This window comes from Streptomyces sp. CB02959, from assembly GCF_002803155.1.
Classification (GTDB): Bacteria; Actinomycetota; Actinomycetes; order Streptomycetales; family Streptomycetaceae; genus Streptomyces.
Window position 1 is genome coordinate 169290 of record NZ_NNBP01000006.1, and the last position, 110150, is coordinate 279439.

The 110150-nt window shown below is 71.7% G+C and carries 123 protein-coding genes and 2 pseudogenes (2 of these 125 cut by a window edge); 86 read left to right on the forward strand and 39 right to left on the reverse strand.

Going from position 1 to position 110150, the window contains the following annotated elements:
- The 3 genes from CG747_RS12290 to CG747_RS12300 all read left to right on the forward strand — a co-directional run.
- Positions 1-464: the 3' portion of an AzlC family ABC transporter permease gene (locus CG747_RS12290; protein WP_374701770.1), read on the forward strand. The gene continues 223 nt to the left of window position 1, outside the view; 464 of the gene's 687 nt are visible here — the last part of the coding sequence; its start codon lies off the left edge, out of view; it ends in the stop codon at positions 462-464.
- Entirely contained in the window at positions 457-786 is a 330-nt protein-coding gene (locus CG747_RS12295) for a branched-chain amino acid transporter permease (RefSeq protein WP_100601730.1), read from the forward strand. Before CG747_RS12290 ends, CG747_RS12295 begins: the two co-directional genes overlap by 8 nt.
- An 86-nt stretch (positions 787-872) precedes the next feature.
- Positions 873-1760 carry a DUF2268 domain-containing protein gene (locus CG747_RS12300; protein WP_100601731.1) on the forward strand — a complete coding sequence of 296 codons (888 nt, stop codon included), beginning with the start codon at positions 873-875 and terminating at the stop codon, positions 1758-1760.
- Between the two features lie 164 nt (positions 1761-1924).
- Here CG747_RS12300 and CG747_RS12305 read toward each other — a convergent pair whose 3' ends face one another.
- The 4 genes and pseudogenes from CG747_RS12305 to CG747_RS49275 form a co-directional block, all read right to left on the reverse strand.
- Positions 1925-2800, reverse strand: a complete 876-nt coding sequence (locus tag CG747_RS12305; RefSeq protein ID WP_100601732.1) for a GNAT family N-acetyltransferase — start codon at positions 2798-2800, stop codon at positions 1925-1927.
- 31 nt (positions 2801-2831) lie between these two features.
- The gene (locus tag CG747_RS12310) at positions 2832-4283 is read right to left on the reverse strand and encodes an amino acid permease (RefSeq protein ID WP_100601733.1); all 1452 of its coding nucleotides are present in this window, start codon (positions 4281-4283) and stop codon (positions 2832-2834) included.
- Between the two features lie 158 nt (positions 4284-4441).
- A pseudogene (locus CG747_RS12315) lies at positions 4442-5400 on the reverse strand (hypothetical protein).
- Positions 5401-5619: 219 nt separating this feature from the next.
- The gene (locus CG747_RS49275) at positions 5620-5751 is read right to left on the reverse strand and encodes a hypothetical protein (RefSeq protein WP_257980361.1); all 132 of its coding nucleotides are present in this window, start codon (positions 5749-5751) and stop codon (positions 5620-5622) included.
- Positions 5752-6086: 335 nt separating this feature from the next.
- Here CG747_RS49275 and CG747_RS49280 point away from each other — a divergent pair, with 335 nt between their 5' ends.
- Together CG747_RS49280 and CG747_RS12325 are read left to right on the forward strand one after the other, a co-directional pair.
- Positions 6087-6209 (forward strand): hypothetical protein, encoded by a 123-nt coding sequence (locus CG747_RS49280; protein WP_257980362.1) that lies wholly within the window; start codon positions 6087-6089, stop codon positions 6207-6209.
- Positions 6206-6739: a transposase gene (locus tag CG747_RS12325; RefSeq protein WP_180985499.1), complete on the forward strand. Its 534-nt coding sequence runs from the start codon at positions 6206-6208 to the stop codon at positions 6737-6739. Before CG747_RS49280 ends, CG747_RS12325 begins: the two co-directional genes overlap by 4 nt.
- Positions 6740-6929: 190 nt before the next feature.
- Here CG747_RS12325 and CG747_RS12330 read toward each other — a convergent pair whose 3' ends face one another.
- Complete coding sequence (locus CG747_RS12330) at positions 6930-7196, reverse strand: PLDc N-terminal domain-containing protein (protein ID WP_100601735.1); 267 nt, start codon at positions 7194-7196, stop codon at positions 6930-6932.
- Between the two features lie 233 nt (positions 7197-7429).
- Here CG747_RS12330 and CG747_RS12335 point away from each other — a divergent pair, with 233 nt between their 5' ends.
- From CG747_RS12335 to CG747_RS12360, 6 genes are all read left to right on the forward strand, one after another.
- Positions 7430-8353 carry an ATP-binding cassette domain-containing protein gene (locus tag CG747_RS12335; RefSeq protein WP_073449547.1) on the forward strand — a complete coding sequence of 308 codons (924 nt, stop codon included), beginning with the start codon at positions 7430-7432 and terminating at the stop codon, positions 8351-8353.
- Complete coding sequence (locus CG747_RS12340; protein WP_100601736.1) at positions 8350-9081, forward strand: ABC transporter permease; 732 nt, start codon at positions 8350-8352, stop codon at positions 9079-9081. The genes CG747_RS12335 and CG747_RS12340 overlap by 4 nt, the downstream gene beginning before the upstream one ends.
- 34 nt (positions 9082-9115) lie before the next feature.
- Complete coding sequence (locus tag CG747_RS12345; RefSeq protein ID WP_100601737.1) at positions 9116-10294, forward strand: sensor histidine kinase; 1179 nt, start codon at positions 9116-9118, stop codon at positions 10292-10294.
- A complete protein-coding gene (locus CG747_RS12350) occupies positions 10291-10935 on the forward strand; it encodes a response regulator transcription factor (RefSeq protein ID WP_100601738.1) in 645 nt (214 codons plus the stop codon). The genes CG747_RS12345 and CG747_RS12350 overlap by 4 nt, the downstream gene beginning before the upstream one ends.
- A 196-nt stretch (positions 10936-11131) precedes the next feature.
- On the forward strand, positions 11132-12289 hold the full coding sequence (locus CG747_RS12355; protein WP_374701764.1) for an IS701 family transposase: 1158 nt from the start codon (positions 11132-11134) through the stop codon (positions 12287-12289).
- Positions 12290-13156: 867 nt separating this feature from the next.
- Complete coding sequence (locus CG747_RS12360; RefSeq protein ID WP_257980363.1) at positions 13157-13534, forward strand: winged helix-turn-helix domain-containing protein; 378 nt, start codon at positions 13157-13159, stop codon at positions 13532-13534.
- 76 nt (positions 13535-13610) lie between these two features.
- Here CG747_RS12360 and CG747_RS12365 read toward each other — a convergent pair whose 3' ends face one another.
- Positions 13611-15344 carry an enoyl-CoA hydratase-related protein gene (locus tag CG747_RS12365; protein ID WP_100601741.1) on the reverse strand — a complete coding sequence of 578 codons (1734 nt, stop codon included), beginning with the start codon at positions 15342-15344 and terminating at the stop codon, positions 13611-13613.
- A gap of 363 nt (positions 15345-15707) precedes the next feature.
- Between CG747_RS12365 and CG747_RS47930 the strand changes: the two genes are divergently transcribed.
- From CG747_RS47930 to CG747_RS12400, 8 genes are all read left to right on the forward strand, one after another.
- Entirely contained in the window at positions 15708-15872 is a 165-nt protein-coding gene (locus CG747_RS47930; RefSeq protein ID WP_180985500.1) for a hypothetical protein, read from the forward strand.
- 118 nt (positions 15873-15990) lie between these two features.
- Positions 15991-17232 carry a hypothetical protein gene (locus tag CG747_RS12370; RefSeq protein WP_100601742.1) on the forward strand — a complete coding sequence of 414 codons (1242 nt, stop codon included), beginning with the start codon at positions 15991-15993 and terminating at the stop codon, positions 17230-17232.
- Positions 17229-17786 (forward strand): hypothetical protein, encoded by a 558-nt coding sequence (locus CG747_RS12375; protein WP_100601743.1) that lies wholly within the window; start codon positions 17229-17231, stop codon positions 17784-17786. The genes CG747_RS12370 and CG747_RS12375 overlap by 4 nt, the downstream gene beginning before the upstream one ends.
- Entirely contained in the window at positions 17783-19030 is a 1248-nt protein-coding gene (locus tag CG747_RS12380; protein WP_100601744.1) for an MFS transporter, read from the forward strand. The genes CG747_RS12375 and CG747_RS12380 overlap by 4 nt, the downstream gene beginning before the upstream one ends.
- Positions 19031-19263: 233 nt before the next feature.
- Complete coding sequence (locus CG747_RS12385) at positions 19264-19680, forward strand: hypothetical protein (protein WP_100601745.1); 417 nt, start codon at positions 19264-19266, stop codon at positions 19678-19680.
- Positions 19681-19785: 105 nt separating this feature from the next.
- Positions 19786-20388, forward strand: a complete 603-nt coding sequence (locus CG747_RS12390) for a carbonic anhydrase (RefSeq protein WP_100601746.1) — start codon at positions 19786-19788, stop codon at positions 20386-20388.
- Positions 20389-20404: 16 nt separating this feature from the next.
- Positions 20405-21859 (forward strand): SulP family inorganic anion transporter, encoded by a 1455-nt coding sequence (locus CG747_RS12395; protein WP_100601747.1) that lies wholly within the window; start codon positions 20405-20407, stop codon positions 21857-21859.
- A 165-nt stretch (positions 21860-22024) separates the two neighbouring features.
- Entirely contained in the window at positions 22025-22471 is a 447-nt protein-coding gene (locus tag CG747_RS12400) for a nitroreductase family deazaflavin-dependent oxidoreductase (protein ID WP_100601748.1), read from the forward strand.
- Positions 22472-22549: 78 nt separating this feature from the next.
- Here the strand turns inward: CG747_RS12400 and CG747_RS12405 are convergent, their stop codons facing one another.
- The 3 genes from CG747_RS12405 to CG747_RS12415 all read right to left on the reverse strand — a co-directional run bounded on the left by CG747_RS12405 (position 22550) and on the right by CG747_RS12415 (position 26107).
- The gene (locus CG747_RS12405; protein WP_100601749.1) at positions 22550-24655 is read right to left on the reverse strand and encodes an ABC transporter permease; all 2106 of its coding nucleotides are present in this window, start codon (positions 24653-24655) and stop codon (positions 22550-22552) included.
- A gap of 112 nt (positions 24656-24767) precedes the next feature.
- Positions 24768-25565, reverse strand: a complete 798-nt coding sequence (gene modA / locus CG747_RS12410) for a molybdate ABC transporter substrate-binding protein (protein WP_100601750.1) — start codon at positions 25563-25565, stop codon at positions 24768-24770.
- 146 nt (positions 25566-25711) lie between these two features.
- On the reverse strand, positions 25712-26107 hold the full coding sequence (locus CG747_RS12415; protein WP_100601900.1) for a molybdopterin-binding protein: 396 nt from the start codon (positions 26105-26107) through the stop codon (positions 25712-25714).
- A 408-nt stretch (positions 26108-26515) separates the two neighbouring features.
- On the opposite strand from CG747_RS12415, the gene CG747_RS12420 reads away from it, so the two are divergent.
- Positions 26516-26938 (forward strand): TOBE domain-containing protein, encoded by a 423-nt coding sequence (locus tag CG747_RS12420; RefSeq protein WP_100601751.1) that lies wholly within the window; start codon positions 26516-26518, stop codon positions 26936-26938.
- A 45-nt stretch (positions 26939-26983) separates the two neighbouring features.
- Here the strand turns inward: CG747_RS12420 and CG747_RS12425 are convergent, their stop codons facing one another.
- The 3 genes from CG747_RS12425 to CG747_RS12435 all read right to left on the reverse strand — a co-directional run bounded on the left by CG747_RS12425 (position 26984) and on the right by CG747_RS12435 (position 31337).
- Positions 26984-27499 (reverse strand): molybdopterin-dependent oxidoreductase, encoded by a 516-nt coding sequence (locus CG747_RS12425; RefSeq protein WP_100601752.1) that lies wholly within the window; start codon positions 27497-27499, stop codon positions 26984-26986.
- A 200-nt stretch (positions 27500-27699) separates the two neighbouring features.
- Positions 27700-30498 (reverse strand): molybdopterin-dependent oxidoreductase, encoded by a 2799-nt coding sequence (locus CG747_RS12430; RefSeq protein ID WP_100601753.1) that lies wholly within the window; start codon positions 30496-30498, stop codon positions 27700-27702.
- Positions 30495-31337 carry a xanthine dehydrogenase family protein subunit M gene (locus tag CG747_RS12435; protein ID WP_100601754.1) on the reverse strand — a complete coding sequence of 281 codons (843 nt, stop codon included), beginning with the start codon at positions 31335-31337 and terminating at the stop codon, positions 30495-30497. The genes CG747_RS12430 and CG747_RS12435 overlap by 4 nt, the downstream gene beginning before the upstream one ends.
- A gap of 206 nt (positions 31338-31543) precedes the next feature.
- Between CG747_RS12435 and CG747_RS12440 the strand changes: the two genes are divergently transcribed.
- Complete coding sequence (locus CG747_RS12440; RefSeq protein ID WP_100601755.1) at positions 31544-33061, forward strand: PucR family transcriptional regulator; 1518 nt, start codon at positions 31544-31546, stop codon at positions 33059-33061.
- 22 nt (positions 33062-33083) lie between these two features.
- Here the strand turns inward: CG747_RS12440 and CG747_RS12445 are convergent, their stop codons facing one another.
- The 3 genes from CG747_RS12445 to CG747_RS12455 are packed head-to-tail and all read right to left on the reverse strand — an operon-like array spanning position 33084 to position 35841.
- Positions 33084-33491 carry a molybdopterin-binding protein gene (locus tag CG747_RS12445; RefSeq protein ID WP_100601756.1) on the reverse strand — a complete coding sequence of 136 codons (408 nt, stop codon included), beginning with the start codon at positions 33489-33491 and terminating at the stop codon, positions 33084-33086.
- Positions 33492-33500: 9 nt separating this feature from the next.
- Positions 33501-34055: a MarR family winged helix-turn-helix transcriptional regulator gene (locus tag CG747_RS12450; protein ID WP_100601757.1), complete on the reverse strand. Its 555-nt coding sequence runs from the start codon at positions 34053-34055 to the stop codon at positions 33501-33503.
- Positions 34048-35841, reverse strand: a complete 1794-nt coding sequence (locus tag CG747_RS12455) for an MFS transporter (RefSeq protein ID WP_257980365.1) — start codon at positions 35839-35841, stop codon at positions 34048-34050. Before CG747_RS12455 ends, CG747_RS12450 begins: the two co-directional genes overlap by 8 nt.
- A gap of 432 nt (positions 35842-36273) precedes the next feature.
- Here CG747_RS12455 and CG747_RS12460 point away from each other — a divergent pair, with 432 nt between their 5' ends.
- Genes CG747_RS12460 through CG747_RS12480 form a run of 5 tightly spaced genes read left to right on the forward strand, consistent with a single transcriptional unit; the run spans position 36274 to position 40133 of the window.
- Positions 36274-36459: a hypothetical protein gene (locus tag CG747_RS12460; protein WP_100601759.1), complete on the forward strand. Its 186-nt coding sequence runs from the start codon at positions 36274-36276 to the stop codon at positions 36457-36459.
- A gap of 11 nt (positions 36460-36470) precedes the next feature.
- Positions 36471-37172: a hypothetical protein gene (locus CG747_RS12465; RefSeq protein ID WP_257980366.1), complete on the forward strand. Its 702-nt coding sequence runs from the start codon at positions 36471-36473 to the stop codon at positions 37170-37172.
- Positions 37169-38155 (forward strand): hypothetical protein, encoded by a 987-nt coding sequence (locus CG747_RS12470; protein WP_100601761.1) that lies wholly within the window; start codon positions 37169-37171, stop codon positions 38153-38155. The genes CG747_RS12465 and CG747_RS12470 overlap by 4 nt, the downstream gene beginning before the upstream one ends.
- Positions 38152-39096, forward strand: coding sequence for a hypothetical protein (locus CG747_RS12475; RefSeq protein WP_100601762.1), 945 nt, complete (start codon positions 38152-38154; stop codon positions 39094-39096). The genes CG747_RS12470 and CG747_RS12475 overlap by 4 nt, the downstream gene beginning before the upstream one ends.
- Positions 39096-40133 carry a serine hydrolase gene (locus CG747_RS12480; protein WP_100601763.1) on the forward strand — a complete coding sequence of 346 codons (1038 nt, stop codon included), beginning with the start codon at positions 39096-39098 and terminating at the stop codon, positions 40131-40133. Before CG747_RS12475 ends, CG747_RS12480 begins: the two co-directional genes overlap by 1 nt.
- A gap of 22 nt (positions 40134-40155) precedes the next feature.
- On the opposite strand, the gene CG747_RS12485 is transcribed toward CG747_RS12480, so the two are convergent.
- From CG747_RS12485 to CG747_RS12525, 9 genes are all read right to left on the reverse strand, one after another.
- The gene (locus tag CG747_RS12485) at positions 40156-42195 is read right to left on the reverse strand and encodes an NB-ARC domain-containing protein (RefSeq protein WP_100601764.1); all 2040 of its coding nucleotides are present in this window, start codon (positions 42193-42195) and stop codon (positions 40156-40158) included.
- 57 nt (positions 42196-42252) lie between these two features.
- Complete coding sequence (locus tag CG747_RS12490; protein WP_257980367.1) at positions 42253-44109, reverse strand: alkyl/aryl-sulfatase; 1857 nt, start codon at positions 44107-44109, stop codon at positions 42253-42255.
- 110 nt (positions 44110-44219) lie between these two features.
- On the reverse strand, positions 44220-45299 hold the full coding sequence (locus tag CG747_RS12495) for a methyltransferase (protein ID WP_100601765.1): 1080 nt from the start codon (positions 45297-45299) through the stop codon (positions 44220-44222).
- 597 nt (positions 45300-45896) lie between these two features.
- Positions 45897-46337, reverse strand: coding sequence for an SPW repeat protein (locus CG747_RS12500; RefSeq protein ID WP_100601766.1), 441 nt, complete (start codon positions 46335-46337; stop codon positions 45897-45899).
- A gap of 60 nt (positions 46338-46397) precedes the next feature.
- Positions 46398-47384, reverse strand: coding sequence for a lysylphosphatidylglycerol synthase transmembrane domain-containing protein (locus CG747_RS12505; protein WP_100601767.1), 987 nt, complete (start codon positions 47382-47384; stop codon positions 46398-46400).
- On the reverse strand, positions 47384-48271 hold the full coding sequence (locus CG747_RS12510) for an SAM-dependent methyltransferase (RefSeq protein ID WP_100601768.1): 888 nt from the start codon (positions 48269-48271) through the stop codon (positions 47384-47386). Before CG747_RS12510 ends, CG747_RS12505 begins: the two co-directional genes overlap by 1 nt.
- Positions 48268-49380: a glycosyltransferase family 4 protein gene (locus CG747_RS12515; RefSeq protein ID WP_257980368.1), complete on the reverse strand. Its 1113-nt coding sequence runs from the start codon at positions 49378-49380 to the stop codon at positions 48268-48270. The genes CG747_RS12510 and CG747_RS12515 overlap by 4 nt, the downstream gene beginning before the upstream one ends.
- Before the next feature lie 19 nt (positions 49381-49399).
- On the reverse strand, positions 49400-49798 hold the full coding sequence (locus CG747_RS12520) for a 6-carboxytetrahydropterin synthase (protein ID WP_100601770.1): 399 nt from the start codon (positions 49796-49798) through the stop codon (positions 49400-49402).
- A 72-nt stretch (positions 49799-49870) separates the two neighbouring features.
- A complete protein-coding gene (locus CG747_RS12525) occupies positions 49871-50926 on the reverse strand; it encodes a zinc-binding alcohol dehydrogenase (RefSeq protein ID WP_374701765.1) in 1056 nt (351 codons plus the stop codon).
- A 72-nt stretch (positions 50927-50998) separates the two neighbouring features.
- Between CG747_RS12525 and CG747_RS12530 the strand changes: the two genes are divergently transcribed.
- Complete coding sequence (locus CG747_RS12530) at positions 50999-51802, forward strand: CDP-alcohol phosphatidyltransferase family protein (protein ID WP_100601771.1); 804 nt, start codon at positions 50999-51001, stop codon at positions 51800-51802.
- A 24-nt stretch (positions 51803-51826) separates the two neighbouring features.
- Here the strand turns inward: CG747_RS12530 and CG747_RS12535 are convergent, their stop codons facing one another.
- Positions 51827-52228, reverse strand: a complete 402-nt coding sequence (locus CG747_RS12535; protein ID WP_100601772.1) for a DUF6126 family protein — start codon at positions 52226-52228, stop codon at positions 51827-51829.
- Between the two features lie 778 nt (positions 52229-53006).
- Here CG747_RS12535 and CG747_RS12540 point away from each other — a divergent pair.
- The 3 genes from CG747_RS12540 to CG747_RS12550 all read left to right on the forward strand — a co-directional run bounded on the left by CG747_RS12540 (position 53007) and on the right by CG747_RS12550 (position 56358).
- Complete coding sequence (locus tag CG747_RS12540) at positions 53007-53810, forward strand: TetR/AcrR family transcriptional regulator (protein WP_100601773.1); 804 nt, start codon at positions 53007-53009, stop codon at positions 53808-53810.
- A 381-nt stretch (positions 53811-54191) separates the two neighbouring features.
- Complete coding sequence (locus CG747_RS12545; RefSeq protein WP_100601774.1) at positions 54192-55256, forward strand: nitrous oxide reductase family maturation protein NosD; 1065 nt, start codon at positions 54192-54194, stop codon at positions 55254-55256.
- A 70-nt stretch (positions 55257-55326) separates the two neighbouring features.
- A complete protein-coding gene (locus tag CG747_RS12550; protein ID WP_100601775.1) occupies positions 55327-56358 on the forward strand; it encodes a methyltransferase in 1032 nt (343 codons plus the stop codon).
- A gap of 102 nt (positions 56359-56460) precedes the next feature.
- Here the strand turns inward: CG747_RS12550 and CG747_RS12555 are convergent, their stop codons facing one another.
- The 7 genes from CG747_RS12555 to CG747_RS12585 form a co-directional block, all read right to left on the reverse strand.
- On the reverse strand, positions 56461-56793 hold the full coding sequence (locus CG747_RS12555; RefSeq protein ID WP_100601776.1) for a TcmI family type II polyketide cyclase: 333 nt from the start codon (positions 56791-56793) through the stop codon (positions 56461-56463).
- Positions 56794-56849: 56 nt separating this feature from the next.
- Positions 56850-57326, reverse strand: coding sequence for an SRPBCC family protein (locus tag CG747_RS12560; RefSeq protein WP_100601777.1), 477 nt, complete (start codon positions 57324-57326; stop codon positions 56850-56852).
- A gap of 1 nt (position 57327) precedes the next feature.
- Positions 57328-57624, reverse strand: a complete 297-nt coding sequence (locus tag CG747_RS12565; RefSeq protein WP_100601778.1) for an acyl carrier protein — start codon at positions 57622-57624, stop codon at positions 57328-57330.
- A gap of 12 nt (positions 57625-57636) precedes the next feature.
- Entirely contained in the window at positions 57637-58887 is a 1251-nt protein-coding gene (locus CG747_RS12570; protein ID WP_100601779.1) for a beta-ketoacyl synthase N-terminal-like domain-containing protein, read from the reverse strand.
- Positions 58884-60152 carry a beta-ketoacyl synthase gene (locus CG747_RS12575; RefSeq protein ID WP_100601780.1) on the reverse strand — a complete coding sequence of 423 codons (1269 nt, stop codon included), beginning with the start codon at positions 60150-60152 and terminating at the stop codon, positions 58884-58886. The genes CG747_RS12570 and CG747_RS12575 overlap by 4 nt, the downstream gene beginning before the upstream one ends.
- Entirely contained in the window at positions 60149-60583 is a 435-nt protein-coding gene (locus CG747_RS12580) for a cupin domain-containing protein (RefSeq protein WP_100601781.1), read from the reverse strand. The genes CG747_RS12575 and CG747_RS12580 overlap by 4 nt, the downstream gene beginning before the upstream one ends.
- A 97-nt stretch (positions 60584-60680) precedes the next feature.
- Entirely contained in the window at positions 60681-61799 is a 1119-nt protein-coding gene (locus CG747_RS12585; RefSeq protein ID WP_100601903.1) for a SchA/CurD-like domain-containing protein, read from the reverse strand.
- Between the two features lie 292 nt (positions 61800-62091).
- Between CG747_RS12585 and CG747_RS12590 the strand changes: the two genes are divergently transcribed.
- Positions 62092-63729 carry an FAD-dependent monooxygenase gene (locus CG747_RS12590; RefSeq protein WP_100601782.1) on the forward strand — a complete coding sequence of 546 codons (1638 nt, stop codon included), beginning with the start codon at positions 62092-62094 and terminating at the stop codon, positions 63727-63729.
- Between the two features lie 447 nt (positions 63730-64176).
- The gene (locus CG747_RS12595) at positions 64177-64596 is read left to right on the forward strand and encodes a glutathione peroxidase (RefSeq protein WP_100601783.1); all 420 of its coding nucleotides are present in this window, start codon (positions 64177-64179) and stop codon (positions 64594-64596) included.
- Here the strand turns inward: CG747_RS12595 and CG747_RS12600 are convergent.
- From CG747_RS12600 to CG747_RS12610, 3 genes are read right to left on the reverse strand one after another with little or no spacing between them, the layout of a single operon-like run.
- The gene (locus tag CG747_RS12600) at positions 64578-66161 is read right to left on the reverse strand and encodes a recombinase family protein (RefSeq protein ID WP_100601784.1); all 1584 of its coding nucleotides are present in this window, start codon (positions 66159-66161) and stop codon (positions 64578-64580) included. The genes CG747_RS12595 and CG747_RS12600 overlap by 19 nt on opposite strands.
- Entirely contained in the window at positions 66158-66520 is a 363-nt protein-coding gene (locus tag CG747_RS12605; protein ID WP_100601785.1) for a hypothetical protein, read from the reverse strand. Before CG747_RS12605 ends, CG747_RS12600 begins: the two co-directional genes overlap by 4 nt.
- Positions 66521-66534: 14 nt before the next feature.
- Positions 66535-66996 carry an XRE family transcriptional regulator gene (locus tag CG747_RS12610; protein ID WP_100601786.1) on the reverse strand — a complete coding sequence of 154 codons (462 nt, stop codon included), beginning with the start codon at positions 66994-66996 and terminating at the stop codon, positions 66535-66537.
- A 463-nt stretch (positions 66997-67459) separates the two neighbouring features.
- On the opposite strand from CG747_RS12610, the gene CG747_RS12615 reads away from it, so the two are divergent.
- From CG747_RS12615 to CG747_RS12715, 22 genes are all read left to right on the forward strand, one after another.
- Positions 67460-67645 (forward strand): hypothetical protein, encoded by a 186-nt coding sequence (locus CG747_RS12615; RefSeq protein ID WP_100601787.1) that lies wholly within the window; start codon positions 67460-67462, stop codon positions 67643-67645.
- Positions 67646-67714: 69 nt separating this feature from the next.
- Complete coding sequence (locus CG747_RS12620) at positions 67715-68092, forward strand: hypothetical protein (protein ID WP_257980369.1); 378 nt, start codon at positions 67715-67717, stop codon at positions 68090-68092.
- Positions 68089-68460 (forward strand): hypothetical protein, encoded by a 372-nt coding sequence (locus tag CG747_RS12625; RefSeq protein ID WP_100601788.1) that lies wholly within the window; start codon positions 68089-68091, stop codon positions 68458-68460. The genes CG747_RS12620 and CG747_RS12625 overlap by 4 nt, the downstream gene beginning before the upstream one ends.
- Complete coding sequence (locus tag CG747_RS12630) at positions 68457-69533, forward strand: ERF family protein (RefSeq protein ID WP_257980370.1); 1077 nt, start codon at positions 68457-68459, stop codon at positions 69531-69533. Before CG747_RS12625 ends, CG747_RS12630 begins: the two co-directional genes overlap by 4 nt.
- A complete protein-coding gene (locus tag CG747_RS12635) occupies positions 69530-70084 on the forward strand; it encodes a hypothetical protein (RefSeq protein ID WP_100601789.1) in 555 nt (184 codons plus the stop codon). The genes CG747_RS12630 and CG747_RS12635 overlap by 4 nt, the downstream gene beginning before the upstream one ends.
- Entirely contained in the window at positions 70081-70710 is a 630-nt protein-coding gene (locus tag CG747_RS12640; RefSeq protein ID WP_257980371.1) for a hypothetical protein, read from the forward strand. The genes CG747_RS12635 and CG747_RS12640 overlap by 4 nt, the downstream gene beginning before the upstream one ends.
- A 70-nt stretch (positions 70711-70780) precedes the next feature.
- Positions 70781-71734, forward strand: a complete 954-nt coding sequence (locus CG747_RS12645) for a mucin-2 (RefSeq protein ID WP_100601791.1) — start codon at positions 70781-70783, stop codon at positions 71732-71734.
- On the forward strand, positions 71731-72426 hold the full coding sequence (locus CG747_RS12650) for a cell surface glycoprotein (protein ID WP_100601792.1): 696 nt from the start codon (positions 71731-71733) through the stop codon (positions 72424-72426). The genes CG747_RS12645 and CG747_RS12650 overlap by 4 nt, the downstream gene beginning before the upstream one ends.
- Complete coding sequence (locus CG747_RS47935) at positions 72423-72593, forward strand: hypothetical protein (protein ID WP_180985501.1); 171 nt, start codon at positions 72423-72425, stop codon at positions 72591-72593. The genes CG747_RS12650 and CG747_RS47935 overlap by 4 nt, the downstream gene beginning before the upstream one ends.
- Positions 72594-72724: 131 nt before the next feature.
- Positions 72725-73240 carry an HNH endonuclease signature motif containing protein gene (locus tag CG747_RS12655; protein WP_100601793.1) on the forward strand — a complete coding sequence of 172 codons (516 nt, stop codon included), beginning with the start codon at positions 72725-72727 and terminating at the stop codon, positions 73238-73240.
- Between the two features lie 2 nt (positions 73241-73242).
- Positions 73243-73707 (forward strand): single-stranded DNA-binding protein, encoded by a 465-nt coding sequence (locus tag CG747_RS12660; protein WP_100601794.1) that lies wholly within the window; start codon positions 73243-73245, stop codon positions 73705-73707.
- A 79-nt stretch (positions 73708-73786) separates the two neighbouring features.
- Positions 73787-74224, forward strand: coding sequence for a hypothetical protein (locus tag CG747_RS12665; RefSeq protein WP_100601795.1), 438 nt, complete (start codon positions 73787-73789; stop codon positions 74222-74224).
- A 93-nt stretch (positions 74225-74317) separates the two neighbouring features.
- Positions 74318-74722 carry a hypothetical protein gene (locus CG747_RS12670; protein WP_180985502.1) on the forward strand — a complete coding sequence of 135 codons (405 nt, stop codon included), beginning with the start codon at positions 74318-74320 and terminating at the stop codon, positions 74720-74722.
- Positions 74719-75015 (forward strand): hypothetical protein, encoded by a 297-nt coding sequence (locus CG747_RS12675; protein WP_100601796.1) that lies wholly within the window; start codon positions 74719-74721, stop codon positions 75013-75015. The genes CG747_RS12670 and CG747_RS12675 overlap by 4 nt, the downstream gene beginning before the upstream one ends.
- Positions 75016-75033: 18 nt before the next feature.
- Complete coding sequence (locus CG747_RS12680; RefSeq protein ID WP_100601797.1) at positions 75034-75849, forward strand: hypothetical protein; 816 nt, start codon at positions 75034-75036, stop codon at positions 75847-75849.
- A gap of 161 nt (positions 75850-76010) precedes the next feature.
- On the forward strand, positions 76011-76901 hold the full coding sequence (locus CG747_RS12685) for a hypothetical protein (protein WP_100601798.1): 891 nt from the start codon (positions 76011-76013) through the stop codon (positions 76899-76901).
- A gap of 83 nt (positions 76902-76984) precedes the next feature.
- Complete coding sequence (locus tag CG747_RS12690; RefSeq protein WP_100601799.1) at positions 76985-77599, forward strand: hypothetical protein; 615 nt, start codon at positions 76985-76987, stop codon at positions 77597-77599.
- A 78-nt stretch (positions 77600-77677) separates the two neighbouring features.
- Positions 77678-77971 carry a hypothetical protein gene (locus CG747_RS12695; RefSeq protein WP_100601800.1) on the forward strand — a complete coding sequence of 98 codons (294 nt, stop codon included), beginning with the start codon at positions 77678-77680 and terminating at the stop codon, positions 77969-77971.
- Positions 77972-78115: 144 nt separating this feature from the next.
- Positions 78116-78382: a DUF6207 family protein gene (locus tag CG747_RS12700; RefSeq protein ID WP_146022070.1), complete on the forward strand. Its 267-nt coding sequence runs from the start codon at positions 78116-78118 to the stop codon at positions 78380-78382.
- Positions 78383-78532: 150 nt separating this feature from the next.
- Positions 78533-78985 (forward strand): hypothetical protein, encoded by a 453-nt coding sequence (locus CG747_RS12705; protein WP_100601802.1) that lies wholly within the window; start codon positions 78533-78535, stop codon positions 78983-78985.
- Between the two features lie 63 nt (positions 78986-79048).
- A complete protein-coding gene (locus CG747_RS12710; protein WP_180985503.1) occupies positions 79049-79579 on the forward strand; it encodes a helix-turn-helix domain-containing protein in 531 nt (176 codons plus the stop codon).
- Positions 79580-79583: 4 nt separating this feature from the next.
- Entirely contained in the window at positions 79584-80831 is a 1248-nt protein-coding gene (locus tag CG747_RS12715; protein ID WP_100601804.1) for a PBSX family phage terminase large subunit, read from the forward strand.
- On the opposite strand, the gene CG747_RS12720 is transcribed toward CG747_RS12715, so the two are convergent.
- Entirely contained in the window at positions 80800-81237 is a 438-nt protein-coding gene (locus CG747_RS12720) for a hypothetical protein (protein WP_146022071.1), read from the reverse strand. The genes CG747_RS12715 and CG747_RS12720 overlap by 32 nt on opposite strands.
- Positions 81238-81286: 49 nt before the next feature.
- On the opposite strand from CG747_RS12720, the gene CG747_RS12725 reads away from it, so the two are divergent.
- The 23 genes from CG747_RS12725 to CG747_RS47150 all read left to right on the forward strand — a co-directional run bounded on the left by CG747_RS12725 (position 81287) and on the right by CG747_RS47150 (position 99914).
- Complete coding sequence (locus CG747_RS12725) at positions 81287-82771, forward strand: phage portal protein (RefSeq protein ID WP_100601806.1); 1485 nt, start codon at positions 81287-81289, stop codon at positions 82769-82771.
- A gap of 183 nt (positions 82772-82954) precedes the next feature.
- Positions 82955-83464 (forward strand): hypothetical protein, encoded by a 510-nt coding sequence (locus CG747_RS47145; protein ID WP_146022072.1) that lies wholly within the window; start codon positions 82955-82957, stop codon positions 83462-83464.
- A gap of 16 nt (positions 83465-83480) precedes the next feature.
- Positions 83481-85700, forward strand: coding sequence for a phage minor capsid protein (locus CG747_RS12735; RefSeq protein ID WP_257980372.1), 2220 nt, complete (start codon positions 83481-83483; stop codon positions 85698-85700).
- A gap of 8 nt (positions 85701-85708) precedes the next feature.
- Positions 85709-85870, forward strand: a complete 162-nt coding sequence (locus CG747_RS50680) for an Rmf/CrpP fold protein (protein ID WP_308303773.1) — start codon at positions 85709-85711, stop codon at positions 85868-85870.
- Between the two features lie 103 nt (positions 85871-85973).
- A complete protein-coding gene (locus tag CG747_RS12740; protein WP_100601809.1) occupies positions 85974-86648 on the forward strand; it encodes a hypothetical protein in 675 nt (224 codons plus the stop codon).
- Between the two features lie 65 nt (positions 86649-86713).
- Positions 86714-87571: a N4-gp56 family major capsid protein gene (locus tag CG747_RS12745; RefSeq protein ID WP_100601810.1), complete on the forward strand. Its 858-nt coding sequence runs from the start codon at positions 86714-86716 to the stop codon at positions 87569-87571.
- A gap of 114 nt (positions 87572-87685) precedes the next feature.
- Positions 87686-88078, forward strand: coding sequence for a hypothetical protein (locus CG747_RS12750; RefSeq protein ID WP_100601811.1), 393 nt, complete (start codon positions 87686-87688; stop codon positions 88076-88078).
- Entirely contained in the window at positions 88075-88395 is a 321-nt protein-coding gene (locus tag CG747_RS12755) for a hypothetical protein (RefSeq protein WP_100601812.1), read from the forward strand. The genes CG747_RS12750 and CG747_RS12755 overlap by 4 nt, the downstream gene beginning before the upstream one ends.
- The gene (locus CG747_RS12760; protein WP_100601813.1) at positions 88392-88742 is read left to right on the forward strand and encodes a minor capsid protein; all 351 of its coding nucleotides are present in this window, start codon (positions 88392-88394) and stop codon (positions 88740-88742) included. Before CG747_RS12755 ends, CG747_RS12760 begins: the two co-directional genes overlap by 4 nt.
- The gene (locus CG747_RS12765) at positions 88739-89170 is read left to right on the forward strand and encodes a minor capsid protein (protein WP_100601814.1); all 432 of its coding nucleotides are present in this window, start codon (positions 88739-88741) and stop codon (positions 89168-89170) included. The genes CG747_RS12760 and CG747_RS12765 overlap by 4 nt, the downstream gene beginning before the upstream one ends.
- Before the next feature lie 8 nt (positions 89171-89178).
- On the forward strand, positions 89179-89712 hold the full coding sequence (locus CG747_RS12770) for a phage tail tube protein (protein WP_100601815.1): 534 nt from the start codon (positions 89179-89181) through the stop codon (positions 89710-89712).
- The gene (locus CG747_RS12775; RefSeq protein ID WP_100601816.1) at positions 89712-90200 is read left to right on the forward strand and encodes a hypothetical protein; all 489 of its coding nucleotides are present in this window, start codon (positions 89712-89714) and stop codon (positions 90198-90200) included. The genes CG747_RS12770 and CG747_RS12775 overlap by 1 nt, the downstream gene beginning before the upstream one ends.
- A 44-nt stretch (positions 90201-90244) precedes the next feature.
- Positions 90245-90418 carry a hypothetical protein gene (locus CG747_RS12780; RefSeq protein ID WP_257980384.1) on the forward strand — a complete coding sequence of 58 codons (174 nt, stop codon included), beginning with the start codon at positions 90245-90247 and terminating at the stop codon, positions 90416-90418.
- Between the two features lie 12 nt (positions 90419-90430).
- Positions 90431-92833, forward strand: a complete 2403-nt coding sequence (locus CG747_RS12785) for a phage tail tape measure protein (protein ID WP_257980383.1) — start codon at positions 90431-90433, stop codon at positions 92831-92833.
- Between the two features lie 5 nt (positions 92834-92838).
- Positions 92839-93744: a phage tail family protein gene (locus tag CG747_RS12790; RefSeq protein WP_257980373.1), complete on the forward strand. Its 906-nt coding sequence runs from the start codon at positions 92839-92841 to the stop codon at positions 93742-93744.
- Between the two features lie 165 nt (positions 93745-93909).
- A complete protein-coding gene (locus tag CG747_RS12795) occupies positions 93910-94740 on the forward strand; it encodes a hypothetical protein (protein ID WP_100601819.1) in 831 nt (276 codons plus the stop codon).
- Positions 94741-94750: 10 nt separating this feature from the next.
- A complete protein-coding gene (locus CG747_RS12800) occupies positions 94751-95851 on the forward strand; it encodes a hypothetical protein (RefSeq protein ID WP_100601820.1) in 1101 nt (366 codons plus the stop codon).
- A complete protein-coding gene (locus CG747_RS12805; RefSeq protein WP_100601821.1) occupies positions 95852-96595 on the forward strand; it encodes a hypothetical protein in 744 nt (247 codons plus the stop codon). It begins immediately after the preceding gene.
- Between the two features lie 6 nt (positions 96596-96601).
- The gene (locus tag CG747_RS12810) at positions 96602-98161 is read left to right on the forward strand and encodes a collagen-like protein (protein WP_100601822.1); all 1560 of its coding nucleotides are present in this window, start codon (positions 96602-96604) and stop codon (positions 98159-98161) included.
- Between the two features lie 73 nt (positions 98162-98234).
- The gene (locus CG747_RS12815; protein ID WP_257980374.1) at positions 98235-98963 is read left to right on the forward strand and encodes a GH25 family lysozyme; all 729 of its coding nucleotides are present in this window, start codon (positions 98235-98237) and stop codon (positions 98961-98963) included.
- 10 nt (positions 98964-98973) lie between these two features.
- The gene (locus CG747_RS12820; protein ID WP_100601824.1) at positions 98974-99219 is read left to right on the forward strand and encodes a hypothetical protein; all 246 of its coding nucleotides are present in this window, start codon (positions 98974-98976) and stop codon (positions 99217-99219) included.
- Positions 99216-99473: a hypothetical protein gene (locus CG747_RS12825; protein ID WP_100601825.1), complete on the forward strand. Its 258-nt coding sequence runs from the start codon at positions 99216-99218 to the stop codon at positions 99471-99473. The genes CG747_RS12820 and CG747_RS12825 overlap by 4 nt, the downstream gene beginning before the upstream one ends.
- Before the next feature lie 216 nt (positions 99474-99689).
- Complete coding sequence (locus tag CG747_RS47150) at positions 99690-99914, forward strand: hypothetical protein (RefSeq protein WP_146022073.1); 225 nt, start codon at positions 99690-99692, stop codon at positions 99912-99914.
- Here the strand turns inward: CG747_RS47150 and CG747_RS12830 are convergent.
- Positions 99911-101047, reverse strand: coding sequence for a helix-turn-helix domain-containing protein (locus CG747_RS12830; RefSeq protein ID WP_257980375.1), 1137 nt, complete (start codon positions 101045-101047; stop codon positions 99911-99913). The genes CG747_RS47150 and CG747_RS12830 overlap by 4 nt on opposite strands.
- Positions 101048-101096: 49 nt before the next feature.
- Between CG747_RS12830 and CG747_RS12835 the strand changes: the two genes are divergently transcribed.
- The 5 genes and pseudogenes from CG747_RS12835 to CG747_RS12855 all read left to right on the forward strand — a co-directional run.
- Positions 101097-101516: an ATP-binding protein gene (locus CG747_RS12835; protein ID WP_257980376.1), complete on the forward strand. Its 420-nt coding sequence runs from the start codon at positions 101097-101099 to the stop codon at positions 101514-101516.
- Positions 101513-102049: a DUF6624 domain-containing protein gene (locus CG747_RS12840; protein ID WP_100601827.1), complete on the forward strand. Its 537-nt coding sequence runs from the start codon at positions 101513-101515 to the stop codon at positions 102047-102049. Before CG747_RS12835 ends, CG747_RS12840 begins: the two co-directional genes overlap by 4 nt.
- Positions 102050-102183: 134 nt before the next feature.
- Positions 102184-102720, forward strand: coding sequence for a class IV adenylate cyclase (locus CG747_RS12845; protein ID WP_100601828.1), 537 nt, complete (start codon positions 102184-102186; stop codon positions 102718-102720).
- 55 nt (positions 102721-102775) lie between these two features.
- Complete coding sequence (locus CG747_RS12850; protein ID WP_100601829.1) at positions 102776-103891, forward strand: radical SAM protein; 1116 nt, start codon at positions 102776-102778, stop codon at positions 103889-103891.
- Positions 103892-103996: 105 nt separating this feature from the next.
- Positions 103997-104107, forward strand: a pseudogene (locus CG747_RS12855) (glutathione peroxidase); the annotation flags it as partial.
- A 255-nt stretch (positions 104108-104362) separates the two neighbouring features.
- On the opposite strand, the gene CG747_RS47155 reads toward CG747_RS12855, so the two are convergent.
- A complete protein-coding gene (locus CG747_RS47155; protein ID WP_146022074.1) occupies positions 104363-104701 on the reverse strand; it encodes a hypothetical protein in 339 nt (112 codons plus the stop codon).
- 184 nt (positions 104702-104885) lie between these two features.
- Complete coding sequence (locus CG747_RS12860) at positions 104886-105482, reverse strand: hypothetical protein (RefSeq protein WP_146022075.1); 597 nt, start codon at positions 105480-105482, stop codon at positions 104886-104888.
- 532 nt (positions 105483-106014) lie between these two features.
- On the opposite strand from CG747_RS12860, the gene CG747_RS12865 reads away from it, so the two are divergent.
- The 4 genes from CG747_RS12865 to CG747_RS12885 form a co-directional block, all read left to right on the forward strand.
- Positions 106015-106218 carry a cold-shock protein gene (locus tag CG747_RS12865; RefSeq protein WP_100601831.1) on the forward strand — a complete coding sequence of 68 codons (204 nt, stop codon included), beginning with the start codon at positions 106015-106017 and terminating at the stop codon, positions 106216-106218.
- A 302-nt stretch (positions 106219-106520) separates the two neighbouring features.
- A complete protein-coding gene (locus tag CG747_RS12870) occupies positions 106521-107057 on the forward strand; it encodes a class IV adenylate cyclase (RefSeq protein ID WP_100601832.1) in 537 nt (178 codons plus the stop codon).
- A gap of 381 nt (positions 107058-107438) precedes the next feature.
- Entirely contained in the window at positions 107439-109064 is a 1626-nt protein-coding gene (locus CG747_RS12880) for a GAF domain-containing protein (RefSeq protein ID WP_100601833.1), read from the forward strand.
- A gap of 543 nt (positions 109065-109607) precedes the next feature.
- Positions 109608-110150: the 5' portion of an ABC transporter ATP-binding protein gene (locus CG747_RS12885; protein WP_100601834.1), read on the forward strand. The gene runs 1425 nt beyond the window's last position; the window shows 543 of its 1968 coding nt (coding positions 1-543); it begins with the start codon at positions 109608-109610; the stop codon falls past the right edge of the window.

A 110150-nucleotide genomic window follows, 5' to 3' on the forward strand; every position in this document is an offset into this window, starting at 1 on the left:
TCGTCAACATCCGGCACGTCTTCTACGCGCTCTCGTTCCCCCTGCACCGCGTCGAGGGCCGGCTCGCCAAGACCTACAGCACCTTCTCGCTCACCGACGAGGCATACGCGCTGTCCACCGGCGAGCGGGCCCGGTCCTGGCCCAGCCGCCGCATTCTGTGGCTCCAGTTGTTCATGCACCTGTACTGGGCCGGCAGCGCCACTGCCGGGGCACTGCTCGGCTCGCTGATCCCCGACGGCGTCACCGGACTGGACTTCGCCCTGACCGCCCTGTTCGCCGTGCTGGCCCTCGACGCCATCCGGGACCGTCGCGGCGATCTGCCCACCCCCGCCCTCGCCCTGATCAGCGCCCTGGTCGCCCGCCTCGCCTTTCCCGAGCAGCTGCTCCCGGCCGCGTTCGCCCTGTTCACCGCTGGGCTCCTGGCCCGCCACTTCGTCACCGGCAGGAGGGCCGCCCGTGCCTGACACCCCGTACCTCATCGCCGCGGTGGCCGTCTCCGCCGCCGTCACCTGGGCCCTGCGCGCCCTCCCCTTCGCGGCCCTCGCCCCGCTGCGCGCGAGCCGGACCGTCCGGTACCTCAGCCACCGCATGCCCGCCGGCGTCATGGTCATCCTGCTCGTCTACTGCCTGCGCGACCTGCCGGTGACCGAACCGCGGGCGCTCGCCCCGCTGGTGGCCCTGGCCGTCACGATCGGTCTGCACCTGTGGCGCCGCAACGCCCTGTTGAGCATCCTCTGCGGCACCACCGTCCACGTCGTCCTGGCGAGCACGCTCTTCGCCCACTGAGCGCCCACCGGAGCCTTGCTGGGCGGGTGCCGGCTTCGTCGACGGGCTTGACCCTCCGGTTACCGGAGGCCCTACGGTCCTGAGACATGAAGATCGTTGTTCACGACACGGCGTCCGCGATGCTCGACCTCCTCCAGCGCCCGCAGGAGGAACGGCCGGACGCCCTGCGGAAGATGCTCAGCCCGCTCCAGGGCCCCCTTTCGGTGATGGGCGACGTGGATCAGGTCCAGTGGCACCAACAGGGCAGTGGTTTCCGCCTCGACCGGGAGGACCCGCGGTACGTGGCCGCCCTGCACCAGATGCGGGACGCGCGGGTGTGGGACCGGGTCGAGGACTCGCTCACGGCCGCATGGGAGCGGATCGACGCCGCGGTTCCCGGGATCAAGCACGCCGAGACCGTGCATGTCGTCCTGGTGCTCGGCGATCCCGACGACCACCACCTGACCGTCCGCAGCGCCGGCTATTTCGGTCTGGGCGGGTTCCCCGGCGCGATCCACCTGCTGATGTGGCCCACCGAGACGAGCCTGGCGAAGATCGGCCACGCCGCCGCGCACGAGCTCCACCACAACGTGCGCTACGCGAACGTGGTCTGGAACCCGGCGACCGTCACGGTGGGGGAACAGGTCGTCGCGGAGGGGCTGGCCGAGGCGTTCGTCCGGGAGTTGGCCGGTGAGCAGGCCATGGGCCCGTGGGCGACGACGCTGTCCGGCACCGAACGGGACCATGCGTACGAGAGGGTCACCGGCGCGATCGACCTCGCCGGTATGCAGAACCTCCCGCCGTACGTGTTCGGCGACGCGACCGCAGAGCTCCTGGGGAGCGAGCCCGTGGGGTTGCCGGACTTCGCCGGGTACGCGACCGGGCTGCGGATCGCGGACGCCCACCTGGCGGCCTCCGGCCTGACCGCCGCCCAGAGCGTCGCCCTGCCGGCGCGCGAGGTCCTCCGCAACGCCGGTGTACCGACCGACGCGTGACCGTCCGGGTGCGCGCGCACCCCTCGCTCACGGGCATCCACCGCTCGCGGGCGGACCCGCGCCGCCGGCGTGGCGTACGACGGCGCTGCCGCGGACCTCCCGAGGACTTGATCTTCGGAAGGTCCGCGGCAGTGGTCGGCCGGGCGCGCGCTGCGGGACTCCGGTCAGCCCAGTTCCAGGCTGGTCACACCGAAGGTGCGGGACGCGTCCACGGGCGGGACCGGGCCGGTGTACATGCGCACGGTGTGCGAGCGGGGCGTCAGGCCACGGCTGGTGGCCAAGGTGTGGGCGGGGGTGTTGGGTTCGGGGATGTCGAGGCTGACCTCGTCGGCGGGGTCGAGGCAGGTGGTGAGGGCGTCGAAGAGAGCTCCGGCGGTCTGCGGGGTGTCGGCGAAGAGGGGGCCGACGCGGTAGCCGGAGTGCGCCGGGCGGAGCACGCCGTATCCGGCGACCTCGCCGTCGCGGAGGTGCACCCGGGCGGTGTGGCCGGGGGCGGTCAGCCAGCGGGCGACGAAGCCGCGCCGATCGGCGGGGAAGCAGCAGCGGTCGTAGGCGGCGATCGCGTCGAGGTGGGCGGCGGTGACCGGGTGGGTGTCCGGGGAGGGCGGGGCGCCGGGGGTGGGGCGGCCGGTGTACCTCAGGGTGTCGTGGGCGGTGGTGAAGCCGGCGCGCCGGTAGGTGTCCTGCTGGGAGGGGACCCCGTCCAGGCCCACGGTCCGGGCCCCGGCGTGCGGGAAGGCGGTGCGCCAGGTGGTGAGGCCGAGGCCCTGGCCGCGGAGGCCGGCGGCGACGAGGTAGTAGCCCAGGAAGGCGTAGTCTGCCGAGTAGTTGACGATCGAGAGGGCCGAGACGGTGCGGTCGCCGAGGCGGCCGAGGTAGAAGCCGTCGGGGTCGGTGGGGTGGAAGCGGGCGATGTCGTCGTCGCCGGGGTTCCAGCCTTCGTCGGCGGTCCAGCCGACGATCTCGTGCCACTGGTCCAACGGGGCCGCGGTGACGGTGAGTTCGCCGCTCGCCGGGGTGGTGTGGATGGTCGGTCGCATCGGGGGTGCGTCCCTTTCTGGTGGGGCCGGGTCAGATCAGGTCCATCGCCGCGACCTCGTCGGGGCTGCCGTAGCTGACCGGCCCCTGGAAGCGGCGGCGGGCGGTGGCGAACCACCAGACCGTGGCGATCACGAGGACCACCGCCAGTGCGATCGGCGCGTAGTTGAAGGAGTCCAGGGTGACCGGGTACTGCTGCGGCAGCATGAAGAGGAGGTTGCTCACCACGATCCACAGGACGGCGATCGCGGCGACCGGCCTGCCGTAGCGGCCCAGGTTCCACGGTCCAGGCTGGAAGTCGTCCAGTCGCAGCCGGAGGAAGATCGGCACGCCGTAGGAGAGGAAGAGGCCCACGACGTTGACGCTGACGACCGCGGTGAAGGCGGTGTGCGACCACCAGCCGGGGATGACCAGGACCAGCGAGCAGGCGGCGGCCAGCCAGACGGCCTTGACGGGGGTGCGGGTGCGGTCGGAGACCGAGTGCCACCAGCGGGAGCCGGGCATCGCGCCGTCGCGGGAGAAGGCGAAGATCTGCCGGGTGTTGCTGGTCATGTTGGCCAGTCCGCAGAACAGCATGGCGCCGATGACGATCAGCAGCAGGAGCTTCGCCGTCTGTACGCCGAGCGCGTCGATGAGAATCTGCACCGGCGGGGCGTCGGCCTTCGCGGCGTGGCCGTAGTCGCGGATGGCGTACACCAGAGCGAGCATGAGGATCAGTCCGGTGATAGCGGAGCAGCTGATGGCCCACATGATGCCGCGCGGGGCGGTGACGGTCGCCTTCACCGATTCCTCGGACATGTGGAAACTTCCGTCGAAGCCGGTGAACGTCCAGCTGCTGACGAGCAGACCGAGCATTCCGCCGTAAATGGCGTTGGTGAAGCCCGTGTTGTTGGCGAAGTGGGTGATGAAGGACGGTTCTTGATGATGCGTCGGAATCAGGGCGAGCGTGCCGACGATGACCACCATGCCGACCAGCAGCCACCACACCGAAATACGGTTGAGTACCGCAACCAGTCGCACGGTGTAGGTGTTCGCGAGGGCTTGCACCAGCAAAATCGCCGCGGTGATGGCGACGGTCTGCGGCGCGGTGGGCTCGTACGAAGGCCATTGCATGGCGATGAACGCCTGGATGAAGGTGGCGGCGGCGAAGTTGGTGGCGGCGGTGCCGCCGACCTGGCCGACGAAGTTGAGCCAGCCGGTGTACCAGGACCAGGCACCCTGGTGGCGCTTGGCGAGCTTGCCGGCGGAGAAGTAGAGCGCCCCGCTGGTCGGGTACTTGGAGGCGATCTCGCCCATGGCGGCGCCGACGAACAGCACCATGACGGAGACCGCGATCCAGCCGAATATCAGGATGCGCGGGCCGCCGGCGTTCAGGCCGAAGCCGAACGAGGAGAAGATGCCGGAGATGATATTGATGATGGTAAAAGAAATGGCGAAATTGTCGAAGGCCCGGAATCTCCGGGTGAGTTTCCGCGGATAACCCATGGCATGCAGGGTCGCGTCATCATCGAAGGCGGCGGGGTCCACACCGTGCGGGAATTTTGAGCGGGCTTTGGCGCGGACTGGGGAGGACGTACGATCGGACACTACCGAAACCTTTCTGTTGGTGGGGACAACGGTTCGGTGGGGATACGGTCAGTGCGTCACAGATCGTGCGGAACGGGGAGTCCGCACGCTCTTCGTGCTTTGGTCAGTTGNGCTCTGCCGGATCACCGAAGACACTCCAGGGCATCCGTGACGCATAAGGACCCATGGCCGTCAGGACTTCACGGGACTCGAATTCGCACTTCGCCATGAACAGCGCATGGGCGAGATAGGCCAGATCCACGACCGGGGTGAAGCGGTAGTCGGCCACGGTGGGGAACCAGTTGCGGTGGACGCCCGACGCGGCGGTGATCCACTGCGGCTGCTCCCAGGTGCGGTCGGCCAGCAGTGCGGCGGGGTTGTAGTCCTCGACGAGCGCCACCAACGGCAGCAGCCGGAGCGGCGAGGAGGCCGCGGCGCGCTGGCTCAGGAAGGCGGCGACGTCCCAACTGGCACTGGACGAACCGCCGTAGCGGGTGAAGAAGAAGGACAGGAAGCGGTGATGGGCCTCGCGGTGCCAGGGGTCGAGCCGGAGGATGTGCGCGAAGAGATACCAAGGCCCGGTGGGTGAGGTCAACAGCCCCTGGGGAGCGGGATCCTGAGGGCGGTCGAGCCGGGCCAGGGCGAGCTGGGCGACCCACGGCGTGGGGTCCTCGGGCGCCAGTTTCGCGGCCCGTTCGCAGGCGGCGCGCGCTATCCGGTCCAGGGCGCCGGCCCGCCGGTCGCCGGCGTCGGCCATGCGCAGTGCCCGTAGCATCGCCACGCGGGCCCATAACAGGGCGGCGTCCGGCCCCGGTTCTTCGGCGAGCCATCGTTCGGCCAGGTCGGTACCGGCCGCTTCGGAGGCCAGCACGAGTGACCGGTGGGCTCGTAGTTCGAAATCCTGACGGGTCTCCCGCAGTACCTCATGAACGCTGAAGTAGCGCCCGACGCGGACATCCATACACGCTCGCGCCAGCGCCCGGTCATCGGCTGCTGGACTCCATACGTACTGCCCCTCGAAAGAGCCGGACGGCATGTTCCCCTCCTGGTGCACGCGGGTGCCTTGCGGCACCTGCGCATTCGTCCATGCCGAATTCGGCCGGACCGCCACCGCTGGTCAGTCGGCAGCGGGCCACACCCTACTCATTTCCTCCTCTTTACGAAAACAGTCGTCTGGAATATCTGGTTCCGCACCTTTTCGCCACAAGGAGTTTGAAACGCAAACCTCTGCGTCAGCAGCTTATGGCTGGCATATTCACTCGATCTGGCGGACCAGTCGCGCCACCGGCAGGGCGCCGCCGGCGACGCTCCACCGTGCGGGCGTCCGGCGCGGTGCGCCGCCGACCGGCGCGAAGACGGCGGAGAAGGCGGCGGAGGAGGCGAACACCGGTACCACACGGATGCGGAGGCGCAGCAGGGTCGAGCCATCGCCCCGGACCGGGAACGCGCGGGACCGAGCGCGCAAAGGAGTCGGCCGAGCGCTCCGTCGCGTCCGGCATGGTCCCGGAACGGCCGGTGACGGACGATCATCTGCGCCGAGGCACCGGCATACGCCGACCGCCGGGCCGCCGCGGGCGGCGGCCGTCTTCGGCACCGCACTCGATCCGGCCGGGCCGGGCACCCGCCGACCGGACCGCCGCACATTGGTTGAATGCCGCAATGCCTTAGTACTGCAATCACAGTTACTGGTAGGACAGTTGTGAGCTCTGCCGGTGACTGTGGTTGGACGACCGTGAGCGGTGCCGGGCGGCCGGTATCCCTGACGAGGTGCCGTTCGCGACGAAGAACGAGCACTTCCGGTGGATGCTGCAGCGTGCGATCGACGCCGGGGTGCCGTTCGCGTGACCGCGGACGAGGCGTACGGGCAGGTCAAGCACTTGCGTGTGTGGCTGGAACAGCCCGGGGTCGGCTATGTGCTGGCCACCAGGGTCAACGACACCGTGATCACAACCGGCTGGCGTGAAGTCCGGGTGGACGAGCTGGTCGCCGCCTCGCCCCGGCAGGCCTGGAAGCGCCTGTCCGGTGGCCGCGGCTCCCACGGCGAGCGCGTCTACGACTGGGCTCGGGTGACGATCCGCCCCGTGGGGGAGGACGGTGTCGGCCACTGGGTCCTGGCCAATCGCTCGGTCAAAGACCCCACCGACATCGCCCACTACGTCTGCTACGGCCCCGTCGGCACCCGCCTGAAGGACCTGGTCAAGGTCGCCGCGGCCAGGTGGGCCGTCGAGGAATCGTTCCAGGTCGCGAAGAACGAGTGCGGCCTGGACCACTACCAAGTCCGCCGCTACGACGCCTGGTACCGGCACATCGCCCTCGCCATGGCCGCACTCACCGCGATCCGCTCCCGCGAGCTGGAAAAAGGGGCTGCCGATTAGGGCAAACCGCCGCCCTGATACCCCTGTCCGTCGCGGAGATCCGCCGCCTCATCGGCCTGGTCCTCCGCCCGCACCGCCTCACCCCACAGCACCATCTGCGCTGGTCATGGTGGAGACGCCTCAGCCGAACCCGCGCTCGCCGCAGCCACTACAAACGCCGAGGCCACATCCAGCAACTGTGATTGCAGTACTAGGCGAAGCGTCGCCGCCGTGAGGCGTCGCGCCGGCCGAAGACGAACCACAGCAGGCTGCCCAGGAACGGGGCGATGAAGGCGAAGACGATCCAGACCAGCTTCATCCCTCCGCTGAGGCGCGAGGCGGTGATGCTGATCAGCGCACCCACGAACAGGGCCGCATAGAGGAGGATCGGCAGGATGATCAACCCGGCCGCCATCAGATGGTTGGCGTGGACGGAGTTGGCGGCCAGGAGGGTGTGCTGCGTAGTCAGCGTGCGCATGGGAACTCTTCCTTTCCGATTGCGCCGAGGCGCGAGGTGAATCCGGCTGCCTCCATGCTGTGCGAGCAGCCCTGAGGGGACGTCCCTCTTTCCGCCGCTCCCAGTTGGACAAAAGTCGTAGGCGGGGCTGACCGGTCGCGTGATGCGGCGACCCGTGAGACCGGCGCAGTCTTGAGGAGTTCGTCAGGGCGGGCGCACTGATACTCCGCCCACCGCTTTTTGCGAGGAGAGCGATGATCACTGTTCAGGGACTCAACAGGCGCTACGGGGAGACGGTCGCCGTCGACGACCTCTCCTTCACCGCGCGACCAGGTGCCGTCACCGGATTCCTCGGCCCCAACGGCGCCGGGAAGTCCACGACTATGCGGCTGATGCTCGGCCTGGAGCACGGCGGCGGCCGGACGACCTTCGGCGGCCGTACCTATCGTGAACTGGCTGATCCGGTGGGGACGGTGGGGGTGCTGCTTGATCCGGGGGCAGTGCATCCCGCCCGCAGTGCCTACCAGCATCTGCGGATGGTGGCGTCCGGGGCCAGAATCGGCGAGCGGCGGGTGCGGGAGGTGCTGTCGCTGGTCGGCCTGGACGACGTTCGCCGCCGCCGGGCCGGCGGCTTCAGCCTTGGTATGCGCCAGCGGCTGGGGCTGGCCACCGCCCTGCTCGGCGACCCCGAGTACTTGGTTCTGGACGAACCGGTGAACGGCCTCGACCCGGAGGGAGTGCACTGGACCCGCGCCCTGCTGCGCGATCTGGCCGAGGAGGGTCGTACCGTCTTCGCCTCCTCCCATCTGCTCTCCGAGATGGCGCTTACCGCCGACGAACTGGTGGTGATCGGCCGGGGCAGGCTGATCGCGGCGCAACCGGTTGAGGAGTTCATCGCCGCGTACACCCGATCGGAGGTGGTGGTGCGCACAGCAGGTGCGGAGGCTCTACTGGCAGAGCTGGGCGCGCAGGGCGCAACCGCTCGCCGCGAGGGACCGGACACCGTCGTCGTCGAGGGCCTGGATGCCGACCAGGTGGGGGAATTGGCGACCCGTGCCGGAGTGCGGGTGCGTGAGTTGCACACCCGCCAGAGCAGTCTGGAGGATGCCTTCCTCGCCGCCACCGCCGAGGCCGGCCAGTACACCGGGCAGCGAGAGCACGGGAGGAAGGCGGCATGAGCGCCAACGTGTCCAGTTCCTCGGGCCCCGCCCTTCCGGCCCTGCGCTACGCCTGGGCGGGGCTGCGCACCCTGCGGTCGACCTGGGTGCTGAGCGGCCTTATGGTCCTGCTCCAGCTCGGCTTCGCTCTGACCGACAACCGGACCGGCAGCACCGGAACTGAGCAGTTCACCAAGGGTCTGTCCCTGATGCCCCTGCTCACCGCGGTGCCGATCGCGGCCCTCGGAGTGAACGCCTTCGGCATGGAGTACCGCCATCGGACGATCACCACAACGGTGCTCACCCTCCAGTCCCGGGCCTGGATTGTTGCCGCGAAGGCCCTGGTGGTGGCCGCCCTGGGCGCGGTGACCGCCGCGGTCGCCGCCGCAGTGGACTACCTGGGCGTGCTGATCATCGGCCAGACCACCCCCGACTCGGGTCCGGCGCTCGCGGCGGCGGGCGCTACCGTGCTGTATGTCACGCTGACCGGGCTGGTCGGCCTGGCGCTCGCAGGGCTGACCAGAAGCGCCGTGGCCGCGCTCAGCATCACCGTGCTGTGGCCGCTAGTGCTGGAGCCACTGCTGGCAAACGCCCTCAATCTCGATTCGCGGATGGTACCCTTCGCCGCGGCCAAGCAGCTGGCCGCAGCGACGCCGGGCGCACACGGCTACGAGGCCTTGCCGCTGCTGGCACTGACGGCCCTTCTGCTGGCCGGAAACGCCCTGGCCCTCTCCCGGCGGGACGCCTGATCTGAACGGAAAGTCGGGGCGGAAGGACAAACACATGGAGAATCCGGGAGCGGCGCCGGGCCCTGCCCCGACCCGGCGCCGCTGGTGGCTGGCCTGGTGGGACGGCCGATTCCGGTCGCTCTGCTTCGACTTGCTGGTCACCGCCATGATCCTGCAGGGCGTATCCGTCCACCATGCGGCGCCTACGCTGCTCGTCGTCTGCGCCCTGGCCGTCTGTGCTCCCGCGCTGCTGCTGCGCAGGCGGTTCCCGTGGCTGCCGGTCGCCGCGACGGTGCTGGTGGCCTTCACCGGTGCCGCGAGCTGGGTGTCCTGCGTCGCCGGGTACACGGCGGCCCGCCGCTGGGGGCCATGCCGACGGCTCTGGATCGCCGGCTCAGTCCTCGTCTTCGCGATCATCCCCGGCTACTACCGGGGACTCGCCGGAAGCGCGGACCGGCTCGCGTACATCGCGGTCGTACCGCTGCTCGCGGTGGCGGCCTCGGCGCTGCTCGGGCTGTGGGTCTTCCAGCGGGGCGCACTACTCTCCAGCCTGCGGGACCGGGCCGAGCAGGCGGAACGCGAACGGGATCTGCTCGCCGAACGCGCGGTCGAAGCCGAACGGCGGCGGATCGCAAGGGAGATGCACGATGTGGTCGCGCACCGGGTCAGCGTGATCGCCCTGCAGGCCGGCGGCCTGTCGGTGAGCGCCCCGGACGAGCGAACAGCGGAGATCGCCGAGGTGATCCGCCATTCCAGCGCCAGTGCCCTGTCCGAGCTCCGTGACGTGCTCAAGGTCCTCAGGGACGATCAGCCGCCGGCCTCCAGTTCCGGGCCGCCCGCGCTGGACGGTATCGCCACGCTGGTGGACGACGCCACCACGGCGGGGGCGAACCTCCGGGCGGACCTCCCCGATCCCCTTCCGCAGGTCTCCGGAGCCGTGGGCCGGGCCGCCTACCGCGTGGTCCAGGAGGCCCTCACCAATGCCGCCAAACACGCCCCGCACGCAGCGATACGCATCTCGCTCGAAGTGGCGCAGGACCAGCTCCAGGTCACCGTCGCCAACCGGCGCGGAGCCGTCCGAGGCACCGCCGTCCCCGGCTCCGGCTACGGGCTGATCGGTATGCGCGAACGCGTCACCCTGGCCGGAGGAACCCTGCGTACCGGCGGGACCGACGACGGCGGGTACCGTGTCCGGGCGGTCTTCCCCCTGGGTACGGATGAGGTTGCGGCGTGAGCGTCAAATTGGTGCTGCTGGACGACGAGGAACTGGTGCGCGAGGGCATCCGGCTCATCCTGGACGCGGACCCGCAGGTCGAGGTCGTCGCCGAGGACGGCGATGGATCGGCCGTCATGGAGCTCGTCGCCCGCCACCGCCCGGATGTGGTGCTCACCGACATCCAAATGCCCCGGGTCGACGGACTTGAGGTGACCCGACGCGTCACCGCGCTGCCCAACGCCCCGGCCGTGGCCATCCTCACCACCTTCGACCTGGACGAGTACGTCTACGCCGCCCTTCAGCACGGCGCAGCGGGCTTTCTGCTCAAGGACACCCCGCCACGCGAACTCGCCCGCGCCGTCCACGTCCTGGCCCGCGGCGAGGCGATGCTCTCGCCGAGGATCACCACCAAGCTCCTCTCCGAGTTCTCCTCCCGCGCCCCCGCCAAGGCAGCGAGGTCCCGGCTGGAGGCCCTCACCCCACGCGAGCGCGAGGTCGCGGTGGCCGTCGCCCAGGGCATGAGCAACGCGGAGATCGCGGGCCACCTCCATATGAGCCAGTCCACGGTGAAGGTCCACATCGGCCGCATCATGACCAAACTCGACGCTGCCAACCGCACCCAGGTCGCCATCCTCACCCACGAAGCCAACCTGGCCTGACGCAACGTCTCCCGATTTTGCTCCGCCACCGCCTTCTCCTCGGCCAGTGCCTCGTGATTCCCTTCGTGTCCCTCACGTTCCGACTGAAAGCGCTGGTCAGCGCCTCGCGTAGCGCCAACTGGCTTGACGGCAACGGGATCACGAGACGCCAGTACTGCAATCACAGTTGTGGGGTTTGGTGTGGTTGGGTGTGCTGGTGTCTGTGGATCTTGGTGCGCGTCAAGTCGAGTCATGGCGTGAGGTGTTGGCGGGGTTACACGCGCGGTTCGCTGCGCGGTTTGCCCGCTCGGAGCCGCGGGGCCGGGCGTTGGAGTACATGGCCGGGCTGGTCGCGCCGTTGGAACGCAAGAACGGCTGGTCGCTGGCGGAACGAGCCGGTGAGGCACATCCGATCGGGATGCAGCGGCTGTTGGGCGTGGCGGACTGGGATGCTGACGGGGTCCGCGATGACGTGCGGGACTTCGTCGTGGAGAGCATCGGTGACAAGGACGCGGTGCTGATCGGTGACGACACCGGGTTTTTGAAGAAGGGCACCAGGTCGGCCGGGGTGCAGAGGCAGTACTCCGGCACTGCGGGGCGGACGGAGAACTCCCAGATCGGCACTTTCCTCGCCTACGCCTCCGGGCGGGGGCGGGCGTTGATCGACAGGGAGTTGTATCTGCCGAAGTCCTGGACGGATGACCGGGAGCGGTGCCGGGCGGCCGGGATCCCGGACGAGGTGCCGTTCGCTACGAAGATCGAGCACTTTCAGGCCATGCTCCAGCGGGCCCTGGACGCGGAGGTGCCGTTCGCGTGGGTGACCGCGGACGAGGCATACGGGCAGGTCAAGCGGCTGCGGTACTGGCTGGAGCAGCGCGCGGTCGCGCATGTGCTGGCGACCAAGGTCAACGACACCGTCATCACCACCCGGGGCGCCGAGGTCCGGGTCGACGCCCTGGTGGCCGGGCTGCCGCGGCAGGCGTGGAAACGCGTATCGGCAGGGGCCGGCGCCCACGGACAGCGGTTCTACGACTGGGCCCGGGTTCCGATCCGGATCTGGTGGGAGAACGGCTTCGGTCACTGGGTACTGGCCCGCCGCAGTCTCACCGATCCCGCTGAGATTGCTTACTACGTCTGCTACGGCCCGGTCGGCACACGGCTGAGGAACCTGGCCCGGGTGGCCGGGGCCCGGTGGCAGGTCGAGGAATGTTTCCAGGCCGCGAAGAACGAGTGCGGCCTGGACCACTACCAGGTCCGCCGCTACGACGCCTGGTACCGGCACATCACCCTGTCCATGGCCGCACTCGCCGCACTGACCGCCATCCGTGCCCAGGAACTGTCAAAGGGGGCAGCGATCTTGGACAAACCCGCCTGATACCCCTGTCCGTTGCGGAGATACGCCGCCTGATCGGACTGCTCCTCCGCCCACAACACCTCACGCCGACCCACCATCTGCACTGGTCATGGTGGAGACGGCTAAGCCAGACACGCGCTCGCTGCAGCCACTACAAACGCCGAGGCCAAACCCCACAACTGTGATTGCAGTATTAGGGGACTTCGGCCGCGCGGGCCGACCGCGGCGCTCCTCCCCCACCTGCGCCCCTCGCGATGCGGTACGGCGCCGTCGCGGCGGGTGGGAGAACGAGAGGGGTTCATAAGGGAGTCGTAAAGAAATCGGTGCGCAATACACCGCTTCTCGACCGTCGACGACTCGACACATGGGGCCGCCGTCCACCCCGAAGCGGGCAAACATGAAATCGGCTCAAGAGCAACTGTGATTAGCGGAAGCTACTATCCGGAAGCGCGCGATCACATGTAGCGTTCGGTCAGACCGGTGACGTGACGGTTGTTCACGTCACGGCCGAGTACGGGCACGGGCGCGAACACCCTCCCTAACAGGGACGGGAGGGTGAGGGGCCCGCCGGGCGCACCCGCATCACGAGTGCCGGTGCACCCGCCCGACTCCTCACCGGCCTGCGCAGCGATTGCGGCGTCATCGAACCGCGCGCCGCACGTCGAGCACCGCCATGTCTGTCCGAACACGCCTGCTTTGCAAGAGGAATGGGCCCAGATCATGTTTATGAACGCGTCGACGACCCCCCTTGCGTTGCGACCGGATGCCGATTTCGGCCGGCCGGCAAAGGCCGGCCCCGGCGGAGGGCCACCCTTGGCGGTAGACCGGCTCCCCGACGGCAAGTGGCAACTCACCTTGCACGATTTGGAGCCCGTATCGGTTCACCGATTGACCTCCGACAAGCTCCACATCATCCTCGCCCCGCCCTGCGCGCAACCGCCCGCCCCGGCCTCCGGCGCGCAGCCGCCCGGAGAGGCCGCGTCGGACCCGATCCAGATCGACACCGCGGCCCGCACCGTCGCCATCGACGGCCGGCAGATCGACGTCCCCCGGCTGGAGTTCGACCTGCTGGCCCACCTGGTGCTGAACCCTCGGCGGGCGTTCACCCGGCCGCAGCTGATGGCCGCGGTCTGGCCCGACTGCCGGTCCAGCGACCGCACGGTGGACGTGCACATCGCCCGGCTCCGCCGGCGGCTGGGACCGGGGCGGCGGAAGCTGATCAGCACCGTCTTCGGCATCGGGTACAAGTACCTGCCGACGCCGTGAATCCGGCCGGGTAACCGCTACGGGAGGAACGGTTCGGCAGCCGGCATCCGCGCGGCCGCCGGCCCGTTCCGGCCCGTCAAGGGGATACCTGCGCCGTGCCGCCCGCGTGCGCGGCACCGGCGTTCAGGTGTGCCGGTGTGCCGGGCGGGGGCTCCTTGCGGACGAAGGCGCGGCGCAACGCGTGGTACGGGGCGTCCGGATCGAAGAACGTGCGCCGCATGCGGGCGAGTTCGTCCGCCCGGTAGGCGGCGAGCGGCCGCCGCGCCTCATCGCTCTCCCGGCGTTCCTTCTTCGCGGCGATCCGGGGCTGGATGCCGGGCGCCGCGGCGAGCCGGCGGGCGAGCCGTCCGGTGTGGTCGCCGAACTCCTGCGCGGTGCAGTCGAGGATCCGGTCGACCAGGCCGAGCCGCTGCCCGCGGGCCGCGGTGACCGGCAGGGCGCGGGCCGTCAGGTGCCCGGCCGCCTCCGGCCCGACCCGGCGCGGCAGGGTGTACGTCCAGTACTCCGAGCCGTGGAGGCCCATCAGCCGGTAGTGCGGGTTGAGGACGGCGGCCGAGCGGCACCAGACCTCGTCGGCGGCGAGCGCCAGCATCGCGCCGCCGGCCGCCGCGTTGCCGCCGAGGGCGGCGATCACCAGCCGGTCGGTGGTGGTCAGCACGGCGTGCACCAGGTCGTCGATGGCGTTGATGTTGGCCCAGGATTCCGCGGCGGGGTCGGCGGCCGCCTCGATGACGTTGAGGTGGATGCCGTTGGAGAAGAAGTCCCGCTGTCCGCCGAGGACCAGGACGGTGGTGGGCCGGGTGCAGGCGTAGCGGTAGGCGGCGAGCAGCCGCCGGCAGTGGTCGGTGCTCATCGCGCCGCCGGGGAAGGCGAAGCGCAGGAATCCGGCCGGTCCGTCCTCGTGGTAGCGGATGTCGGTCCAGGTGCAGGGGCCGTCGCCGGCCTCCAGTGGGGCCGGGGCCTCGGGCAGCGGCAGGAGCCGGTCGCCCAGGGCGAGGGTGGCGGGCAGTTTGACGGTGGCGGGCTCTCCCGGGGCGCGGGCCGGGCGGAGTTCGGGGATCCAGACGGCGCCGTCGACGGTGGCCCGGCAGAGCGCGCCGTGGCGGGTGGCGAGCAGTTCGCCGGGGCGCCCGGTGAGGGTGTCCTCGGGGTGGCCGCCGTGCAGGAACCAGGTGCCGCCGAGGAGTTCGTCCCGTACGCCGGGGCGGGAATCGGCGGCCCGGAGGGTGCGCAGGACGGTCTCGGTCGGGTCGGCCGCCCAGTCGATACGGCGGTCGGCCTGGCGGAGCGGGGGCCGGGGGCGGCCGAGGAGCCGGGTGGCAGGGAGGGTGTGCTGCGGTTCCGGGCGGTGGGTGCCGGAGGCGAAGCGGGCGACGGCGGTCAGCAGCGCCTCGATGGCCGCGTCGGCGATCTCGTTGCGGTAGAGGTCGCTCTTGCCGACGGCCGGGACCGGGCACTCGGCCGTCGCCCAGATGTCGCCGGCGTCCATCGCGTCGTTGGCCTGGAGGACGGTGACGCCCCACCGTTCGGCGCCCAGGTGGACGGCCCAGTCGACCGAGGACGGCCCGCGGTCGCCGAGCGGGCCGGGGTGGACGATCAGGCACGGCCAGGCGGACCAGACCTCGCGGGGGACGGCCGTGGTGAGCATCGGCGCGACGATCAGGTCGGGGGCGTGCCGCGGCACCAGTGTGGCAAGTGGGGTCCCGCGGGTGACCAGTTCGACGCCGAGGTGGTGTCCGCGGTCGGCGAGTTCGGCGTGGGCGCGCTGGGTGAGGCTGTTGAACGCGCCGGCGAGCAGCAGGATGCGCACAGCGGGCTCCCTGGGGTGGGGGAAGCGGTGGACGGTCGTGATCGTTCCCCGTGCGCGGCGGCCGGACGGCGGACCCGCTGGGGAGGTCACCCGAACGCACCCGGCCCGGGGCCGCCGGGCGGCGGACCGTCGCGGCATGGCGCCACATGTCCTAGCTGACTACCCGTCAGAGAGTTCCGCGGCCGGTCATCGCGGTGCAATCCCGCCAAAGTTGGCGCACCGCCCTGCATTACCAAGCCCCTGACATTGCCTTTCGTTGACATCCACTTGGCGAGCCTTTTACCTTCATGGAGTCGGCATCGGCGCAGGTCATCACCGCACCGCCGGGTGCCGCCCCCCTTCCCCACACACATGGAGGTCCCCATGGAGCAGCTCATCAAGAAGATGGCCCAGGACGACGTCTGGCAGAGCTGGGTGGCCGCCAACTCCGCGGGAGCGGACCCGCGGGCGGCGAAGAACGGCTGCGTCAGCGCCGCCCCCAAGGCCGGCTGCATCAGCGCCGCGCCCAAGAGCGGCTGTATCTCCTGACGCCCGGCTGACGGCCCCGGCGGGCCGGCGGCGACCGCACCGCCGCCGGCCCGCCGACCGGCCCACCGCACCCGACGTCCCGGGCGGCCCCCGTCCGCGCACACACCCGAGGGATCCCATGGAAGGCCAGCCGACCGCCGAGGTCATCGAGCAGATCCGCGACATCCCGATCTACCGCGCGTCACTGGCGAAGGGCCACTTCCCGGTGCTCGACAAGCCGGAGATCGCCCGCGGCTTCCCCGACAACTGGATGACGCCCCGGCTGGCCGCCGCTCTGGAGTCCGGCGAGGCCGAGTTCGTGCTCTCCACGGGCACCAACCACGCCCGGATGCAGCTCATCCGGCCCCCGTACTTCCTGCTGCACTCCTACTACCGGCTGTGGAGCGAGCACCCCGACCTCGCCGCCACCTGGGAGGCGGGATGCCGCCGCGTCTCGCTGACGACCGTCCTGGCGACGGAGCACGTCGCACGGGTCAACGCCGCCAAGCGCGGCACCGTACCCGACCCCGTACCCGCTCTCGACGACCGCCGGCTCGACGACCGCACGTGCTACCTCAACCTGCGGCTCGACCCGGCGCTGTGGAGCCGCGACGACGTGGTCCGCATGCTCGACGAGATCCGCACCGCCCGGCAGGCGCACCCCCAGGGCTGGTACCACCTCGACTGCTCCGGCTACCACCTCGCGCATCTGGTGCGCAAAGTCGGCGAATGGGGGTTGTGGGACGACTTCCCGCCGCCCGCCAGCATCATCCACGCCTACGAATACACCCCGGTGAACGTGCAGCGCTTCCTGCACCAGCACTTCGCCTGCCCGATCATCGACCTCTTCGGCAGCACCGAACTCGGCTACCTCTACTCCAGCGACCGCCGCGGCAACTACCGGCCCCACCTGGACAAGATGAGCGTCGAACTCCACCCGGTCGCCCCGGGCAGCGCCCTGTACCACCTGATCGTCTCCAGCGTCCGCAACCCCTACATGCCGCTCATCCGGTACCGCTCGGGCGACTGCGTACGGACCACGGACGGCACCCCCGACCCGCAGAAGATCGCCCGGTTCTCCGGCCGCCAGAAGGAACTGCTGGACACCCGGCACGGTCCGGTGGCCCAGGGCGACCTCGACCGGTGCATCAGCGAGGCGACCCCGCAGATCTTCGTCCACCAACTGCGCCTGATGGGTGCCACCGAGGCACTACTGGCCTACACCACCTTCAGCGGCGCGCCCCTGGCGGCGGCGGACACCGCCGCGCTGGAGCGGAGCATCGCCGAACTCACCGGCCGGCACTGCCGGCTCGACCACCGTCCGCACATCCCCATCGGCCGGTCCGGGAAGTACTCCTGGCTGGCGAGAGGAGAGGCATGACCCACCGGACCGCGCCGGCGACCGCGGGCACCGCACCCGCCGTGGCAGCCCCGCACCGGTTGATCTCCGTCGAGGACCTCCGGGACCTCCTCGGCGCACCGTTGCACACCGAAGTCATCGCCCACTTCGAGGAGAAGACCGGCGCGCCGCGGGAGTTCGTGGCCCGCCAGGTCACCGAGTGCCTGCGCTACCTCTATCTCGTGTCCCGCTACCGCGACCGGCTCAGCGGGCTGTTCCTCCCCGTCGAGCAGGACATCGACGAGATCTGGCACTACCTCATCCTGCAGACCCGCGAATACCGCGCGCTGTGCCGGGAACGGCTCCCGGGCGGCTACTTCATCGAGCACCGCAGCATCGGCTACGAGGCGTACCAGCAGGAGCCGGGCCGGGAGCGGGCGCTCGACGAGGCGCTGCGCTGGATCCCGTTGTACTGCCGGGAGTTCGGCCCGTTCGAGGAGGACGCGCTGCCGCACTGGACCATCGTCCGCTTCCTGCACCAGCGGATGGGGCTGTCCCTCGCGGAGATCGCGGCGCTGGAGCCGCTGGCCGCATGACCGGTACCGCGCCGCGGCGGCTGCTGGCCGTCCTGGTGTTCTCGCAGGTGCTCAGCGGGGCGGGCCTGGCGGCCGGGATCACGGTCGGGGCGCTGCTCGCCGAGGACATGCTCGGCTCGACCGGGCTGGCCGGCGTGCCCAGCGCCCTGTTCACCGCCGGATCGGCGGTGGGCGCCGCGGGCATCGGCCGGCTCTCCCAACGCCGGGGCCGCCGCTCCGGACTCGTGCTGGGGTACGGGGCCGGGGCGCTCGGCAGCCTGGGCGTGGTGGCCGCCGCCGCCCTGGACAGCGTCCTGCTGCTCTTCCCGTCCCTGCTGGTCTACGGCGCGGGCACCGCGACGAACCTGATGGCGCGCTACGCGGGCGCCGACCTGGCCCCGCCGGACCGGCGCGGACGCGCGGTGAGCACCGTGCTGTTCGCCACCACGCTCGGCGCGGTGGCCGGTCCCAACCTGGTGACCGCGACCGGGAATTTGGCCCTGGCCTGGGGCGTGCCCCGGCTCGCCGGGCCGTTCCTGTTGGCCGCCGCCGCGTTCGCCGCCGCGGCCGTCGTCCTGGCCTGCCTGCTGCGGCCCGATCCGCTGCCGGCGCCCCGGACACCGGCACCGACCGGTGCGGGTGCGCCACCGGACGACGGGGCCGCCTCTTCCGCGGCCCCCGGCCTGACGGCCGTACAGCGGCGCGGTCTGGCCGCCGGCACCTCGGTGATGCTCCTCACCCAACTGGTGATGATCGCGCTGATGACCATGACGCCGGTGCACCTGCGCGCGCACGGCCACGGCACCCAGGCGGCCGGCCTGGTGATCGCGCTGCACGTCGGGGCGATGTTCCTGCCGTCCCCGCTCACCGGACTGTGGGTCGACCGGGTCGGGCCGCACCGGGTGGCCGCGGCGTCCGGGGTGACGCTGCTCGGCGCCGGGCTGCTCGCCACGCTCACCCCGCCGCATGCGGTGGCCGGGCTCGCCGTGGCGCTGGTACTGCTGGGCGTCGGCTGGAACTTCGGGCTGGTCAGCGGCACCGCGCTGGTCACCGAAGCACTGCCGCCGGCCCGTCGCGCCGGCTCCCAGGGGCTGGTGGACGTCGGGATCGCACTGGCCGGCGCGACCGGCGGGATGGCCTCCGGACCGGTGCTGGCCGCGGGCGGGTTCCCGGTGTTGGCCCTGGCCTGCGGGGTGCTCGCGGCTGCGGTGGTCCCTGTGGCCGTACTGGCCGCCCGGGGAGCCGGCGACGCCCGATATCCCTGAGAAACCCCGCAACATGGCGTCATTTCTCGTTTTCATACTGGAAACCTGGATGCTGCACTATGGGAGCGAGGTTCCGGACCACGCGGTCGGCGCTGAGCGCACGCGACCGGAACCGCGTCCCGACGACGACAGCCGTGCACCACCGCGGTCGCCCGCGCCGAGCGCGCGGCGGCCCCACCCCCTGCCGAACGACCGAACGGCCCCCACACCACGGGGCGATGCGGAGGACGACGATGCGGAAGGACACCGGGATACCGGGGGCGCGCCCCCGGATACCGGCCCCGTGCCGTCTGCCGCTGACCGCGCTCGCCATCATCCTGACGATCCTGCTCGGCGCGGCGGCACCGGCGTACGCGCTCAAGTCCGCGCGCCCGGCCGCCTCGGCGTCGAAGTCCTCCGGCGCGGCGGCGGCCGCGAACTCCCTTTCCGAAGAGGAGAAGCACTCCAAGCGCGAGATCGAGCGCAGCCGCCCCGGGCGGCTGACGCCGGCCGCGGAGGGGGTACCGCCCACCCGGCGACCGCTGCCGCCACACCTGAGCGGTGCGGCCGGCGACGACGAACCGACGGGACCGGTGCCGGCCGCCGACGGTGGCCCACAGGCTCCCAGACCGGCCCAACTCCCCGTACTCCACTGCGTCTTCCGCTGCTGATCGGCCCCGTGGCGGGCAACGGCCCCGCGTCGCGCCCCGCCTCCTGAGTGCCGCACGTCCCCGCCATCCCCACGATGGCATCACTCTTCAGCAGGAGACCTCCTCGTGGAGACCTTCATCCAGCATGCCCGGGGCCTGACCGCCCGCATTGCCGCACAGCAGGAAGAACAGGAGACCTTCGGCCGGCTCGCCGCCGGGCAGTCGCCCCTCGCCCTGTTCATCACCTGCTCCGACTCCCGGGTCATCCCGTCCCTGATCACCGGGGCCCGGCCCGGCGAACTCTTCGAACTCCGCACGGCCGGCAACGCCGTGCCCGTCTACCAGGAAGGCATGGCGGCCAGCGCGGAAGCCGCCACCATCGAATACGCGATGCGGGTGCTCCGGGTCGCCGACATCGTCGTCTGCGGCCACTCGCACTGCGGCGCGGTCGGCGCCCGGGCCCGCGGCGAGGACCTGACCGGTGCGCCCGCCGTCCGTGACTGGCTGGCGCTCCAACTCTCCGACGAACTGCCGGGCGACGACGGGCCGGCCGTCACCACGGCCGTGCAGCGGCACGTCTGCCGGCAACTGGACCGACTGGGCGGCTACCCGTGTGTACGGGAGCGGCTGGACGCCGGCGAGGTGCGACTGCACGGCTGGTTCTACGAGGTGCACACCGGGTCGGTGTCCGTGCACCAGCCGGCCGCCGACGTGTTCCTCCCTCTGTGAAGGCGGGCTGTACGTGATGAAGCGATTCCCTTTCCTCCGGGCGGACTTCACCGCCTCCCTCGTGGTCTTCCTCGTCGCCGTCCCGCTGTGCGTGGGCGTGGCGGTCGCCTCCGGCGTACCGGCCGAACTGGGGCTGGTCACCGGCATCGTCGGCGGACTGGTCACCGGCCTGCTCCCCGGCAGCAGCCTTCAGGTCAGCGGCCCGGCCGCCGGTCTGACGGTGCTGGTCTTCGAAGCGGTCAAGACGTACGGCCTGGGCGTGCTGGGTGCCCTGGTGCTGGCCGCGGGTGTCTTCCAACTGGCCATGGGCGCCCTGAAGTTGGGGCGCTGGTTCCGGGCGATCTCGGTCGCGGTGGTGCAGGGCATGCTGGCGGGCATCGGGCTGGTCCTGATCGCCGGACAGCTCTACGCCCTGGCGGACGCCAAGGCACCGGGCAGCGGCCTGGCCAACATCGGGGCGCTGCCACGGCTGGTGCTGGACACCGCACGGTCCGGCACCGCCCTCGCCGCGCTCGCCATCGGCGCCGGCACCATTGCCGTGTTGGTGCTGTGGCCGCGCTGGCGGCGTGCGGCGCGGATCCTGCCGGCCCCGCTGGCGGCGGTCGCACTGGCCACCACCTCGGTCTGGGCACTGGATCTGCCGGTCGCCCGGGTGCAGGTCAGCGGGCTGCTGGACGCGATCCAGCCGCCCGGTCTGGCCGACATCGGCCGGCTGACCGAACTCGGGGTCCTGGGCACGGTGTTGGCCTTCACCCTGATCGCGTCCGCGGAGTCGCTGTTCAGCGCGGCGGCGGTGGACCGGCTGCACGACGGGGCGCGGACCGACTACGACAAGGAGCTGATGGCCCAGGGCGCCGGCAACGCGGTGTGCGGAGTGCTCGGCGCGCTGCCGATGACGGCGGTGATCGTGCGCAGTGCCGCCAACGTCCAGGCGGGGGCGCGGACCAAGGCGTCCCGGGTGCTGCACGGGGTGTGGCTGCTGCTGTTCGCGGCGGCGTTCCCGGCGGCGCTGGGCGTGGTGCCGGTCGCGGCGCTGGCCGGTGTACTGGTGCACGCGGGCTGGAAGTTGATCCCGCTGCGGGAGCTGCGGCCGTTGTGGCGGGCGCACCGCGGCGAGGCGGTGGTGCTGTGCGTCACCGCGATCGCCATCGTGACGGTGAACATGTTCGAGGGCGTGCTGATCGGTCTGCTGCTGGCCGTGGCCAAGACCGCGTGGGAGACCTCCAAGGCACACCTGGAGGTGCACATCCCCAGCGTTCCCGGCCCGGTGCGGGTGCGGGCGGTCGGCAACGCCACCTTCCTTCGGCTGCCCAAGCTCCTCGACCAGTTGGAGTCGCTGCCGGCCGACCGGGACGTGGAACTCGACCTGAGCGGGCTGCGCCACCTCGACCACGCCTGCGAGGCGGCGTTGGCGAACTGGGCCGAGCAGCACCGCCGCAGCCGGAGCCGGGCGGTCGAGCTGGTCTCCTGAGCGGCCGCTCCGGACCGTGCTCCCGGCGGTGGCCGAAGACGTTCCCGGCCGGGAGCCACGGCACCGGACGACAGCTGCCGGCCATCGATGCGGCGGAGCCGGAATGATCGCGCCGGCTCCGGCGTTCTCCCAGGACCAGGAGTCTTCGACGAGAGGGCGGACGCCATGCCCCTGCAGGGAGAGTACGAGCCGAGCCCGACCGCGTGGGTCCGCGATCAGGTCGAGTTGTACGAGGGATCCGGCGGCACGGAGGGCACCACGCTCCGTGGCCTGCCGGTGATCGTGCTGACCACACGCGGCGCCAAGTCCGGCAAGCTCCGCAAGAGCCCGCTGATGCGGGTGGAGCACGAGGGGGCGTACGCCGCGGTGGCGTCCCAGGGCGGCGCGCCCACGAATCCGGTCTGGTACCACAACGTGCTCGCCGATCCGCGGGTGGAGCTCCAGGACGGTCCGGTCCGCCGGGACATGACGGCCCGTGAGGTCACCGGCGAGGAGAAGGCCGCGTGGTGGGCGCGGGCGGTCGAGGCGTTCCCCGACTACGCCGACTACCAGCGCAAGACGGACCGCCGGATACCGGTCTTCGTACTGGAGCCGGCGGGCACCTCGCACTGATCACGGCGCGACGCCGGGACATGCGGCGCAGACGGCGACCTGCCGCCCGTGGGCTCCGGCCACAGAGCTGACGCATCGTCAGAGTGTCACCAGGGTGACCTCGGTGGCCTTGACGCTGGTCCAGACGGCGGCGCCGTCGGCGAGACCGAGTTCCAGGGCCGCCGCCGGAGTGATCTCGGCGACGAGATCGGGCGCCTCGGGAGAGGTGACGACGACCCGCAGCCGGCTGCCCGCGGCGGTGATCTCCCGTACGGTGCCGGGCCAGACGTTGCGCGGACTGCCCGCGGGCTTGGCGACGTGCACCGAGACCGCCTCGGGGGCGATCACCGCGAGCGCCTGGGTGCCGTCGGGGAGCGGGTCGGCCACGACCAGGTGGCCGCCTCCGGTGAGCGCGAGTCCGTCGCCGGCCGCGGTGCCGGACCAGGCGTTGCGGCCGAGCATCCGGGCCACCCAGGGCGAGCGGGGGTTCCGGGTGACCTCGGCGGGCGGGGCGTCCTGGAGGGCACGGCCACCGTCCAGGACGAGGACCCGGTCGGCGAGCGAGACCGCCTCGACGGGGTCGTGGGTGACGATCAGGCAGACCCCGCCGAAGCCGGCGAGATGGCCGCGCAGGGTGTGCCGGACGTGCGCCCGGGTGGTCTGATCGAGAGCGGCCAGCGGTTCGTCGAGCAGCAGCAGACGCGGCCGGGCGGCCAGCGCCCGGGCCAGGGCGACGCGCTGGGCCTGGCCGCCGGAGAGTTGGGCGGGCCGACGGTGGGCGAGCGGGCCGACGCCGAGCCGGTCGAGCCACTGCTGTGCGGTGCGCCGGGCCTCGGCGCGCGGGACGCCCTGGGCACGCAGCCCGTAGGCGGTGTTGGCCAGCGCCGTCAGATGCGGGAAGAGGGCCCCGTCCTGGGGTACCCAGGCGACGCCCCGGCGGTGCGGGGGCAGTGCGGTGACGTCGGACTCCCCCAGCCGGAGGGCGGCGCGGGCGCGCGGGGTGAGCCCGAGCAGGGCGCGCAGCAGGGTGGTCTTGCCGGCGCCGTTGGGGCCGACGACGGCGATGGTGGTTCCCGGGGTGGCCTGGAGTGCGAGTTCGGTGAAGCCGGTGACGTCGGCGTGCAGCGGCCAGCGTTCCCCGAGGGACGGGTCCGGCGCGGACGCCTGCGGATGCCCGGTGGCCGCGGTGCCGACCGCCTGCGGCACGACGGTCCCCTCCGTCCCGGCGGCCGCGGCGCCCTCGCCGATGGGTGCGCCACCCGTCGCCCGCTCACCACCGCTGCCGGTGTCGGCACCGCTGCCGCTTCCGATGCCGTCGGCGCCGTCGCCACGACCGGCACGCCCGCGGCGGCCGGCGCGGCCGGACCGGTCCGCGGGCCCGCCCGTCCACCGCCCGCGCAGGCACACCAGCACGGCCATGGCGATGGCGAGCAGCAGCAGGGAGACGGAGGTGGCCGCTTCCGGGGAGTCCTGGAGCAGCAGATAGACCTGGAGCGGCAGGGTCTGGGTGGTGCCGGGCAGGTTTCCGGCGAAGGTGATGGTCGCGCCGAATTCGCCGAGCGCGCGGGCCCAGGTCAGCGCGGCGCCGGCGGCCAGGCCGGGGGCGACCATCGGGAGGGTGACGGTGCAGAAGACCCGTACCGGCGAGGCGCCGAGGGACGCCGCGGTCTCCTCGTAGCTGGGGCGGAGCCCGGCGAGGGTGCCCTCCAGGCTGATCACGAGGAAGGGCATCGCGACGAAGGTGGCCGCGACCACCGCACCCGAGGTGTGGAACGGCAGCACGATGCCGAAGGTGTCCTCCAGCCAGGGACCGAGGAGTCCGCGACGGCCGAAGCCGAGCAGCAGGGCGACACCGCCGACGGTCGGCGGCAGCACCATCGGCAGCAGCACGAGGGAGCGGACCAGCACCTTGCCGGGGAAGTCGACCCGGGCCAGCAGCCAGGCCAGCGGGACGCCCAGGAGCAGCGACAGGCCCAGCGCCCAGCCCGACACCAGCAGCGACAGCCGGAGCGCTTCGAGCACTCCGGGGCTGGTCAGATGGGTGCCGAGGTCGCCCCAGCTGGTGCGGGCGAGGATGCCCAGCAGCGGCATCAGCAGGAACGCGATGGCGAGCAGCGCGGGGACGGCCAAGGCGACGGGGGTGCGGGCACCGGGCGTGCGGCGTCGACCGGCCGGCGCCGGGCCGGAGGGGCTGGGGCGGCTCATCGGGAGTCCTGGGATCGGGGCGGGCGTCGGGTCCGGGCGGACGGCGGCGGGGACGGCGGCGGGGTGGGGACTGCCCGCTCCCCCGAGCCGGACAGTCCCCACCCCGCACGGGTCACGGCTTCTGGAAGCCCGCGTCCTGGAGGAGCTTCTGCGCCTCCGGGGTGCTCAGCCACTTCACGAACGCGGCGGCCGCGGCGGAGTGCTGGGAGGACTTGAGGGTGGCCGCCGGGTAGGAGGCGACGGCGTTCTGGGCGTCGGGGATGTCGATGGCGTCGACCTTCTTGGGCGCGGTGGCGGCGTCCGTCTTGTAGACGATGCCGGCGTCCGCCTCACCGAGTTCCACCTTGCTGAGGACGGCCCGGACGTTGGGCTCCTGCGAGACCGGCTTGACGGTCAACTTCTGCGCGTCCAGGACCTTCTTGCTGTAGCGGCCGACCGGCACCTCGGGGGCGGCCAGCACCACCTTCAGCTTGCTGTCGGCGAGGTCCGCCAGGGCGCCGACCTTCTTGGGGTTGCCCTTGCCCGTGGCGATGACCAGGCGGTTCTTGGCGATGACGGTGGGGGCACCGGTGTCCGCCTTGAGCCCGTCCATGGTCTTGGTGTCGGCGGTGACCAGGGCGTCGGCGGGGGCGCCCTGCTTGACCTGGGCGGCGAGCTCCTGGGAGCCGGCGAACGAGAAGGTGACCTTGGCGCCCGGGTGCTCCTTCTCGTAGACGGCGCCGGCCTTCTGGAAGACGTCGGTGAGCGAGGCGGCGGCGAGCACGGTGAGCTTCGTGGTGCTGCCGGACCCGCCGTCGCTGTCCTTCTTGGCGTTGTCACCGCTGCCGCCGGAGCAGGCGGCGAGCGGGACGAGGAGGGCGGCGGTGACGAGCGCGGTGGCGGCGCGGCGTCCGGTGAGGAACGGGGACATGGTGCGGACTCCTTGGTGCGCAGGGCGATGCGGTCGCCCGAGCGGATGGGGACATAGCCGCGCCGTGGACGGGCGACGCCGCTGGGTGTGGCGGCCGGCCCGGAGGGGACGTGGGGGCGGATCTCCGGGTGGTGGCACGCGGGGGTTCAGGTGCGGTCGATGTGCACGCTGGTGGATTTCACCCGTGCGACGGCCTGCATGCCGACTTCCAGTCCGAGTTCCTCCACCGCTTCACGGGTGAGCAGGGACACCAGACGGTGCGGGCCGGCCTGGATCTCGACCTGGGCGGCGACATCGCCGAGTTTGACGGCGGTGACGATGCCCGGGAAGGCGTTGCGGACGGAGGTGTAGGTGTCGTCCTCCTCGCCGCCGGCGGACTGGCCCACCTCGATCGAGAAGGCGGCCAGATCCCGGCCGTCGATGAGGCGACGGCCGCTGTCGTCGCGGTGGGTGGCGACCCGTCCGGCATCCGCCCAGCGGCGGGCGGTGTCCGGACTTACGCCGAGGAGCCGCGCCGCCTGGCCGATTGTGTAGGACTGCATGTGCGACAAGATATGAGGTATTGGCTCGCATTTACAATCCTTTTGGCATTCCTCCACAGCAGATGCAAGGTCCGTTGGAGGAAGGGACAAGCGCAAGTTCCGGCCACCGGAAAACCGGGCGTCATGCACGGGGGCCGCACCCGGCAGGCCGAATCCCGCGAGGAATCCGCGCCCGGAGCCGATTACAGTGCGAGGGACAGGAAGAGCATTACGGATATCCCAGCCGTAATGCGCATTGCGCCTCATTGCTCTCTATTGCGCTCGTGTTGCTCTTGATTGCTCCGGATTGCTCTGAGTTGCACTGGGGTGCTCTGTGTTGCTTTGGATTGCCCCGCATTACGCGGCTTTCCGCTCGCGGTGCCGCGTCGTGCCGTACCGCACCTCTCGTACCCGAGGAAGTGGTCTCCCATGAGCCTCAGCATCCGCAACCAGCTCCCCGGCACGGTTCTCGCCGTCACCGCCGGGGAGGTGATGTCGACCGTCGCGGTACGGCTGTCCGGCGGCCAGACGCTCACTGCCGCGATCACCGTGGAGGCCGTCGACGACCTCGGCATCACGGTCGGCTCACCGGTGCGCGCGCTGGTGAAGTCCACCGAGGTCGCCCTGGCCACCGGCGCGGTGGACGGGCTGAGCATTCGCAACCGGCTCCCGGGGACCGTCGTCGCGGTGACCACCGGCGGCGCGATGGCCGGGGTCAAGGTGGCCGTGGCGGGCGGGGAGCTGACCGCCGCGATCACCAAGGACGCGGCGGCCGCCCTGGGTCTGGCCACCGGTTCCGAGGTGACCGCGCTGATCAAGTCGACCGAGGTCGCGCTGGCCGCCGAGCGCTGACCGATCCGGCGCGCGGCCGGCGGCCGCCCCGGCGCGGCCCGCGGCCTACTGCTCCCCCGGCGCCGGGCAGGTGCCCACCCAGATGCCGGTGATGGCGCTGATGTACCGCGCGCCGCAGCGGTCGGACGGCACCACGAGCTGGCTGCCCGCCGCGTCCAGCGGCTCCCCGTCCATCGCCGTGGCCAAAAGGATCGGGGCGTCGCCGAAGTCGGCGTCGATCTCCGCCCAGGACAGCACGGTGTGGTGGCCGTCCCCGCCGGTCACGGTCAGCAGGAAACGGGAGCGGTCCTTGCGCCGCCGGGCGTCGAAGACGGGACCCGCCTCGTCCAGGACGTCCCGCAGCAGCGGACCGTCGAAGGTGTGGTGCTGCGGGCCGTTGGTGGCGCAGTCGAAGACCACCGGAGCGTGCCGCTGCGGCCAGCGCTCCCGCAGGTCGGCGACGGTCAGCGCGAGCGGGCGGCGCAGCTGGCCGCTGACCTGGAAGCACCGGGCGGCGGGCGGGGCGTCACCGGGCGTGCCGCGGACGGCGACGGGGCGGGGCGGCGGGCTGAGTCGACTCATCGGTGTCCCCCTGGAGACGATCCACGCGGCGGCTGCCTCCCTGTGATGCCCCGGCGGCGTATGGCTCAATCACATCTGCCAACCACCGACCCATGTTTCCCTTGCGTAAGTGAGTCGAATAGGGGCAAGAGGGTGGCAGTTCCGGGACCTCGCAGTGCCGTCCCGGAACCGCCGCCCCCGTCCGGGCGACCGGGCGGTGGTCACACGGAGCCCTCCCGCGACGGGTGCGCCCGGGACGACCAGCCCTCCTCGCCGCCCTCCGCGCGGTGCTCGGAGAGGGCCAGCCACACCTTGTCCCGGAGGAAGGGCACCTCGGTGAAGCGCACCCCGGTGGCGTCGCGCAGCGCGTTGCCGAAGGCGGGGGCGACCGGGTTGAACGGGCTCTCGCTCATCGACTTGGCGCCCAGTGGGCCGATGGCGTCCGAGGTCTCCATGAAGTGCACCTCGGTGCGCGGGACGTCCGCGAAGGCCGGCAGCCGGTAGCGGCGGAACGCGGGGGTGAGGACCTTGCCGCCGGCGTCGACCAGGACCTGTTCGAAGAGGGTGGCGCCGAGCGCCTGGGCGACCCCGCCCTCGACCTGGCCGCGGCACTGCATCGGGTTCATGACCTTGCCCGCGTCGGCCGCGTGGACGCTGCGCAGGATCCTGATCTCGCCGGTGTCGGGGTCGACGGCGATCCGGAACCACTGGGCGTTGAAGGCCACCGAGCGCGGGGAGCCGCCCCAGTGCCCGTCCGTCGCCAGTTCCACGTCGCGCTCGCGGGCGGCCTCGTGCAGTTCCTTGAGCGGGACCGTCCGCCCGGCGCACTCCACGGCATCGGTCAGCAACTGGCACTGGCTGCGCGGGGTGCGGGCGTATTCGGCGGCGAACGACAGGATCCGCTCGGCCAGCCCGTTGGCCGCGCGCATCACGGCCTTGCCGGCCACGACGGTGCCCGCCGAGCCGAAGGCGCCGGTGTCGTGCCGGACCACGTCGGTGTCGGACTGCCGGATGACGATCCGGTCGACGGTGGTGCCCAGTGCGCCGGCGGTGATCTGCTTGTGGACGGTGGTGGTGCCGTTGCCGAACTCGGCGGTGCCGACGGCGATGTCGTAGGTGCCGTCCTCCAGGAGCGTCACGGTGGCATCGGCGTAGTGGCCGCCGGGCGGGCCGGTGGCGATCATCGACATCGCGGTGCCCTGGCCGACCAGCCAGCCCTCGGGGGCGTCGTCGGCGCTGCGGTCGGCGGCGATCGCGTCGCGGACGACCTGCAGGCACTGGTCCAGGCCGTAGCTGGCGATGTGCAGGTCCTCCTCCTCGCCGCCGGGGCTGATCATGTGCTCCCCGGGGCCGATGATGTTGCGTTCGCGGAAGACCAGCGGATCGATGGCCAGGCGGCGGGCCAGTTCGTCCATGGTCGATTCCACGGCGAAGGTGACCTGGCCCAGCCCGTAGCCGCGGAACGCGCCGGCCGGTACGCAGTGGGTGTAGACGGAGTAGGCGTTGACCTTCTTGTGCGGCGCGCGGTAGACGGCCATGGACTCGCCGACGCTGTGGAACATCACCGCGGGGCCGTGGTTGCCGTACGCGCCGGTGTTGGAGACCACCCGGAGCTGGAGGGCGGTCAGGGTGCCGTCCCGCTTGGCGCCGGCCTTGATGCCGATGGTGAAGGGGTGTCGGGTGGTGGCGCCGAAGAACTGCTCGGCGCGGGTGAACTCCAGCTTGACCGGCCGGTGCAGGCGCATCGCGGCCAGCACCACGACGTCCTCGGTCAGCATCTCCTGTTTGCCGCCGAAGCCGCCGCCGACCCGGCCGGCGACCACCCGGACCCCGTCCTCCGGCAGGTCGTACAGGGCGCACAGGGCACGCCGGGTCAGGAACGGGACCTGGGTGCTGGAGCGCACCACGATCCGCTCGCCGTCGCCGTCCTCCTTCTCCTCGAAGTAGGCGACGGCGCCGTGCGTCTCCAGGCTGGCGTGCTGCACCCGCTGGGTGCGGAAGGTCTCCTCGTAGACCAGGTCGGCCTCGGCGAAGCCCTGCTCGACGCTGCCGATCTCGCCGTGCACCTCGCCGACGACGTTGTCCTGCGGGCGGGAGATCCGGCAGTCCGCGGAGTCCTTGGCGTGGACCACCGGGGCGCCGGGCCGCATCGCCTCCTCCGGGTCCAGGACGTGCGGCAGCACCTCGTACTCCACGGCGATCCGGCGGCAGCCCTCCTCGGCGGCGCCCTCGGTGTCGGCGACCACGGCGGCCACCCGCTGCCCGACGAAGCGGACCGTGTCGTCCAGGACCCGGGTGTCGTCGGGGTCCTCGGTGGGGTGCTCGTGGCGGGCGGAGGAGAACAGCCGCTCGGGGGCGTCGTGGTGGGTGAGGACGAGGTGCACGCCGGGGACGCGCAGCGCGTCGGCGGTGTCGATGGAGACGATCCGGGCGTGCGGGTGCGGGGAGCGCAGCAGTTTCATGTGGAGCAGTCCCTCGACCTCGATGTCGAAGGTGTAGCGGGCCGTTCCGGTGACCACCTGGGGGCCGGCCGGGGCGCCCAGGCTGCGGCCGACCGACTCCCCGGGGCGGGGCTCCTCGACGTGGCTGACGCCGCGGATCGCGTCCTCGATGGCGCGGTAGCCGGTGCAGCGGCAGAGGTTGCCCTTCAACGCCCTTGGGAGGTCGGTGAGTTGTTCCTCGTCCAGCTTGGCCGTGGTCATCAGGAAGCCGGCGGTGCAGAAGCCGCACTGGAAGCCCTGGGCGCCGAGGAACTTCCTTTGGACGGGATGGAGTTCGCCGTCCGGTTCGGCCAGGCCCTCGACGGTGGTGACGCGGCGGCCGTCGGCGCGTACGGCCGGGTAGAGGCAGCTGTGCACCGGTTCGCCGTCGACATGGACCGTGCAGGCCCCGCAGTCACCACCGTCGCAGCCCTTCTTCACCCCGAACCAGCCGCGGTCCCGCAGGTAGGTGCGCAGGCACTGGCCGGGGCGCGGTTCGGCGTCGAAGTCCCGGCCGTTGACGTGAAGGGCGTAGCTCATCGGACAGCCTCCCTGGGGGACGGCGAGTGGGTGGTGAGTTCGGCGCGGACCTCCTCGGCGAGGCGGAGCGCCATGTGCCGCCGCCAGGCGGGCAGGCCGTGGATGTCGTCGAACCACTCGGGGTCGGTGACGGCCTTGTCGAGGGTGCCGCGCAGCACGGCGGCGCCGGGCGGGGTGGGGAACCAGAGGCGGAAGGGCCGGACGGTGGCGGCGGTGACGGTGATCGCCAGCGAGCCGTCCAGGGGGTCGAGGGCGCCGATGACCAGGGCACCGGAGCGGCCGAGCCCGTAGAGGGAGACCTGGCGGAACGCGGTCCGGCAGGTCAGCGCGCGGGCGGGCAGGGTCACCGAGCGGAGGAGTTCGCCGTCGGCGAGGTCCTTGCGGCCGGCGCCGGTGATGAAGTCGGCGACCTTGACGCGGCGCCGGGAGCCGTCCTGGGCCTGGAGCAGGCAGCTGCCGTCGAGGGCCGCGGTCAGCGAGATCATCGGCCCGGCGGGCAGGCCGTTGCAGAGGTTGCCGCCGACGGTGGCCATGTTCCAGATCTTGAACGAGGCCAGGAAGGCGCGGCAGCACTGCTCGAAGAGGGGCGCGGCCGGGGCCGGGAAGGTCGCCGCGAAGCGGGAGAGCTGGGCGATGGTGCAGGTGGCGGCGATCTCCACGGAGCCGTCCGGGAGTCGGCCGACCGGCTCCCAGCCCATCCGGCTCAGGTCCACCAGGCGCCGGAGGTGCGGCTGCGGTTCGGAGAAGAGGTAGGTGCCGCCGCCCAGCCAGGCATCGCCGGTGCGCCAGGTGGCGCGCTGCCGGGCGTCGCGCACCTCCAGCACGGTGTTCAGGTCCATGCCGCCGAGTGAAGCAACCCGGCGGCCTGGCGCACGACTGGTCCGCAGCACGGAAAACCCACCAACGCCCGGGCCCGGAACTGGATGATCAACCAAGAGGTATATCCGCAGGAACGCCTGGCATTTACGATGCCAGGACCCACATTCGCCTCGTGAATGTGAGATGCCGGGGTTCCGTGCCCGGTAGCCGTCCAAGGAGCCACCACATGCACGTCCACGACCTCCTCCAGCTCGACGCGCTCGACCTGACCCTCCTGTGGGGCGAGGACCCCCTGCTCGCCCAGGAGGTCAGCGGTGTCACCGCCACCGACCTGGAGGACCCGGCGCGGTTCCTCCAGCCAGGAGAGCTGGTGCTGAGCGGACTGGTGTGGTGGGCACCCGGGGACGACCGGGAGAAGGTGGACCGCTTCGTGGCGGCGCTGGCGGACGCCGGGGCCGCCGCGCTCCTGGCCGGGGAGGAGACCCACGGGAAGATCCCCGACGTCCTGGTCGAGTCCTGCCGCGCGCACCGCGTCGCCCTGCTCACGGTGCCCGCGCACACCACCTTCCGGGCCATCACCGAGGCGGTGTACCTGCGCCGGTGGGGCGACCTCAGCCGCCGCCCCGCCGGCCACTACGCCCTCCCCGAGAACGTGCGCACCGAACTCGCCGGGCTGCTCGCCGGGGACGCCGCCCCCAACGCCCTGCTGGACCGGGCGTTCGCGCATCTGGGCGGCCCGGCCTGCTACCTGCTGACCGCCACCGGCCGGGTGATCGCCCGCACCCCTGACGCCCCCGAAATCACGGCCCGGCAGGCCCGGCGGGACCTCGCCGCCGGCGTCGGCAGCACGCTGCGCGTCGACGGGGACGCGGGGCCGTACGACGCCTGGTTCCTGCACCTGCGCGGCGCGGACGACGCGCCGCCGCGGGTGCTGCACGAGATCGCCGAGGTCATCGCGCAGTACCGGCACCACGACGCGGCGCGCGGGACGGCCGCGCGGCGGGCCACCGACGCGCTGTTGGCCCTGGTCGCCGCGAGCACCGCCGAGGGGGCGGCGCTCGACGCGGCGCTGCACGCCTGCGGACTGCCCGCGACCGGCACGTTCCACGTGGTGCTGGCCGCGTCGGACGGCGCGGAGCCCGAGCAGGCGGTCCGGGCGCTGGCCGAGGCGCTGCGGCACTCGCCCGGCGAGCCGTTCACGGCCGGGCTGCTGCCGGGCGGCGAGGCGGCCGCGGTGGTCGTCGCCGGCGCCGGCGAGGAGGGCCGGCCGCCCCTCGGCGAGGTGTGGCCGGCGCTGCACGCCTGCCGTCCGCAGGCGCCACTGCACGCCGGGGTGAGCGGTCCGGCGGCCGCCGGTGACCTCAACCCGGCGCTGGACCAGGCCCGTTACGCGCTGGCCGCGGCCCGGTCGGCGACTCCGGAGGGCGCCGAGGTGACCTCCGTCGACGAGCTGACCACGTTGGGCGCGCTGCTCTCCGGGGTGCCGGCCGAGGTCCGGGCGGCGTTCAGCAGCCGGGTGCTCGGCCCGCTGGCGCGCGGGGGCAGCGCCTCGCACCGGATGCTGCTGGAGACCCTGGAGGTGTTCCTCGCCCAGCACGGTTCATGGGCGCGGACCGCGGAGATCCTGCATCTGCACGTCAACACCGTGCACTACCGCGTCCAGCGGATCGAGACCCTGACCGGCCGCGACCTGTCGCGGCTCGACCACAAGCTGGACCTGCACGCGGCGCTGCTGTGCCGCTGACCGCCGCGCTCCGCGGGCGGGTTCAGCCGCGCTCGTCGGGCCGGTCCACGTGCACATGGGTGGACTTGATGCGGGCGGTGGCCTCGACGCCGACCTCGATGCCCAGCTGCTCGACGGCCTCCCGGCTGACCACCGACACCACCCGGTGCGGGCCCGACTGGATCTCGACCTGGGCGATCACGTCGTCGAGGGTGACCGCGGTGACGATCCCGGCGAAGGAGTTCCGGACGGAGGTGCGGACCTCGCCGGGCACCGGGTGCGCGCCGGCGGCCCGTTCCTTGGCGAACGCGGCCAGGCTGACCCCGTCGATCACGCGGTTGCCCGCCCCGTCCCGGTCCATCCGCAACTGCCCGCCGTCGGCCCAGCGACGGACGGTCTCCGAACTCACACCCAGCAGCCGCGCTGCCTGACCAATGCTGTACGAGGGCACGTCGGCACTCTAGGCCCTGTCGCCCCGGTCCCGTCTGCCGGTCCGCCGGGTGGGGGCCGCCCCGCGCCCCTCGGACCGGTCCGCGGCGGCTCCGGGCGCGGGACGGCGCCGCAGCGCCTCGGTCAGCTCCTCCAACGCCGGCAGCGCGTCCCGCAACCGGCGCTGCCGTGCGGGGGCGAGCCGGCCGATCTCCTCGGCGAGGACACCGGCGGTCTCCCGCCGTACGGCGCGCAGCAGCGCCTGCCCGGCGTCGTTCAGGCTGATCAGGCTGGCGCGCTGGTCGGCGGGGTCGGGGCGGCGGGCGATCCAGCCGCTGGCGTCGAGCTGGTCGACCATGCGGGAGGTGGTGGAGAGCGTGATGGCCATCCGGGCGGCGAGTTCGCCGATCCGCAGGGGGCCGTGGGCGGCGAGCGCGGCCAGCGCCGCCAACCGGCTGGGGGTGAGGTCCGCGTGCGGGCTCTGGCCGCGGAGCAGCGGCACCAGCTGCTGGAGCACCGCGCGCAGCCGGCCGGCGAGTTCCGCCGGCCGGTCCGGCGGGCCCGTGGGGCCTGGACGGTCAGCCATCGGGGGCTCCCCGTGGCGTGGGGCCCGGTGGCGGGGCGGTGGGCGGTGGGCCGGCGGCCGGCGGCGGTGCGAGGGGGCGTTCCGGGACCGCGGCGGGGGCCGGTTCCGGGCGCCGGGTCCGGCGTTCCGGTCGGGCCCGGTCGTCGTGGACGTAGCGGCCGCCGCGCAGCAGGGAGGCGACGGCGGCGACGAGGCAGGCGGCGATGGCGAAGTTGAAGGCGACGGCGAGTCCGTGGGCGAACGGCGCGGAGATCAGCTGCGGGAAGAACTCCCGGCCGGTGAGGTACCCGGCGTGGCCGGGCGGGAGCTGGCCGAGGACCTGCGGGCCGAGCAGCGTGCGGACCGGGTTGTAGCCGAGCAGGGAGGCGAAGAGCACGCCGACCGGTGGGAGCGCGGCGATCCGGGCGGCGTCCGCGGTCGGAACGCCCTGGGCGGTGAGGCCGCCGGTGAGCGTGTGGGGCAGGGAGCCGGCCAGGCCGGTGATCATCAGCGAGAAGAAGATGCCGATGGACAGCACCATGGCGGAGTTCTGGAAGGTGGTGCTGATGCCCGCGCCGACGCCGCGCTGGTCGGGCGGCAGGCTGTTCATCACGGCGGCCCGGTTGGGCGCCGCGAACAGCCCCATGCCGATGCCGTTGAGGAGCAGGATCACCGCGAACGCCGGGTAGTCGAAGTCGACCGGCAGGGCCTGGAGGGCGGCGAAGGTACCGGCCGCCAGGAGCATCCCGCCGGTGGCGAAGGTGCGCGCCCCGAAGCGGTCCGAGGCCCATCCGGACACCGGGCCGGCCACCAGGAACCCCAGGGTCAGCGGCAGCATGTAGATGCCGGCCCACAGCGGCGTCTCGGCGAAGCCGTAGCCGTGCCGGGGCAGCCAGATGCCCTGGAGCCAGATGATCAGGATGAACATCAGGCCGCCGCGGCCCAGCGAGGCGAGCAGGCTGGCGAGGTTCCCGGCGGTGAAGGCGCGGATCCGGAACAGCCCGAGCCGGAACATCGGCTCGGCGACCCGGGTCTCGACGAAGCAGAAGAGGACCAGCAGCGCCGCGCCGCCCAGCAGTGCGGCGAGCACGGCCGGGTTGGTCCAGCCCATGGTGTGCCCGGCGTAGGGCTGGATGCCGTAGGTGATGCCGGCGAGGACGGCGATGAGGCCGGCGGCGAAGGTGAGGTTGCCCCACCAGTCGGGGCGGGCCGGGGTGCGGATGCCGGTGTCCCGCAGCTTGAGGTAGGCCCAGACCGTGCCGAACAGTCCGAAGGGCACCGAGACGAGGAAGACCAGCCGCCAGTTCAGCGGGCCGAGCAGTCCGCCCAGTACCAGTCCCGCGAAGGATCCGGCGATCCCGGCCACCTGGTTCAGGCCCAGGGCGAGCCCGCGCTGGTCGGGTGGGAAGGCGTCGGTGAGGATCGCGCTGGAGTTGGCCATCAGCATCGCGCCGCCCACGCCCTGGCACAGCCGCATCGCGATCAGCCAGAGGGCGCCCGCGGTGCCGTGCAGCCAGGTGGCCGACAGCAGGAGGGAGAAGAGGGTGAAGACCGCGAAGCCCAGGTTGTACATCCGGGTCCGGCCGTACATGTCGCCGAGCCGGCCGAAGCTGACCACCAGGACGGCGGTGACCACCAGGTAGCTCATGATCAGCCAGAGCAGCAGCCCGGTGTTGCCGGGGTTGAGGGGGTTCACGCCGATGCCGCGGAAGATGTCCGGCAGGGCGATCAGCATGATCGACATGTTGATGGAGGCGATCAGGACGCCCAGCGTGGTGTTCGACAGGGCGACCCACTTGTTTCCCACGGGGCACCACTCCCACCGGGAGATGTTTGCTTGGCCGCAACCAAGTTTTCCACCATCCAATCTAGGACGGCCCGGGGCGCCGGGCCAGGGCACGGGAGCGTCCGCGGGCGGGATGAGATGGCATCGGCCGCTCCGACCGGCCGGCACCTGCGGCTCTATCGGCAATTGCCACCGAACAGAGCAGTCCGGTTAGCGGCCGGCGCGAACTTCGGCACCTTGCCCCAGCGCTCGGCGGACGCCCGCGGCCCGTGGCGCGCGACCTTCTCAACTCCCTTGCCTGGAACGGTAGTTGTGGCGTTCCATCCCAACACTTCGCCCAACGGGGCGTAATCGGCGCCCCCTCGACGAACCCACACCATCGGAATAGCCCGGTTTGCGGCGATTTCTGGCGAATGCCAGCCTGGAGACTCATTCGTCGAAGGAGTTGATCGCATGGTTACGGATCGCACAGCATCGATCGAGACCACTGCTCTGTCCGCCGAGGTCGAGGGGCTGCTCAGCCCCGCGGAGCCCGACGGTGTCTACCGCGATACCCGCGAGTGCGGGGGCGGGCTGCTGCTGCTCGGCCTGCTTCTGATCTCGCCCCCCACCCCCCGCCCGAAGACCGGCGTTCGCTGAGGGGAATCGCGTTGGCTGAACAGACGCAGCGAGCAGTCCCGCTCAGCGCTGTGATCGCCGATGCCGCAACCGGGGTCGCCCTCGCCCTTCAGGGTGGGGGCGACCCCTATGCGCTCTCCCGGATCCTGCGTCAGGGCGACCCGCTCGCCCCGGCCGCGGTCCGGGTTCTGGGCGCCGACGCGCTCGCGCCGTACGCCCTGGAGCACCGGGCGGTGCCGATGGGTGCGGACGACGAAGCGGTGGTGCGGCAGACACTGGCGACCTATCCCCCGGGCGCGGACGCCTCCGAAGTATCGGCATGGAGCTATCGCGGCCTGGTCGAGGCCACGCACGCCTACCTCCCCTCGGGCGCGCGGCCCTGGCCGCGGCCCCCCGAGACCGGTGCCGAGTGGACCGGCACCGACCCCTGGCCACGACTGGCCCACCGGGTCTCCCAACTCGCGGCACTGGCCCTCCCCGGGCTCGCCGCCGATCTGGAGGAACAACTGACCGCACGCACCGACGACTTGGCCCGCGGCTTCGTCCGGGCGGTACGCCGCCGGGACTGGCTCCAGGCCGCCGGGGTGGGCCGCTGGCTGGCCCGGCTCCCCAACGTGCCCCCCACCCTGGGGCTGGACGCGGGCCTGGCCTTCGTCCGGCAGATGGGTGGCGGCGTCCCGCGGGTGGCCCTGCATGTGGTGGCCGCCCAGCGGTTCTTCGGGCGGGGCTGGTGACCGCCGGCCGGGGCGACCCGGAACTGCTGGACCGGATGGTCGGGGGCAGTCTGCGCTGGCTGACGGAGCAGCGGGACTTCTTCCGCCTGCCACCGGACGCGACCACCGACGCCGACCCCAACCTCACCCTCAAACCCCTCGGCGAGCTGGCCGAACTGACCCAGCTCATCGCCTCCGCGCACCCGCACGCGGACCTCCGGGCCGCGGCGGGGCGGCTGTTCGCCTTCGCCTGGCAGGAGACCCGCGAGGGCGAACTGTTCGCCGAGCTGATCCGCGGCGAGCCGTACGCCACCTACCCGGTGGAGATCTACGGCGCCTTCGCCCAGGCCGGGCTGCGGCATCCGGCCGTCGAAGAACTGGTACTGACCACGACCGGGCTGCGCGGTTGGCGGGTGGCCCGCGAGGACCACACCCGCACGCTCGGGGTGCTCAACGCCGAGCGGCGGATCGGACTGGCCCAACACGCCGACTTCGAAGCCGAGTTCGCGCTCACCGGGCTCGGGCTGCTACCGGAGCCCTGGGCACTGGACCGCAAGGCGGCGTACGGCCTGACCCACGACGTCTTCCACCTCACCGACTGGGGCCGCAACCGCCGGCGACTGGCCCCCGAGGCCGCCGGCTACCTGCGGCTCTGGCTGCCCTCCTGGCTGGCGAACTGGCAGGAGGAGCAACTGTGGGACCTGGTGGGCGAGTTGCTGGCGGTCGCGGCCTGCCTGCCGGCCACCCCGTACGACGCGGCGGCCTGGCGGCGGCTGGCCGCCGCACAGGCCGCCGACGGCAGCGTGCCCGAGACCGGGGCCGCGCCGCGGCCGACCGACCCGGCCGAGGCGTTCCTGGCCTGCTACCACTCCACCCTGGTGACCGCGTTCGCCGGCACCCTCGCCCGTATCGCCTCGGACGAGGCCGGAGCCGGCCCGGTGCGGGCCGGGGACGCGGCGGCGGTGGCCGGGCGGACCCCCATCGAAAGCGAGGCTGCGCTGTGACCGTGACGGCTGCGTCCCTGGCCTACCCGGCCTCCCCGGCACTGCTGCACCGGGTCGGCGACCGGGCCCTGAGCTGGCTCGACGCGCACCGGGACTTCTTCCGGCTGACCCCCGAGGACCGCGCCACGGGCAGCGCGACGATCGAACGGCTCAAACCCATCGGCGAACTCGCCATCAACATGCAGGTGCTGTTCCGGGAGGGCGTGGCCGGGTCCCGGCAGCGCACCCGGGCCGGCGCGCTACTGGACTTCGCCTGGCGGGAACTGCTCGACGGCGGCAACGTCCTGGCCGCGCTCCAGCACGACGAGCCGCACTCCCCGGTGCCACTGGAGGTCTATGCGCCGTTCCACGAACTGGGCCACCGCCACCCGGGCCTGGAGGCGGCACTGGAGGTGTCCCGGCGGACCACGACCTGGACCGCACTGGAGATGGTGCCCAACCGGCGGCTCGGGGTGCTCAACGCCGAACGCAAGGTCGGACTGACACCCAGCGCCGACTTCGACCAGGCACTGGCGCGCACCTGGCTGGGCCGACTGCCCGAACCCTGGACGGTGCAGCTGCACATCGCCTACGACGTCACCCACACCGTCTTCCACCTCACCAACTGGGGCGAGGCCCCGGACCGGATCCCGCCGGACGTCGCCGCCTACCTCACCCGGTACCTGCCGGCCTGGCTGGACGACTGGGCCGACCTCGAACACTGGGACCTGCTCGGGGAACTCCTGGTCGTGGACGCCTGCCTGCCGCGCCCCACCCTCGACGCCCGGCTGTGGGAGCGGTACGCCGCGGCCCAGGCGGAATCCGGCGCGATGCCCATTCAGCACGGGATGCCGGAGGGCGATCCGGACGTGGTCTTCGACCAGGTCCACCACCCCACCCTGGTCGCCGCGTTCGCCTCGGCGATGGCCACCTCCCGCGCGCTGACCACCGACGCCGGCTGATGCGTACCGCACCCGGCGGGCCCGGGATCGCCGACCGGCTGGCGGACGCGGTGACCCGGATCGACGCCCCCGACGTCGTCCTGGCCGTCACCCGGCAGGGGCACCGCACGGTGGTCAGCGGCGGCACCGCGCTGGCGCCGCCCACCCCGCGCCCGGCCCTGCGCTACGAACTCGGTTCGCTGTCCAAGACGTTCAGCGTGCTGCTGCTGGCGGACCTGGCGGTGCACGGGGTGCTCTCCCTGGACGACCCGGTCACCGCCCGGCTGCCGCGGCTGCCGCTGGGCCATCCGTGGTCGGGCCGGATCACCCTGCGCCACCTGGCCACCCACACCTCCGGACTGCCGCGGATCCCCACCGACCTGCTGCTCGGCGCGCTGGTCCGCCCGTACGAGAACGGCTACTCCGACTACGACACCGAACGGCTGCTGCGCACCTTCGCCCGGACCCGGCCCCGGCACCGGCCCGGCACCCGCTGGCACTACTCCAACTTCGGGCTGGCGCTGCTAGGCCCGGCGATGGGCCACACGACCGGGACCGACTACCCCGACCTGCTCACCACCCGGGTGCTCAAGCCGCTCGGCCTCACCGGCACCACCCTGGCGCCCGGCACCACCGGCACCGACGCCATCGGCCACCGCAGCAACGGCACCACCCCGGTCCGCAGCGCCGACATGGGGGCGTTCGCCGCCGCCGGGGCGGTCCGGTCCACCCCCGACGATCTGCTCACCTATGTGGAGGCGCACCTCTTCCCGGGGAGCGGCCCGCTGGCCGGGGCGCTGCGCACGGTGCGGATCCCCCTGCTGCGGCGCGGCTGGCGGCACCGCAACACCCACACCCTGACGTGGTACCAGCACCCGGCGGCCCGCGGGCCGCTCCTCTTCCACGTGGGCGCGACCTTCGGCCAGCAGGCGTTCGTCGGCTACCACCCGGCGTCCGGGACCGGGCTGGTCGCGCTGGCCACCCGCCGCGGCCGCACCTGCCGGATGGTGACCACCGCCTACGAGCTGCTGTACGCGCTGGCCGGCGACGACGGCTGAGGCCGGGCCGGGGGCCCGGTGGTCAGAGGTCCCCGGCGAGGATCCGGGCGAGCAGCACGTCCGGATTCTGCTCGGCGGCGCGGCCGAAGACCGTGGCGTACGCCTCGTCGCCGATCGCCGCGCGGGCCCGCCGCTCGCACTGCTCCCGCACCGCGCGGAGTTCGGGGGTGCCGCGCTGCGGGTGCCCGACCGTGCGCCAGATGGCCTGGCCGCTGCCGTAGACCTGGGCGGCGACCGCACCGTCGCCCTGGGCGGCGACCGCGGCAGCCAGCACGTCCAGGCCCAGCGCGATCCCGAAGTTGTCGCCGATGCGCCGCTTGGCGGCGAGCATGGCGCGGGCGTGGCCCGCGGACTCGGCGGGCCGGTCCTGGAAGAGCGAGACCAGGGCGAGCTGGTAGTCGGTGTAGGAGCGGGACCAGTACTCGCCGCGCTCGACGCAGCCGTGGCGCAGCGCGGTGGCCACGTCGCGCGCCTCGTGGAACCGGCCGAGGGAGGTCAGCGCGAAGAGCCGGACGAGGTGGCAGCGGAGCCGGCCGGCGGAGTCGAAGGGGTCGTCCGGCGGCGGGCCGAGCACCTGCCCGGCGACGGTGTGGGCGGTCAGCGGGCGGCCGGCCATCAGGTGGGTGAGGCCGATGAGGTAGCCGGCGGCGAGCGTCGCGTCCCGGTCGCCGGCTTCCCGGGCGGCGCGGGCACACTCCCGGCCCAGGGTCTCGGCGGTGTCCAGTTCGCCCTGGAGGAGGACCGCGACGCCGAGCGCCCACAGGGCCCGGGTGCGGGCGGCGTCCTGGCTCCCCTGGGCGTCCTGGGCGGCCAGGGCGCGCTCCAGGTAGTCGCGGGCCTCGTGCAGATGGCCGCAGCAGGTCCAGAAGAAGCCGATGGCCGCGGAGAGCTCCTGGGCGCGGGCCGGGGCGCTGCCCAGGAGGTGGTCCAGCGCGGTGCACAGGTCGACGTACGACTCGGCGACCCGCCCGTACCAGGTGACCTGGTCGGGGCCGAGCCAGCCGAGTTCGGCGCGGCGGCCGAAGCCGACGAAGTGTTCGGCGTGCCGGTCGGCGACGACGGTCGCCTCGTCCAGCTCGGCCAGCCACATCCGGCCGTACTCGCGGAGCGTGTCCAGCATCCGGAAACGGTTGCCCTCGCGGCTGACCACGGATTTGGCGGCCAGGCCGGCCAGCGTGGTGCGCACCACGTCGGGGGTGAGCGGGCCGTCGGCGCAGACCGCGGCCGCGGAGCCGACGTCGAAGGTGCCGCGGAAGACCGAGAGCCGGGCCCACAGCAGCCGCTCCAGCGGTGCGCACAGCTCGTGGCTCCAACCGATGGCGGTGCGCAGGGTGCGGTGGCGCGGGGTCCAGGGCATACCGGTGCCGTCGAGGGCGTCGAGGCGGGAGCCGAGCCGCTCGGCGACCTGGGCGAGCGGGCGGTGCGCCAGCTGGGCGCCGGCCAGCTCCAGGGCCAGCGGGATGCCTTCGAGGCGCCGGCAGATGAGGGCCGCGGCCTCGGCGTTGAGCGGGTCGGTGAGCCGGAGTTCGGGAGCCGCGGCGCCGGCCCGCTCGGTGAACAGCGCCAGCGCGTCGTTGTCGCCGGTGCAGGGCAGCGGGCCGATCTCGGTGATCCCCTCGCCTACGAGGTCCAGCGGCTGGCGGCTGGTGACCAGGACGGTGACGCCGGGGGCGGCCGTCAGCAGGTCGCCGACCAGGTCCCGGCAGGCGGCGACGAGGTGCTCGCAGGAGTCCAGCACCAGCAGCAGGTCCTTGTCGGCGAGCCATTCGCAGAGGGCGGCCACCGGTGTCCGGGCCGAGTGGTCGGCCAGGCCGACCGCATCGCAGACGGTGGCGACCAGCAGCTGTTCGCCCTGTAAGGGCCACAGCGGGGCCCAGCGGACCCCGTCGGGGAACCGCGCGGCGGCGGCTCTGGCGGCCCGCACCGCGATCCGGGTCTTGCCCACGCCGCCGGGGCCGGTCAACGTGATCAACCGATGCTGCGTCAACTCACTGCTCAACTGCCGAAGTTCGGCGCGCCGGCCGACGAAGCTCGTCGATTCCTGGGGAATGTTGCTCGCCACCGGCCCAGTTTGCCCCACGCCGCGGACCGCCCGTGCCCGCCGCGGGACCGGCCCGGATCAGGGCGTGACGATCGGGAAGTTGGGGTCCGGGGCGCTGAGCAGGCCGAGCAGTTCGTGAAAGGCCGCACCGGGCTCACCCTCCTGAGTGACAGCGGTCGGCACGCGGCCGCCCAGCACCTCGTGGAGCTGGGGTTTGGTGAGGCTGAGGGTCAGGTCCGGGCGGCCGTCGGGGGTGGGGGCGCCGGGGGTGCTGCGGTGGGTGAGCGCGCCGTTGGAGAGCGTCAGATGCCAGGTGCGGTCCTCGTCGGCGAGGTAGAGGTCGAGGGTGAGGTGCTTGTGCCAGGCCCGGGGCCCGTCGACGCGGATGGCGAGCGAGTCCAGGAGCTGGTCGACGCTGCGGGCCCGGACCAGGTCGGGGGCGGGGGCGTCCGGTCCGGTGGTGTCGGGCCGGGCGGCGGCCGGGGTGCCGCGCAGTTCCATGGCGGCGGTGAGGTAGTAGTTGCGCCAGGTGCCGTTCTCGCAGCCCTGGCCCAGCCGCTGGTAGACGGTGGCGAGTTCCCGGCGGGCGCGCGGGTCCTGCGGGGCGGCGAAGACGGCGTGGTTGAGCAGGGTGGCGGCGAACCGCAGGTCGCCGTCGGCGGCGTACCGCTTGCCGGCGTCCACGGTGGCCGCGACGCCGCCCAGGGTCTCCACGTAGCGCCTGGCCTGCTCGGCCGGTGGGTGCTCCCACAGGTGCGCCGGGTTGCCGTCGAACCATCCGAGGTAACGCTGGTAGATCGCCTTGACGTTGTGGCTGAGCGAGCCGTAGTAGCCGTGGTGCGCCCAGAGCCGTTCCAGGCCCGGGGGCAGCCGCAGTTCCTCGGCGATCTCGGGGCCGGTGCGGCCCTCGTTGAGCAGCCGCAGGGTCTGGTCGTGCAGGTACGCGTAGAGGTCGCGCTGGCCCGCGAGCAGGCGGCGGATCCGGGCGTTGCCCCAGGTGGGCCAGTGGTGGGAGGCGAAGGCGACCTCGGTGTCGGCGCCGAAGAGGGCCAGCGCCTCGTTGAGGTAGTGGGCCCAGCGCCGGGTGTCGCGGACCACGGCGCCGCGCAGGGTGAGGACGCTGTGCATGGTGTGGACGGCGTTCTCGGCGGTGCACAGCGCCCGGTGGGACGGGGCGGCGAAGTTCATCGCGGCGGGGGCGTCGGCGCCCGGGGTGAGCTGGAAGACCAGGCGGACCCCGTCGACGATCTCCTCCTGGCCGGTGCGGGTGATGTCCACCGTCGGCGGGACGAAGCTGCGGGTGCCGGCGGAGGGGAGGGTGCCCAGGCCGCAGCCGATCTGCCCGTCCGGTCCGGCGGGGAGCTGCGTCCCGTACATGTACACCGCGCGGCGGGCCATCGCCGGGCCGGTGTAGAGCTGCTCGCCGACCGCGCTCTCCCGGAAGCCGGCGGGGGCCAGCACCGGCACGGGGTGGTGGCCGGCCGGCAGGACGCCGCGGGCGCCGCCGTAGTGGTCGGCGTGCGAGTGGGTGTAGAGCAGGCCGGTGACGGGCCGGTCGCCGCGGTGCTTGCGGTAGAGCTCCAGCCCGGCGGCGGCGGTCTCGGTGGAGAGCAGCGGATCGACGACGAGGACGCCGTGGTCGCCCTCGATCAGCGTCATGTTGGACAGGTCCAGGCCGCGGGCCTGGTAGATGCCGTCGGTCACCTCGTACAGGCCCTGCCGGCTCACCAGCCGCCCCTGGCGCCAGAGGCCCTGGTCGGCGGAGTCGGGGCAGTTCCCGGCCAGGAAGGCGTGGCGCTCGGCGTCCCAGACCACCCGGCCGTCCGCCGCGGTGATCCGGGGCGGGTCGAGCGAGGCGATGAAGCCGCGGTCGGCGTCGGCGAAGTCCTCGTGATCGTCGACGGGCCGATCGTCATCCACGGGCAGAGCGGTCACGGCGCGCCACCTCTCGGAGACGGCGGGCCATCACGGGCGCATGGCCCACACGTCTGATTTAACCGAAGATGCGCGGCATTTGCACGTGCGCATCGGGCGCCGTCGGCGGGTCACACCGGTGCGGCCTCGATGACGGCGAAGCGGTTGGGCCGCGGCAGGGCCGTGACGGTGCGGACGGCGAAGCCCGCGGTGCGGCACAGTCGCTCGAAGTCGTCCCGGGTTCGCTCCCGCCCGCCCACGTTGACCAGCATGTTGAGGTCGCTGAGGTAGCGGATCACGTCGCCGGAGGCGTCGGCGACGGCGGGCAGGACCGGCTCGACGATCAGCAGCCGGCCGCCGTCGGGCACGACCCGGCGGACGTGGCCGAGGATCCGCCCGCACTGCTCGTCGTTCCAGTCGTGCAGCACGCTCTTGAGGAGGTACGCGTCGGCGCCTTCGGGGGCGGTGGCGAAGAAGTCGCCGGCCACCAGGGTGCAGCGGTCGGCCAGGCCGTCGCGGGCGAACCGGGGACCGGCCTGGGCGAGGCCCTCGGCGCGGTCGAAGACGATGCCGCGCAGCGCCGGATGCGCGCGCAGGACACCGGCGAGCAGGGTGCCGTCGCCGCCGCCGAGGTCGGCCACGGTGCGGAAGCGGTCGAAGGGGAAGGCCGCCGGCAGCAGCTCGGCGGTGTGCGCGGTGGCCTGGCTCATCGCGCTGTTGAACTGGGCCGAGAGGGCGGGTCGTTCGGCGAGGTAGCCGAAGAAGTCCGTGCCGAAGACGGTGTCGAAGGAGGGCGCGCCGGTCCGGACGCTGTCGTCCAGGTGCTCCCAGGCGCGGAGCAGGGCGGGGTCGGTGCACATCCTGACGAGCGAGTGCAGCGAGCCGGGGGCGTCGGCGGCCAGCTGCGCGCCGACCGCGGTGACCGCGAACCGGCCCGGGGCGGGCTCGGTGAGCAGTCCCAGTCCGGTCAGCGCCCTCAGTAACCGCGTCATGGCCTGCGGCTGGGCCGCGCACTCGGCGGCCAGCTCGTCCGCGGTGCGCTCCCCGTCGCCGATCCGGTCCACCACGCCGAGGCGGACGGCGGCGCCCGCGACGTGGGCCGCCATGGCGCCGTAGGTGAGCTTGACGAGGGCGTCCCGGGCCTGGTCCGCGTGCCGGTGCTGCTGGGACTCCAGGTGTGGGCGGTGCTGCTGCGGCTGGGCGTCCGACATGGTGGGGTTCCTCTCCGATGATGTCCGGTCAACGGCGTTACGCACGGGGCCCGGCAGGGCACAACAACGCCTGTGCGCCGTTGCGCACCACACCCGGGCCGCCGCTGGTTAGGTAACCCTAAGTTGGCCCGATCTTCGAAGCAACGCCCCTATCCGCCACCCTGCCCGTTCAGCGCGACCGGCAGTACCACCCGGGAGAGGAGGGACCCCCCTGTCCCCCGACGACGACCGCCAACTCCGCGACCTCGCCGAACAGTTCCCACCCGACGCCGCCCCCTGCCCACCCGTCCGCATACCGGCGGCCCCCGCGGCACCGTTCCGGCGCTGGGCGGTCTGGCTGATACTGGCCACCGCGATCGCGGTCCTGGTCACCGGTGTGGCCCTGGCCCACGGACTGCTCCTGGCCGGCGGACTGGTGCTGGCCGGACTGGCCGGACAGCGCTTCACGCCGCCCCGCTCCACCGCCCCCGGCCGCCGCCGGTAGCCGGACGGGGACCGCCCGTACGCCGCCGGACGTGCCCGGCCCGCTTGCCGTCGCTGGGGGACTCCGAAGGGCAAGCGGGCCGGTGGTTTCACACGCCCCCGCGGGAGCGCACCTCACGTGACGCGGCGACTCCTCGATGCCACGGCGATACACAGCGCACCCAGCAGCAGCGTCAGGGCGCCGATGACGACGTTGTTCCAGATGACCCCCGCGCCGGGGCTGCGCCCGACGATCCAGGGAGACACGATCAGCCAGGCACCGATCGCGCACATCGCGCCGCTCAGGCCGTACATGCGTTCCGGAGTGACGGTGAACCCGATCGCCAGCAGGGCGATCGCGATGCCGACGATGAGGTTGTGGGCCATCAGCGCCGGTTGCGCGGCCGAGTAGTGCACGATCCAGGGTGATGCCGCGCAGTACAGGCCGACCAGGAACACCGGCCCGTCGACGAACACCACGTCCCGCCCGCCGAGCGTCCGCTCGAACCGGGCTCTCATCTCGGAAACGTCAGGGTGACCAGCGAGATCTCCCCTGGGGTGTGAGACGTCGGCCATACGACTCGCCTCCTTCTGTCACGCGTCGGGGCCGCATCACATGACATCAGCCACTCACCCTTATTTTGCTCTTATGTCGCCTTTATGTGTAGATGTCGAACCGGGCGAATTTGACCGCGACCGGGACGGCATCGCCTCCTCCGCGCACGCCGGCGCATGCGCCGGCGAGTCCGGGACCCCGGTCCCGCCGCGCCTGCTCCGGGGCGGCCGACGGCGGGCGTCCCGCAGCCCGGCGGCCCAGCGGGCCAGCAGCACCCCGGCGCCGGGCAGACTCGCGGCCAGCACCAGCACCCCGTACACGACGGCGGTGGCCAGCCCCTGCGCGGCACCCTCCCCGGCCGCGCCGAAGGCCCAGGCCGCCAGCAGGAACGTGCCCACACAGCCGACGAGGACGACCGACGACGACCCGACGACGCCCGGCCAGCACGCACGGCTCGCCATGACCCGCCGGGCCTCGGCCAGCGCGGCCCGCGGCCCGCCGCCGGTCCGGCCGGCCGGACCGTTCCGGCGCCGGCGGGCCCGAACGAGCAGCACGCCCCCGAGGACGCCCGCCGCGCACGCCGCGAGCACCAGCCCGGCCGCCGGGGTGGTGAGCGCCCGGGCGACCGCCCCGCGCACCGGCGACGGCCGGACGGCGAGCACCCCGGCCCCGGCCCCGAGCAGGACCAGTTGCCCGGCGGCCCGCTCCAGGACGACGGCGCGCACGCCGCGCGCCACGTCCCCGGTGGCCCGGCCGTGGCGCACCGCCCGGTGGACGTCGCCCAGCACGCCGCCGGGCAGCGCCGCGTTGAGGAACAGCGCCCGGTAGTAGTCCGCCACCGCCTGCCCCAGCGGGAGCCGCAGGCCCAGGCCGCGGGCGACCAGGCACCACCGCCAGGCGCTGCACACCGTCGTCAGCGCCCCGATGCCCACGGCACCGAGCAGGGCGCCGGCGTCGATCCGGCGCAGTCCGTCCAGGAAGGCGCCGGAACCCAGGTGCCACAGCAGCGCCGCCAGGATCGCCAGTCCGCCCGCCGTGCGGATCCAGGACCACGCCTGACGCCTCATCAGCTCAGCCGGGGAACCGGGATCCGGGCCGGACCGGGGAGCGCCAGCAGGTCGGTGTGGTGCACCGTGACCCCCAGTTCCCCCGCCGCGCACGCCTCCAGGCGCCGCCGCAGATACCGGTCGGCCTCGGCGGCAAGTTCCGGCCGCTCCTCCCGGGCGGCGGCCACCCAACCCCGCAGCCACCGCTCGGCCAGCCCGCACTCGGGCCCGCCCAGCCGCCAGGGACTGGGCCGGGTCAGCACCCGCGCGCCGCGCCGGGCGAACATCTCGGCGGCCACCTCGACCGCGTCCGGCCCCAGGCGCCGGCGGCCGCCCTCCGTCCGGCGCTGGTGGGCGTTGAACGCGGCGGAGATCTCGGCGTCGAAGGGGTCGGCCGGGGTGAGTTCGACCCGGCCGGTGACCGAGAGCGCCAGCAGCGCCGGGCAGCCGGCGCCCGCACAGGCCGCGGCGACGGTCTCCAGCTCGTCGCGGGTGAGCAGGTCGAGCAGCGCGGACGCGGTCACCAGGGACGTCCCGGCGAGGGCGGCGGCGGTCAGACCGGCCAGGTCGCCCAAGGCGGTGGTGGACGTAACAGGTCGGCCGTCAGCGGCGGTTGACGGCATCCGGCCGCTCGCCCTGGCGAGCAGGACCGCGTCGTGGTCCTGGAGGACCCAGTGCTGGGGGCCGGGCAGCCGGACCGCGAGCCAGCGCCCCATCGAGCCCGTACCGCAGCCCAGATCACGGATCACCAGGCCGTCGGCGCCGTCGAGGCGTTCGCCTGCGGGGGCCTCGGCGAGCCGGTCCCGCAGCGGGCGCAGCAGCTCCGGCGCGCGGGCCGCGGCGTCCGCCCGCTCCCGCAACTCCAGCCACTGCGGGCAGAACCGCGGTCTGCCGACCGCCCCCGTCACGGGCTCCCCGGCGTGTTCCGCAGCCGTTCCAGCGCTCCGGCCAGACTGTGCGACGTCATCTCCCACCCCTCCAGCATGGCACGGCGACCGCGCGCCGCGGCCGTCAACCGGCGCCGCAGTTCCGGATCGTCGAACCAGGCGCGCAGCGCCCCCGCCAGGGCGGCCGGCTCGTCCGGCGGGACCAGCAGTCCGGGCACGCTCCCGTCGGGGGCCCGCCCGACCGCTTCCGGCACCCCGGCCACGGCCGTCGCCAGCACCGGGATCCCGCGCGCCAGCGCCTCGGTGAGCACCATGCCGTACGTCTCGGTGTACGAGGCGAGCAGCAGCAGGTCGGCGGCGGCGTAGCAGGCGGCCAGCGCCGCGCCGGTCCGCGGCCCGGCGACCCCGATCCGGTCCGCCAGCCCCAACTCGCCTATCCGGGCGTGGAGTTGGGTGACACAGTCCGGATCCTGCCGCGTACCGCCGACGAAGGTGCAGGTCCACGGGGCGTCCGTGACGGTGGCGAGGGCGTCCACCAGGCGGTGGTGGCCCTTGCGCGGGGTCACCGACGCCACGCACAGCAGCCCGCCGGCGCCGTCCGTGCCCGGGGCGAGCGGCGCCGGGTCGGCGCCGGGCCGGGCGACCGTCACCGGCGGCAGCCCCGGCCCGTGGTGGGCGCGGATCCGGCGGGCCGCCCAGTCGCTGGTGGCGATCACCGCCCGGACGGCGTGCAGGGCGCGCCGTTCCCGGGCGTCCAGCACCGCCGCCGTCCCGGGGGCGAGCCCGGTCTCGTCGGCGAGCGGCAGATGGACCAGGACGGCCAGCCGCAGCCGGGCGGCCTCGGGGCGGAGGACGTCGGGCACCCCGCACGCCACCAGTCCGTCCAGCAGCACCACCGCACCGTCCGGCAGCCCGGCCAGCAGCCGGGCCAGTCCGGCCGTGGCCGCGGTGTCCGGCCGCGGCCAGCCGCCGGGCACCGGATGGCGGTGCACCCGCCAGCCGAGGGCCGCCAGGTCGTGGCAGACGCGCAGGTCGTAGCCGTTGCCGCCGCTGGGTGCGGAGGTGTCGGCGACACCGCCGGGCAGGACGGCGTGCACCACCCGCGCGCCGTCGGGGCCCGGGCCGGTCACCGGACGCGCCCGCGCCGGCTCACAGGGTGCGCTCGTAACTGGCCCAGGCGATATGGGATTCGTGCAGGGTGACGGTGATCCCGCTCAGTTCGCGGGCGCCCTCGCCGAGGTTGCCGGCGTGCACCCGGTCGACGAGCCGGTCGGCGATCACCTTGGCCAGCGCCTCGGTCGAGGTGTTGGTCCCGGCGAAGGCGGGTTCGTCGTCGAGGTTGCGGTAGTTCAGCTCGGCGACCACCGCACCGAGTTCCTGGGTGGCCAGGCCGATGTCGACCACGATGTTGTCGTCGTCGAGGTCGGGTCGGCGGAAGGTGGCGTCCACGATGAAGGTGGCGCCGTGCAGGCGCTGCGCGGGTCCGAAGACCGCGCCGCGGAAGCTGTGCGCGACCATCAGGTGGTCGCGGACGGTGATGCTGAACACGGGTGTTCCTCCAAGGTGTCGCCGGCGGGCGGTCGCGGACGGGGAGTGGGCGGCGGCGGGTGCGACGGGGCGTCAGACCGCGCCGGAGGCCGGGGCGCCGGCCGCCGGGTAGCGGATGCGGTGGCAGAGCGCCGGCAGCGCGCCGGAGGCCAGCCGCGGCAGCACCGACGGCAGGTCCTCGAAGGGGGACTCCCCGGTGATCAGCGCCTCGAAGGCAGGGTCGGCGAGCAGGTCGAGCGCGAGCGCCATACGGTCGGCGAAGGTGCGCCGGCCTCGCTGGGCCGGGGCGAGGGCGCCGACCTGGCTGCTGCGGACGGTCAGCCGGCGGGAGTGGAAGGACTCCCCCAGCGGCAGGCCGACCCGGCGGTCGCCGTACCAGCTCAGCTCGATCACGGTGCCTTCCGGAGCGAGGAGTTCGAGGGCCCGGCCCAGGCCCTCCTCGGTGGCGCTGGCGTGCACGACGAGGTCGCAGTCGCCGCGGGCGTCGGCGGGCAGCGCGAACGGGACGCCCAGCGCCGCGGCGGTGGCGGCGCGCGCCGGATCGGCGTCGACCAACTGCACCCGCGCGGCCGGGTAACGGGCCAGCAGGGCGGCGACCGCGGACCCGACCATGCCGCCGCCGACCACCGCGATCCGGTCACCGAGCAGCGGCGCGGCGTCCCAGACGCCGTTCACCGCGGTCTCGACGGTGCCCGCGAGGACGGCGCGCGCCGCGGGGACGGCGTCCGGGACGGGGGTCACCGCGTCCGCCGGGACGACGTAGTGCGTCTGGTGCGGGTAGAGGCAGAAGACCGTGCGGCCGCGGAGGGCGTGCGGCCCCTCCTCGACCACGCCCACGTTGAGGTAGCCGTATTTGACCGGTGCCGGGAACCCGCCGTCCTGGAACGGCGCCCGCATCGCGGCGTACTGGCTCTCCGGGACGCCGCCGCGGAAGACCAGGCTCTCGGTCCCCCGGCTCACCCCGGAGTAGAGCGTGCGCACCAGGACCTCGCCGGCGGCGGGCCGCGGCAGCTCGACCGTGCGGATCTCGCCGCGACCTGGAGCGCTGAGCCAGAAGCTCTGGGCGACGCGCGGCAACGAGTCCTCCTGGACGGTGCGGCGATGCGTCGTGAATGCTGAGGGGCGCATGCCGGGGATCATGGCGACGCCGTCACGATACGCGGCGTCCCCCGGCTCCGCCACAGGTTCCCGGGAGGCGCGATGGCCGTACAAGGGCGGTACGAGGCAAGGCCGTTCGGCCCGGACCGGGCGGCCGGCGCGGTCGCGCAGCTGGTGCTGCTGGAGGTGTTGTGCCGGGCGGTCGGGCTGGGCCCGGCCGGCTGGTTGACCGGGTTCGCGTTCGCGGTGGCCACCTGGGCCGCGCTCACCCGCGCACTGCACAAGTCCTGGCTGCGGTCCTTCGGTCCGGCCAACCGCGTCACACTGGCCCGGGCCACGCTCGTCGGCGGGGTGACGGCGCTGGTCGCCGACTCCTTCGGCAGGCACGCGCCGGTGACGGTGCTGGTCGGGCTGGCCGCGGTCGCGCTGGTCCTGGACGCGGTGGACGGCCGGGTGGCGCGGCGCACCGGGACGGCGTCCGCCCTGGGCGCGCGGTTCGACATGGAGGTCGACGCGTTCCTGATCCTGGTGCTGTGCGTCTACGTGGCGGTCCCGCTGGGGCCCTGGGTGCTGGCCATCGGGGCGCTGCGCTACCTCTTCGTCGCGGCGTCCTGGGCGCTGCCGTGGCTGCGGGCGCCGCTGCCGCACAGCATGGCCCGCAAGGCGGTGGCCGCGGTGCAGGGCGTCGTACTGGTGGCGGCGGGCGCCGGGATCGCGCCGCGGGCGCTGGAGCGGGGCGCGGTGGCGGGGGCGCTGGCGCTGCTGGTGTGGTCGTTCGGGCGGGACGTGGCGTGGCTGTGGCGGACCAGGGGGCGCACGGCCGGTGCGGAGTCCGCGGCGCGGGCGGCGGACGGCGGGTCCGTGGGGCGGAAGAGCGGTGGGCGGTCCGTAACGGGGGCTGGGTGAGTCCGGAGGGGCGGGCCGGGGGCGTCAGGTCCCGGCGTGCCGTCCGAGGTAGACGACCAGTACCAGGAAGACCAGCACGAGGTTGGTCACGGCGATGTAGAGCAGCACGCGTATCCACAGGCTGCGCCGGGCCGCCTCGTGGGCCGCGGCGCGGTGGTTGATCAGGACGGTGGTGGGCAGCCGTGCCAGCCGGGTGCCGGGGCGGACCGCGGTGGCCCGGGCCCGACGGACCCCGCAGCGGGGCGAGTGCCGGTGCCGGGCGGCGATCTCCGGGCAGGCCGGTGCGTGGCCGCGGGGCGGCCGGAGCCGGCCCCGGCCGAGGTGGCGGCGGCCCCGGCAGGCCCGTGCGGCGGCGGTGGGTATGCAGGTGCGGGAACGGACCGCACGCCACGGGGGCGGTCCCTTGCGTCGCGGTGCGCCGGACATCGGGGGGTCACCCGGCTCCGGCGTCGGATGCCGTGGACCGCCGGCCCGGCGCGGCGCGGCGCACCCGTTCCCGTACCGACTCGGCGAAAGCGCCCACGCATGCCCTCCGCGTTCAGGCCGACCGGCCATCGCGTTGATCCGTTGAACAGGGGAATTCCTCAACTGTAGACGACGGACCCGCCGGGTTGAACGGGCGGGCGGGACCGATGGGCCCGTTCCCGGTCCCGAATCGACGGCCCGGGCCGGGCACTTGCCGCCCTCGGATCTCCGGCCGCGGATGCCGCCAGGGTTCCGGTTCCGCGGCCGCGGACGTCGCGGCGGAACGGCCGGAGCAGCCGGAACGGCCGGCCGCGCCCCCGCCGGTGGGCCCGGGGCGGGGCGCGTCCAGGAGCCGGACGGCGGCCTTCTCGACCCCGCGGACGGCGAGTTCGCGATGCTGCCGTTCGGCGCCGGAGAAGGGGCGGGGCCTGACCGGTACCGACGCCCCGGAGGCGGTCGAGGACGGCGCGGGCCTGACCGGTGAGGCGGAATTCCCGGATTCGGAAATCCCGGTGCAGAGCGTCGGCCGGCGTTCGGGGATATCGACGAAAGACCTCGGCGAAGTGATTCTCCCGGCGCCCCGGGCCTCGACCGCCTCAGGGCCATCCGCCCCGGCCGGCCGGCCCGGAAGCGCCGCCGGTCCCCCGCCGCGCCCAGGTTCCACGGCCCTCCCCCTTGATATCCTTACGGCATAAAGAGTTCGTGCGGAGCGTGCACTTTAGGCCATAAGGAGTGCGAGTTGGCGGCATTCACGGGTCAGGGCGACCCCCGCCGTTCACTGTCCCTGCTGTGGCGCGCGGAGGACTCCGGCGAGAGCCGTCGGACCCGCCCGCCCCGGGGCCCCGAACCAACGCTGAGCGTGGACGCGATCGTGGACGCGGGCATCGCGGTGGCCGACGCGGAGGGCATGGCCGCGCTGTCGATGCGCACGGTCGGCGAGCGGCTGGGCCGCACGGCCATGGCGCTGTACACCTACGTCCCCGGGAAGACCGAGCTGGTGGACCTGATGTACGACCGGGCCCTGGCCGAGCTCCCCACCGACTACGACCCGGCCCCCGGCTGGCGGTCCGCGGTGACGTCCTGGGCCGCCGACACCTGGGAGTTCTCCCTGCGCCACCCCTGGGTGCTCCAGGTCTCCCAGGCGCGCCCGGTGCCGGGCCCCCACGAGTGCGCCGCCCTGGAGACCCTGCTGCGGGTGCTGTACACCACGGGTCTGGACTCCGCCGCGCTGCGCCGGATCGTCCCCCTGCTCCTCCACTTCGTCCGGGGGTCCGCCCGGACCGCCGCCGAGTCCCGGGCGGCGTCCGCCGCCATCGGCGTCAGCGCCGAGGACCGGTGGCACTCCCGCACCGGCACGCCGGCCGAGGTGGTCCCGGACTTCGCGGAGCGCTTCCCCCTGCTGGTCCGCCTGGAGACCGAGGGCGCCGCGCCGCCGCCCGGGGAGGGCCAGGCGGGTCCGCACCGGGCGGCCTTCGAGGCCGGACTCACCGTCGTCCTCGACGGCATCGAAGCCGCCCTCGCACGGCGGGCCGCGGCCGACTAGCCCCTTGGAGTGATGAAGCGGGCGGGACCGCCCCGGGCGGGTGTCGTCCGGGGCGGGACGGCGTTGAGCAGCCGTGACCGTGCCCCGCCTCCGTCCGTGGTTCCTGCCCGCCAGCCTCGCGGCCCTGTTGACGGAGGTCCTGCCGGACGGTCCGGCTGACACCCCGTCCGATCCCGGGCCCGGCCCGGCGGCTGATCCGGAGGCGGACGCCGGGCGCACCCGACCACTGCCCTCCGCCCCTCGTCCCCCCGGCACCCAGGCCCCGGAAAGCTGACCCCTGCACGCACTGTGGTCATCGGGCTACCACATGTGGCGGGGCCGGGTGATCGCCCATAGCTTCGCCTCATGGCGCTACGACAGATGCCCCGCGGGGCACGGCGAATGACCCACCTGGGGTGCGCGGCGGCGGTCCTGGCCGGCGTACTTGCCGCGGCCCCACCGTCCCAGGCCGCACCGGACCGGGACGACGATGTGCTCGTCGTCCAGCCCGGTCAATCGATCCAGCGGGCGGTGGACGCGGCCCGACCGGGCGACACGGTGGTGCTGCTGCCCGGCGTGTACCGCGAGAGCGTGCTGATCAACAAGTCACACCTGCTGCTCCGCGGGGTCGGCGGGGAAACCGTTCTCGCCCCGCCCGCCACCCGGGCCGAGAACGCCTGCGGGCAGACCGGCGACGGCATCTGCGTCACCGGGGGCCCCGGTGGCCCGCTCACCGACGTCCACCTGCAGTCGCTGACCGTCGAGGGGTTCCGGCGGAACGGCGTGTGGGCCTCCGGCACCGAGGGGCTGACGGTGCACCACGTCACCGCGCGGCACAACGGCCAGTGGGGCGTCGCGCTGGAGAAGTCGGTGCGCAGCCTGCTCCAGGACAACATCGCGACGGAGAACGGCGACGCCGGGATCTTCCTGGCCAACGTGGTCGCGGAGGAGGGCGGGGCGCTCGACACCCAGCGCACCCGGCTCGTCGAGAACCGGCTCGGCGGCAACCGCATCGGCATCACCGCCCGGCGGGTCCGCAACCTCCTGATCGCCCACAACGACGTGGTCGGGAACTGCGCGGGGGTGTTCGTGGTCGGCGACGAGGGGCACCCCAAGGCCGGCGCGCTCACGGTCCGGGACAACGAGGTCTCCCGGAACAACAAGTTCTGCCCGGCGACCAAGCGCCTGGCGTTCCTCCAGGGATCCGGCATCGTCCTCACCGGCACCGAGGACACGCTCGTCCGGCACAACCTGGTCCGGGACAACGTCGGCAAATCGCCTCTCTCGGGCGGCGTGGTGCTCTTCCCGAGCTTCGTCAAAGCCCTCAACGAGCGCAACGTCATCAGCGACAACGTGGTGCTGCGGAACGCCCCGGCGGACCTGGTCAACGCGGATCCGGCCGGACAGCAGAACGTCTTCCTCCGCAACACCTGCCGAACCTCCAAGCCGCCCGGCCTGTGCACATAGCGGCGCCGGCCGCGCGGCGGCGGTGCCGGCGACAACGCCCATGCGAACGTCAACGGGAGAAAGAGGCGGAATGACCACCGTGAGCCCCACCCCCCAGCCCGCCATGCGGCTGCGGGAACTCATCTTCGGCGCCGCGTGTGCGGCAGCCGTCCGGGCCACCGCCCGGCTCGGTGTCGCCGACGCGCTGGGCGAGCAGCCCACCACCGTGGAGGAGCTGGCCGCCACGGTGGACACCGAACCACGGCCCCTGCAGCGGATGTTGCGGGCGCTGGCCTGCTACGGGATCTTCCAGGAGACCTCGGACGGGAAGTTCGCCCACACCGAGATGTCGCGACTGCTGCGGGAGGACACCCCGAACAGCCTGCGGTACATCTCGCTGTGGTGCACCGAACCGTGGACGTGGGAGGCGTGGCCGCGGCTGGACGACGCGGTGCGCTCCGGCCGGAACGTCTTCGACGACCTCTACGGCAAGGGGTTCTTCGACTACCTGCACGAGGACGCCCAGGACTCCGCGCAGGTCTTCAACCGCGCGATGACCACCTCCAGCAAGCAGTCGGCCCGCGACATCGCCGAACTCCTCGACCTGACCGGGGTGTCCTCGGTCGCCGACATCGGCGGCGGGCAGGGGCACGTCCTGGCCGGTCTACTGGAGAAGTACCCCTCGCTGAACGGCGCCCTGCTCGACCTGCCGTCGGTGGTGGAGAACGCCGACCCCCGGCTGCGGGACGGCGGTCCGCTGGCCGACCGGGCGCGGATCGTGCCCGGCGACTGCCGCGACGACATCCCCGTCCAGGCCGACCTGTACATCATCAAGAACATCCTGGAATGGGACGACGACAGCACCCGCCGGACGCTGCGGAAGGTCGTCGAGGTGGCCCGGCCCGGTGCCCGGGTCGTGGTCATCGAGAACCTCGTCGACGACAGCCCGTCGATGAAGTTCACCACCGCCATGGACCTGCTGCTGCTCCTGAACGTGGGCGGGGCCAAGCACTCCAAGGAGAGCCTGGTCCGCCACATGGCCGAGGCCGGGCTGCTGGTCCACGACATCCTGGTGGTCAACCCGTATCTGCACGCCTTCGAGTGCACCGTCCCCGCCGGCTGAGCCGACATGGCGCACGGGCGGAGCCGGCCCGCGGCGGCCGGCACGGCGGCGGCCTCCCCGCAGGACATGACGGGGAGGCCGGCCACCGTGCGCCGGTCCGGATCAGCCGGCGCCGTCCCGCTCCCAGCAGTAGAACTCCTGGGCCATCGCGTCCTTGGGACTGCGCCAGGTCTCCGGGTCGTACGCGCTGACGTACGCGGACAGCTTCTGGCTGACGGCCTGGAACTCCGGGTGCTGGTGCGCCTTGGCGATCTCCGGGCCGGGCGGCAGGTCGGACTCGATGAGGTGCAGGTACACGTCACCGAACTGGAACAGCTTCCGCCGGTTGACGCCCACCAGGTGGGGCAGCTCCGTACGGTCCGAGGCCGCGAAGACCTCGGCGATGTCGGGAGCCGAGCCCGGCTTCATCCGGGCGACGATCAGAGCGTGGTGCATCGGGAGGTTCCCTTCGTTGCCGCCGGGCGGCGGTCCGGAGTCGGGCCGGCGGGGCGTCAGTTGGCCGGGGCGGCCGCGCGGATCTCGCGGTCCCGCTGCTCGATCCGGTCCCGGATGAGCTCCATCTGGATCCGGGAATTGCGGTTGATGTGCTCGGTCATGCCCTTGTCGTCGACCGGGGCCTCGGGCTTCATAGCGAAGTCCTGGGTCCAGTGCATCGACGTGCCGCCGGGGATCTCCTTGTACTTCCAGAAGATGTCCATGAACTTGAACGGGCCGGTCTCCACGCGGCGGGCGCGGACGGTGAGCGCCCCGCGGTCGGGGGTCCGCTCGGAGATCCAGCTCCAGACCTGGCCGTTCTCGTCCGGGTGCATGGTCAGCCGGAAGGTGGTCGTCTCGCCCTCCCGGGAGAGCACCTCGACCGAGGCGTACTCGCTGAAGAGCCGCGGCCAGTGCTCCAGGTCGTTGGTCATGTCCCAGACGAGGCTGAGCGGGGCGGCGATGGTGATCTCGTTCTCGGTGTGGCCGGGCATGTCAGGCTCCTGTCGTGACGGTGTCGGTGTTGGTGTTGGTGTTGGTGTTGGTGTTGGTGTTGGTGTTGACGAGGTCGAGGAAGTCCTGCGGCGTCTTGGCGCGTTCGGCGTCCGGGGGCAGCGACCGCTCGTAGCGGTTCTCCAGTTCGCCGACGATGCCGAGCAGGCCCAGCGAGTCCAGCCCGTACTCCGCGAAGGTCACTTCGGGCCGGTTCGCCATCTCCTCCGGGTCGACGGTCAGGCCGGCGGCCGACTTCATCAGCGCGGCCAGCTCGTCGAGGGTCAGTTGAGCGATCATGGCAATCTCCTCTCAGGAGGGGGACTTCTCGCACCGGCGCAGCACCATCGCCGCGTTGGAGCCCATCAGTCCCCGGCTCAGCACCAGCGCCGTCTGCAGCTCGGCGGACCGGGACTTGCCGGTCACCACGTCGAGATCCACGGTGACGTCGACGACGTTGGGGGTCGGCGGCACGACGGAGCCCTCCATGGAGAGCACCGCGGCCGCGATGTCCAGTACGGGGGCGCCGCAGTACGCGCGGCCGATACCGGTCTTGGGCGCGGTCACCGGGACCTCGGCGGCGTGCCGGCCCAGGGCGTCGGCCAGTGCCAGCGCCTCGGCCCGGTCCGCCGAGGCCACCCCGAGGGCGTCCGCGAACACCACGTCGATCTCCTCGGGGGCGCACCCGGCGTCGGCCAGCGCGCCCTCGATCGCCCGGGCCAGTCCCTCCCGGGACGCCTCCCAGAGGGCGGCGCCGGTGAAGGTGGCGGCATGGCCGGCCACCACGGCCCGGGGCCGGGAACCGCGCTCCTCGGCGGCCGACCGCTCCTCGACGACCAGCATCGCGCCACCCTCGGCGGGCACGAACCCGCACGCCGCGCGGGTGAACGGGCGGTAGGCGCGGTCCGGTTCGTCGGACCGGCTGAGATCCTCGTACCCGAGCTGGCAGACCACCGAGTACGGGGCCAGCGGGGCCTCGGCGGCACCCACCACCACCGCAGCGGTGCCGCGGCGGATGCTGCGGGTGGCGTGCGCCAGTGCGTCCAGTCCGCCTGCCTCGTCGCTGGCCACCACACCGCACGGCCCCTTGAAGCCGCCGCGGATGGAGATCTGGCCGGTGCTGGCCGCGTAGAACCAGGCGATGGACTGGTACGGGCCGACGTGGCGCGAGCCCTGACCCCACAGGTGCTGTAGCTCCCGCTGGCCGAACTCGCCGCCGCCGGAGCCGGCCGCGGTCACCACCCCCACCGCGAACGGTGAGCGGTTGTAGTCGGCCCGGCCCAGCAGGGCGTCGTCCAACGCGAGGTTGGCCGCGGCCATCGCGAAGTGCGTGAACCGGTCGGTCTGGACGAGGAACCGCTCCTCGATCAGCTCTGCCGGATGGAAGTCGCGGACCTCTCCGGCCACCTTGAGCGGCAGGTCCTCGCAGCCTTCGCGGGTGACCGTGTCGAGAACGCTGATGCCCTCCTTGGTGGCCTTCCAGAATGCTTCGGTGTTGGCCCCGTTGGGGGCGATCACACCGATGCCGGTGACGACGGAACAACGTTCGTGCGGGGAGTTCATCTCGGCCTCCCACCCGGCCTGGTCAGGACCACGGCTGACTGGAACCCGCCGAATCCGCTGCCCACGGACAGCACCGACCGCAGCGGCACTTCCCGTGCGGTCTTCGGCACGTAGTCGAGGTCGCACTCCGGGTCCGGGGTCTCGTAGTTGGCGGTCGGAGGGACCACCTGGTGGGTCAGCGCCAGGACGCAGGCGACGATCTCGATCGCCCCGATCGCGCCCAGCGAGTGGCCCACCATCGATTTGATCGAGCTCATCGGCACCTTGTAGGCGTGGTCACCCAGCGACTTCTTGACCGCGGCGGTCTCGTGGCGGTCGTTCTGCTGGGTGCCCGAGCCGTGCGCGTTGACGTAGTCGACCTGGGTGCGGTCGAGCTGCGCATGGCCCAGCGAGCGGTTGATCGCCTCGGCCATCTCCAGACCTTCCTGGGTCAGGCCGGTCATGTGGTAGGCGTTGCCGAAGGTGGCGTAGCCGCGGATCTCGCAGTGGATGGTGGCACCGCGGGCCCGGGCGTGCTCCAGTTCCTCCAGGACGAGGACGGCGCCGCCCTCCCCCATGACGAACCCGTCGCGCCGGGCGTCGAACGGCCGGGAGGCGTGTGCGGGGTCGTCGTTGTTCGCGGAGGTCGCCTTGATCGCGTCGAAGCAGGCCACCGTGATCGGGGAGATCGGCGAGTCCGAGGCGCCGGCGACGCAGACGTCGGCCCGGCCCTCCTCGATGGAGTGGAAGGCATAACCGATCGCGTCGAGGCCGGAGGTGCAGCCCGTCGAGACGGTCTGCACCGGGCCGTGCGCGCCGATCTGCTCCGCCACCGCGGACGCCAGCGAACTGGGCGAGAACGCCCGGTGCAGATGGGGTCCGGCGGGCCGGTGGTCCACGTCCCAGCGGCGGCCGGACTCGCTGACCGCCACGTAGTCGTGCTCCAGGCGCGTGGTGCCGCCGACCGCGGTGCCCAGGGACACCCCGATCCGCCACGGGTCCTCCCGCTCCATGTCCAGACCGGCCTCCCGCAGCGCCTCCGCCGCGGCGACCAGCGCGAACTGGACGTACCGGTCCGACTTCGCCACCTGCTCCTCGTCCAGCCCGTGCTCGGCCGGATCGAAATCGCACTCGGCGGCGATCCGGGACCGGAAGCCGGTCGGGTCGAAGAGGGTGATGCCACGAGTGGCCGTCCGCCCGGTGGACAGCAGGTCCCAGAAAGCCGGGATGCCCACGCCGCCCGGGGCGACGATGCCGATACCGGTGACCGCCACGCGGCGGGTCATGACACCGGCTCCGGACGTTCGGGTGGGGCGACCGGTGTGCCCTCCTCCGTGCCCTCCGTGTCCACGTGGCCCAGCTCCGGACGCGGCGCCAGCGGGCCCAGGTGGAAGACCATCCGGGCCTCGGTGTTCCCGACGTTGCGGAAGCGGTGCCGCATGTACGGCGGGATCATCAGCCCCTGGTCCGGCCGCAGCGGCAGGGTCTCCCCGTCGAGGTCGACCTCCAGGGCGCCCTGGACGACGTAGACGAACTCCTCGGAGTACGGGTGGTAGTGCTCGCCGATGCGCTCGCCGGGCTGGACCAGTGCCATGCCCATGAAGCCGCTCGTGGCGCCCACCACGCCGGGTGTCAGCATCGCGCGCAGATCACCTCCGCGCCGGCGGTTGGGCTGGGTCTCGCTGAGGTCCACGATGCGTGGGCGGTGCGTGGTCATGGCTGATTCCTCCAGGGGCGTGATGCCGGCGGATGAAGGGGTGCGGGCGGTGGGGCCTGGTACGGCCCGAGGGCCCGCCGGTCGGCGACCGACGCGGTCAGGCGTCCGCTGCCCGGCGGTCGGTGATGAGGTCCATGTCGGCGCGGGCCAGGAAGTGGGCGAGCTCGCGGTCGGTGGTCAGACCGCCGGCCACGTCGCCGTCGAGCAGCCGCCGCAGCACGGCGAGCTTGCGGGGGCCACGGGCGCCGAGGGACACCAGCGGGTCACGGTCGATGGGGACCCGCAGGTCGACGAGGCGGACGACGATGTCGTCGCGCTGGAAGACCGTGCTGCCGTAGACGGGGGACGCCGGGTCGTCGGCGGCCATCTCGTCCTGACGGGCCAGCATCTTGGCCAGCGTCAGGCCCGAGCCGGGCTTGGCCGGGTAGAACAGCGCGTGCCGCGACACGTCCGCGGGCTCCTGGCCACCGGCCGCCACATGGTGCACCGCGGGCAGCGCGGCGCGGGTGAAGAACACCCGGGCGGAGTTGGGGTCGTCGAGGTCCCGGTCCTGTTCCAGGTAGGGGTTGATGGCCTCCTCGACGGCCCGGACCTCGGGCTGCCGGGAGACGTGCCGCAGCGCGGCGATCAGGTCGCCCTGCACCTCGATGGCCCGCACCACGCGGTTGCCGTACATGAACAGGGAGGTGCGGCGCAGCCGGGTCGTGTCGTCGACCCGGGCCGCCGGGGAGGTGTAGCCGGAGAGGATGTCGGCCACCATCGCTTCGCTGCCCGGCTTCACGGTGAAGGTGAGGGCGTGCCGGACCACTCCGTCCCCGACGCGGGGGTCGGCCTGCAGCCGGCCCTTGACCGGCTCGGGGGCGGCGACGGCTTCGTTGGAGGTCTCGCGCAGAACGCTGAAGCGGAGGGAACGGGTGTCGCGCACACAGCCGTGCAGCGGCTGCACCATCTTGACGTGCTCCTCGCTGTTGACCCAGGCGAGGAACGGCGGCGCGCTCTCCCACTCACTGGTGATCAACCACTGGGAGGGGTTCTCGATGGACTGGCACAGCTGGTCGGTGATGTGCCCAGGGACGGAGGCCACCTGGTTGCGCAGCTGCTCGTAGGCTTCCAGGAACTGCTGCTGGGCTCCTTCCTGCAGATCCAGCAGGAGGACGACCCGGAGCCTGGAACCGTCGAAGGCGGACTGCGATATTCGTTCCGACAGCGTTGTCATCATCTACGCATCTCCTCCAGGGCACGAGGCCCCTGTGGTGCGTCGTCAGTTCCGGCGCGATCCGGGATTCCGGTGCCGTCCGTTACTCCCGATGCGATCCGGTCGACTGAGTCGGATGGGCGAACCTTCGGCCCGGTGTGTCGCGGGGGGAGGGTCCGGATTCGATCGTGGCCAAGACCCACGGCCGGCGCGAGATGTGTGAGCCATGCAGGTGAACCGTGATGGAAGGCGCCATGGGCCGGGCATGCGTTGCTCCATCTCCCGTACGCACCGCTGGAGCTGGAGCGCACACATGAATCCCAAGGTCGAAGACCGGGTGCCGGTACTGATCGTGGGCGGGTCCCTGGTGGGTCTGTCCGCCTCGTTGTTCCTGGGGCGTCTGGGCGTCCCGCACGTCCTGGTCGAGAAGCATGCGGACACCTCACGGCATCCACGCGGACGGGGGAACAACGTCCGCACGATGGAGCTGTACCGGGTCGCCGGCGCCGAGGCCCGGATCCGGGCGGCGGCCTCGGTCCTCGCCGACAACCACGGGATCCTGCAGGCCCGTTCGCTGACGGGTGACGAGCAGGAGTGGCTGTTCCGGGAGATCGACCCGGGCGGCGGGCTGGCCAGGTTCAGCCCGTCCGGATGGTGCCTGTGCAGCCAGAACGACCTGGAGCCGGTGCTCCTGCGGTGCGCCCACGAACTCGGCGGCGACCTGCGGTTCAGCACCGAGCTGATCAGCTGCGACCAGGACGCCGACGGGGTGACCGCGGTCCTCAAGGACCGGGACACCGGTGCGCACACCACCCTCCGCGCCGACTACCTGATCGCCGCGGACGGCCCCCGCAGCCCCGTGCGGGAACGGCTGGGCATCGGCCAGAGCGGCCCCGGCGACCTCTTCCACAACGTCAGCATCACCTTCCGGGCCCCCGAGCTCGCGGACGCGGTCGGCGACCGCCGCTTCATCGCCTGCTACCTGACCGGCCCGGAGGCCGACGGGGCCCTGCTGCCGGTGGACAACCGCGAGCAGTGGGTCTTCCACGCGCCCTGGCACCCCGACCGCGGCGAGACCCTGGAGGACTTCACCGACGAGCGGTGCATCGAGCACATCCGGCGGGCAACCGGCGTGCCCGGCATGGCCGTTGAGATCACCGGCAAGGCACCCTGGCACGCCGCGGAGCGGGTCGCGCAGCGGTACTCCGCGGGCCGGATCTTCCTCGCCGGCGACTCCGCCCACGAGATGTCCCCCACGGGGGCGTTCGGCTCGAACACCGGCATCCAGGACGCGCACAACCTCGCCTGGAAACTCGCCGCCGTCCTCGACGGTTCCGCGGCCCCGGCGCTGCTGGACACCTACGAGGACGAGCGCCGGCCGGTGGCCGAGGTGACCAGCGCCCGCGCCTCCGCCCGGTCGGCCGAGCACAGCCACCCCGGCTACGACCCGGCACCCGGTGGCGGCGGCGGACGCCAGCGCGGGGTGCTGACCGTGGCCCTCGGCTACTGCTACCCGCGGGGCGCGGTCCTCGGCGCCGACCCCGACCTCCCGGTCGTCCCCGAGCGGATGCGGCTGACCGGCGAGCCGGGCACCCGGGCCCCGCACCTGTGGCTGCACGCGGACGGGGAGCGGCGCTCCACCCTGGATCTCTACGAGCGGTCGTTCGTCCTGCTGACCGGCACCGAGGACGGCAAGATCTGGCGCGCCGCGGCGGAAGCCGCCGCCGCGCACTGGTCGGCCCGGCTGGACCACTACCGGATCGGCACCGGCGCCGACGCCGACCTGGTCCCGGAGGACGGCGCCGACTGGGCCGAGGTGCACGGGGCGACGCCGGAGGGCGCGGTGCTGGTCCGGCCGGACGGATTCGTGGCGTGGCGCGCGGAGGGGCGGGTGGCCGACCCGGAGGGGGCGCTGCGGGAGGTCCTGGGCGGCCTGCTCCGCCGGGCCTGATCCCGCGCGGCCCCGCGGATCCCACCGACCGCACCCCAGGGGCCGGTCGGGCGGTCAGCCGCCCGGCCGGCCCCTGGAACGTATCTTCTGACCTTCACCGGCCCAGGGGGCATCTGGTGCGCGCACCGGCCCGGTCCCGTACCTCGCGGGGCGAATTGGCGTTGAGTCCGGACATGGACGCCAAGAAGACCCCGGGACATCCCTTCCAGCGCATCTCGCTCCCGCACCAGCCGCCCCGGCTTCCGCCGTCCGGCGCCCGCCGCCGTCGCCGTCGCGCCGAGGAGGACACCCCGATCTTCGACCAGTTGCTCAAGGAGTGGCGGGCGGGCGCGCTGCGGCCGATGGTCACCTGGCCGGCCGACGATCCCGGGAAGATCAGACCGGGCACGGTTGTTGGGGGCGAGGACGGATGTCCCCGTCCACGGAACCGCACTGAGGAGCCCGAGCATGAGCCTGTACGACATCCCGCTGCGCACCCTGACCGGTGAGCCCGCTTCCCTCGCCGACTACCGGGGCAAGGCCCTGCTGGTGGTGAACGTGGCGTCCAAGTGCGGGCTGACCCCGCAGTACACGGGACTGGAGCAGCTCCAGCAGCGGTTCGCCGACCGCGGTTTCAGCGTGCTGGGCTTCCCCAGCAACCAGTTCGCGGGCCAGGAGCCCGGCACGGCCGAGGAGATCGCCACCTTCTGCTCGACGACATACGGCGTCAGCTTCCCGCTGTTCGAGAAGACCGACGTCAACGGCGAGCACCGGCACCCGCTGTACGCCGAGCTGACCGGCACCGCGGACGCCGAGGGCGCGGCGGGCGATGTCCAGTGGAACTTCGAGGGTTTCGTCTCTAATGAACGTCACGCCTTGGCGGCGTGAAGGCGCTGCTCAGGATGCCGCGCCTCTTCCCAGACGGGGACAATCGCTACCGTGACCGGGCCCGGCCGCTTCGGCTGGTGCAGAACGATTCGCCTGATCAGCTTGCGCAGAATCAAGTTCCGCTCGGCCACGGTCAGCGTCTCCCACTCGTCCAGGACGCCCACCAGGAGGGGGAGGTAATCGTCTGCCTCCGGCATCTCTTCGACCTCGACAAGGGCCGAGATCCGCTCTGAAAGCTGGTGGCGCTCGGCCACCAGCTCATCCCGCGCCGCCTCGAAGACACCTGGCGGGTACTTGTCCGGGTTCTTCGCAGCATCGACGGCCAGTCGAGTGAGCGACGCCTCGACCTTGGCGTGCTCGGTCTGCACCCTTGCACGCTCGCGTGCAGCCCGCGCCCGATCATCGTTCGGGCTGTGGCCGTCCAGTGCTGTGGCCGGCGCGTTGTCGATCTCGTGCGCCACGCTGCTGAGCCACTCCAGAACCTCGGCGACCACGTCGGCGCCACGGGCCCAGACGCCAATACACCCGTCAGCTCCGTACTCGGTTCGCCGCGCGCACCGGAACCCCGGCTTACCTCGGCTTCGGCTCACCGTTGCGGCCCCGGTGCACTGGCCGCAGCGCGTCAGCCCGGTTACCTCCGTGCTTGGCAGGCGACTTCGCGGCGGCGTGGCCGCAACCAGCTTGCGCCGCTCTTGGTACTCCTTCCACGTCTCGTCACTGATGATCGCTTCCTGTGCGCCCGGCACAAGGTCGTAGTAATTGCACTGCCCCTGATGCTTGCCGCGCGGGCAGTCCTGGCGGTGGCGGCGCAGCAGGCCGGCCGCAAAGCCGCTGTCCATGTAGTACCTGAGATTCTCTTGCCCCCAGATGCCGCCGCGCGTGGTGGTGCAGCCGAGGCTGTTCAACCAGGCGGCCAGCGGCTTGAACCCGCTTCCGTTGAGGTAGCGGGCCCAGAGTTCGGCGACGATGTCGCGTAGCTCCGGGTCGGCCTCGTAGCGCTCTTTCTGAAGCACGCCGGTGACGGGGTCGTACCTCTTGTGCCAGAGGTAGCCGAACCGCGGCTTGCCCATAGCCGGGAGCTTGGCGGCACGGCGGTACTCGTGTGCCTCCTTCCATTGTTCGCCGATGCGGTCGGCTTCGAACGCGGCGACCTCGAACAGCACGCCGCGGGTGAAGCGTCCCGTTGCCGTGCGCGGGTCGGCGTCCTCGGTCGATGAGTAGAGCTGTCCGCCGACCTTTTCCACTCGGGTGAGGTTGATCGCGACGCCGTGCCGACTGCGGCCGAATCTGCTGAACTTCCATACCGCGATCTCTCGGGCCTTACCGGCCTCGATGGCTGCGATGGCCTTCATGATCTTGCGGTGGAAGTTGGTGCCCGTGGCGTCGAGGTCGACGACCCACTGAACGATGCGCCGGCGGGTGCGCTTCGCCCAGTCCTCGATGGACGTCTTCTGAAGCTCTGGGCTGATCTTCTCTTCTTTCCAGGTCGAGACCCGGATGTACCCGATGGCGGGTATCAGTTCGCCGAAGGTGTCGGCGGACGGCTGGACCGTAATTGTGGTCACTGTGCCTTCCGTTCGATCGGTCTGGTTGGACGCGGGCGCAGTGTGATCACGTTGCCCGCGACCTGCTCGGCAGTCGCCCGGTGACCGGGGTCGGGTGGGGCAGGGGCGTCGAGCAGGCCGCGCGCAACGTGGTCAAGGGCACGGTGGTAGCCGGCTCTGTCTGCTTCGGCGAGCTGGTGGGCAGTGACCGTGTGGGAGTTGTGCACAGTGCGCGTGATGATCAGCGGTACAGCCGTGAGTGTGAGGAATAGGCCGGCGCTGAAGAAGTCGTCGTCCCCGCCGAGCAATCCGACGACGCCCGCCGACAGGCCCACCACAAGCAGGGTGAAGACAAATACGGGCATGTAGCGGTGGGTCACTGTGCCTCCGTGCGCTAGTTCTCGGCGGCGTGTTCCTTGCCGCCGTTCTCGGCTCGTTGCTGTCGAAGGGTTTCGGTCATGGAGACGAACAGGCGGCGTGACTGCGGGTCGGTGATGCCTAGTTCGTCTGCGGCGGCCTCGGGCGTGAGGGGCGCGGGGCGTGGTGTGGTGCCTGCCTTGCGCACGCCGTCGAGTTCTTCACGGGTGAGTACGCCGGCGGCGACCAGCACCTCGGGTAGTGGGATGTCGAGGGCGTCGGCGAGCAGCCCCAGGACTCGTGTCTCTGTGGAGCCCTGTCCGCGGAGCATGCGGCTTACTGAGCCGGCGCCGATTCCGGAATCTTGGACGAAGCGACTTTGGCCGCCGCCCCTGGGGCGGAGGTCATAGCCGCGCCGTTCAAGCTGCTGACGCAGCCAGGTGGCGAACTGCGCGGGGCTGGCGGCTTGGTTCGCGCGTGGGAGGTTCGGTTGTTCCATGGATGGAACATATCGCGAGCGGACCGTACCACCAATGAGATCGCTTAACGATGTCCATAACATGCCTTAAAGGCACGGTTCACCCCCTCGATTCGTAACCCGCCGATCGAACTGGTGACCGATTGTGGCCAGGCGTGTGCCACATGTCAACAAACATTCCAGAAGGTCGATTTTGGACATCAAGGTCCGTCTCGACCGAACGAACCTGCTAACGTTCCATCCGTGGACGGAATAGTTCCGACCGCGGAAGGACGTTACTTATGTACGACCGCGCCACCCTCATATCCGCCGCCCGCGAGGCAGGCGACCGCAACCCCTCAGACACAGCGCGACGCTTGAAGGTTGCACGGAACACCGCATGGCGCCTCTGGCACGGACGCACCGCCCCAAGTGCCGCGCTGGCCGTGGCAGTTGAGCAGCACTACGGCGTATCCGCTGGTCAGCTCATGAAGCGGACCACGGCATGAACAACGTGATCCCCCGCGAGCAGGCCATACGCAACGCCCGCCGCGTCCTCGACGCCGCCCGGCACCGGCGCGACGCCGACCGTGCCGCCGGCCGCCTGTCCCCTGAGGTCGAACTCATCCTTCGGCGCCTCGAACGCCAGCAGCGCCAGCAGGCGCCGGCCGTCGAGTACCGCGCCGCCTGACAACGAAATGGGCCGCCCGGACTCGACCCGGACGGCCCGCCACGACCGCCGCTCAGAGAGGCACCGATCGTGAACAAGCCCCAGACTACCGCCCGTTCGTTACGCGCCGCCCTCGCCATACAGGGCGCCCGCACCGGCCGCCGCTTCCTTGCCCGCCGCGCCGTGATCGCCCGGCAGCTCGACGCCATCGCGCCCGGCACGGTCCACGTGCGGACCGTCCCCGTGCACACCGACCGCGACGGCGAGCGCCGCCTCGCGACGTGGGTTGTCCTCGACGACGCCCTCGGCCTTCCGATCCGGGCCGACCGGGACGCGCACCGCGCCGCCCGCGGCCTGCTGCGCCGGGCGTTCCCGGCCGCCGACTGGACGCGCCCCCTCGCCTATGACGCCGCCACCGGCGGCCTCGACTACGACGAGCCGACCATGCCCGAGGAGCTGACCAAGTGATCCGTCCCCAGCTCGCCGCCGACGGCCGCACGGTCCGTCTGCCGATCGCCGACCGCGTCGAGCCCCTGCTCGACGCCCTCGCCGTCGCCTACGCCGAGGCACCCGACGACCTCGGTGCCCTGCTCGTCCACCACGCCGAGAACGTCGCCGCTGTCGACCACGCGATCTATGGGCACGACGTGCCCGAGTACGAGCGGGCCATGCGCGCCGCCACCGCGGACGGGAGCCGCGAGGCCCTGCTCGCCGAGGCGGCCGTCGCTGGCCTCGACGACCTGCTCGACCCCGACTCGGCGATCAGCTTCGCCGACCGCATCACCCGACTCGCCGCTCATATCCGCCACCGCACGAACCGGAGCCCGCGCCCGTGACCGTCACCACCTTGCCCACCCGCCTCGCCGAGCAGCACGTCGCCCCGGCGCCGGTCGGCGCGCCGGAAGTTGTCTACGTTCCGGCCCCGGCCGGCACCCCCGCGGACGCCCCCCGTGTGTTCGCCGCGATCAGCGCCGTGATGCGCGACGCGATGCCCGTGGGGAAGAACCAGCGCAACGAGCAGCAGAACTACGCCTTCCGCGGCATCGATGACGTCATGTCGGCCATGGCCGGTCCGCTGCGGGCGCACGGGGTGTTCATCCTTCCGTCGATCGCCGAGCACGCGCAGCAGCGTGACGGGAAGATGACCCGAACCGTGATCACCATGCGGTACCGGGTATACGGACCGGCCGGTGACTGCCTGGTTGCCGACGTGCCGGGCGAGGCGTTCGACTACGCCGACAAGTCCACCAACAAGGCCCAGTCCGCCGCCCTCAAGTACCTGCTCTTCACGCTGTTCATGCTGCCTGTGGACGGCCGCAGCATCGACGACGGCGACCGTCACCACCCGGAGCCGACGCCCGAGCAGCGCACCGAGCAGCGGCAGCAGGGCCGCCGCCAGCAGAGTGGGCAGGGACAGCAGCAGCGCGGCCCGCGCCCGGCCCGACAGGCGGGTCCGCAGCAGGCGCCGGCCGGGCCGCGCCGCGACTACCTCGCCGAGGCCCAAGGGGCGCAGAGCGCCGAGGCGTTCGACAAGGTGCGTGCCGACGCCGTCGCCGCCGGGGCTCCGGAGGACTACCTCGCTCGCCTCGACCAGGTCGCCGCGCAGAAGCGGGCCGCCGCGCAGCCGGGCGAGCAGCGTCGGGGCCCGATCGCCGACGCCCCGCGCCGAGCGATGCAGTGGACCAAGGGCGCGCCGGCCGCCGAGCAGCCGGTCGACCAGGACCAGGAGAAGGCCGCCGCCCTGGGCGAGGTGTACGACGCCGCCCGCGCCGCCGGCCTCGCCGACCGGGCCGAGGCCGACGAGACGTTCGCCAACCGTCACCAGTGCCAGCCGGCCGAGGGCACCGTCGGGCAGCTGCGGGAGATGCGCGATGACCTGCTCGACGCCGCGAAGGGGGCGAGCGCATGAGTGCCGAGCAGCCGGTCGAGTCGTTGCGCGACCTCGCGATCGAAGAGGCCGCCCTCGACCTGCTCGCCGCCCGTGTTGCCGCCGCCAAGAAGGACGTCCGGGCCCGCACACAGAGGGCACTCGACGCCGCGGCGGCGCGCGACGGTGTCGAGCGGATCGCCGCCATCCTGCCCAGTGGCGAGCAGGTCGCCACGATCTCGCTCCGTAAGGGCGAGACGGGCCCGGTAGTCGTCGACGAGGAAGCCCTCGCTCTGTGGGTGCGCCGGACGTGGCCCGACCAGGAGTGGACCGAGACCCGCATCGTGCGGACCGTCAAGCCGTGGAAGCTTGCCGAGTTGGTCGCCGAGATGAAGGCCGTGAGCGCCGCGAAGGTCGCCGACAAGACGACCGGTGAAGTGCACGACGTGCCGGGCGTCGTCATCAAGCCCACCCGTGCCCGAACCCATGCCCTTACGTGGCGCGAGGGCGGGAAGGACGCGACGGCCGAGGCGTGGCGTACGGGTGCCCTCGCGCATCAGCTCGCCGCGATCACCGCGGGGGGTGCGGAATGACTGGTGCGACCGCCATCAGCGTGGACCACACGCGCCGTCTGCTCGACGCCCCACCGGTCGAGCCTGTACCCGAGCAACTCGCCGTGGTCGACGCACCCGCGCCGCCGGTGCCGCCGGCCGCGTCTGTCCCGGCCGGCCTCGCAGCGGCGTTCGCCAAGCGCACCCGCGAGACCGCCGACGGACACCTCGCGTGGACCAGTCGCCCGACCAAGGGCGGGGGCCGCTTCCGGCATCAGGGACGCGACTACACGGCGTTTCAGGCCGCGTTCATCCTGGGGCATGGCCGCCTGCCCATGGGCAGCGTCCGGCCGTCGTGCGGCGTGCCGACGTGCTGCTCGCCCGCCCATGTCGACGACCAGACGACCAGGCAGCGCGACCGTGCCGCCCTCGCCGCGATCACGGGAATGCAGCACCGGACACCGGCGTGCGACCACGACCAGGCCGCACACGGCCGGCACCGCGCCGACGGCCGCCGGTACTGCAACGCGTGCAACAACCCGCCGGCGGACGGTTGCGCCCACGGGAACCCGCGGTGCGGCGCACAACCTGTGCGCCCCTATCCCTGCGGGCCGCGCCGCGACGACCACCAACCGGCCCGCACCCGCCCCTACTCCACCGCCGCTTGACCGGCCCGGCAGCGAGGACGCGCTACCAACGCCCTCGCCGCCGGCGCCCCTTCCCAAGGAGCACCACCGCATGACGTGGTTCAAGGTCGACGACACCGCCCACGCGCACCCCAAGCTGTTGAAGGCCGGGAACGCCTCTCTCGGCCTGTGGGTCCGGGCAGGTGCGTACGCCGCCCAGCACCTCACCGAGGGAGTCATCCCCGGCGTGGTCGCCCAGCTGTACGGCACCGCACCCCAGGCCCGAAAGCTGGTCGCGTCCGGCCTGTGGCACGCGGCCGGCCACGACTGCACCCGGTGCAAGCAGCCGCCCGCCGGCGACTACGTGATGCACGACTTCCTGACCTACAACCCGACCCGCGCACGCGTCGAGGACGACCGAGCCAAGGCCGCCGACCGGCAGCAGCGAGCCCGCGAGAAGGCCGCCGCTCAGCGGAACCAGGAGCGAAATCCCATCGATTCGTCTGCGAATCGTCCGCGAAACGACGACGAATCGTCGGCCGAAAATCACGAAAGCTCCGCGAATCAGATCGAGTTTCCGGAAGACATCGCAGGTCAGGGCGCCCCGTCACAGCGTGACGGTATGGACCCGTCACGGTCCCCCCGACCCGACCCGTCCCGTCCCTCTGTACCTCCTACGGAGGTACAGCAAGCTAGCTACAGCTCGACGCCCGCCGTGCCCCCAAACCTGACGCCGTTGCGCGACGCGCTCACCGCGGCCGGCGTCGTCGTCGAGTGGTCCCTCGCCGAGGCCGAGTGGTTCCGCCTCGAAGCGATCGTGAAGCGCACCGCCGTGCCCGCCCTGGTCGACCACGCCCGCGAGCAGTGGCGCCACGCCCGCAGCCGACCCCGCAGCGTGCGCTACTTCCTGCCCGGCTGGACCGCGCTCCCCCCGGTGGCCGCCGGCGCCCCGACCTCGCCCGGTGCCGACGTGATCCCTCTCGACGCCGCCCGCCCCGGCCGCGTCGCCCGCGCCGTCGACCTGTTCGCCGCCGCACTCAACTCGCCGAAGGAGACCGCCCGATGACCCGCGAACAAGTCGCCGCCCTGCTCGCCTACGCCGTGCGCCTCGACCCGCGCAGCGCGCCCACCGACCAGGCCGCCGCCGGCGAAACCCTCGACAGTTGGGCAGACCTGCTGTCCGACGTGCCGCCGACCGCCCCGCACCCCAACGGGCAGCACTGGGACGCCGCACAGGTCGTCCGCCACCACATCGCGACCAGCCCCTACCCGATCAAGCCGTCGGATGTGTCCCGTCCGTGGTGGGACTTCCACCGCGACGTCATTGACCGCCACCACGACCCGGTGCCCGCCGTCGACCCGGACGACGCCGCGGCGTACCGCGCCGCGCTGGCCGCCGGCCGGCACGCCGTCGCCACCGGCGCCGCCCCGGCCGCCACGTTCCGCGAGTTGACCGGCGGCACCCGCGAGGAGCGCGACCAGGCCGCCGCCGAACGCCTCGCCGCCCTCGGCGACTACGTGCCCAGGACCGTGCGCGATGCCCTCGCCCCGTACCGGCCACGCCAGGCCGAGCGGGAACGCCTCGCCATCGAGGGACTGCCCGACGCACTCGACGTGCCGTGCCCCTACGACCAGTGCCGCGCCGCCGTCGGTGCCCCGTGCGTCAACTACCGCCGCATCCCTCGCCGCGACGCGCACCCGACCCGCCTCGACCGCGCCACCGCCCGTCACTACGCACCCCAGGAGCCGGCCGCATGATTCCCGCCGCCGCCCGCGCCGCCGTGCGCGCCGCCGTCGAGGAAACCCTCGGCGCCGCCGATACGCGCGCCAGGGACATGGCCGAGCAGGTCGTCGAGGAACTGACCGCCGCGGGATGGACGATCACCCTCGACGACGCCGAGAACGACCGCCCAGCAGCCGCGTAGCGCCTCGCCAGGGGGGGCGGGAATCGAACAGCCTGCGCCGCCCCTTTTGCGCTATCTTCCATCCGTGGATGGCTTGGGCCACCCACGGAAAGAACATTGGGAACGACCTATATCCAGCAGGAGGTACGTCCATGGGCCAGCCCATTCCAACCGAGCGGTTCACCGCTAAGGTGCGCACCTCCGGCCCCTGGTCACTCCGCCGGCACTGCCCCGGCCCCTGCCACCTGTGGACCGGCGCCACCAACGAGCGCGGCTACGGCGCCTTTTGGATCGAGGGCCGCACCGTCAAGGCCCACCGCTACGCCTACGAGCAGCACGTCGGCCCCATACCCGCCGGCCTCGAAATCGACCACCGGTGCCGCCGCCGCGAATGCGTCAACCCGGCCCACCTCGACGCCGTCACGCACCGCGTGAACATCCTCCGCTCGACGAACCACGTCGCCGCCCGCGCCGCCGTCACGCACTGCCCCGCCGGCCACGCGTACGACCAGGCGAACACCATCCGCGCGAAGAACGGAACGAGGAAGTGCCGGGCGTGCAAGAACGCCGCCGCCCGCACAGCACGCGCCCGTGCCCGCGAGAACCGCCTCGCCGCCGTCGAGCCCATCCGACCCCGTACCGCCCCCACCCTCGAAAGGGCCGCATAGCCATGAGTGGCGAGACCACCATCACCATGACCGGCAACGTCGTTGCCGACCCCGAACTGAGGTTCACCCCCAGCGGCGCCGCCGTCTGCAACTTCCGCATGGCCAACACCCCCCGGAAGTTCAACCGGCAGACCAACGAATGGGAGGACGGCGAGCCCCTGTTCCTCGCCGTCGCCGTGTGGCGCCAGCAGGCCGAGCACGTCGCCGAATCCATCACCCGCGGCATGCGCGTCATCGTCACCGGCCGACTCACCCAGCGCCAATACGAAGACCGCGAAGGCAAGACCCGGTCCTCGTACGAGATCCAGGCCGACGAGGTCGCCCCCTCTCTGCTCCGCGCCACCGCCACCGTCACCAAGGCCAACGGCAACAACGGCGGCGCCCAGCAGCCCCAGGAACGCCCCTACAGCCAGCCCCAGGCCGACCAGTGGTCGACCCAGTTCAGCGACCAGCCGCCGCCGTTCTAGACCGTCCGCGCGACCGGTCGCAGGCCGGCCCGCGCGCAGGAACACCCCTTCCCACCCACACGACCCGAACGGACACACCATGACCGAGCAGTGCCGCACCGCCGAGTCCGCCCACGGCCGCCAGTGCCTCGACGGCGAAGGACACGATGGCGAGCACGACTATGAGCGCACCGCGGCGACCGAGTCTGCTCCGGCCGCCGAGGCGCCGACGCTCGCCGCGATCATCAGCGCCAACGTCCGCGTGCTGCGCCGGCGCCACCGCTGGACTCAGGCCGAGGCCGGCCAGCACTGGGGCGAGATCACCGGCCGGCCGATGAACGCCGCCACGTGGAGCGTCGCCGAGCGCGCCGGGGGCCGAGCGTGGGCCGCCGACGATCTCGCCGTCGCCGCCGCCCTGTTCGGCCTCTCCCCCGCCGGCCTGCTCACCCCGATCGGCGCCTGTGAGCAGTGCGGCGACCAGCCGCCGGCCGGCTTCATCTGCTCGACGTGCGGCACCGAGGCCCCACGCAAGGCGTAGCCAGCCGCCCCAAGGCCCCACCAACGACGCGGTGTTCACCGTCACCACCGTGAGCACCGCGTCGCCCCCGCCCCGCACCGACAGGAGCCCCCCTTGACCAGCGCCCCCGCACCCCACCGTCCGGCCGGCCTCGACGCCCTGCTCGACCACATCACCGCCCAACTCGACCCCGAGCAGCCGCCGGCCGCCGACTGGGTCGCCGACGTGCGCGCCGCCCTCGCGTTCAACGCGGCCGAGCCCGACACCGCCCTCGCGACGCTGCGCGACGTCCTACTCGACGACGCCCCGCGCACCCCCGAGCAGGCCCTCGCCGCCGCCTACGTCCTGCTCGCCGCCCACACCCGCAACCTCGCCGCACTCGCCAAGCAGCACGCCGACGACTACCGCGCCGAGCACGGCGTCACACGCAGCACCCGCGGCTCGATCACCGGCATGCGCAGCGTGCATCGGATGCTCGACAAGCACGCCGCGCGCCTCGACGAGCGGGCCCAGCGATGAGCCGCCGCACCGACCGCGCCGCCGCCCGCACCGCACGCCGCGACTCCCTGCTCGTACTGCTCTCCCGCGCCCAGCGGGGCGTAGTGCTCACCGCGGCCGAGGCCGCCCTACTGCGCGCCCACGTCGAGGCCGAGGTCGCCGACGCCGACCGGTACCGGCGCGAGGCCGGCGGACAACAGGCCGCCGTCCGACGCGAGCAGCAGCGCACCCGCGCCGCCGAGGCCGCCATCGAGGAGGCCGAGCAGCGCGCCGCCGAGGCCGAGCAGCAACTCGCCGCCCTCGCCCAGCACTGAGCACCAGGAGCAGCCACCATGACAACCACCGCCCCCACCTCGCCGCGCGCCCACCGCGCCGCCGTCGACCTCGCCGCCGTCCGTGAGGCGTGGGGCGACCTGCTCGCCGCCATCGAACGCCGGCCGGCCGCCGAGTGGCCGCCGCGCGAGGCCCGCGGATTCCTCGACCAGCTCGCCGCCGACGAGCACCACGTCGAGGACGACGCCGTACCGGCCGAGCCCACCTTCGGCCGGCTCCCCCTGGTGCTGCGCGAGCACCCCGCCCCGCTCAACCTGTCCGCCCTCGACGCCGCGATCGAAGTCGAGCGCGCCCTGTTCGACCTCGCCGACCAGGTCGCCGAGCAGGTACAGCGACCCATCCGGACGACCCGCGACGCTCACGGCCACATCACCACCGACCAGGCCGACGCCGCCGACCCCGCCCGCTGGCGCTACCAGGCCCCAACCTCCCCCGGCAGCAGGGCTTTCGGTCTGCACTGGGCCGCCGTGTGGATCGAGGGGCGCGCCGAAGACGAGCCGCACGGCGATCTGTTCGCACCGACGCCGCCGCGACTGCTCGACCAGATCGCCGACACCGCGCACCGGGCGCGGCGGGCCGTCGAGCGGACCCTCGGCCGCGACCGGACGACTGCCCTCGACGACCCGTGCCCCTGGTGCGCCGGGCAGCTCGCCGGCCACACCCGGCCGGACGGCGAACCGGTCGTGACCTGCTCGACTGGCGAAGCATGCGCCGCCCCCGTCGACCTCGCCGGCCGTCGGCGGGTGTGGCGGGGCGTCGACCTGGTCGGCCTGTGGGTGGCCCTCGACGGGCGCCGACGGGGTGCCGCCGCGTAGCAGCGTCCAGCCGAACATCCCATGGGGGTACCGCAGTTGAGCGGTGCCCCCTTTTGTGATCCAGCTTGTCAAACCACTTGTGAAGCAACATGACAAGTGGCTACAGTGGGGACCACGCCGGACCTCACCCGGCACCCACCAACCCAAGGGAGCAACCCCCGATGAACACGCGAATCACCAAGACCACCGAGGAATCCGTCGACAGCCTGACGTTCACCGAGCAGGCCGGCGTCAGGTACGCCGTGATCGGCAAGGGCAAGCGCGTGCACTACTCGCCGAGCAACGACGACGGCCTTTGTGGTCGCGCCATCACTGCGTACCTTGACGTCGAGGACGCCGCCGCCCTGTTCGACAAGGGATACGAGCTGTGCGCGACCTGCCACCGCGCCGCCGAGAAGCGCGCCGAGGCCCGCCGCCTCGCCGACGCCTCCCCCCTCGCCGCCGCTGCCGTCCAGGTTGCCGAGACCGTCGAGGCCGTCGACGCCGAGGCCGAAGCCACCGCCCGGAAGCTCACGCCCAAGATGCGCGCCGTTCTGCCCGCCGTCGCTGCCGCCGGATCTTGGCCCACTACCGCCGGGCTCGCTGAACTGCCCAAGGGCGTAACACACCCGAGCCTCCAAGCTCTGATCCGGCGCGACCTAGTGGAGAAGTTCGAGACCGGCGAGACCGGCGAGACCGGCACCAACTTCCAAGGTCAGCCGTACAAGGCCAAGCGCTACCGCATCTCCCCCAAGGGGCAGGCAGCACTCCACGTACTCACCGACACCCGCGAGGCCACCGCCGAGGTCGACCAGCTTGCCGACGACGTTGCTACCTGTGGCGTCGAGGTTGACGCCCTTACCGAGCGGCGCGTCGTCGAGGGCGTTGTCGTTGCGCACGCCGGCACGGCCGAGGGCAGCACGCCGAGCAACGCCTCGCACCCCGACGTCACCGCCGCCCGCGCCGCCCTCGACGGCACGTGGCGCGGCGGCTGGATCGCCAACACGCCCCCGGCCGACACCGTGCTGTTCGACCTCGGCCCGGACGTCGAACAAGGCGCGCTGTTCGCCTAACCCCCGCGCCGAGTAGGCACCCCCGACCGGCCCACCCTCAACCGAGGGCGGGCCCCGACCCACACCGACAGGAACAACACCACGTGACCACCAACGATCCACCCGAAAGCCCGGCCGAGCAGGGCAAGGCCCTCGCCAAACACAACCGCCGCGCAACAGCCCGGCAGGGACTCCAGCCCACCCCGGCAACGCAGCGATTCACCGAGGCGATGCTCGCGATCTTCAACGAGTTCGAGCACAACCGCCGCGCCGAGATCATCGCGGCCGGCGGCGACCCCGCCGACGACCGCGACCCGCTCGAATACGTGCGCGTGATCGCCGAGCAGTACGAGCGCCACCAAGACCCCCAAGAGCGTCAGGCGTTCATCAACAGCGTGGCTGACGACCTCGACCTCGACGACGTGCGTGCACTGCGCGTCGCCGGCGAGGCTGCCGTCGCTGCCACACCCGAACTGATCATGCGCAACGTAGGCCGCGGCATGAAGCCACCGCAGATCGCCGAGGAAATCGGCCTCACGCCCTCACGCGTGTACGACCTCATCCGCAAGGAGCGGCAGCGGGCCGCCCACGAAAAGAACACGATCACTGCGGCCGAGCCATCCGCCGACGAAGATCGCGCCAGCACTCACGACGACGCTGCCGGCCGCCGCCGTTGGGCGCGGGAGTACCGCAGGCAGCAAAACGGCGACACTCCGTAGCTCAGACAGCAGCGCGGGCCCGGTCCGGCGACCTCACCGCCATACGGGCCCGACTAACCAGATGGGAGCAACCCCCACATGGCCACCACCCACCCTACCGAGCGGCCGAACGCCGGCTCGAACCTCCCGCCCGCCGTCGGCCGCCCCTTGTCCGTGCGCATCCTCGACGAGGGCATGTACGACGATCTGCGCGTGATCATGCAGACCGGCTGCGACGCCTCCACCGCCGTCCGACAAGCGCTGCTCATCCTGGCGAACGTGTACTACGAGACGTGGGCCCGCGGGCACTACCCGGCCGGCGTCGCCCCCGTGATCACCGGGGCGACCATGGAGCCGTACCGGGCCGTCCGACAGGCTGACCAGGCCGTATGACGCAAGCGCGCCCCCCTGTATGACACGGCGGGGCGCGCCGTACGACCGGTCGAGCAGGGCGTCGCACGCACGCGTGCGGAACACGGTCGGGTGAATCCGGTCCGTCCGACGAACCGCCGGGGCGCGTCCGGCGTGCCCATCACCATGACTGACACCGCACCATGGGCCGGCCCCGGAATCGTCCGCGTAGACATCACCGCCGCCGACCGCGCCACGGCCCGCGTCGCCGCCGCCCGCATCGCTGCCCTGTGGGAGTCGACGGGCGGCGAGCGTGGCCAACTCGCCGAGGACGCGACCAGCGCCAGCCTGTACGCCAACATCACCCGACCGCCCGTGCCGCGCCGGACGCTCGCGGTTCGCCGGCCGCACGTGCGGATGCCCGTTGCGCGCCGTTACCGATCCGTGATCTAATCGGCGGCGTCTCCGGCATGCCCGGAAGCAGCCACCCCGAACGCCCCGTCGTCTCCCCCGCGACGGGGCGTTCGCTTGTGCCCGTACAACCATTCACGGAGCGCACACGTCTCCACCACGGATTGCACACCAACCGTGGGGGGACCACCCGTGAAGAACCGCGCCACCGCCGCCCTTACTGTCGTCGCCGCGCTTGCAGCACTCACCGCATGCAACAACAGCGACGCCACCCCAACCAAGAGCGCGAGCAAGCCCACCACCGACCGCCTCACCGCTATGAGCGTCGCGAAGCAGCTCGCGGAGGCCACCGGTGTCACGACCCTCGGAAACCCCACCGACAACACCGCCTCATGCTCGAACAAGGCGATCGGGAAGACGCCGAGCAAGAACGACTGCGCGCAGCTCATCACCACCAACACCGTCAGCGTGTACGAGTTCGAGTCGCCCGCAGTATCGGCTCACTGGATCAAGACCATGAAGGGGTGGCAGCAGGCCGACCGCTTCGCCCTCGGATACTCCGCACGCAACCAGTCGGCCACGTCGAACGAGCGGCGCGCCGAGCTGCTGTCGCACCTCAAGAAGTTGGTTGCGGCCGAGAATTAGCGCACCCTGCCCCGGCCCGGTTGCCCAACGGCGCCGGGCCGTTCGCATGCCCGGGAGGTGACCGTGCCCGACCCGATCACCGACCAAGACCGCGAGCAGGTTCGCCGCCTGCACGCCGCCGGTCAGTCCCGGAACGCCATCGCACGCGCCATTGGGCGCAGCAGCTCGACCGTGTCGAAGATCGCCCGCGATGAAGGGCTTCGGTTCGAGGGAGGGGCGCGGGTTGCTCCGGCCACCGCAGCACGGCAGCTTGACCTCGCCGAGCAGCGCCGGCAGCTTGTCGGCCGCCTGTACGTCCGTGCCTCCGCCAACCTCGACCGCGTCGAGGCTCCGACCTATACCCGCGCCGAGCTGCTGCCGAACGGCCGCACCGTCCGCGTGATCTCCGACGAGCCGCCCGCCCAGGATGAGCGCCACCACTCCCAAGCGATCAGCTCATACCTGACGAGCGCCGCGCGGCTCGCGGAGATCGACGCCGGCACCGGTACGGGCGAGGTCCGTTCCATGCTCACCGACCTTGCCCGCGGCCTGCGCGCCGCGTTCGCCGACGCCGACCAGGCCGAGACGGACCACGTGGCCGACACCGGGGGGTGAGCCTGTGCTCGACTCCCTACCGCTGTCCCGGAAACAGCTCCAGTCCATCGCGCAGGCCACCGCCCGTATCTGCCTGTGGCACGGTGCGGTGCGCTCCGGCAAGACCGTCGCTTCGCTGCTGGCGTTCATCCTGGCCGTGGCCGAGGCGCCCGCATCGGGACTGATCGTGATCTGCGGCCGGTCGCTCCAGACCATCGAACGCAACTGCCTCGAACCCCTCGCCGACGAAGCGCTGTTCGGGCCCGCCGCCCGGCAGGTACGGCACACCCGCGGCGCGACCACGGCCGTCATCCTCGGCCGCACCGTGCACCTGATCGGCGCGGCCGACGCCCGCGCCGAGGGCCGCCTGCGCGGCCTGACTGCATGCCTTGCGTACGCCGACGAGGCGACGCTGCTCCCCGAAGGGTTCTGGACGCAGCTCCTTGCCCGCCTGTCCGTCCCCGGAGCCCGCCTGCTCGCCACCACGAACCCCGACTCACCGCGCCACTGGTTGAAGGTTAGCTACCTCGACCGTGCCGCCGAACTGAACTTGAGAGCCTGGCACTTCCGCCTGTCCGACAACCCGAGCTTGTCATCCGTCTACGTCGCCGACCTCGCCGCCGAGTACGTCGGCCTTTGGAAACGTCGCATGATTGACGGCGCGTGGGTTGTCGCCGAGGGCGCCATCTACGACATGTGGGACGAGCAGCGACACGTCGTCACCGAACTCCCCGACATGCGGCGGTACTGGTGCGGAATCGACTACGGCACCACCAACCCGTTCGCCGGGGTCCTGCTCGGCGAAGGAGTCGACGGCCGGCTGTACGTCGCCGCGGAGTGGCGACACGACTCCCGCGCCACGCACCGCAGCATGACTGACGCGCAGTACAGCGCCGCCGTCCGGACGTGGCTCGACGACCTCGGCATTACGCCAGAGTGGACGTTCATCGACCCGAGCGCAGCGTCGTTCTCAACGCAGATGTGGCAGGACGGACACCCCGGCCTCGCCCGCGCCTCGAACGCCGTCGCCGACGGCATCCGGTCCGTGTCGAGCCTGCTCGCCGCCGGCCGTCTGCTCGTACACCAGTCGTGCGAGGGACTGCTGGCCGAACTGCCCGGCTACAGCTGGGATCCGAAAGCTACCGAGCGCGGCGTTGACGCACCGCTGAAGGTCGACGACCACAGCACCGATGCGCTGCGCTACGCCGTCCACTCAACGGCGCACGAGTGGCGCCCCCTGCTCACCAATACAGACGGCTTTGCGGGACCTTGATCGTCCGCCCCGCATCCCACCTCCACAGAATCCAAGTGGCCTTGAGCCAGCCGATCGCAAAAACGATGGAAAACAGGAAGGCAAGGGCCACGAACACCTTCGCGATTGCGATTACCTCAACAACCCCCAACACGCCGAAAACTGCCACAAACACCCCCATAACCAGACAGAAGCGCCGCCGCCAACGCGTGAACTTCACATACTGGAAAGTGTGGCGCTGGTCTTTGTCGCGCTGGACTTCCTCCTCTTCGAGGATGCGGCGCTGACGCTCTTCCCAACGACGCTGTGTCTCCGTCATTGGCGCAGCCGATGAGTTGATCACCACGTCGCGCATGGAACCGGACTGCACGACGGGCCCCTTGGCGTTGCCACTCATCTCATTGCGCACATAAGGCCGTTCAGTCATGTCATGGAAGATACGACGCTTCCGCAAGTGATCACCATTGGAGGGCCCCATGCCCCTGCCGGAGATCGGCGCACCTTGGCCGCCCCCGCAGTGGGCGCCGTACTACCGCGCGATGCGCGTCGATGACGCGTGGTACAGCGGCGACCGACGGCGCCTGGCCCGCACCTACACCCACCACCCGCAGCGGGCAGAGCGCCGCCGCCTGTGGGGTCGACGGTCGGTCGAGCACCACGTCGACCGTCGCGACAACCGGCTACACATACCGCTCGCCGGCGACATCGCGTCGACCTCGGCCGACCTGCTGTTCGCAGACATGCCGGCGATCACCGTCGAGGACGCCGCCACGCAAGCGCGCCTTGAGCAGCTGCTCGACGAAGGCCGCGCGCAACAGGTGTTCCTGGGCGCCGCCGAGCAGGCCGCCGCCCTGTCCGGTGTCTTCCTCCGAGCCACGTGGGACCGCGAATTGGCCGACCGGCCGCTGTTGACCGTCATGCAGCCGGACGGGGCCGTGCCCGAATTCCGGTTCGGCATGCTGCGCGCCGTGAACTTCTGGCGCGAGCTGGACGGCTCGACCGAGTCGACCGTGTGGCGCCATTTCGAGCGCCACGAATCCGGCCGCATCGTGCACGCCCTGTACGAGGGCACCGTCGGCACCGTCGGACGGCGGGTTCCGCTCACCGAGCACGCCGACACCACCGACCTGGTCGACTCCCTCGACCCCGAGGGCGACGGCGACACCATCGCGACCGGAATTCGTGACCTCACGGCCGCGTACGTCCCCAACATGCTGCCGAACCGGCTGCACCGCGGAGCGCCGATCGGGCGCAGCGACTACGCCGCCCCGATACATGACCTGTTCGACTCCCTCGACGAGACGTGGACGAGTTGGATGCGCGACATTCGCCTCGCTCGCGCACGGCTCATCGTGCCGGACGGCTACATGCGCAACGACGGCCCCGGCCAGGGAGCGTCATGGGACGACGACCGCGAGGTCTGGCACAGCCTGAGAATCCCGCCGACCGACGGGGCCGGCGGTATCACCCTGGCTCAGTTCGCTATCCGGGTCGAGGAGCACAGTCGCACGGCCGAGGCGATCACACGGCAGGCTGCGCAGGCCGCCGGATACAGCGCGCAGTCGTTCGGCCTCGACGGTGACGGGCAGCCCGCCACCGCGACCGAGGTCGACAGCCGCGATGCCCGTTCCATGGTGACCCGCCGGAAGAAGGCCGGTTACTGGCGGCACGCGGTCGCCGACATGTGCCATGTCCTGTTGCAGTTGGACGCCGTGCAGTTCGGGCAGCAGCACGTTCCCGCACGTCCCCGTGTGGAGTTCGGCGACGGGGTGGCCGAGTCGCAGCAGGCCACCGCGACCACGCTCGACCTGCTCAACCGTGCCGGCGCCGTCAGCACCGCGACGAAGGTGAAGATCCTCAACCCCGGATGGGACGACACCGCGGTACAGGCCGAGGTCGACGCGATCCTCGCCGAGACAGGGGCAGTGGCCCCCGATCCGGTTACAGGCTTTCCCCTCTAACGTTTTCGCCCTGCGCGAACAAGGCGCGAACCCTAATGGCTTTTCAGTAAACAGGTAGCCATGCCACGACGGTTACGACGTCCAGTTCCCCGAATTCCCCTACAAACTCACAATCGCCGCATCGAGAAAGCAATAGAAAGGAAGTCGGCGGAAGAGAAGAGAATCGCCACACGGCGAGAGAAGGTGAACACAACCCTCTCGGTCCTAGCTAACCTTTTCGCCATTCCCGCCCTTATTATCGGCCTTCTCACTTACGCAGATCAGCGTGAAAGCGGAGAGATTAACGCCAAAAAGGAAGCCGGTAGGGTTAATTTTTGGCGTGACGCATCGACTACGGACGGCTCCAGTCGGCCTTCTACGACTCTGGTGGTTGAGAACCGCAGCCTAACCTCTGCCGAGCATGCGGTAGTCGTAACGAAAACTGCACCCAGCGGCGTCTACGACTATTTCGATTTCTCCCTGGTGCCGCCATGCACTAGGGAAACCTACGACCTTGGCGACAACGGCAAGCGCCTCGACACCCTCGAACAGATGGGGGAGCTTGAACTGTACTTCCAAGACCCGGCCGGGCAGCTTTGGAAATCGGGAAACGGTGCCGTGACGCAAGCCCACAGCCTCCCCGAATTGGGCGACGATTACGCAATAAAATGGAAGCTGAGTAACAAATTCATGCCCCTTGAGGCGTGCGGCTAAATCATCGGGGGTGGTTATGCCGATTCACCCCGGCATGGTGGAACCCCTCGCCGCACGTACCCGGGACTTGTATGCCGCGGCCGAGGAACGGCTACTGGGCATCATCGCGCGGCAGCTCGCCGACGGCCTCGACGCACCCGGTTGGGTCGAGCGGAAGCTCGCCGCCGTCCAGGCCGTGCGCCGCGCCTCACAGGCCGTTGTCGACGAACTCGGTAAGGCCGTGAGCCTCGACGTGTTCGAGGCCGTCGTCGACGCGTACAACACCGGGCACCGCGCCGCCGTCGCCGAGCTGGGCGCCCTGCCGGACGACGCCCACCGCCTGGTCGACGACGTCACCCCGCAGGCGCAGGCCGTCGACCGCCTCGCACAGGAGACCGTCGACCTGCTCACCGACCGGCACCGCTCGATCCTGCGGGCCGTCGAGGACGGGTACCGCGGCGTCGTCGCCGAGGTCACCGCGACGCCGCTACTGGGCACTGGCACCCGCCGGCAGGCAACACAGGATGCCATGCGCCGGTTCGCCGACCAGGGCATCACCTCGTTCCGCGACCGCGCGGGGCGACGGTGGCAGCTCACCTCCTACGCGGAAATGGCGGTGCGCACCAGCGTGGGCCGCGCCGCGACCGAGGCGCACATGCGCACGCTCACCGAGGCCGGGGTCGACCTGGTTATCGTGTCCAGCTCGCCCCGCGAGTGCCCGTTGTGCCGCCCCTGGGAACGCAAGGTGTTGACCGTGGGCGGGCCGGACGGCGAGCGCACCGTCGAGGCCGAGCACGCGACCGAGGACGGCCGCATGATCCGGGTGAACGTGGCCGGATCGCTCGACGAGGCCCGCCGCGCCGGATTGCAGCACCCGAACTGTAGGCACTCCGTGAGCGCCTACACCCCCGGCATCACGCCCGTGGACGTCGTCGAGAGCGACCCTGCCGGCTACGAGGCCGGCCAGCGACAGCGGGAGATCGAGCGCGGCATCAGGAAGTGGAAGAACCGTGAGGCAGCCGCCGTCACGCCCGAGGCGCAGCGCGCCGCCCGCGCCAAGGTCAGACAGTGGCAAGGCGCCATGCGCGACCACCTCGCCGCCCACCCAGACCTACGGCGGTTGCGCCACCGTGAGCAGCCGGGCGCCTCGAACCTCCCCGCCCCGCGCACCGAGGCGACGCCTCAGCAACTCGACGCCGCCCGCGTGTGGTCCGGCGACGATCGGTCGGTACGGGAGATGCACGACGACCAGCTCGCCGGCGCCCATGGCTCCGGCCTGCTCGACGACCGCGCCCACGCCCGGGTCGAGGCCGAGGCCGACCGCCGCGACCTCGACGACCTGCTCGCCCGCGTCCGCCCCGGCGGACGCCTCGCCGACGACCTGCTCGCGTTCAGCGACCACGACCTCGCCCAGGCGTTCCGTCACCTCGACGACGGCGACACGCTGCGCGTCCTGGCGGAGATCTCCCGCCGCGACCGCACCGGCCGTCTGCCGGACACGCGTCGCGATCTGGCCGGCCTGTCCGAGCATGACCTCGCCACCCGGGCCCGGCACGCCAGCCCGGAGGACCGCGCCGACCTCGCCGCCGAGGCGCACCGGCGCGACATGCTCGCGACGTACTTCCCCGGCGGACGCCTCGCCGATGACCTCGCAGGCGTGGGCGACGACGCCCTCGCCTGGTGCATGCAGTACGCCGACGAATCCGAACTCATGCGGATCGCCGCCGAGATGGACCGGCGCGACGGCGTCGACCTTCCGCCGCCGGCCGCCACCGGGAACGCGGTCGACGACCTGCTCGCCGACCGCGACGCCCTCGCCGACGCCATGGGCACCGCCCCCGACCCGGAAGGGTGGGGCGCCCTCGCCGATGACGCGTCATGGGCCGAGGAGTTGGCCGCGACCATCGCGGCCGACGCCGCCCGCGGAGTAGCCGAGGAGACCGCCCGCACGGTCACCCGAGCCGAGGCACGCGCCCTGTACGAGGAGTACGTCTACCGGCAGTACCTCGACGCTGAGGACGCCTGTAACGGCTACCTTCTCAACACCCGGGCACGCGCCGCAGGCATCAACCCGGTTGAACTATTCAGCGGGCCGGCCCGCATCGCATACGCTCGTGCCTCAGAAGAGCTACGCCAGTGGTGGGCCGCCAACGGCCGCATGACACAGGCCGAGTTCATCGAGAAGGCGACCGGCCGCGAGCAGCGTTGGGCCGCCGGCGCCCGCAAGAACGAATCCGACCACCAGAACAAGCGGTAGGGGGAGCGATGGGGACGCGCGAGGACATCGTCAGGGCCGTCACAGACGGTGCTGCGGCCGGGCGCCGCGGCGACGACGTGCGCACCTGCCCATACCCGCGTGACTCCCTGCTGCGGACGGCATGGGTCAAGGGGTACGCCAAAGAGCGCCCGGCGACCGCCACCCGGTAGCCACCACTCACCCACCACACCCCAGGGGCCCGCCATGGCGGGCCCTTTTCGTATGCCCGAACATGCCCGCCAGGAGCGGGCCGACGCACCAGGAGTGCACACCATGAGCGACACCGGCACACCGCAGGCCGCCCCGATGAGCGAGGGCGAGACCGGCCCGGCCGACACCACCGAACCCACCTCTCCCCCGACCTCGCCGCCGGCGGCCGCGCCCCAGGGCGAGGACGCCGCGGCGACGATCACGCGCCTTGAGCAGCAGCTCGCCGCCGCCCGCCGGGACGCGGGCAAGCAGCGCGTGACCGCGAAGCAGGCCGCAGCCGACGAGGCCCGCGCCGAACTGGCACAGCAGATCGGCCGCGCCCTGGGCCTGGTTCAGGACGACACCCCGCCGGACCCGGCCGCGCTCACGCAGCAGCTCGCCGACGAGCAGCAGCGGGCCCGACAGACCGCCGTCGAGCTTGCCGTGTACCGCACGGCGCGCGAGGCCGGCGGCGACCCCGACGCCCTACTCGACTCCCGGACTTTCGCCGCCGCCGTCGCCGACCTCGACCCGGCCGACGTCGCCGCGGTGCGCGCCGCCGTCGAGGCCGCCGTCGCCGCGAACCCCAAGCTCGCCGTCCAGCGGCCGGCCGGACCAGCGCGGGCCGGCACTGAGTTCGCCGGGCCCCCGTCCCAGGGCGTCACCCCCGCCCAGTTCGCCGCCATGGACTACGCCCAGCGCGCCGAGCTGTTCCAGTCCGACCCCGACACCTACCGGCGCCTCGCCGCCGGGTCCTAGCCCCGGCGCCCGCCGCCGGGCAACACCAACCGCCCGGCGCTGCGCCGGAGAAGAGGAGCACCGCCATGGCTGAGACCAAGGCATCGAACCTGATCGTCCCCGAAGTGTGGGCCGACATGGCGCAGGGCGTATTCCGCGGCGCCGTGCGCGTCGCCGGATCGTCCGCCGTGAAGTCCGACGACACCCTCGCCGGGCAGCCCGGCGACACCATCAACTTCCCCAAGTGGGGCACGCTCGGGGACCTCGACGAACTGACCGAGGCTGTGCCCATGGGCACCGCCGTCATGGGCCAGACCTCCAGCCACGCCACGATCCGTGAAGTGGGCAAGGCAGTCGAGATCACCGACACGGCCATGCTGACCGCCCTCGGCGACCCCCGCGGCGAGGCACAACGGCAGTTCGGCATCCTGGCCGCCCGCAAGGTCGACGGCGACCTCATCACCCAGGCACAGGCCGACGAGACCAGCCAGGGCGGCGGCCGGCCGTACACGTTCACCACCGCGGCCGGCGCCGAATTCACGTGGAAGGACGCCATCGTTCCCGCCCTGGCCAGCTTCGGCGACGAGTTCGAGCCGGACCAGTTCGCCGGACTTTTCATCAACTCCGCGCAGATGGCGCAGATCTTCACCGACACCCAGTTCATCAACGCCGCCACCCTCGGCGCCTCGACGCCGGTCACCACCGGGCAGGTTGGCGCCATCGCGGGCATGCCCGTGATCATCACCGACCGAGTCGCGGCCGGAACGTTCCTCCTGCTGAAGCAAGGGTCTCTCGGCCTGCTGTACAAGCGCCGCCCGGTGGTGGAGACGGACCGCGACATTCTCAAGCGGACCACCGTGATCACCACCAACGTCCATTACGCCGTGAAGCGGCTGAACGACCGCGGCGTGTGCGTCGGCACCCTTAAGCCCGGGGGCGCGTGATGATGCTGCGCCGCCACCATCCGACGCCCACCACGGACGAGACCGAACCCGACGCCCCGCCGGCCGCCAAGCCCGCGGGGCGTTCGCGTTCCCGCAGCAAGGAGGCGTGACCCCGTGGCCGGTCGCGTCTACGCCACCCCCGAACAACTCGCGGCGTGGACCGGCCAGCCGGCCCCGGCCGACGCCGACCGCCTGCTCGCCCGAGCGTCCGAGGACGTCGACGACGCCCTACTCACCGCCGTGTACCGGACCGACGCCACAGGCATGCCGACCGATCGGGAAGTCGAGGATGCCCTCGCCGACGCTGTGTGCGCTCAGGTCGAGTACCACGTCGCCACAGGCGACGACGGCACCGGCGCGGCCGGCCGTTGGGACTCGGTGAGCATCGGCCCCGTGTCCCTGTCCGGCCGCCAAGCGGGCCCCGCCGCCGCCGGCGACGTAGACCTCGCCCCCCGAGCACACCGCGCCCTTACCCGTGCCGGCCTACTGCCGGGGGTGATCTGGTGAGCCGTGTTCCCGGCTGGCTACTGCGGCACCTGATCACGGTCGAGCCGTACCTCGGCGACAGCGCGTACGGACCGCAGTACGGGCCGCCCGCCGTCGCCGTGCCCGCCCTGGTGTCAGCCGCCGTCCGGCAGGTTCGCGGCGCCGACGGCCGCGAGGTTGTCAGCAGCACGACCGTGATCGCCGCGCCCGGCCTCGACTGCCCGCCTGGATCTCGGCTCACGCTCCCCGACGGGCGGACCACTACGGCGATCACGACGAGCGCACACGCCGCCCCCGGCCTGCCCGTGCCGGCCTGTGTGGAGGTGAGTTGCGAATGACCGCCACCAGCCACGTCCGTTGGGAGGGCGCGGCCGTCACCGCGGCACTCCGGCGAGCCGCCGCCCGCGGCGTGCGACTCGGCGCCGAGCATGTACTCGCCGAGAGCCGCCGACGGGTGCCGATCGAAGAGGGCACCCTCGAACGCTCCGGTGTTGCGAGCGTGGACGAGCAGCAGCTCGCCGCCGCAGTGTCCTACGACACCCCCTACGCCCGCCGTGTGCACGAGGACCTGAACGCCCGGCACGACCCCGGCCGCACCGCCAAGTATTTGGAGGGCGTCCTTCCCCAGACGGCCGGCGACGTCCAGGCGATCATTGCGGCGCAGATCCGGCGGGCCCTGCGATGACCTACACATCCGACCTGCTCGACGGCCTCGCCCGCCTGCTCGCCGAGCAGGGCGTCGCCACCTACCGGCCCGACGGCACGTACGCCCCGGGCGGCACCGCGATCACCATCGCCGCCATGCCGCCGGCCCCCGACCGGGTCATCTGCCTGACCGCCTACCCGGTCCAGGACTCCCCGGCGCTCACGGACTGCATCACCGGCGTGCAGGTGCGCACCCGGTCCGGGGCCGACCCGCGCGACGTCGACGCCCTCGACGACGCCGTATTCGACGTGCTGCACGGCGCCGGCCCCCATGTGTGGGGTGCGGCGCGTGTGCAGCTTCTCTACCGCACCGCGTCGGCCCCGATCGGCGCGGACTCCTCCGGCCGCATGGAGCGGTCGAGCACCTACTACGCCCGCGCGCACCGCGCGGCCCGACACCTCGAATAGGAGGCGCCATGACGACCCCGACGCCGCCGGCGGAGACCGTGACCGCGCTCGCACGCCGCTACCGGCTGGAGCTGGACACGGGCAAGGACGGCACACCCGCGTGGACTGTGATTCCTGGCATCACCGAGTTCACTCCCAAGATCGAGCCCACGCAGCAGGACGTCACGACCTATGACGCCGACGGCTGGTCGGAGCAGGCTGTGACCATGCTGGCGTGGTCCATCGAGACCACCCTCGCTCACCGCGCCCACCCGACCACTGGAGCTTTCAACGCCGCGCAAGAGTTGCTGCGAAAGGCATCGATGCGGTTCGGGGCCGGCAGCTACGTCAGGGTGCGGTACTACGACCGGAACGGGGCCGACGACGCCTATCAGGGCACGGCCCTGGTCACCTGGGAGCCCGACGGCGGGGGCCCGGATGAGGTCGACACCATCAAGGTCACCTTGACCGGGTCCGGCCCACTGGTGGAGATCACCAACCCGACCGCCGGCACCGGCACACTCGCCGGCGACACCAAGTCGCTCAAGGTCGGTGGTGCGTAGTGGCGTTCGAGGCCCTCGACGAGCTGCTCGACGAGACCCTGCGCCTGCCGATCGGCGGGCGCACCTACACGGTTCCGGCCCCGTCCGCCGAGGTCGGCCTGCGCACGCAGGCACTCATCAACGCCGCGGCGACCGCCGCCGACGGCGGGAAGGTCGACGAGCAGGTTCTCGGCGACGCCGCCGAGCGCGACCTGTACCGCGACGTCCTCGGCCCCGCCCATGACGAGATGGTCACCGACGGCGTCACCTGGCCCGCGCTGAAGCACTCCGCCATCACGGCCATGGTGTGGATCGCGCAGGACAAGGCCGCCGCGGAGACGTTCTGGAACGCGGCCGGCGACCCAAACCGCTTGGCCCCGAACCGGGAGGCGCGGCGGGCCCGATCGGGCGCGGCGAAGTCGACCCCGAGTCGGGGCTCTACGAGTGGTACGAGTACCCGCCAGGCACCCACCCCCGCCAAGCCCAAGCAGGCGCGCACGCGTCGTTGACGTGGGCGCAGATCCTTTCCGAGTGGCCGCTCGTGGAGGCCGACTTGCACGAGGTGTACGGCCTCGACCTGGGCGTGCCCGGCCTCCTGCGGGCCCGGTCCTGGCGCTGGCTGCGCGTGCGCATCCTGGGTCTCCTGTCTGCCGAGTCCCGCCTCGCCCGCGTGCTCACCCCATCCCCCGACGCCCCCACCACCAGGGGCACGACCACCAGGAGGTGAGCCGTGGCCCTCATGGTCGGTGAACTGGCCGCCACCATCACCGTGGACGACTCCGGCGCCCGGCAGGGTGTCGCGCGGGCCCGCGCCGCCATGCAGGCCGGCGGGGACCAGATGGCCGCCGCCGGTGACCGGGCCGGACGCCAGGCCGGCGACGGCATCGGCCGTGGCGTCGCCGACGGCGCAGCCGAGGGCGGCAGCAGGGCCGGCGGTCGCCTCGCCGAGTCGTTGAAGGGCAAGTTCGCTGCTGCCGCGGTCGGGGCCGCCATCGGCGGCGCCCTGGTCGCCGCCCTCGGCTCCGCCCTCGAACAGTCGCAGATCGCGGGCCAGTTGCGGGCCCAACTCGGTGCGACCGCGCCAGCCGCCGCCCAGTACGGCAAGGCCGCCGGCGCGCTGTACTCCGGCGCGATCGTCGAAAGCGTCCAGGACGGCGCCGAGGTCATCAAGGGCATTGCCCGCAACGGCCTTCTTCCGCCCGAGGCAACGCAGGCGCAGATTCAGACCATGGGCCGGCGGGTCGCCGATACCGCCGCGGTGATGGGCGAGGACGTCAGCAAGGTCTCTCGCGCGGTCGGGGTGATGCTGAAGACCGGCATCGCCAGGTCGGCGGATGAGGCAATGGACGTCCTCGTGAAGGGGTCACAGTCTGGCGTCGACGCCGCCGAGGACTTGCTCGACACCTTCAGCGAGTACCCCACCGAATTTCGGCAACTGGGCTTGGACGCACAGACGTCCATGGGCCTTTTGCAGCAGGGGCTACAGGGTGGTGCGCGGGATGCCGACGTTGTCGCGGACGCCTTGAAGGAATTCACCTTGCAGGCGCAGGGAATGAACAAGGCAACGACGCAGGCGTACGCAGATCTTGGGTTCTCCGGCGAGAAGATGCAAGCCACCTTCCAAAAGGGCGGGCCGGCCGCCGCGGCTGCATTCGAGCAGGTCATCACCAAACTACGAGGAGTTCAAAGCCCAGCCAAGCAAGCGGAAATCGCCCTCGGCCTTTTCGGGCCGAAGTTCGAGGACATGCAGAAGGCGATTTTCGCCCTGGACCCGGCGCACGCCGTTGACGCCCTCGGCAAGGTTAAGGGCGCCACGGATGCGGCCGGAAACTCCATGCGCGACAACGCCGCAACCAAGCTGGAGATCTTCAAGCGCACGCTTACACAGTCGGTCGTGAACGTCCTGGGAACCTACGTCGTCCCGGCCCTGACGACTGCTGCACAGTGGGTGGGCACCCTGGGGGCCGCATTCTCCACGGCAGGGAGCTTCATCGCGCAGCACTCGACCACCCTTTCGATCGTGGCCGGCGTGATTACTACTCTCATGTTGCCCGCGCTGATTCAGCTTGCGGTGCAGGCGACGACCTCGGCGACTGCCGCGGTTGTCGGGTGGGCCCGGCAGGGCGCGGCAGCGATCACCGGGGCCGCGCAGTTCGTCGCGTCCAACGCCACCGTGCTGGCGGGGTGGATCGCGCAGGGTGCCGGCGCTGCTGCCGCGGCCGGCCGCGTGGTCGCGTCCTGGATCGCCATGGGGGCACAGGCACTCATCCAGGGCGCCCGGATGGCCGCGGCCTGGATCATGGCCATGGGCCCCGTCGCCCTGGTCATCGCTGCCGTGGTCGGCATTGTCGCGCTCATCGTCACCAACTGGGACAAGATCAAGAGCGCGACGGCCGCCGTGTGGGAATGGATCTGGAACAAGATCAAGTCCGTTGGACAATTCCTCGTTGACTTGTTCATGAATTTCACGCTCGTTGGGATCATCATCAAGCACTGGGATTCCATCAAGTCGGGAACGGCTCGCGTCTGGAACGCAATTGTCGACTGGGTCAAGGGCATTCCGCAGAAGATCGTGAACTTCTTCCTTAACTGGACCTTGGTCGGTTTGATCATCAAGCATTGGGATTCAATCAAGACCGGCACCGTGCGGAAAGCGGGCGAACTGGTCGACTGGGTACGAGGGTTCCCGGGTCGTATCGCTTCCGGCATCGGAAACTTGGGCCACCTGCTCTACGACAAGGGGATGGATATCATTCGCGGATTGTGGAACGGCATTAAAGGAATGGGCCCGTGGTTGGTGAGTAAGTTGATGAGCTGGGCAAAGGACATGATTCCAGGGCCGATTGCCCGCGCGCTGGGCATCCACTCGCCGTCGCGTCTCATGCGCGACAAGATCGGCAAGTTCATCCCGGCCGGCCTGGTCGCCGGCATCGAGGCCGGCGCGCCGGCCGTCGACCGCACCATGCGCAACCTGGTGTCCGTCCCAGCCGGCCCGCAGTTCGCCACGGCCGGCGGCGCGCCGTCACCGTGGTCACCCGCCGCGCCGGGCCCCGCTGTCCACATCGAGAACTGGCACGCCGGAGCTGCGACCGCCGACCAGACCGCCGCGGCCCTGGCCTGGCAGATGAAGGGCAGGGGGTGACCGGCATGGCCGCGGGTGACATGGTCACCGCCCCCGGACACGTCCAGTACGGCGACGTGCTGCTCGGTCCGGGCACCCCCTACCGCTGGCAGACCCTCACCGGCTGGGAGGACTCCCCGGGGCTGGACTCCGGCACAGTCCCACGGGCCGACGCACACGGCGCCATCCCCGGCCGACTGCTCGCACAGCTGCGCACCATCACCGTTGACGGCCTGGTGCTGCGCGCCGACCCCGGCGCGGTCGGCACCGCCGTGCGGCACCTCGCCGCCGCGACTGCGCTCACCGACACCGAGCGGCCGCTCGTGGTGCGCCTGGACGACTCCCCGCCCCTGCTGTCGTGGGCGCGGTGCATCCGCCGCGCAATCCCTGTCGCCAAGGGCGGGTACGCGGTCGGTGTCGTGGTCGGCGGCGCGTTGCAGTTCGAGGCGAGCGACCCGCGCCGGTACGCCTTGGTCGAGCAGCGCGTCGAGGCCCGCCTCCCCATGCCCGAGCCCGGCCTCGACTGGCACCTCGCCCCCGGGCCCGAACACCTCGACTGGCCGCTGAACTTCGGCGCGCCCGGTTCCACCGGAGCACTCGCCGCGGTCAACGACGGGGACGCCCCTGCGCACCCAGTGATCACCTTCCGGGGGCCGGTCACCCTCCCGTCCCTGACCAACGTGGAATCCGGCGACCGGATCGAGTACGACCTCGCCCTCGCCGCCGACGACGAACTCACCGTCGACACCGCGGCCGGCACGGTCACACTCAACGGCACCGCCAGCCGCCTCTACACCGTCACCGCCCGCAGCGCGCCCGAGGCCACATTCACGCTGCCGCCCGGCACGACGAACTTCGCCTTCCGGGCCGCGCCCGGAGCCACCGACCCGCGCGCCGCCTGCTCCGTGCGGTGGCGCTCCGCCTACTGGTAAGGAGACCCCCGTGACCGTGCGCGCCGCATGGCTGCTGCCCACCGGGCAGACCCGAGAAGACACCCGCCTCGCCCCCGTGGGCGTGATGACTCCGCAGGACGAACTGACCAGCCGCGACGGGGTAATCGCCGGGGGCAACCCCTCGCCGCTACCAGCGTCGGGCCCATGCAGCTCCAGATCGGCACCGGCCGCGCCGTCGTACAGGGCACCCTGTCGCAGGGCGCCTACCCGGCCGCGGTCACCGCGCCCGAAACTCTGACCGTCGCCGACGGACACGCCCAACTCCCCCGCGTCGACTCGGTCGTGCTGCGGATCAGCGACGGGCAGTACGACACCACCGGGCAGACCACGGCCACCGTCGAGATCATCCAGGGCGCCCCGGCCGCCGCACCCTCCCCGCCCACCCTTCCGCCAGCCGCGCTCCGGCTGTGGGACGTCACCGTGCCCGCGGGGACCTCGGCCGGCGTCGGCGGTCTGAACTGGCCGGCCGCCCTCGCCGACCGCCGCCGGTACACCGCCGCGTACGGCGGGATCATCCCCCGCGGCGGGGGCACCTCGACCGCCGGCGGGTACGACGGTCAGTACCGCGACAACGGGGCCGGCCTGGACCGCTGGTCGACCTCGGCCGCCGCCTGGCAGCCTCTCGCCCCCGTCGTGGGGTGGACCGCGGTAAGCCTCGCCGGCGGGTACACCAACAACGGCAACTCGCTGGGGGCCGTGCGGTACCGGCGCATGGTGATCGCCGGCGTCCCCCACATGCAGTGGCGCGGCGGCGTGAGCTGGACTGCCAGCACCCCGCCGAACGACGCCTACCCCCTGTCCGCCACCCTCCCGGCCGACTGCCGCCCCGCCTACCTGACATCTGTCGCAGCAGCGGCCGGCGGAGTACCGCTGAAGATCGATTTCCAGACCGGCGGACGCGTCCGCCTGATCACCAACTCCGGTGTGACGACGTGGGCGAGCTTCACCGGCATCACGTACCCGCTCGACACGTAGGGAGGTAGCCGTGACTGCTGCCTACCGGGCCCTGTTCTGCGACCTGCGGACCGACCAGCTACTCGACGTGCTGCCCCTGCAAGGGGTGAGCTTCGACGACTACCTCGGCAAGACCGGCACCGCACAGGGCACCGTCCCCATACCCAACGCCGCCGTTGCTGCCCGCGTGCGCGACGCCGTTGCCCCGGGCCGTACCGCCCTGTGGATCGAGCGGGGGCGGGAGATCTGGTGGGGCGGGATCGTGTGGACGGCTGCGGTGCAGTCGACCGACCGCGGCTTTCTGTCCATGCAGGTGCAGGCCGGCACCTTCGACAGTTACCTCGACCACCGTCGCCTGTTCGACACCGTCGAGGCCCGGCAGGTCGAGCAGTTCGACATCGTGCGCCAGCTCATCGACTACGCGCAGCAGGCCGCCGGCGGCGACATCGGCATCGAGTACGGCACGGAGACGTCCGGCACGCCACGGGACCGCACCTACAGCCGTTACGACGTGCCCTCGCTGCGCGACCTCATCGACCAACTCGGCGCGGTCGAAGGGGGCTTCGAGTGGCGTTTCGCAGCCTTCCGTGACCCGGAGAGCGGCCGACGCGTCAAACGGCTTCAGCTCGGCTCACCGGTGATCCGGACCGGCACGGCCGACGTCGTCCTCGACCACCCGGGCCCCGTCATGTCCTACTCCTGGCCGACGGACGCCACCGGGCAAGCGAACGTCTGGCAGTCCCGCGGCTCCAGCGACAACCAGAACCAAGCTCAGGAATCCGTACCGCTGCTGTCTGACCTACTCGTGGACGAGGGCGCCCTCGCGGCCGGCTGGCCCCGAATCGACGGCACCTCGGATTACTCGACGGTGGTCGAGAAACCCACCCTGGACGCGCACGCGCGGGCCGACTGGGACGCCGCCCGCTCCCCGCGCACCATTCCCGAGATCACCGTGCACATGGGCCGCGCGCCCCTGTCCCCCGCCGTGCTGGGCACCACCATCCGCCTGCGCATCCGCGACCTGTGGTGGCCCGACGGCCTCGACGAGCGATACCGCGTCGTCGGCATGGCCATCACACCGCCGGAGCGCGGCCGACCCGAAACCGCCCGCCTGTACCTGGAGGCGCCCTAAATGGCCGCTGTCCCCCTCGACCTCCTCGACCGTATCCGCGCCCTGGAACGGCAAGTCCGCGAGCTGACCGGCCGCGCGCAGACCCGGCCGGCCCTGAACCGGATTACGCACGGGGCCGTGGTGATCGGCGAGGGTGGCACCCTCGACGTCCGGGCCCCCGGCGGCGCGCAGATCCTCGGGGTTGGCTCGTTCCCCGCCACCGGCCGCTACGGCGTGAGCATGGCCCGCGAGGACGGGACCGGCGTCGCCCTGGAAGTCGGCGGCAACGACACCTCCGCTTCTCAGATGGTTCGGTTGTTCGCCCGCGGCGGGTACCCCTCGCCGATCGTGATGGATGACGGGTACGCCGACGGGTACCTCGGCCGCCCGTGGGTGCCCATCCCGTGCACGCCGTACATGACCATCTCCAGCGACGACGAGGCCGCGCTCTACTCCGGCCAGATGCTCACCCAACACAAGGTGCTGCGTGTGAACTTGCAGCTCAGCGGCCCGGCCGGCACGGGTGCCGAGGCCCTGCTCAGAATCGGCGGTCAGCAGTACGGGCCCACATGGTCCCTCGCCGCATCGGCCACCACCAAGGACGTCAACGACCGCGTCGTGCTCCCAGCCGGCGAGTTCCCGCACGGACGGGACGTGTCCGCCGTCGTGTGGGCGCGCCGCACCAGCGGGACCGGCACGTGCACGCTCCGTCTCCGCGGCATCTGGGGGACGAACACCGTCAATGCCACCGAAGCCACCAGTTAGGAACTCATGCTCCCCGAGTCCATCCCCACCGTCACCGTCACCGGCCGCTATCTCTCCCCCGACGGCCGGCCGCTGTCCGGCACCGTCACGTTCCGCGCCCCGGCGCAGCTCACGTTCCCGGCCGCCGACGTCATCCTCGGCGGGCCCGTCGTCGCGCAGCTCGACGCGCAAGGGCAGATCAGCGCGACCCTGCCCGCTACCGATGCGCCCGGCATGATCCCCGATGGCTGGTCGTACACCGTGACCGAGGCCCTGTCGGGTGTCCCGGCCGGCCGCTCGTATCAGGTCGTGCTGCCCGCCGCGGTGCCTTTCGTCGACCTCGCCGACGTCGCACCGACCGACCCGAGCAAGCCCAACTATGTGCCGGTGCCCGGCCCCCCGGGGGAGCGCGGCCCGGCCGGCGCGAGCGCCTACGAGGTAGCCGTCGCCGACGGCTTCAGCGGCACGCCCGCCGACTGGCTCGCATCCCTGGTCGGCCCCCGCGGCGCCACCGGTCCGCAGGGACCACAGGGTCCCGCCGGTGCACCCGGCAAGGACGGCGCCCCGGGTGCGCCCGGCCTGGTGCAGTCCGTCAACGGCCAGTCCGCCGCCGCGGTGGTCCTGGCCGCCGGCGACGTCGGCGCCGTCCCCACCAGCGCGGCCGGGGCCGCGGGAGGTGTGGCGCAGCTCGGCGCGGACGGGAAGGTGCCCGCCGCCCAGCTCCCGGCGTCCGGCGGGGGTGCGGTCGCGTCGGTCAACGGCCAGTCCGGCGCGGTCGTGCTGACCGCCGGGGACGTCGGGGCCGTCGCCACGGCTGAGAAGGGAGTCGCATCCGGCGTCGCCACCCTCGGCGCCGATGGCATCCTCACGGTCGGGCAGCGCCCCGCCTACACCGCCGCCCAGGTGGGCGCCCTCGCCTCGACCGCACGCGGCGCAGCGAATGGCGTCGCATCCCTCGACGCTGCGGCGCGACTCCCCATCGGACAGATGCCGGCCGCGGCCCCCAAGAACGTGTGGACGCCGCAGGCCCTCGGGTTTCAGGCATGGTCGTGCGACCCCGGCGGGGTGGCCAACCCGGCCGCGAAGTACCTCACCCCGCAGCGTCTCTACCTCGCCGGCGTCAACATCACCGAGTCGACCACCGTCACCAAGGCCGTGATGTTCGCCCGCGGATACGGGGGCGTGCCCGCCGATCGGTTCATGGCCGGCATCTACCGCGAGGACGGTACGCGCGTGGTCGCGTCGAGCGCCGTCGCTCTCACCATGGCCGGCCAGGAGACCGGAGCACTCCCGGCGATGACCGCGAACCACATCGGTGCCGTGCCCCTGTCGTTCACCTCGACGACCCTCACCCCCGGCCGGTACTGGGTGGCCTGGCTGATGACCGTGGGCGCCGCAACCGACTTCGCCTACTTCCATGTTCAGAACGAATCGCCGGTCGGCGCAGCGAACTTCTTCATGACCACGACGCCGTTCCCACGCGCGTGGTACATCGCTGCGCAGTCCACACTGCCCACCACCGTCAGCCCGACGGCCGCGACCGCGCTCGCCGACCACGACATCCCCATCGTGGCCCTCGCAGCCTGATCACACCCCACCCCACCCGTACGCCCCGGCACCGCGCCGCGGGCGTTTTCTCATGTCAGGAGAGCACCACACCGTGACTGTCAGAGGCATCGACGTCAGCTCGTACCAGCCGAGCACCTACTCGGCCAACGGCCTCGACTTTGTGTTCGTCAAGGCCACCGAGGGCACGTCGTACGTCAACCCCCGTATGACCGCCCAGGCCGCCCACGCCCGCCGCAACGGCCTGGTCGTCGGCTTCTATCACTTCCTGCGCCCCGGCGACATGAAGGCCCAGGCCGCGTACTTCGTCGAGAAGTGCGCGAGCGTCGAGGGTGACCCGCTGTTCGCCGACTGGGAAGACGCGGGGGTCAGCTGCGCGCAGAAGGATGCGTTCCTCGCCGAGGTCAAGCGCCTGCGGGGCGCGACGCACCGCGTCGGCCTGTACTGCAACCTCGACTACTGGAAGACCCGGGACACCACCGGCAACGCGGGCGACGCCCTGTGGATCGCGGACTATGTCACCGCCGGCCGGCCCCGCATCAAGGCGAAGTGGACGTTCCACCAGCACACCGACCGGCCCCTCGACACCAACCTCGGGGCCTTCCTCGACCGGGCCGCGCTGCGTGCCTGGGCGACCGGCACCACGGCCCCGCCGAGCCGCCCCTCGCCGCCGCCGGCCGCCACGTACACCGTGCGCTCCGGCGACATCCTGTCGGGCATCGCCGCGCGGTACGGGACCACCGTCGCCAAGCTCGCCGCCGCAAACGGCATCACCAACCCCAACCGGATCTACGCCGGCCAGACGATCAAGATCGTGAAGTAAGGAACCTCCCATGACCGACGCCACCCGGCGCACCATCCGCACCGTCCTACAGACCGCCGTAGCCCTGGCCGTCGCACTGCCCGCCATCGTGGACGCGTCCGGCGTGCCCGCGTCCCTGCCTTGGGTCGCCGGCGCCCTCGCCGTCGCCGGCGGCCTCGCCCGCGTTATGGCCCTCCCTGGCGTGCAGGCGCTACTCCCCGGCTGGCTGCGCACTCAGCCGCCCGGCCGCACCGAGGGCACCAGGGGCAGTATGTGACCGACCACAACCCCGGCGACGTCGCCCTCGAACTTGAGCGACTGCGGGGCACGGTCGAAGCAGGGTTCGCCCGTGTCGACGGCGCCCTCGCCCTGGTCGTCCAACGATCCGACCAGACCGATCGGCGCCTCGCTGACCTCGACACCCGCCTTGACGCCGTCGAGCGCCGCCGCTGGCCCCTGCCGAGCATCGCCGCCCTGGCTGGCGTCGTTGGGCTTCTAATGACCGTATGGCAAGCCACTATCGCCCGCTGACCGCTGTACCCCGTCGCTGGCCTTGAGCCGGCGACGGGGTCTCTTTGGGTTGGGGCAACGCTAATTCGCTTCCGTACAGCTACCGTTGACGGCGAACACGATCAGCACACTTCGGAGGGCCACGTAACGGTGCAGCATTGGTGGATCAAGTACGACATTCTCGACCCCCAGCAGTGGGCAACCTTAGATGCCCACAAGGGGGACTACGCAGAGCGTATGGAACAACGCTACGAACTCTTTGAGTTCGATACCAACATTGAAGATGCCGGACGTCTGCCCAACGGCACACCAATCCGTTACGGGCCGACCCAAGAAGAGATGGACACCAAAGTACGTCGCCACCTGGGCCACGATGCATTCGTCATCGTGAACGCTCGACACGTGGACGACCCGGATGCACCTAAAGCACCCGAAATCAAGGTGTTCCGCAAAGAAGACTAGACCCTGCGCTCAGCATCTTGAAGGCGCTCGGAATAACGTGCGTGATCTCTCGGGTAGTTGGCCAACATGCCCAGTGCTTCACGGTAGCCATCAACAGCTGCGCTCCAGTTTCGTGAGGCGTACGCAACATCTGTGCGGTTGAGCATGGCACGCACCGGATCGAGCCAGTAGAGCCAGCCCGGCCGTTCCTCTTCGTCGGGAACCTGTACCGCTAGGTCATAAGCGCGATCGGCGAGTTGTTGCGCACGGTCGCGCTCGCCAACGGCCGCCGCTGCCAGGGAAGTAGCATGTAGGGCAATCGACTCTGCTGCCGGCGACAGGCGTCCACCGCCCAGGCCGTATGTTGCGGCCTCGGCAGTCCGGAGCGCGCGTACTGGATCATTTGCATGTCGCAGTGTGTATTGGGACCGCACTCGCGCGAACCAAGAAACTAGGTCTGACGACCCAGCTTCAAGCGCCCAACCCGCGCCGAGGTCGAGCCACGAAATCGCCGCGCCACGCCTTCCCTGTCCCGCCGCAACCCATGACAGCCAATGTGCGTGCTCGGCGGCAAGTATCAGAAGGCGATCCGCTGAACCGCCTGACGCTGTGGGCAAAAGGCCCGTCACACTGTTGAGTTGAGCCTTCACTACTTGCCATAGATCCCGCCCCCCAACGACATCTTCCGCCTTGCGGTGTTCAGTCAGAACCTTGCCGATCCAATCGGCGGTACGAAGATCAGCCCGCCCCGTGGCATGCGCATGAGCGATGCGTTCACGAAGCTGCGGATCGGGGCTCCACGAGCCCCCCTCGACTGCTGAATGATCAGTCAAACCCCGTAGTTCATCAGGCACTTGCAGCCCCTCAGTGATCCTCTGGATGACCTCAGCGGTCAGCACCCTTCGCTTTCCGCGCACGATCAGCGAGACGTGGGACTGCGGCATACCGATCAACTCGCCCAGCTTCAGCTGAGAGATGCCGGCGGTGCGCTTGTACTCACGTAACACCGCAGCCCAGTCCCGCCGCGCCCATGCAGCGCGCAAACGAACGTCCGTCCAGAGTCGCGGATCACCCATGCCGAGGACGATACGCCGTCGCCATACGCCGGGCGTATCGAATCGACACAGGTGCGCACGCACGATGGCGTAAGCCATCGCCCCCATCTCAGAGGGGACACTCGTGATCGAACAACGGCGGCACGCGTTGCCTGCCATCTACGCCCCTCCCACTGCTCCCCGGCCGATTCTGCTACTGGCCGGTGAGCCCCAATCCGCCCGGGTCGCACGCGAATACGTGCGCGAATACGTGCTCTTTCACGTACCGGGCGCATCCGAGGAACACCTCGAAACTACCGTCCTGGTGACCAGCGAGCTGGTCACCAACGCCGTTCGATACGGCACCGAACCCGGCGATTTCCTCCGCGTCGTTCTCGACGCTGACGACACCCGCACGAGAGTGGAGGTACACGACCCCGTGAGACGCCGCCCCCGCCCCCGCCCCGAGTCCGAGCACCGTGACCGCGGTCGGGGACTGCTCATCCTCGACTCCTTCTGCCCCGGCGCCTGGGGAGTCTTCGACATCCCCCTCGGCAAAGCTGTGTGGGCCGAGGTGAAAGCCTCATGAGTGCCACCCGGCCGACCCATCCGGAAATCGCCCTCGCACTGCTCGACTTAAAGCGAAAGCACCGATCAGCACGGGCTGTTGCGGACCTCCGCAACGACGACGCGTCGATCGCCGACCTTGCATGGGCCGAGGACAGAGGCACCGAAACACTCAAGCTGATCATTACCGTTTACGGCTGGCCCGGCCACACGCTCGCCGGAGAGGCCGGCGCCGATGCGGCCTGGTGGCTCGCCCAGCACTCCGACGACCAGACACTTCAAGAGCAGGCGCTCGAACTCCTCCGGGAAGCCGTACAGGCCGGCGAAGCCACCCACCGACACTTGGCCTTCCTGACCGATCGAGTTCGTGTCCGCACCGGCCTTACACAGCTATACGGAACAGCCTTTGCCGTCGACGCAAGCGGCATTCAGGCATTCGACATCGAAGACCCCGACCATCTCGACCAGCGGCGCGCCGAGATGGGCCTCGAACCGTTCGACCAGTTCGACAAGACCGTACGTCTTCTCATCAAGCTGCCACCCGCAACAGCGTGACCAGCAGAAACGGGCCGTCCCGGAGTGAGATAGTCCCCGGGCCGACCCGTTGGGATCGAGGGCACAAGCCGTCGTGCTAAACGGCTGAAGTTACGGGCCTTGGCACGCAAACACTGACAACCGACAGGAGATCCATGCACACCGTTGAGTACGAAGCGAAGGCACTGGGCATCGACCCGGACGCCATGGCCGAGCGGATCAAGGCGGCCGGCGGAAGTTTCCAAGGCGAGCGCCTCATGCGCCGCTACGTCTACGACACCGTTCCCCCGGTACCAGGCCGTTGGGTGCGCCTGCGGGACTCCGGCGGCGCGGTCACCCTGTGCGTGAAGACGATCAGCTCGGACGCCATCGACGGCACCCGGGAGACCGAGACGACGGTCGGCTCGTTCGAGGACACGCACGCACTGCTCGCCCTGATGGGGCTCACACACCGCAGCTACCAGGAGAACCGGCGCTCGTCCTGGCTGCTGGACGGGGTGCGGCTGGAGATCGACACCTGGCCACGTATCCCGACCTACCTGGAGATCGAGGGCGACACCGAAGAACAAGTATGGGCCGCCTTCGAACGTCTGTCCATCCCGCGTGAGGACCTGACCAGCGAGAACACGACCAAGGTGTTCGCCCGCTACGGAATCGACCTCGACTCGATCAGCGAACTGCGCTTCACCTAGCCCTCTTCGACAATCTGCCGGCGGGGCACTCGTCCCCGCCGGCCAGGAGGCGAGCATGACCAAGACCGACCCAAACGACTTACCGATCACGGTAGTTCCGGACCGGACCCTACGCGTCAAGATCATCGACGCGTGCGGACTTGCCTGCACCTTCTGTCACAACGAAGGCACCCCCGTCACGACCGACAACCTCGGCCGCGAGGCAGGACAGTTCACCGGGTCCCCCGGCCGCTCCGGCCGGGTCTCGATCTACCTCACCACCAACGGCGCCAACTTCCTGCCGGAGCGCATCAAGGCGGACTCTGACTTCGCCCTGGCACTGGCGGCGGTGCGCGGCAGCCTCCCGACCACCGAAATCCACTTCACCGGCGGAGAACCCACCCTCCACCCCGAACTTCCCCAACTCATCCGCATCGCACGGCGCCTCGACCTGACGGTCGGGCTCACCAGCAACGGCGAGAACGGGGCCGCCGTGCTTCCCGAGTGCGCCGCGGCCGGGCTCGACCGCATCAACCTGTCCGTGTTCGGCACCACGCCCGAGGAACTCGCCGCCGTCCAAGCACCGCGCCTAGCCTCGCCGAAACTGGCGGCGCGAAAGCTGGACGCCCTCGCTGCCACGATCGAGACCGCCACCCGGCACGGGGTGAAAGTCTCCGCAAACATCGTGATCCCGAACCATGACCACGTGGCACGGGTACTCCGCGTCATCGAGGAACACGGGCAGGCCGTCACCGTGCGGATGCTGGTCAACCTTGAGGACGACGGGGCATCCCTCGCCGCCATGCAGGAGGTCGTCGACCGCCTCGGAGCGGTGCCCGTCCGTCGCATCGTCACCGCCGGCGCCTCCGACCAGCGCACCCGCTACCGACTCCCCGACGGCCGCACGCTCTACGCCAAGAGCATCCGCCCCGTCCGGCTACCGGAGACCTGCGCCGGATGCCGGTTCAACAACGATCAGGACTGCCAAGAGGGGTACTACGGCGTACGCATGTACCGCGCACAGAACGGACCCTTCATGGTCGGCGTGTGCATCCAACGCATGGACCTGTGCCTGACACTGGGCGAGTTCGTGATGAGCCAGCGCTGCGCCGAAGTCCGGGACTTCCGCGACGAGGAAACGGCCAGACTCACGGCCCTCTACCAGCCGACCGGCGCTCCCACCCCGCACTGACCGTCGCAGTCGCACGACGGCGCACCCGCCGGGATCTCTCCCGGCGGGTGCGCCTTGTCTCGTTTCCCCAGGTCACGGGGGGTGTGTTCTTTGGAGAAGAAACCCGAAAAGTTCTTGATCGACCCCTCGGGTACGGTGGCCGGCCGCTTCCGCCCGCGGACCGAGCCGGAGGCGGCGGAGCTGGTCGCGGCGATCGAGGCGGCGCTCCCGGCCTGATCCCCGGCCTTCCGACGGCGGGCCGGTGAGCGGGACCGGCCCGCCCGGCCGCTCGCGCAGCCACGCACGATCACCGTCGACGGCCCGATCACCGTCGCCGGGGCGTGTATGCGATCGGCGTCGTGACCGGCGTCACGTTGCAGTTCGAGGCGCGGAACGCAAAGGCCAGCGGGCCGACGGCCGACGCCGAGGCGGCGCAGGCGGTCGGCCCACCGGTTTCGACACAGCGATGCAGCCCTCAAGTCGAATCAGGCGTCAGCCTGACTGAGGGATAGCGGCCTTTCGGCACGCCTCTACGGATTCCTTGGGGACTGAATTGATGATGGCCACCATGCTTTCCCCGCCCTGAGGCGCACTGAAGATATAGATCGGGTGGTGGGTGCTGATGACGATGCTGGCCTCTGCTCCATCATGGAGCACGCCCGTGTCAAATTCCCCGAGAGAATGGCAGGGGTCGCGCAGACGCGCTGTCGCCTCGGTAGCGCTGTGAGGTCCATGAAAGCGGAAGCAGACTGTTTCGCCTGGCTCGGCGTAGACGAATTCGGGGGAAAAGCGGTGCGTTCCCCTCTTGCCGAAATCGATGCATTTCTGCATCGATTCTCCTCTGGAACACTGCCGCTGGGGCCCGCTTTGGAACGGGCAATCGGGACGCCCTAATCCTCCCCCGTCGCATGCGCATCACACACCACAGCGCGTGATCACCCGAGCGAGGGATCAGTTTCCCGCCGCAGCAATTCTGATCGACATCGCGTACTCACCTCGGTCCGCCGGACATTCCCTAATGGACCATATTCCACATCTGGTACCGGTTGGTGTGGTTGTAGCAGGTGGTCCTGGCGACCGGGGCGCCCTGCGGGTTGCCCTGGTCCCACAGCAGGTGGTTCCGGTGTCCGTCCTGCCCGCGATCAAGGCAGAGCACCTCGTTGAGATGGGAGTCCGCCTGGTAGTTGGCAAGCTGCCAACTGTTGCGAGGGTTGCCGGAGCTGTTGCCGACCCAGGTCATGTTCCACTGATCGCGGTAGTCGCTCGAATTGCACCCGGCCGCGCCGGTTGCGAACCAGTCACCGGGAGACGAGACGGAATGCGACCACTGGACTCGAAGGCAGTTGCCCTCCTTGCGATGGACGATTTGCACCCGGTCGTAGTAGCCACCGACGTTGCCGTCGTAGGACACGACGTTCCACCGCTGCCACGGATTTCCGGGCTGGCACGGATTGGTGTAGACATCGCTGCCGTTGGAGTCCAGGCAGTAGCCGGTGGCGTAGTCCTGGAGCATCACGTTGTACTGGTAGGTGTTCGCTTGGGCGGTGCCCGCTGTTCCCGTCACTGCGGCAGCCGCCAGCACGCCGGCCACCAGTGCCGATCTCACCTTCAATTTCACCGAGAGTCCTCTCTCCCCGTACCTCAGTGGTTTTCACGAGAACCCTGGCAGGCGAGCGAACAGGCGAATAGGAGACGGGAGGTCAAGAAACGGTTCATTCCGCTCTCGGCACCCGCGCGCTCGACCCCCCGGGAGCTCCGGGTCTTCATCGCGTGCGGTGAAGACTTGATGCATTGATGCAGGGCCTGCCCCGCCTCGTTCAGGGGCCCGCCGGGGTGTCTGGGATCGGCGTCGCGTGATCCCACGGAGCTTGGACCACATCGGTATTGCGCTCATCCCATCGGACACGCCCCAGAGCCTGTCCGACGGGTCGCTCCCACGCCGCTGCCCAGTTCCGTTGCGTCCGGTAGCCAGGCGACTCCGGATCGGCTAACTTCTTCACTAGTAGTCGTGGTTCCGAAGTCTCGACGCCCGCGGTTCGCGCCGCGGGCGTCGTGCTGTGCAGCAGTACCCGAGGACCAGGGCGATCACCTCACCCTGGGGCACTGACAAGCCAGTGCCCCCCGACCCTGGACTAGGGGACAACATGGCAAGCGGCACCGTGAAGTGGTTCAACGCTGAAAAGGGCTTCGGCTTCATCGCCCAGGACGGCGGCGGCCCGGACGTCTTCGTCCACTACTCCGCCATCAACGCGGCTGGCTTCCGGTCCCTGGAAGAGAACCAGCCGGTGAACTTCGACGTCACCCAGGGCCCGAAGGGCCCGCAGGCGGAGAACGTCACCCCGGCCTGATCCAACGTCTTGGCGCCCCGAACCCAGAGGGTTCGGGGCGCCTTGCCGTAGCCGCGCTCAGCAGCGCTGCGATCGCGGCCCTGGGGACCTCGACCAGAGTCTCGTAGTCCGGAATCTCCATCAGAATGTCCACCTGCGGCGCCCCATCCGGAAATCGCCCTCGCACCGACCGGCGGAACGGGCCGTCCCGGAGTGAGGTGGACCCCGGGCCCGCCCGCCGGAGTCGGCCGTACAAGCCGCCGTGCCGAACCACTCAAGGTACGGACCCCGGCGCGCAGACACTGACGACTGGCAGGAGATCCATGCACACCGTCGAGTACGAAGCGAAGGCACTGGGCATCGACCCGGACGCCATGGCCGAGCGGATCCAGGCGGCCGGCGGAAGGTTCCAGGGCGAGCGCCTGATGCGCCGCTACGTATACGACACCGTCCCTCCGGTCCCGGGCCGTTGGGTGCGACTGCGGGACTCCGGCGGCGCGGTGACCCTGTGCGTGAAGACGATCAGCTCGGACGAGATCGATGGCACCCGGGAGACCGAAACGACCGTCGGTTCGTTCGAGGACACGCACGCGCTCCTCGGGCTCATGGGGCTGGCCCACCGCGGCTATCAGGAGAACCGGCGCTCGTCCTGGTTGCTGGACGGTGTGCGGCTGGAGATCGACGAATGGCCGCGCATCCCGCCCTACCTGGAGATCGAGGGCGACACCGAGGAACACGTATGGGCCGCCGCCGAACGCCTCTCCCTCGCGCGAACCGACCTCACCAGCGAGAACACGACCAAGGTCTTCGCCCGCTACGGAATCGACCTCGGCTCCATCGGCGAACTCCGCTTCACCTAGCCCTCTCCACGATCCTCCGGCGGCGTGTGCATCCAACGCGCGGAGCAGTGCCTGACGTTGGGCGAATTCGTTGATGAGCCAGCGCTGCGCCGAAGTCCGGGACTTCCGCGAGGAGGAAACCGCCCGGCTCACGGCCCTCTACCAGCCCACCGCCGCTTCCGGCCGCGGACCGAGCCTGAGGTGGCGAAGCTGGTCGCGGCGATCGAGGCGGCGCTGTCGGCCTGATCCCCGGCCTTCCGACGGCGCGCCGGGCCGGGGCAGGCCGGTGAGCGCGCCGCGGCCCGGCGGCAACGCGCTCGCCCCGGGGTCATCCTTCCGGGCGAATTAGACTGGTCGCAGCCGTTCCGTGTCCGCACTGTGCCAGCCCGAGAAGCCGCCTTCATGCCGCATGCGCCGCAGTTCCCCGAGCCCGCCGACCCGCACGACGCTGCCGGGGCGGAGGGCTCCGCGGCGGAGCTCGCCGAGCGGACCGCGCAGAGCCTGCGGCATCTGGCCGGCGGCCCGCTGTCCCGGCTGCCGCAGTTGCTGGAGGCGATGGTCGCGATCGGCTCGGACCTGGACGTGCACCGGGTGCTGCACCGGATCGCCGAGACCGCGGCGTCGCTGACCGGCGCCCGCTATGCGGCCGTGGAGGTGCTGGACGAGGACGGCGACGGGCTGCGCGATCTGATCACCCACGGCAGTCCGCCCGAGGGGCGGCCGGCTGCCCCGTTCGCGCTCCGGGTGCCGATCAAGGTGCGGGGCGAGCTGTTCGGGAGCGTCTTCCTGGCGGGGAAGCGGGACGGTGCGGTAGTCGACCCAACGGCGGGGTCCGGGGTGGAGTCCGAGGCGGGGTCCGTAGCGGCGTCCGGCGCGGGATCCGGGCGGTTCGGTGAGGTGGACCTGCAGTTGGTGCGGGTGCTGGCCACCGAGGCCGGGATCGCCATGGGCAACGCCCGGATGCACGCCGCGGCCCGGCAGCGCCGGCGCTGGATCGACGGGGCGGCGTCGGTGACCACGGCGCTGCTGGCCGGCCCGGAGACCGGCTCCACCAAGGAGCACGCGCTGACCGTGGTGGCCGAGAAGGGCCGGGAGCTGGCCGAGGCGGCGACGGGGGCGGTGCTGCTGCCGCAGTCCAACGGCGCGATGGAGGTCGTGGCCATCTCCACGGTGCTGTCCGAGGCCGTACGGACCGAGACGTACGGGGGCACGATCCCGGCAGCGAGCCCGGTCCTGCACCAGATCCACGCCGGGCTGGCGGTCTTCTCCGACGACTTCGCCGGCGACCCCCGCTCGATCTCCCCGCTCTCGCGCCATTACGGGCCGACGATGCTGCTGCCGTTGCGCAGTGGCGGCCGGGTGCTGGGCGCGCTGGCCCTGTGCCGGGCCTCCGGCGGCCCCCGCTTCACGCATCTGGAACGGACGCTGGGCACTCAGTTCGCGTCCCAGGCGGCGCTGGCGCTCGTCCTGGCCGACCGCCACCGGGACCGCGAGCGGCTCGCGGTCTACGAGGACCGCGACCGGATCGCCCGCGATCTGCACGATTTGGTGATCCAGCGGCTCTTCGCCACCGGGATGCTGTTGGAGAGCGCTCAGCGCACCGCCGTCCTCCCGGAGGTCAAGGAGGGCGTGGGGCATGCCGTGGACGAGCTGGACGCGACGATCCAGGAGATCCGTACCGCGATCATCGCGCTCCAGCAGGGGCCGCCGGAGGCGCCGGCCGGGCCGCGCACCCGGATCCTGCGGGAGGCCGGCGCGGCCACGGCGGCGCTGGGCCACCGACCGTCGGTGCAGTTCGTCGGGCCGGTGGACGCCCGGGTCGGTGCGGAGTGCGCCAGGGCGCTGGTGGCGGCGGTCGGGCGGGCGCTGACGGAGATGGCGCGGGCGGCGGCCGCGGTCCGGGTCGTCGTGGACGCCACCGTCACCCTGGGCGACGGCCGGGCGGGCGTGCGGCTGACGGTGACCGGTGAGGGCGCCGACGGCGACCCGATCGCGCCGGTGGTCTGGGAGCAGGCCCTCCAGCCGTAGGCGGCGGGTCAGCCGGCCCGGCGGACGAACGGCCGGTCCCCTTGGGCCATGGGCCATGGGCCTTGGGCCTTGGGCCTTGGGCCATCAGCGGACGTGGTCCGGCGGCCCGTAGGGTGGGGTCCGGGGTCATTTCCGGGTCGGCGGCGCAACTTCCGCTCGCCCGGGCCGCGTTGGCCTCGGTGGCCGCGCGGTGGCCGTCGGTGCGGCCGATGTCGACGATGACCGGGGAGGACCGGGCGGGGCGGTGACCGGCGGGGCGGCGAAGGCGTCGGCGAAGGCGGGCCCGGCGTGCAGGGGGTGACGCGCGGCCCGTCGGCGTGGTGTGCAGGCCCGGCGTGCGGTGCTGCGGCGCTCTCCCCCGGGGTGCATGGTGGTCATCGTCGTGGCGGTCGGGCCGGTGGCCGCGGGCGGGGTCCGGGTAGCCAACCGGGGTGACGGTGAACGGAATCCCTTGACCTCAAGATTGGTTTAGGTTCTAGGTTCTTTCGTGTCGCCGGTCACCCACGGCGATCCCGTGACGACCCCGGCATACAGGAGGCCGCGATGGACATGGAAGTCACCGCCTGGCATTCACTGCACAGCACGATGACCGCTCAGCAGGGGAAACGCCGTATCTCCCGCGGGACGCTGCGCCGGATCGCGGCCTTCGCCCGCCCGCACCGGCGGATGCTGGTGTGGTTCCTGGTGCTGAGCACCGTCACCGCGCTGCTCGCGGTGGCCACCCCGCTGCTCGCCGGGCGGGTGGTGGACGCGATCGTCGGCGGCAAACCGGCCGGGCTGGTCCTGGGGCTCTCCGGGCTGATCGCCGCCATCGCCGTGGCCGAAGCAGGGCTGGGGCTGGTGACCCGCTGGCTGTCGGCGAGCATCGGCGAGGGGCTCATCCTCGACCTGCGCACCACGGTCTACGACCACGTCCAGCGGATGCCGATCGCCTTCTTCACCCGTACCCGTACCGGAGCGCTGGTCAGCCGGCTCAACAACGATGTGATCGGCGCCCAGCGGGCGTTCAGCGACACCCTGTCCGGCGTGGTCAGCAACATCGTGACGCTGCTGCTCACGCTCGGCGTGATGCTCACCCTGTCCTGG

What these genes read in the sequence shown, in the direction of transcription:
- CG747_RS12580 (WP_100601781.1), bottom strand. Translation starts at nt 60,583, where the DNA reads ATGACCACGCACCGCCCACGCATCGTGGACCTCAGCGAGACCCAGCCC.
- CG747_RS47150 (WP_146022073.1), top strand. Translation starts at nt 99,690, where the DNA reads ATGGAACAACGCTACGAACTCTTTGAGTTCGATACCAACATTGAAGAT.
- CG747_RS12505 (WP_100601767.1), bottom strand. Translation starts at nt 47,384, where the DNA reads ATGAGGCGTCAGGCGTGGTCCTGGATCCGCACGGCGGGCGGACTGGCG.
- CG747_RS12830 (WP_257980375.1), bottom strand. Translation starts at nt 101,047, where the DNA reads ATGGCTTACGCCATCGTGCGTGCGCACCTGTGTCGATTCGATACGCCC.
- CG747_RS12530 (WP_100601771.1), top strand. Translation starts at nt 50,999, where the DNA reads ATGGCCGTACAAGGGCGGTACGAGGCAAGGCCGTTCGGCCCGGACCGG.
- CG747_RS12695 (WP_100601800.1), top strand. Translation starts at nt 77,678, where the DNA reads ATGGCCACCACCCACCCTACCGAGCGGCCGAACGCCGGCTCGAACCTC.
- CG747_RS12345 (WP_100601737.1), top strand. Translation starts at nt 9,116, where the DNA reads ATGGAGAATCCGGGAGCGGCGCCGGGCCCTGCCCCGACCCGGCGCCGC.
- CG747_RS12840 (WP_100601827.1), top strand. Translation starts at nt 101,513, where the DNA reads ATGAGTGCCACCCGGCCGACCCATCCGGAAATCGCCCTCGCACTGCTC.
- CG747_RS12805 (WP_100601821.1), top strand. Translation starts at nt 95,852, where the DNA reads ATGGCCGCTGTCCCCCTCGACCTCCTCGACCGTATCCGCGCCCTGGAA.
- CG747_RS12610 (WP_100601786.1), bottom strand. Translation starts at nt 66,996, where the DNA reads ATGGAACAACCGAACCTCCCACGCGCGAACCAAGCCGCCAGCCCCGCG.
- CG747_RS12595 (WP_100601783.1), top strand. Translation starts at nt 64,177, where the DNA reads ATGAGCCTGTACGACATCCCGCTGCGCACCCTGACCGGTGAGCCCGCT.
- CG747_RS12575 (WP_100601780.1), bottom strand. Translation starts at nt 60,152, where the DNA reads ATGACCCGCCGCGTGGCGGTCACCGGTATCGGCATCGTCGCCCCGGGC.
- modA (WP_100601750.1), bottom strand. Translation starts at nt 25,565, where the DNA reads ATGTCCCCGTTCCTCACCGGACGCCGCGCCGCCACCGCGCTCGTCACC.
- CG747_RS12305 (WP_100601732.1), bottom strand. Translation starts at nt 2,800, where the DNA reads ATGCGACCGACCATCCACACCACCCCGGCGAGCGGCGAACTCACCGTC.
- CG747_RS12565 (WP_100601778.1), bottom strand. Translation starts at nt 57,624, where the DNA reads ATGATCGCTCAACTGACCCTCGACGAGCTGGCCGCGCTGATGAAGTCG.
- CG747_RS12720 (WP_146022071.1), bottom strand. Translation starts at nt 81,237, where the DNA reads ATGACTGAACGGCCTTATGTGCGCAATGAGATGAGTGGCAACGCCAAG.
- CG747_RS12760 (WP_100601813.1), top strand. Translation starts at nt 88,392, where the DNA reads ATGACCGCCACCAGCCACGTCCGTTGGGAGGGCGCGGCCGTCACCGCG.
- CG747_RS12550 (WP_100601775.1), top strand. Translation starts at nt 55,327, where the DNA reads ATGACCACCGTGAGCCCCACCCCCCAGCCCGCCATGCGGCTGCGGGAA.
- CG747_RS12370 (WP_100601742.1), top strand. Translation starts at nt 15,991, where the DNA reads ATGGAAGGCCAGCCGACCGCCGAGGTCATCGAGCAGATCCGCGACATC.
- CG747_RS12555 (WP_100601776.1), bottom strand. Translation starts at nt 56,793, where the DNA reads ATGCACCACGCTCTGATCGTCGCCCGGATGAAGCCGGGCTCGGCTCCC.
- CG747_RS12650 (WP_100601792.1), top strand. Translation starts at nt 71,731, where the DNA reads ATGACCCGCGAACAAGTCGCCGCCCTGCTCGCCTACGCCGTGCGCCTC.
- CG747_RS12435 (WP_100601754.1), bottom strand. Translation starts at nt 31,337, where the DNA reads ATGGACCTGAACACCGTGCTGGAGGTGCGCGACGCCCGGCAGCGCGCC.
- CG747_RS12375 (WP_100601743.1), top strand. Translation starts at nt 17,229, where the DNA reads ATGACCCACCGGACCGCGCCGGCGACCGCGGGCACCGCACCCGCCGTG.
- CG747_RS12330 (WP_100601735.1), bottom strand. Translation starts at nt 7,196, where the DNA reads ATGCGCACGCTGACTACGCAGCACACCCTCCTGGCCGCCAACTCCGTC.
- CG747_RS12570 (WP_100601779.1), bottom strand. Translation starts at nt 58,887, where the DNA reads ATGAACTCCCCGCACGAACGTTGTTCCGTCGTCACCGGCATCGGTGTG.
- CG747_RS12865 (WP_100601831.1), top strand. Translation starts at nt 106,015, where the DNA reads ATGGCAAGCGGCACCGTGAAGTGGTTCAACGCTGAAAAGGGCTTCGGC.
- CG747_RS12415 (WP_100601900.1), bottom strand. Translation starts at nt 26,107, where the DNA reads ATGCAGTCCTACACAATCGGCCAGGCGGCGCGGCTCCTCGGCGTAAGT.
- CG747_RS12450 (WP_100601757.1), bottom strand. Translation starts at nt 34,055, where the DNA reads ATGGCTGACCGTCCAGGCCCCACGGGCCCGCCGGACCGGCCGGCGGAA.
- CG747_RS12740 (WP_100601809.1), top strand. Translation starts at nt 85,974, where the DNA reads ATGAGCGACACCGGCACACCGCAGGCCGCCCCGATGAGCGAGGGCGAG.
- CG747_RS12545 (WP_100601774.1), top strand. Translation starts at nt 54,192, where the DNA reads ATGACCCACCTGGGGTGCGCGGCGGCGGTCCTGGCCGGCGTACTTGCC.
- CG747_RS12645 (WP_100601791.1), top strand. Translation starts at nt 70,781, where the DNA reads ATGACGTGGTTCAAGGTCGACGACACCGCCCACGCGCACCCCAAGCTG.
- CG747_RS12675 (WP_100601796.1), top strand. Translation starts at nt 74,719, where the DNA reads ATGAGCCGCCGCACCGACCGCGCCGCCGCCCGCACCGCACGCCGCGAC.
- CG747_RS12870 (WP_100601832.1), top strand. Translation starts at nt 106,521, where the DNA reads ATGCACACCGTCGAGTACGAAGCGAAGGCACTGGGCATCGACCCGGAC.
- CG747_RS12765 (WP_100601814.1), top strand. Translation starts at nt 88,739, where the DNA reads ATGACCTACACATCCGACCTGCTCGACGGCCTCGCCCGCCTGCTCGCC.
- CG747_RS12850 (WP_100601829.1), top strand. Translation starts at nt 102,776, where the DNA reads ATGACCAAGACCGACCCAAACGACTTACCGATCACGGTAGTTCCGGAC.
- CG747_RS12790 (WP_257980373.1), top strand. Translation starts at nt 92,839, where the DNA reads ATGGCCGCGGGTGACATGGTCACCGCCCCCGGACACGTCCAGTACGGC.
- CG747_RS12655 (WP_100601793.1), top strand. Translation starts at nt 72,725, where the DNA reads ATGGGCCAGCCCATTCCAACCGAGCGGTTCACCGCTAAGGTGCGCACC.
- CG747_RS12500 (WP_100601766.1), bottom strand. Translation starts at nt 46,337, where the DNA reads ATGGCCGACGTCTCACACCCCAGGGGAGATCTCGCTGGTCACCCTGAC.
- CG747_RS12725 (WP_100601806.1), top strand. Translation starts at nt 81,287, where the DNA reads ATGCCCCTGCCGGAGATCGGCGCACCTTGGCCGCCCCCGCAGTGGGCG.
- CG747_RS12820 (WP_100601824.1), top strand. Translation starts at nt 98,974, where the DNA reads ATGACCGACGCCACCCGGCGCACCATCCGCACCGTCCTACAGACCGCC.
- CG747_RS12680 (WP_100601797.1), top strand. Translation starts at nt 75,034, where the DNA reads ATGACAACCACCGCCCCCACCTCGCCGCGCGCCCACCGCGCCGCCGTC.
- CG747_RS12525 (WP_374701765.1), bottom strand. Translation starts at nt 50,926, where the DNA reads ATGCGCCCCTCAGCATTCACGACGCATCGCCGCACCGTCCAGGAGGAC.
- CG747_RS47155 (WP_146022074.1), bottom strand. Translation starts at nt 104,701, where the DNA reads ATGCAGAAATGCATCGATTTCGGCAAGAGGGGAACGCACCGCTTTTCC.
- CG747_RS12385 (WP_100601745.1), top strand. Translation starts at nt 19,264, where the DNA reads ATGCGGAAGGACACCGGGATACCGGGGGCGCGCCCCCGGATACCGGCC.
- CG747_RS12560 (WP_100601777.1), bottom strand. Translation starts at nt 57,326, where the DNA reads ATGCCCGGCCACACCGAGAACGAGATCACCATCGCCGCCCCGCTCAGC.
- CG747_RS12310 (WP_100601733.1), bottom strand. Translation starts at nt 4,283, where the DNA reads ATGGGTTATCCGCGGAAACTCACCCGGAGATTCCGGGCCTTCGACAAT.
- CG747_RS12480 (WP_100601763.1), top strand. Translation starts at nt 39,096, where the DNA reads ATGCGTACCGCACCCGGCGGGCCCGGGATCGCCGACCGGCTGGCGGAC.
- CG747_RS12785 (WP_257980383.1), top strand. Translation starts at nt 90,431, where the DNA reads ATGGTCGGTGAACTGGCCGCCACCATCACCGTGGACGACTCCGGCGCC.
- CG747_RS12615 (WP_100601787.1), top strand. Translation starts at nt 67,460, where the DNA reads ATGAACAACGTGATCCCCCGCGAGCAGGCCATACGCAACGCCCGCCGC.
- CG747_RS12400 (WP_100601748.1), top strand. Translation starts at nt 22,025, where the DNA reads ATGCCCCTGCAGGGAGAGTACGAGCCGAGCCCGACCGCGTGGGTCCGC.
- CG747_RS12590 (WP_100601782.1), top strand. Translation starts at nt 62,092, where the DNA reads ATGAATCCCAAGGTCGAAGACCGGGTGCCGGTACTGATCGTGGGCGGG.
- CG747_RS12685 (WP_100601798.1), top strand. Translation starts at nt 76,011, where the DNA reads ATGAACACGCGAATCACCAAGACCACCGAGGAATCCGTCGACAGCCTG.
- CG747_RS12735 (WP_257980372.1), top strand. Translation starts at nt 83,481, where the DNA reads ATGCCGATTCACCCCGGCATGGTGGAACCCCTCGCCGCACGTACCCGG.
- CG747_RS12340 (WP_100601736.1), top strand. Translation starts at nt 8,350, where the DNA reads ATGAGCGCCAACGTGTCCAGTTCCTCGGGCCCCGCCCTTCCGGCCCTG.
- CG747_RS12665 (WP_100601795.1), top strand. Translation starts at nt 73,787, where the DNA reads ATGACCGAGCAGTGCCGCACCGCCGAGTCCGCCCACGGCCGCCAGTGC.
- CG747_RS12810 (WP_100601822.1), top strand. Translation starts at nt 96,602, where the DNA reads ATGCTCCCCGAGTCCATCCCCACCGTCACCGTCACCGGCCGCTATCTC.
- CG747_RS12430 (WP_100601753.1), bottom strand. Translation starts at nt 30,498, where the DNA reads ATGAGCTACGCCCTTCACGTCAACGGCCGGGACTTCGACGCCGAACCG.
- CG747_RS12795 (WP_100601819.1), top strand. Translation starts at nt 93,910, where the DNA reads ATGCAGCTCCAGATCGGCACCGGCCGCGCCGTCGTACAGGGCACCCTG.
- CG747_RS12300 (WP_100601731.1), top strand. Translation starts at nt 873, where the DNA reads ATGAAGATCGTTGTTCACGACACGGCGTCCGCGATGCTCGACCTCCTC.
- CG747_RS12460 (WP_100601759.1), top strand. Translation starts at nt 36,274, where the DNA reads ATGGTTACGGATCGCACAGCATCGATCGAGACCACTGCTCTGTCCGCC.
- CG747_RS12770 (WP_100601815.1), top strand. Translation starts at nt 89,179, where the DNA reads ATGACGACCCCGACGCCGCCGGCGGAGACCGTGACCGCGCTCGCACGC.
- CG747_RS12495 (WP_100601765.1), bottom strand. Translation starts at nt 45,299, where the DNA reads ATGTCGGACGCCCAGCCGCAGCAGCACCGCCCACACCTGGAGTCCCAG.
- CG747_RS47930 (WP_180985500.1), top strand. Translation starts at nt 15,708, where the DNA reads ATGGAGCAGCTCATCAAGAAGATGGCCCAGGACGACGTCTGGCAGAGC.
- CG747_RS12535 (WP_100601772.1), bottom strand. Translation starts at nt 52,228, where the DNA reads ATGTCCGGCGCACCGCGACGCAAGGGACCGCCCCCGTGGCGTGCGGTC.
- CG747_RS12585 (WP_100601903.1), bottom strand. Translation starts at nt 61,799, where the DNA reads ATGACAACGCTGTCGGAACGAATATCGCAGTCCGCCTTCGACGGTTCC.
- CG747_RS12405 (WP_100601749.1), bottom strand. Translation starts at nt 24,655, where the DNA reads ATGAGCCGCCCCAGCCCCTCCGGCCCGGCGCCGGCCGGTCGACGCCGC.
- CG747_RS12700 (WP_146022070.1), top strand. Translation starts at nt 78,116, where the DNA reads ATGACTGACACCGCACCATGGGCCGGCCCCGGAATCGTCCGCGTAGAC.
- CG747_RS12395 (WP_100601747.1), top strand. Translation starts at nt 20,405, where the DNA reads ATGAAGCGATTCCCTTTCCTCCGGGCGGACTTCACCGCCTCCCTCGTG.
- CG747_RS47935 (WP_180985501.1), top strand. Translation starts at nt 72,423, where the DNA reads ATGATTCCCGCCGCCGCCCGCGCCGCCGTGCGCGCCGCCGTCGAGGAA.
- CG747_RS12880 (WP_100601833.1), top strand. Translation starts at nt 107,439, where the DNA reads ATGCCGCATGCGCCGCAGTTCCCCGAGCCCGCCGACCCGCACGACGCT.
- CG747_RS12335 (WP_073449547.1), top strand. Translation starts at nt 7,430, where the DNA reads ATGATCACTGTTCAGGGACTCAACAGGCGCTACGGGGAGACGGTCGCC.
- CG747_RS12845 (WP_100601828.1), top strand. Translation starts at nt 102,184, where the DNA reads ATGCACACCGTTGAGTACGAAGCGAAGGCACTGGGCATCGACCCGGAC.
- CG747_RS12380 (WP_100601744.1), top strand. Translation starts at nt 17,783, where the DNA reads ATGACCGGTACCGCGCCGCGGCGGCTGCTGGCCGTCCTGGTGTTCTCG.
- CG747_RS12635 (WP_100601789.1), top strand. Translation starts at nt 69,530, where the DNA reads ATGAGTGCCGAGCAGCCGGTCGAGTCGTTGCGCGACCTCGCGATCGAA.
- CG747_RS12640 (WP_257980371.1), top strand. Translation starts at nt 70,081, where the DNA reads ATGACTGGTGCGACCGCCATCAGCGTGGACCACACGCGCCGTCTGCTC.
- CG747_RS12745 (WP_100601810.1), top strand. Translation starts at nt 86,714, where the DNA reads ATGGCTGAGACCAAGGCATCGAACCTGATCGTCCCCGAAGTGTGGGCC.
- CG747_RS50680 (WP_308303773.1), top strand. Translation starts at nt 85,709, where the DNA reads ATGGGGACGCGCGAGGACATCGTCAGGGCCGTCACAGACGGTGCTGCG.
- CG747_RS12440 (WP_100601755.1), top strand. Translation starts at nt 31,544, where the DNA reads ATGCACGTCCACGACCTCCTCCAGCTCGACGCGCTCGACCTGACCCTC.
- CG747_RS12420 (WP_100601751.1), top strand. Translation starts at nt 26,516, where the DNA reads ATGAGCCTCAGCATCCGCAACCAGCTCCCCGGCACGGTTCTCGCCGTC.
- CG747_RS12660 (WP_100601794.1), top strand. Translation starts at nt 73,243, where the DNA reads ATGAGTGGCGAGACCACCATCACCATGACCGGCAACGTCGTTGCCGAC.
- CG747_RS12425 (WP_100601752.1), bottom strand. Translation starts at nt 27,499, where the DNA reads ATGAGTCGACTCAGCCCGCCGCCCCGCCCCGTCGCCGTCCGCGGCACG.